This is a genomic window from Shewanella sp. ISS20, from assembly GCF_056522965.1.
The window spans coordinates 3690465-3805807 of the sequence record NZ_JAWRZK010000001.1 but is presented as its reverse complement, the minus strand read 5'-3'; the positions used below and the strand labels follow the sequence as shown (position 1 = coordinate 3805807).

107 protein-coding genes, 1 tRNA gene and 1 pseudogene (2 of these 109 cut by a window edge) are annotated in these 115343 nt (G+C 45.3%); 40 read left to right on the top strand and 69 right to left on the bottom strand.

Going from position 1 to position 115343, the window contains the following annotated elements:
* The 9 genes from recO to rpoE all read right to left on the bottom strand — a co-directional run.
* Positions 1–516, bottom strand: partial view of a DNA repair protein RecO gene (gene recO / locus AC1HDP_RS17380; RefSeq protein ID WP_479639721.1) — the 5' portion only. It extends 189 nt beyond the left edge of the window; the window shows 516 of its 705 coding nt (coding positions 1–516); its start codon is at positions 514–516; its stop codon lies beyond the left edge, outside the window.
* An 8-nt stretch (positions 517–524) separates the two neighbouring features.
* Complete coding sequence (era, locus tag AC1HDP_RS17375) at positions 525–1547, bottom strand: GTPase Era (protein ID WP_479639720.1); 1023 nt, start codon at positions 1545–1547, stop codon at positions 525–527.
* Complete coding sequence (gene rnc / locus AC1HDP_RS17370) at positions 1544–2227, bottom strand: ribonuclease III (protein ID WP_479639719.1); 684 nt, start codon at positions 2225–2227, stop codon at positions 1544–1546. The genes era and rnc overlap by 4 nt, the downstream gene beginning before the upstream one ends.
* A complete protein-coding gene (gene lepB, locus AC1HDP_RS17365) occupies positions 2227–3147 on the bottom strand; it encodes a signal peptidase I (protein ID WP_479639718.1) in 921 nt (306 codons plus the stop codon). Before lepB ends, rnc begins: the two co-directional genes overlap by 1 nt.
* A 156-nt stretch (positions 3148–3303) precedes the next feature.
* The gene (gene lepA / locus AC1HDP_RS17360; protein ID WP_479639717.1) at positions 3304–5094 is read right to left on the bottom strand and encodes a translation elongation factor 4; all 1791 of its coding nucleotides are present in this window, start codon (positions 5092–5094) and stop codon (positions 3304–3306) included.
* 103 nt (positions 5095–5197) lie between these two features.
* Entirely contained in the window at positions 5198–5665 is a 468-nt protein-coding gene (locus AC1HDP_RS17355) for a SoxR reducing system RseC family protein (protein ID WP_479639716.1), read from the bottom strand.
* 5 nt (positions 5666–5670) lie between these two features.
* Entirely contained in the window at positions 5671–6741 is a 1071-nt protein-coding gene (locus AC1HDP_RS17350) for a MucB/RseB C-terminal domain-containing protein (protein WP_479639715.1), read from the bottom strand.
* A gap of 98 nt (positions 6742–6839) precedes the next feature.
* Entirely contained in the window at positions 6840–7484 is a 645-nt protein-coding gene (locus AC1HDP_RS17345) for a sigma-E factor negative regulatory protein (RefSeq protein ID WP_479639714.1), read from the bottom strand.
* Between the two features lie 24 nt (positions 7485–7508).
* Positions 7509–8087: an RNA polymerase sigma factor RpoE gene (rpoE, locus tag AC1HDP_RS17340; RefSeq protein ID WP_140931514.1), complete on the bottom strand. Its 579-nt coding sequence runs from the start codon at positions 8085–8087 to the stop codon at positions 7509–7511.
* Positions 8088–8382: 295 nt separating this feature from the next.
* Here rpoE and nadB point away from each other — a divergent pair, with 295 nt between their 5' ends.
* The gene (nadB, locus tag AC1HDP_RS17335; protein ID WP_479639713.1) at positions 8383–9996 is read left to right on the top strand and encodes an L-aspartate oxidase; all 1614 of its coding nucleotides are present in this window, start codon (positions 8383–8385) and stop codon (positions 9994–9996) included.
* Positions 9997–10016: 20 nt separating this feature from the next.
* Here the strand turns inward: nadB and AC1HDP_RS17330 are convergent, their stop codons facing one another.
* The 9 genes from AC1HDP_RS17330 to rppH all read right to left on the bottom strand — a co-directional run bounded on the left by AC1HDP_RS17330 (position 10017) and on the right by rppH (position 18256).
* Positions 10017–10520, bottom strand: coding sequence for a protein YgfX (locus tag AC1HDP_RS17330; RefSeq protein WP_479639712.1), 504 nt, complete (start codon positions 10518–10520; stop codon positions 10017–10019).
* On the bottom strand, positions 10501–10740 hold the full coding sequence (locus tag AC1HDP_RS17325; RefSeq protein WP_140934010.1) for an FAD assembly factor SdhE: 240 nt from the start codon (positions 10738–10740) through the stop codon (positions 10501–10503). Before AC1HDP_RS17325 ends, AC1HDP_RS17330 begins: the two co-directional genes overlap by 20 nt.
* Before the next feature lie 102 nt (positions 10741–10842).
* Positions 10843–11748, bottom strand: a complete 906-nt coding sequence (gene nhaR, locus AC1HDP_RS17320; protein WP_479639711.1) for a transcriptional activator NhaR — start codon at positions 11746–11748, stop codon at positions 10843–10845.
* Positions 11749–12108 (bottom strand): hypothetical protein, encoded by a 360-nt coding sequence (locus tag AC1HDP_RS17315; protein WP_479639916.1) that lies wholly within the window; start codon positions 12106–12108, stop codon positions 11749–11751. It lies immediately after the preceding gene.
* A gap of 32 nt (positions 12109–12140) precedes the next feature.
* Positions 12141–13316: a Na+/H+ antiporter NhaA gene (nhaA, locus tag AC1HDP_RS17310; RefSeq protein ID WP_479639710.1), complete on the bottom strand. Its 1176-nt coding sequence runs from the start codon at positions 13314–13316 to the stop codon at positions 12141–12143.
* 123 nt (positions 13317–13439) lie between these two features.
* Positions 13440–14234 carry a thymidylate synthase gene (gene thyA / locus AC1HDP_RS17305; protein WP_479639709.1) on the bottom strand — a complete coding sequence of 265 codons (795 nt, stop codon included), beginning with the start codon at positions 14232–14234 and terminating at the stop codon, positions 13440–13442.
* 278 nt (positions 14235–14512) lie between these two features.
* Entirely contained in the window at positions 14513–15313 is an 801-nt protein-coding gene (locus AC1HDP_RS17300) for a sulfite exporter TauE/SafE family protein (RefSeq protein WP_479639708.1), read from the bottom strand.
* 159 nt (positions 15314–15472) lie between these two features.
* Positions 15473–17725 (bottom strand): phosphoenolpyruvate--protein phosphotransferase, encoded by a 2253-nt coding sequence (gene ptsP / locus AC1HDP_RS17295; protein ID WP_479639707.1) that lies wholly within the window; start codon positions 17723–17725, stop codon positions 15473–15475.
* A 12-nt stretch (positions 17726–17737) separates the two neighbouring features.
* The gene (rppH, locus tag AC1HDP_RS17290; protein ID WP_479639706.1) at positions 17738–18256 is read right to left on the bottom strand and encodes an RNA pyrophosphohydrolase; all 519 of its coding nucleotides are present in this window, start codon (positions 18254–18256) and stop codon (positions 17738–17740) included.
* Between the two features lie 906 nt (positions 18257–19162).
* Between rppH and mutH the strand changes: the two genes are divergently transcribed.
* From mutH to AC1HDP_RS17275, 3 genes are all read left to right on the top strand, one after another.
* Positions 19163–19837 carry a DNA mismatch repair endonuclease MutH gene (mutH, locus tag AC1HDP_RS17285; protein ID WP_479639705.1) on the top strand — a complete coding sequence of 225 codons (675 nt, stop codon included), beginning with the start codon at positions 19163–19165 and terminating at the stop codon, positions 19835–19837.
* A 197-nt stretch (positions 19838–20034) separates the two neighbouring features.
* Entirely contained in the window at positions 20035–21045 is a 1011-nt protein-coding gene (locus AC1HDP_RS17280) for an adenylate/guanylate cyclase domain-containing protein (RefSeq protein WP_140931492.1), read from the top strand.
* Between the two features lie 10 nt (positions 21046–21055).
* Positions 21056–21397 (top strand): cysteine-rich CWC family protein, encoded by a 342-nt coding sequence (locus AC1HDP_RS17275; RefSeq protein ID WP_479639704.1) that lies wholly within the window; start codon positions 21056–21058, stop codon positions 21395–21397.
* Positions 21398–21455: 58 nt separating this feature from the next.
* Here AC1HDP_RS17275 and oxyR read toward each other — a convergent pair whose 3' ends face one another.
* The 3 genes from oxyR to mnmL form a co-directional block, all read right to left on the bottom strand.
* Positions 21456–22367 carry a hydrogen peroxide-inducible genes transcriptional activator OxyR gene (gene oxyR / locus AC1HDP_RS17270; RefSeq protein ID WP_479639703.1) on the bottom strand — a complete coding sequence of 304 codons (912 nt, stop codon included), beginning with the start codon at positions 22365–22367 and terminating at the stop codon, positions 21456–21458.
* A gap of 148 nt (positions 22368–22515) precedes the next feature.
* A complete protein-coding gene (locus AC1HDP_RS17265; protein ID WP_479639702.1) occupies positions 22516–22881 on the bottom strand; it encodes an Hpt domain-containing protein in 366 nt (121 codons plus the stop codon).
* A gap of 256 nt (positions 22882–23137) precedes the next feature.
* Positions 23138–24088, bottom strand: coding sequence for a tRNA modification radical SAM protein MnmL/YtqA (gene mnmL, locus AC1HDP_RS17260; protein ID WP_479639701.1), 951 nt, complete (start codon positions 24086–24088; stop codon positions 23138–23140).
* A gap of 508 nt (positions 24089–24596) precedes the next feature.
* Here mnmL and gltB point away from each other — a divergent pair.
* The 8 genes from gltB (at position 24597) to AC1HDP_RS17220 (ending at position 34593) form a co-directional block, all read left to right on the top strand.
* Entirely contained in the window at positions 24597–29045 is a 4449-nt protein-coding gene (gltB, locus tag AC1HDP_RS17255) for a glutamate synthase large subunit (protein WP_479639700.1), read from the top strand.
* Positions 29046–29051: 6 nt separating this feature from the next.
* Positions 29052–30467: an FAD-dependent oxidoreductase gene (locus AC1HDP_RS17250; protein WP_479639699.1), complete on the top strand. Its 1416-nt coding sequence runs from the start codon at positions 29052–29054 to the stop codon at positions 30465–30467.
* Positions 30468–30708: 241 nt separating this feature from the next.
* Positions 30709–31401 carry a 5'-methylthioadenosine/S-adenosylhomocysteine nucleosidase gene (gene mtnN / locus AC1HDP_RS17245; protein ID WP_479639698.1) on the top strand — a complete coding sequence of 231 codons (693 nt, stop codon included), beginning with the start codon at positions 30709–30711 and terminating at the stop codon, positions 31399–31401.
* Between the two features lie 55 nt (positions 31402–31456).
* Complete coding sequence (locus tag AC1HDP_RS17240; protein WP_479639697.1) at positions 31457–32431, top strand: cobalamin biosynthesis protein; 975 nt, start codon at positions 31457–31459, stop codon at positions 32429–32431.
* A gap of 8 nt (positions 32432–32439) precedes the next feature.
* On the top strand, positions 32440–32832 hold the full coding sequence (locus AC1HDP_RS17235) for a DUF2721 domain-containing protein (protein WP_140931476.1): 393 nt from the start codon (positions 32440–32442) through the stop codon (positions 32830–32832).
* Positions 32833–32834: 2 nt separating this feature from the next.
* Positions 32835–33467: a trimeric intracellular cation channel family protein gene (locus tag AC1HDP_RS17230; RefSeq protein WP_479639696.1), complete on the top strand. Its 633-nt coding sequence runs from the start codon at positions 32835–32837 to the stop codon at positions 33465–33467.
* Between the two features lie 36 nt (positions 33468–33503).
* A complete protein-coding gene (locus AC1HDP_RS17225) occupies positions 33504–33938 on the top strand; it encodes a nuclear transport factor 2 family protein (RefSeq protein ID WP_479639915.1) in 435 nt (144 codons plus the stop codon).
* Between the two features lie 106 nt (positions 33939–34044).
* Positions 34045–34593 (top strand): hypothetical protein, encoded by a 549-nt coding sequence (locus AC1HDP_RS17220; protein WP_479639695.1) that lies wholly within the window; start codon positions 34045–34047, stop codon positions 34591–34593.
* Between the two features lie 161 nt (positions 34594–34754).
* On the opposite strand, the gene tyrS is transcribed toward AC1HDP_RS17220, so the two are convergent.
* Entirely contained in the window at positions 34755–35951 is a 1197-nt protein-coding gene (gene tyrS, locus AC1HDP_RS17215; RefSeq protein WP_479639694.1) for a tyrosine--tRNA ligase, read from the bottom strand.
* A gap of 122 nt (positions 35952–36073) precedes the next feature.
* Here tyrS and AC1HDP_RS17210 point away from each other — a divergent pair, with 122 nt between their 5' ends.
* From AC1HDP_RS17210 to AC1HDP_RS17195, 4 genes are all read left to right on the top strand, one after another.
* Positions 36074–37468 carry a peptidoglycan DD-metalloendopeptidase family protein gene (locus AC1HDP_RS17210; RefSeq protein WP_479639693.1) on the top strand — a complete coding sequence of 465 codons (1395 nt, stop codon included), beginning with the start codon at positions 36074–36076 and terminating at the stop codon, positions 37466–37468.
* 1 nt (position 37469) lies between these two features.
* Positions 37470–38570 (top strand): anhydro-N-acetylmuramic acid kinase, encoded by a 1101-nt coding sequence (locus AC1HDP_RS17205; protein ID WP_479639692.1) that lies wholly within the window; start codon positions 37470–37472, stop codon positions 38568–38570.
* Between the two features lie 211 nt (positions 38571–38781).
* On the top strand, positions 38782–39159 hold the full coding sequence (locus AC1HDP_RS17200) for a DUF2750 domain-containing protein (RefSeq protein ID WP_140931463.1): 378 nt from the start codon (positions 38782–38784) through the stop codon (positions 39157–39159).
* A 7-nt stretch (positions 39160–39166) separates the two neighbouring features.
* Positions 39167–39562: a hypothetical protein gene (locus AC1HDP_RS17195; protein ID WP_479639691.1), complete on the top strand. Its 396-nt coding sequence runs from the start codon at positions 39167–39169 to the stop codon at positions 39560–39562.
* A 172-nt stretch (positions 39563–39734) separates the two neighbouring features.
* On the opposite strand, the gene erpA is transcribed toward AC1HDP_RS17195, so the two are convergent.
* The gene (erpA, locus tag AC1HDP_RS17190; protein ID WP_140931458.1) at positions 39735–40085 is read right to left on the bottom strand and encodes an iron-sulfur cluster insertion protein ErpA; all 351 of its coding nucleotides are present in this window, start codon (positions 40083–40085) and stop codon (positions 39735–39737) included.
* Positions 40078–40881: a DUF6776 family protein gene (locus tag AC1HDP_RS17185; RefSeq protein WP_479639690.1), complete on the bottom strand. Its 804-nt coding sequence runs from the start codon at positions 40879–40881 to the stop codon at positions 40078–40080. The genes erpA and AC1HDP_RS17185 overlap by 8 nt, the downstream gene beginning before the upstream one ends.
* Before the next feature lie 693 nt (positions 40882–41574).
* On the opposite strand from AC1HDP_RS17185, the gene hemL reads away from it, so the two are divergent.
* Both hemL and nhaD read left to right on the top strand, forming a co-directional pair.
* A complete protein-coding gene (gene hemL, locus AC1HDP_RS17180) occupies positions 41575–42864 on the top strand; it encodes a glutamate-1-semialdehyde 2,1-aminomutase (protein WP_479639689.1) in 1290 nt (429 codons plus the stop codon).
* Positions 42865–43037: 173 nt separating this feature from the next.
* Positions 43038–44285: a sodium:proton antiporter NhaD gene (gene nhaD / locus AC1HDP_RS17175; RefSeq protein ID WP_479639688.1), complete on the top strand. Its 1248-nt coding sequence runs from the start codon at positions 43038–43040 to the stop codon at positions 44283–44285.
* Between the two features lie 106 nt (positions 44286–44391).
* On the opposite strand, the gene AC1HDP_RS17170 is transcribed toward nhaD, so the two are convergent.
* Both AC1HDP_RS17170 and AC1HDP_RS17165 read right to left on the bottom strand, forming a co-directional pair.
* Positions 44392–45396: a general secretion pathway protein GspB gene (locus AC1HDP_RS17170; RefSeq protein ID WP_479639687.1), complete on the bottom strand. Its 1005-nt coding sequence runs from the start codon at positions 45394–45396 to the stop codon at positions 44392–44394.
* The gene (locus AC1HDP_RS17165) at positions 45396–47057 is read right to left on the bottom strand and encodes an ExeA family protein (protein WP_479639686.1); all 1662 of its coding nucleotides are present in this window, start codon (positions 47055–47057) and stop codon (positions 45396–45398) included. Before AC1HDP_RS17165 ends, AC1HDP_RS17170 begins: the two co-directional genes overlap by 1 nt.
* Positions 47058–47214: 157 nt before the next feature.
* Between AC1HDP_RS17165 and AC1HDP_RS17160 the strand changes: the two genes are divergently transcribed.
* Positions 47215–48438 carry a multifunctional CCA addition/repair protein gene (locus tag AC1HDP_RS17160; RefSeq protein ID WP_479639685.1) on the top strand — a complete coding sequence of 408 codons (1224 nt, stop codon included), beginning with the start codon at positions 47215–47217 and terminating at the stop codon, positions 48436–48438.
* A 200-nt stretch (positions 48439–48638) separates the two neighbouring features.
* Positions 48639–48905 (top strand): Lpp/OprI family alanine-zipper lipoprotein, encoded by a 267-nt coding sequence (locus tag AC1HDP_RS17155; RefSeq protein ID WP_140931444.1) that lies wholly within the window; start codon positions 48639–48641, stop codon positions 48903–48905.
* Between the two features lie 108 nt (positions 48906–49013).
* On the opposite strand, the gene AC1HDP_RS17150 is transcribed toward AC1HDP_RS17155, so the two are convergent.
* From AC1HDP_RS17150 to folB, 4 genes are all read right to left on the bottom strand, one after another.
* Positions 49014–49841, bottom strand: coding sequence for a class I SAM-dependent methyltransferase (locus AC1HDP_RS17150; RefSeq protein ID WP_479639684.1), 828 nt, complete (start codon positions 49839–49841; stop codon positions 49014–49016).
* 67 nt (positions 49842–49908) lie between these two features.
* Complete coding sequence (locus AC1HDP_RS17145; RefSeq protein ID WP_479639683.1) at positions 49909–50709, bottom strand: undecaprenyl-diphosphate phosphatase; 801 nt, start codon at positions 50707–50709, stop codon at positions 49909–49911.
* Between the two features lie 8 nt (positions 50710–50717).
* Positions 50718–51218, bottom strand: coding sequence for a 2-amino-4-hydroxy-6-hydroxymethyldihydropteridine diphosphokinase (folK, locus tag AC1HDP_RS17140; protein WP_479639682.1), 501 nt, complete (start codon positions 51216–51218; stop codon positions 50718–50720).
* 23 nt (positions 51219–51241) lie between these two features.
* On the bottom strand, positions 51242–51595 hold the full coding sequence (gene folB, locus AC1HDP_RS17135; RefSeq protein ID WP_479639914.1) for a dihydroneopterin aldolase: 354 nt from the start codon (positions 51593–51595) through the stop codon (positions 51242–51244).
* Positions 51596–51859: 264 nt separating this feature from the next.
* On the opposite strand from folB, the gene plsY reads away from it, so the two are divergent.
* A complete protein-coding gene (gene plsY / locus AC1HDP_RS17130) occupies positions 51860–52507 on the top strand; it encodes a glycerol-3-phosphate 1-O-acyltransferase PlsY (protein ID WP_479639681.1) in 648 nt (215 codons plus the stop codon).
* A 15-nt stretch (positions 52508–52522) separates the two neighbouring features.
* On the opposite strand, the gene AC1HDP_RS17125 is transcribed toward plsY, so the two are convergent.
* Both AC1HDP_RS17125 and tsaD read right to left on the bottom strand, forming a co-directional pair.
* Positions 52523–53536, bottom strand: coding sequence for a bZIP transcription factor (locus AC1HDP_RS17125; protein ID WP_479639680.1), 1014 nt, complete (start codon positions 53534–53536; stop codon positions 52523–52525).
* 133 nt (positions 53537–53669) lie between these two features.
* A complete protein-coding gene (gene tsaD / locus AC1HDP_RS17120; protein WP_479639679.1) occupies positions 53670–54683 on the bottom strand; it encodes a tRNA (adenosine(37)-N6)-threonylcarbamoyltransferase complex transferase subunit TsaD in 1014 nt (337 codons plus the stop codon).
* 225 nt (positions 54684–54908) lie between these two features.
* On the opposite strand from tsaD, the gene rpsU reads away from it, so the two are divergent.
* The 7 genes and pseudogenes from rpsU to AC1HDP_RS17085 all read left to right on the top strand — a co-directional run bounded on the left by rpsU (position 54909) and on the right by AC1HDP_RS17085 (position 61697).
* Positions 54909–55124, top strand: coding sequence for a 30S ribosomal protein S21 (gene rpsU, locus AC1HDP_RS17115; RefSeq protein ID WP_006080725.1), 216 nt, complete (start codon positions 54909–54911; stop codon positions 55122–55124).
* 7 nt (positions 55125–55131) lie between these two features.
* Positions 55132–55575, top strand: coding sequence for a GatB/YqeY domain-containing protein (locus AC1HDP_RS17110; RefSeq protein ID WP_479639678.1), 444 nt, complete (start codon positions 55132–55134; stop codon positions 55573–55575).
* Between the two features lie 90 nt (positions 55576–55665).
* Entirely contained in the window at positions 55666–57393 is a 1728-nt protein-coding gene (gene dnaG / locus AC1HDP_RS17105; protein ID WP_479639677.1) for a DNA primase, read from the top strand.
* A gap of 130 nt (positions 57394–57523) precedes the next feature.
* Positions 57524–59362 (top strand): RNA polymerase sigma factor RpoD, encoded by a 1839-nt coding sequence (rpoD, locus tag AC1HDP_RS17100; protein WP_479639676.1) that lies wholly within the window; start codon positions 57524–57526, stop codon positions 59360–59362.
* 121 nt (positions 59363–59483) lie between these two features.
* Positions 59484–60807 (top strand): annotated as a pseudogene (locus AC1HDP_RS17095) (IS4 family transposase).
* Positions 60808–61085: 278 nt separating this feature from the next.
* A tRNA-Ile gene (locus tag AC1HDP_RS17090) sits at positions 61086–61162 on the top strand.
* A 172-nt stretch (positions 61163–61334) separates the two neighbouring features.
* Positions 61335–61697, top strand: a complete 363-nt coding sequence (locus tag AC1HDP_RS17085) for a hypothetical protein (protein ID WP_479639675.1) — start codon at positions 61335–61337, stop codon at positions 61695–61697.
* A gap of 52 nt (positions 61698–61749) precedes the next feature.
* On the opposite strand, the gene AC1HDP_RS17080 is transcribed toward AC1HDP_RS17085, so the two are convergent.
* Positions 61750–62190: a hypothetical protein gene (locus AC1HDP_RS17080; RefSeq protein WP_479639674.1), complete on the bottom strand. Its 441-nt coding sequence runs from the start codon at positions 62188–62190 to the stop codon at positions 61750–61752.
* 32 nt (positions 62191–62222) lie between these two features.
* Here AC1HDP_RS17080 and AC1HDP_RS17075 point away from each other — a divergent pair, with 32 nt between their 5' ends.
* Complete coding sequence (locus AC1HDP_RS17075; protein ID WP_479639673.1) at positions 62223–63425, top strand: IS256-like element ISSod4 family transposase; 1203 nt, start codon at positions 62223–62225, stop codon at positions 63423–63425.
* A gap of 790 nt (positions 63426–64215) precedes the next feature.
* Here AC1HDP_RS17075 and AC1HDP_RS17070 read toward each other — a convergent pair.
* From AC1HDP_RS17070 to AC1HDP_RS17015, 12 genes are all read right to left on the bottom strand, one after another.
* On the bottom strand, positions 64216–65355 hold the full coding sequence (locus AC1HDP_RS17070) for an AAA family ATPase (RefSeq protein ID WP_479639672.1): 1140 nt from the start codon (positions 65353–65355) through the stop codon (positions 64216–64218).
* Complete coding sequence (locus tag AC1HDP_RS17065) at positions 65355–66272, bottom strand: primase-helicase zinc-binding domain-containing protein (protein ID WP_479639671.1); 918 nt, start codon at positions 66270–66272, stop codon at positions 65355–65357. The genes AC1HDP_RS17070 and AC1HDP_RS17065 overlap by 1 nt, the downstream gene beginning before the upstream one ends.
* Positions 66265–66633: a hypothetical protein gene (locus AC1HDP_RS17060; protein ID WP_105249898.1), complete on the bottom strand. Its 369-nt coding sequence runs from the start codon at positions 66631–66633 to the stop codon at positions 66265–66267. Before AC1HDP_RS17060 ends, AC1HDP_RS17065 begins: the two co-directional genes overlap by 8 nt.
* The gene (locus AC1HDP_RS17055) at positions 66626–66832 is read right to left on the bottom strand and encodes a helix-turn-helix transcriptional regulator (protein ID WP_216822572.1); all 207 of its coding nucleotides are present in this window, start codon (positions 66830–66832) and stop codon (positions 66626–66628) included. Before AC1HDP_RS17055 ends, AC1HDP_RS17060 begins: the two co-directional genes overlap by 8 nt.
* Positions 66833–66915: 83 nt before the next feature.
* The gene (locus tag AC1HDP_RS17050; RefSeq protein ID WP_105249899.1) at positions 66916–67512 is read right to left on the bottom strand and encodes a hypothetical protein; all 597 of its coding nucleotides are present in this window, start codon (positions 67510–67512) and stop codon (positions 66916–66918) included.
* Entirely contained in the window at positions 67502–68815 is a 1314-nt protein-coding gene (locus AC1HDP_RS17045) for a tyrosine-type recombinase/integrase (RefSeq protein WP_105252976.1), read from the bottom strand. Before AC1HDP_RS17045 ends, AC1HDP_RS17050 begins: the two co-directional genes overlap by 11 nt.
* A gap of 844 nt (positions 68816–69659) precedes the next feature.
* Complete coding sequence (cadA, locus tag AC1HDP_RS17040) at positions 69660–71795, bottom strand: lysine decarboxylase (RefSeq protein ID WP_140931419.1); 2136 nt, start codon at positions 71793–71795, stop codon at positions 69660–69662.
* A 108-nt stretch (positions 71796–71903) separates the two neighbouring features.
* The gene (gene cadB, locus AC1HDP_RS17035; protein ID WP_479639670.1) at positions 71904–73265 is read right to left on the bottom strand and encodes a cadaverine/lysine antiporter; all 1362 of its coding nucleotides are present in this window, start codon (positions 73263–73265) and stop codon (positions 71904–71906) included.
* 899 nt (positions 73266–74164) lie between these two features.
* The gene (locus AC1HDP_RS17030; RefSeq protein ID WP_479639669.1) at positions 74165–75817 is read right to left on the bottom strand and encodes a winged helix-turn-helix domain-containing protein; all 1653 of its coding nucleotides are present in this window, start codon (positions 75815–75817) and stop codon (positions 74165–74167) included.
* 452 nt (positions 75818–76269) lie between these two features.
* Entirely contained in the window at positions 76270–76605 is a 336-nt protein-coding gene (locus AC1HDP_RS17025; protein ID WP_479639913.1) for a hypothetical protein, read from the bottom strand.
* 508 nt (positions 76606–77113) lie between these two features.
* Entirely contained in the window at positions 77114–78052 is a 939-nt protein-coding gene (gene bla / locus AC1HDP_RS17020) for a class A beta-lactamase (RefSeq protein WP_479639668.1), read from the bottom strand.
* 301 nt (positions 78053–78353) lie between these two features.
* Complete coding sequence (locus AC1HDP_RS17015) at positions 78354–78545, bottom strand: hypothetical protein (protein WP_479639667.1); 192 nt, start codon at positions 78543–78545, stop codon at positions 78354–78356.
* A 2-nt stretch (positions 78546–78547) separates the two neighbouring features.
* Here AC1HDP_RS17015 and AC1HDP_RS17010 point away from each other — a divergent pair, with 2 nt between their 5' ends.
* A complete protein-coding gene (locus tag AC1HDP_RS17010; protein ID WP_479639666.1) occupies positions 78548–79792 on the top strand; it encodes an NRAMP family divalent metal transporter in 1245 nt (414 codons plus the stop codon).
* 178 nt (positions 79793–79970) lie between these two features.
* The gene (locus tag AC1HDP_RS17005) at positions 79971–80930 is read left to right on the top strand and encodes a DMT family transporter (RefSeq protein ID WP_479639665.1); all 960 of its coding nucleotides are present in this window, start codon (positions 79971–79973) and stop codon (positions 80928–80930) included.
* A 46-nt stretch (positions 80931–80976) separates the two neighbouring features.
* On the opposite strand, the gene AC1HDP_RS17000 is transcribed toward AC1HDP_RS17005, so the two are convergent.
* Both AC1HDP_RS17000 and AC1HDP_RS16995 read right to left on the bottom strand, forming a co-directional pair.
* Complete coding sequence (locus AC1HDP_RS17000; protein WP_479639664.1) at positions 80977–83241, bottom strand: TonB-dependent hemoglobin/transferrin/lactoferrin family receptor; 2265 nt, start codon at positions 83239–83241, stop codon at positions 80977–80979.
* Positions 83242–83514: 273 nt separating this feature from the next.
* Positions 83515–84288: a phosphatase PAP2 family protein gene (locus AC1HDP_RS16995; protein WP_479639663.1), complete on the bottom strand. Its 774-nt coding sequence runs from the start codon at positions 84286–84288 to the stop codon at positions 83515–83517.
* 340 nt (positions 84289–84628) lie between these two features.
* Here AC1HDP_RS16995 and AC1HDP_RS16990 point away from each other — a divergent pair, with 340 nt between their 5' ends.
* Both AC1HDP_RS16990 and AC1HDP_RS16985 read left to right on the top strand, forming a co-directional pair.
* Complete coding sequence (locus AC1HDP_RS16990) at positions 84629–84967, top strand: DUF1904 family protein (protein ID WP_479639662.1); 339 nt, start codon at positions 84629–84631, stop codon at positions 84965–84967.
* Positions 84968–85169: 202 nt separating this feature from the next.
* Positions 85170–85694: an NADPH-dependent FMN reductase gene (locus tag AC1HDP_RS16985; RefSeq protein ID WP_479639661.1), complete on the top strand. Its 525-nt coding sequence runs from the start codon at positions 85170–85172 to the stop codon at positions 85692–85694.
* 78 nt (positions 85695–85772) lie between these two features.
* Here the strand turns inward: AC1HDP_RS16985 and AC1HDP_RS16980 are convergent, their stop codons facing one another.
* The 5 genes from AC1HDP_RS16980 to AC1HDP_RS16960 all read right to left on the bottom strand — a co-directional run bounded on the left by AC1HDP_RS16980 (position 85773) and on the right by AC1HDP_RS16960 (position 91373).
* Complete coding sequence (locus AC1HDP_RS16980; RefSeq protein WP_140931393.1) at positions 85773–87014, bottom strand: dicarboxylate/amino acid:cation symporter; 1242 nt, start codon at positions 87012–87014, stop codon at positions 85773–85775.
* 343 nt (positions 87015–87357) lie between these two features.
* Positions 87358–88173, bottom strand: coding sequence for an ABC transporter permease subunit (locus tag AC1HDP_RS16975; RefSeq protein WP_479639660.1), 816 nt, complete (start codon positions 88171–88173; stop codon positions 87358–87360).
* Positions 88170–89072 carry an ABC transporter permease subunit gene (locus AC1HDP_RS16970; RefSeq protein WP_479639659.1) on the bottom strand — a complete coding sequence of 301 codons (903 nt, stop codon included), beginning with the start codon at positions 89070–89072 and terminating at the stop codon, positions 88170–88172. Before AC1HDP_RS16970 ends, AC1HDP_RS16975 begins: the two co-directional genes overlap by 4 nt.
* Positions 89069–90208 carry a polyamine ABC transporter ATP-binding protein gene (gene potA / locus AC1HDP_RS16965; RefSeq protein ID WP_140931383.1) on the bottom strand — a complete coding sequence of 380 codons (1140 nt, stop codon included), beginning with the start codon at positions 90206–90208 and terminating at the stop codon, positions 89069–89071. The genes AC1HDP_RS16970 and potA overlap by 4 nt, the downstream gene beginning before the upstream one ends.
* 67 nt (positions 90209–90275) lie before the next feature.
* Positions 90276–91373: a polyamine ABC transporter substrate-binding protein gene (locus tag AC1HDP_RS16960; protein ID WP_479639658.1), complete on the bottom strand. Its 1098-nt coding sequence runs from the start codon at positions 91371–91373 to the stop codon at positions 90276–90278.
* A gap of 502 nt (positions 91374–91875) precedes the next feature.
* On the opposite strand from AC1HDP_RS16960, the gene AC1HDP_RS16955 reads away from it, so the two are divergent.
* On the top strand, positions 91876–92214 hold the full coding sequence (locus AC1HDP_RS16955) for a DUF3634 family protein (RefSeq protein ID WP_479639657.1): 339 nt from the start codon (positions 91876–91878) through the stop codon (positions 92212–92214).
* A gap of 534 nt (positions 92215–92748) precedes the next feature.
* Here the strand turns inward: AC1HDP_RS16955 and AC1HDP_RS16950 are convergent.
* The 11 genes from AC1HDP_RS16950 to AC1HDP_RS16900 are packed head-to-tail and all read right to left on the bottom strand — an operon-like array spanning position 92749 to position 102416.
* Complete coding sequence (locus AC1HDP_RS16950) at positions 92749–93291, bottom strand: DUF3833 domain-containing protein (RefSeq protein ID WP_479639656.1); 543 nt, start codon at positions 93289–93291, stop codon at positions 92749–92751.
* Positions 93279–93881 (bottom strand): chalcone isomerase family protein, encoded by a 603-nt coding sequence (locus AC1HDP_RS16945; protein WP_479639655.1) that lies wholly within the window; start codon positions 93879–93881, stop codon positions 93279–93281. Before AC1HDP_RS16945 ends, AC1HDP_RS16950 begins: the two co-directional genes overlap by 13 nt.
* Positions 93878–94465 carry a DUF2878 domain-containing protein gene (locus tag AC1HDP_RS16940; protein ID WP_479639654.1) on the bottom strand — a complete coding sequence of 196 codons (588 nt, stop codon included), beginning with the start codon at positions 94463–94465 and terminating at the stop codon, positions 93878–93880. The genes AC1HDP_RS16945 and AC1HDP_RS16940 overlap by 4 nt, the downstream gene beginning before the upstream one ends.
* The gene (locus AC1HDP_RS16935) at positions 94465–95721 is read right to left on the bottom strand and encodes a class I SAM-dependent methyltransferase (RefSeq protein ID WP_479639653.1); all 1257 of its coding nucleotides are present in this window, start codon (positions 95719–95721) and stop codon (positions 94465–94467) included. Before AC1HDP_RS16935 ends, AC1HDP_RS16940 begins: the two co-directional genes overlap by 1 nt.
* A 2-nt stretch (positions 95722–95723) precedes the next feature.
* Positions 95724–96500 carry a DUF1365 domain-containing protein gene (locus AC1HDP_RS16930; protein WP_479639652.1) on the bottom strand — a complete coding sequence of 259 codons (777 nt, stop codon included), beginning with the start codon at positions 96498–96500 and terminating at the stop codon, positions 95724–95726.
* Positions 96500–97753 carry an NAD(P)/FAD-dependent oxidoreductase gene (locus AC1HDP_RS16925; protein WP_479639651.1) on the bottom strand — a complete coding sequence of 418 codons (1254 nt, stop codon included), beginning with the start codon at positions 97751–97753 and terminating at the stop codon, positions 96500–96502. The genes AC1HDP_RS16930 and AC1HDP_RS16925 overlap by 1 nt, the downstream gene beginning before the upstream one ends.
* On the bottom strand, positions 97750–98523 hold the full coding sequence (locus AC1HDP_RS16920) for an SDR family NAD(P)-dependent oxidoreductase (RefSeq protein ID WP_479639650.1): 774 nt from the start codon (positions 98521–98523) through the stop codon (positions 97750–97752). The genes AC1HDP_RS16925 and AC1HDP_RS16920 overlap by 4 nt, the downstream gene beginning before the upstream one ends.
* Positions 98520–99008, bottom strand: a complete 489-nt coding sequence (locus tag AC1HDP_RS16915) for a nuclear transport factor 2 family protein (protein ID WP_479639649.1) — start codon at positions 99006–99008, stop codon at positions 98520–98522. The genes AC1HDP_RS16920 and AC1HDP_RS16915 overlap by 4 nt, the downstream gene beginning before the upstream one ends.
* Before the next feature lie 22 nt (positions 99009–99030).
* Entirely contained in the window at positions 99031–100512 is a 1482-nt protein-coding gene (gene phrB, locus AC1HDP_RS16910; protein ID WP_479639648.1) for a deoxyribodipyrimidine photo-lyase, read from the bottom strand.
* The gene (locus tag AC1HDP_RS16905) at positions 100505–101455 is read right to left on the bottom strand and encodes a MerR family transcriptional regulator (RefSeq protein ID WP_479639647.1); all 951 of its coding nucleotides are present in this window, start codon (positions 101453–101455) and stop codon (positions 100505–100507) included. Before AC1HDP_RS16905 ends, phrB begins: the two co-directional genes overlap by 8 nt.
* A gap of 4 nt (positions 101456–101459) precedes the next feature.
* A complete protein-coding gene (locus AC1HDP_RS16900; RefSeq protein WP_479639646.1) occupies positions 101460–102416 on the bottom strand; it encodes a YbgA family protein in 957 nt (318 codons plus the stop codon).
* A 294-nt stretch (positions 102417–102710) separates the two neighbouring features.
* Here AC1HDP_RS16900 and AC1HDP_RS16895 point away from each other — a divergent pair, with 294 nt between their 5' ends.
* A complete protein-coding gene (locus AC1HDP_RS16895; RefSeq protein ID WP_479639645.1) occupies positions 102711–103916 on the top strand; it encodes a putative sulfate/molybdate transporter in 1206 nt (401 codons plus the stop codon).
* A gap of 250 nt (positions 103917–104166) precedes the next feature.
* Here AC1HDP_RS16895 and AC1HDP_RS16890 read toward each other — a convergent pair whose 3' ends face one another.
* Complete coding sequence (locus AC1HDP_RS16890) at positions 104167–105099, bottom strand: polyprenyl-phosphate transporter (RefSeq protein ID WP_479639644.1); 933 nt, start codon at positions 105097–105099, stop codon at positions 104167–104169.
* A 195-nt stretch (positions 105100–105294) separates the two neighbouring features.
* Here AC1HDP_RS16890 and AC1HDP_RS16885 point away from each other — a divergent pair, with 195 nt between their 5' ends.
* Genes AC1HDP_RS16885 through AC1HDP_RS16870 form a run of 4 tightly spaced genes read left to right on the top strand, consistent with a single transcriptional unit; the run spans position 105295 to position 107956 of the window.
* The gene (locus AC1HDP_RS16885; RefSeq protein WP_479639643.1) at positions 105295–105771 is read left to right on the top strand and encodes a hotdog fold domain-containing protein; all 477 of its coding nucleotides are present in this window, start codon (positions 105295–105297) and stop codon (positions 105769–105771) included.
* On the top strand, positions 105771–107012 hold the full coding sequence (locus tag AC1HDP_RS16880) for a DUF418 domain-containing protein (RefSeq protein WP_479639642.1): 1242 nt from the start codon (positions 105771–105773) through the stop codon (positions 107010–107012). The genes AC1HDP_RS16885 and AC1HDP_RS16880 overlap by 1 nt, the downstream gene beginning before the upstream one ends.
* Positions 107013–107037: 25 nt before the next feature.
* The gene (locus AC1HDP_RS16875) at positions 107038–107430 is read left to right on the top strand and encodes a DUF1294 domain-containing protein (RefSeq protein WP_479639641.1); all 393 of its coding nucleotides are present in this window, start codon (positions 107038–107040) and stop codon (positions 107428–107430) included.
* 25 nt (positions 107431–107455) lie between these two features.
* Positions 107456–107956: a lysozyme inhibitor LprI family protein gene (locus AC1HDP_RS16870; RefSeq protein ID WP_479639640.1), complete on the top strand. Its 501-nt coding sequence runs from the start codon at positions 107456–107458 to the stop codon at positions 107954–107956.
* A gap of 392 nt (positions 107957–108348) precedes the next feature.
* Here the strand turns inward: AC1HDP_RS16870 and AC1HDP_RS16865 are convergent, their stop codons facing one another.
* The 5 genes from AC1HDP_RS16865 to AC1HDP_RS16845 form a co-directional block, all read right to left on the bottom strand.
* Positions 108349–108498, bottom strand: coding sequence for a CbrC family protein (locus tag AC1HDP_RS16865; RefSeq protein ID WP_479639639.1), 150 nt, complete (start codon positions 108496–108498; stop codon positions 108349–108351).
* A gap of 76 nt (positions 108499–108574) precedes the next feature.
* Entirely contained in the window at positions 108575–108997 is a 423-nt protein-coding gene (locus AC1HDP_RS16860) for a VOC family protein (RefSeq protein ID WP_011071181.1), read from the bottom strand.
* A gap of 519 nt (positions 108998–109516) precedes the next feature.
* The gene (locus AC1HDP_RS16855; RefSeq protein WP_479637390.1) at positions 109517–110494 is read right to left on the bottom strand and encodes a transposase; all 978 of its coding nucleotides are present in this window, start codon (positions 110492–110494) and stop codon (positions 109517–109519) included.
* A 357-nt stretch (positions 110495–110851) separates the two neighbouring features.
* A complete protein-coding gene (locus AC1HDP_RS16850; protein ID WP_479639638.1) occupies positions 110852–112822 on the bottom strand; it encodes a hypothetical protein in 1971 nt (656 codons plus the stop codon).
* Positions 112823–113163: 341 nt separating this feature from the next.
* On the bottom strand, positions 113164–113907 hold the full coding sequence (locus AC1HDP_RS16845) for a hypothetical protein (protein WP_479639637.1): 744 nt from the start codon (positions 113905–113907) through the stop codon (positions 113164–113166).
* 166 nt (positions 113908–114073) lie between these two features.
* Here AC1HDP_RS16845 and AC1HDP_RS16840 point away from each other — a divergent pair.
* A protein-coding gene (locus AC1HDP_RS16840; protein WP_479637742.1) for an IS3 family transposase occupies positions 114074–115343 on the top strand; the annotation gives its coding sequence in 2 pieces (ribosomal slippage) (positions 114074–114527 and positions 114527–115343; 1557 coding nt in all) (it continues 286 nt past the right edge of the window).

Genomic DNA, 115343 nt, shown 5'->3' with positions numbered 1-115343 from the left:
ATTCAAATAGGATTGTGCTAACTGTAAGCCGATATCGGGCAGGTATTGATAAGTCCCGCTAGCACGCACGTCAACCCCATCAAAGGTACTATGAAGGTCAGTAAGTCCGCCTAATTCAGTCAATAACGCCATTTCAAAGTAGCGCAGTGTGTTGCTGTCAAAGCTTGCCGCTAACGCCATTAAGCATTGATGGTAAGGCACAAATAAGCTGTCACCGGTCTGGCCTTTAATGCAGCGATAGAGGATTTCATTAAGATAGAGGCCAGCAAACAAGCTATTGGCTTTAAGGGGGATGGCTGGAGAGTAAGCTTCTATGGCGGTAATGGTCGCCAATTCATGTTTCGCTTGATATTGGATGAGTAACGGCTGAAAGGTTTGGAGTATAGCCTTTTGTGAGCGTTTACCGCGGCCACAACGTGCCACGGCATCCACTCGACCGACCCCATCAATCAATAAGTGCAAAATCACACTATTTTCTCGATAGGGTCTTTGGTGCAGTATATAGCCGCGATGCATGGCGACTATTATTCTTCGCCGTAACCTAAGCTACGCAGCGCGCGTTCATCGTCAGCCCAACCAGATTTCACTTTTACCCAAACTTCTAAGAACACCTTATTATCAAACAAGGTTTCCATGTCTAAGCGGGCTTGAGTGGCTATGGTGCGAATACGCTCACCGTTTTTACCAATCACCATACGCTTCTGACCAGTACGCTCAACTAAGACCAAGGCGTTGATGTGATAAACACCATTTTCCATCATCTTAAATTGCTCGATTTCAACCGTAGCATCATAAGGCAATTCATCGCCTAAGAAGCGCATCAGCTTTTCGCGCACAATTTCAGACGCCATAAAGCGCTGTGAACGGTCAGTGACATAATCATCAGGGAAGTAATGATCGGCCTCTGGCAAGCTTTGCTGTGCTAATTCTAAAATGCGAGTGACGTTGGTACCGGTTTTAGCCGAAATCGGCAAAATCTCATCAAAGTCATACTTTTCAGCCAGCTCTTCCAGATAAGGAAACAAGGCTTCTTTATCTTTGATATGGTCAACTTTATTAATCGCCAGCACTGTTTTGCGCTCTTCACCACCACGGCGCAGTTTATTTAGCACCATTTCATCGTCAGCGGTCCAAGTCATACCATCGACTACGAAAATCACCATAGCCACATCAGCTAATGAACTGGCCGCAGCGCGGTTCATCAAACGGTTAATGGTGCGACGCTCTTCAATGTGCAGACCTGGGGTATCGATAAACACTACCTGATGCGCGCCATCGGTATGAATACCCATAATACGGTGACGAGTGGTTTGTGGCTTACGCGAAGTAATACTCACCTTTTGTCCCAATAAACGGTTCAACAGGGTCGATTTGCCTACATTAGGGCGACCAATAATGGCAACCATACCGCAATAGCTATGCTCTAACTGCACGGCAGCTGGGCGGCTAGAATCCATCCTTGCCAACAATTCATCCAGCGACGGGCTGTTATCCGCCTGTTCCAGAGCGTCATGCTCGGATAGCTGTGGCAAGTCTTTTTTACTCATTTTTTCAATAACTCCAATACCTGAGCTGCGGCAATTTGCTCAGCTTTGCGACGTGAACTGCCAACACCTATTACAGGCTCAGCGAGGTCTTTAATGCGACATTCCACTGTAAAAGTTTGGTCATGGGCTTCGCCCTCAACCAAGGTTACCTGATAATCAGGCAAAGGCTTTTTAAAGCCTTGTAAGTATTCTTGCAGCAAGGTTTTAGGATCTTTTTGGCCTACACCTGGCTCGATTTCTTGCAGGCGCGAGGCATACCAAGCTAAGACTAACTGACGGCAGACTTCAATATCTGAATCTAGGTAGACAGCACCAATAATGGCTTCTACCGCATCGGCTAAAATCGATTCGCGTCTATGGCCGCCACTCTTTAACTCGCCAGGGCCTAGGCTTAAGTATTCACCTAAATTAAATTCTTGCGCTATAACGGCTAAGGTATCACCGCGCACTAAGGTGGCGCGCATCCGACTTAAATCGCCTTCAGTCGCCTTAGGAAACTGATGATACAGCACATCTGAAATCACGATAGAGAGGATTGAATCCCCTAAAAACTCTAAGCGTTCATTGTGTTTAGCTGCGGCACTACGGTGCGTCAGCGACTGAATGAGTAAAGCTTGCTGGTTAAATTCATAACCTAAAGTACGACATAGTCGTGAATAATGCTTAGGTACATGGGACATTAAACTATTCCACCAATTCTGTTAAAACGTACACCAGAAGGTAACCAGGTTGGCAACCAATCCGACGGTTGGCGGTCAAACTCAAAACTAATCCAAATAGCTACGGCTTTACCGACCAAATTAGCCTCAGGCACAAAGCCCCAGAAACGGCTATCTTTGCTGTTGTCGCGATTGTCACCCATGACAAAATATTCACCAGCGGGAACTATCCACTCGCCCAGCGGTAATCCTGGTTGCTCATAAAAGAAGGCTTTGGCATCAGGACGCATAGGGTTGATAAGAATGTGATGCTGCACTGCGCCAAGCTGCTCTTGATATTCAATTAATGGCACGCCATCTTGAATAAACTCGCCGCGATTGACTTCGCTGCGAGCGACTAAACGCGCTTCACCGCATTCGCTCTGATTACTACCATTGCAAGCTGGCTTTATCCATAACTGTTTGTTGTTATAAATGATGGTATCACCCGGCAGACCCACTACGCGCTTGATATAGTCAATGCGAGTATCTTCTGGGTATTTAAATACCATCACATCGCCGCGCTCTGGCTCACCGGTTTCAACGAGCTTAGTGCGCCACACAGGGTCACGCAGGCCATAGCTAAACTTTTCCACCAAAATGAAATCACCCACCAATAAGGTCGGCATCATAGAACCTGATGGAATTTGAAACGGTTCATAAATGAATGAACGCAAAATCATCACAAAAGCGATAACAGGGAAGACTGAGTGAGCGTTTTCCACCAACACAGATTCACGCATGATCCCTGCTTGAGTGTCGTCATCTAATTGAGCGTTTGCTTCTAAGGCCAAGGCTAATTGCGCCTTACGCTTAGGTTTTAACATTACTAAATCATATAACCAGATCAATCCAGTGATCAGAGTGGCTATCACCAAAATAATGGAAAAATAGGCTGCCATGTAAACTCCTGCAAAAAAATTAGGTAATGCCCTCGCTTTAGTTAGTAAGCCTAAACCTATAAAAGTTCACAGGAAAACTAACTAAAGCGCCGCTGATAGCGGCGCCTTACCATGAATAACTCAATCAATAATGATTGAGATTCTAGTCACGAATGATTACTCGTTAAGTTTCAGTACGGCCAAGAAGGCTTCTTGTGGTACTTCCACGTTACCGATTTGCTTCATCCGCTTTTTACCTTCTTTCTGACGGTTCAACAGTTTCTTCTTACGCGACACGTCGCCACCATAACACTTGGCGGTTACGTCTTTACGCAGTGCTTTTACTGTTGTGCGGGCAATAATCTGACTACCCACAGCCGCTTGAATGGCAATATCAAACATCTGTCTTGGAATGAGTTCTTTCATTTTCTCAACTAATGCCAGACCACGATGACGAATGTTCGAGCGATGAATAATCATAGCTAACGCATCAACGCGATCGCCGTTGATAAGTACGTCTAAACGCACCATATCGGCCGGTTCAAAACGAATGAAGTTATATTCCAGTGACGCGTAACCGCGACTGGTTGATTTCAGGCGGTCAAAGAAATCCATGACCACTTCAGCCGCAGGGATATCATAAGTCAGAGCGACTTGATTACCGTGATACACCATGTTGGTTTGTACGCCGCGCTTCTCAATACATAAGGTAATTACGTTACCTAAGTATTCTTTTGGCACCAAAATGTTGGCTTGTACAATCGGCTCACGCATCTCAGCGATATTGTTAAGCGCTGGCAGATCCGATGGGTTATCGACATAGACGATTTCACCATTGGTCAGCTCAACTTCGTACTCTACTGTTGGCGCTGTGGTAATCAAATCAAGATCATATTCACGTTCTAAACGCTCTTGAATGATCTCCATGTGCAGCAGACCTAAGTAACCGATCCGGAAACCAAAACCTAATGCTGATGAAGTTTCTGGCTCAAACTGTAATGACGCATCGTTTAAGCTGAGCTTATTCAAGGCATCACGGAAGCTTTCATAATCATCGGTAGAAATTGGGAACACACCCGCATAAACCTGTGGCTTAACTCGCTTAAAACCAGGCAATGGCTTTTCAGCACCATGCTTAGCTAAAGTTAAAGTATCACCTACTGGCGCGCCGTGAATTTCTTTTATACCAGCAATGACATAACCAACTTCACCAGTACCTAACATCATGGTGTCTTTCTTCTTAGGAGTGAAGATACCTACGCGGTCAGCATTATAAGTTTGGCCAGTCGACATGACTTTGAACTTATCGCCTTTGCGTAATTGGCCATGCTTCACACGTACTAAAGAAACAACACCTAAGTAAGCATCAAACCAAGAGTCAATGATCAGCGCTTGTAATGGCGCGTCAGGATCGCCCTGTGGCGGTGGAATTTTAGCAACGATAGTTTCTAAGACATCTTCAACACCCAGACCTGTCTTGGCAGAACAACGCACAGCATCTTGGGCTTCAATGCCAACTATGTCTTCAATCTCAATAGCTACACGCTCAGGTTCAGCCTGAGGTAAGTCGATTTTATTGAGAACTGGAACCACATCTAAGTTCATTTCTAGCGCTGTGTAACAGTTCGCCAAAGTTTGTGCTTCAACGCCTTGACCGGCATCAACCACTAACAATGCGCCTTCACACGCGGCTAAAGAACGTGATACTTCATACGAGAAGTCAACGTGGCCAGGAGTATCAATAAAATTCAGTTGATAAGTTTCACCGTCTTTAGCGACGTAATCTAAGGTAACACTCTGCGCCTTGATGGTGATCCCGCGTTCGCGCTCAATGTCCATTGAGTCAAGAACTTGCTCAGCCATTTCACGGTTAGTGAGACCGCCACAGACCTGAATTAAACGGTCAGACAAGGTTGATTTGCCATGATCGATATGGGCAATAATCGAAAAGTTTCTAATATGTTTCATTATGCTGCAGTGACTAAGCTTAAAAGGGAAAACGTAAGGTACGAAATTGTACCCTAATGAGCCCGCAATACCAATCAGATTCATTAGGGTTAGTGAGCCAAGGCTAACCGTGGGACATGACTAATGGCTGGCCTAAATTAGCCATGACTTGCGGTTCAGCCTTAGCTTCAAGCTTTACTGACCACCATTTAGCGAGTCGCCAAGTGGCAATAGCCCCGAGTATCGAGCTAATGATTACGCCGCTTTGGCCGGAAAAATCGGTTAATTCTGATAACCACTGACCAACAAGCGCGCCACTAAATAAGCCCACTAACGGCAGCATATACACTAATGCAGCCGCCTTTAACAATACCGATTCAGTCACCCCGATTTTAAGCACATCACCTAAGTGACATGCATAGGGGCTGTGAATAAAAAAGCGTTGCACCTTAGGTGAAAAGGCTTTTGAAACGGCTTGAGTGCCGCAAGACTCACCAGTATCGCAATGATTGCAGGCACTGCTTAAGGTCACTTCGATAAGCGGCATATATGGGTCGCGGCAATCAATGACCTTAGCAAATTGTTCCATCATGGCGCTTATTCCAAATGCAAACTGTGGGCAATGTGACTTAACGTTGCTGCCGGCGCTTTACCAATAACAACTACCTCGGCATTGCCCACGATTTCAGTCACTAAGGATAACCCATTGCGAGTGACTAACTCTTCCGGCATAGGAGTCTCACCCACCCGTGACACATAGACAGAAATATCCACTAATCCATCCGACAGCGCTATATATTCAACTGTCTGCTGACTACCCAGCAATCTGTGATGATCTTTAGCGACCACTTTAAAGCCTTGTGGTAAGCCATTAAACAACCAGTTTTGGCCTTCTGCACGCTCAGGTGGGCTAGTAACCGGAGGCCATTCAGTGCGATACGCTTCTTCTAGTAAGGGGGCTGGCGCTGGTAATTCTAATAACTCAATGGCTAACATCTGCTCAATAAGCTCGCGATCATCAGAGAGCAAGTCATAACGCAGGGGTAAAAAGCTCTCCATATCTATCCACACCTGATGATTATATCTAAGATCATCTTTAGGGATAATGCGAACCATCTGACCTGGGCGTCCGGCAATGCGGCTGCGCCCACCTAATACAAATTCATACCCCTTTGCTAATTGTTCTATATCACCAGAAAATGCCGCAGGCCAACTGCCTTCAATTCTACCGGCCTCAACGCTGTACGCTGGTTGCTCATGCTCGATATAAGTAACAGTGCGGCTAACACGCACCGCATTTTTAGGCGGGCCATTAAGGTACTCTAAAAACTCCACTGGCTCGCCATTAACTATGCCGTGCAGATACACAAACGGGCGAATATGGTCAGCCTGTAAATGAATAGCAGACACTTTATATTGAGCGGTGCGCAGAGCTTTACTCATGTTCACTAACCAAGATTTGGCATCTTGCGGTAATTCGGTGGCAGGTTGTGCAATCGGCTCAGCATCTAACAACTGCGCTTTAGCGGCTTGAGTATTTGCCGATTGAGGCACAGTAGGTTGCGCCCCAGTATTTTCAGCTTGAGCGCTGAGCGCAACCTGCGGCACCAAGGCCCACAGACAAAGAATAATAGCGCAACAGAGTGAGCGATTTGACATAGAATTCATGAGGACAATCAAGCTTCCAGTAAACATAAAAATGCAGCTTGAAGATTAACTTACAAGCTGCAGCTTTCCAACCATCAATTGATTCGCAACACAGTTAATTACTGCTGCGGTAGCGCCTGTGGCAAGGCATCACCATTATTTAATTTCTGCTGCAGCATATGATCTTGCAGATAATGATTAATGCGGCGACGCTGCTCAGTGACTTGCTCATTACTGTATTCTTGCTGCACTGGGCTGGCCTGAAAACTTACTGGCGCGGCGTTACCAATCAAAGGACGGGTATTGAGCACAGGTAAAGGCGCTAACTCAGCATCTGACACTTGTGACATTTGCTGAACACCAATAACAGCGAATAAGGCGACACTGGCTGCAATGGCATACTGACCCAAAGGTCGTAAAAATGGTAGCACCTTAGCTTTAGTGGTCTTAGTTTCTGTGCTGGCTGCCACCTCATTGCTTGCTGGCTCACTCACGACCTTGTCGCCAAATGCAGTGACGCTAGAGGCTTGCGCGCTTATAGCAGGCGCAAACACAGTTGGCTCTTTATCGATAGCATCGGCAATAGCGGCTGATAAGTCTAAATTAATGACACTTGGCAATTCAGAACGCAAGGCATCACCTATCAAGTGATAATTTCGCCATTCTTGATGAGAGTCGATATCTTTTGCTAATTCAGCAAAAGACTGCGCATCAACTTCACCGTCGACGGCGGCAGATACCCATTCCTGACCTGATTTATCCATTGTTCACCTGTTTTAGCATTGGCATTAATTTTCCAACAAGGGCTGTAATTGCTTATCTATAGTTTCACGGGCACGAAATATTCGTGAACGTACGGTACCCACAGGGCAATCCATCACTGTTGCAATTTCTTCATAACTTAGGCCATCAAGTTCCCTTAAGGATATGGCCATTCTTAACTCGTCGGGCAAGGTTTCCAAAGTCGCAAACACTACATTGCGAATTTCATCAGATAACAATAGTCGCTCTGGTGAATCAAATTCTTTGAGCGCATCAGCGCCATCAAAGTATTCGGCTTCTTCAACATCGACATCATTGGCAGGGGCTCTTCGACCTTGTGAGGCTAGATAATTTTTAGCAGTATTGACCGCAATTCGATACAACCAAGTATAAAATGCGCTTTCCCCACGAAAATTAGCTAAGGCTCTGTAGGCTTTAATAAAGGCCTCTTGCGCTACATCGGCAACATCTGCTTGGTTACGCACATATCGAGAAATAAGGTTAATCACTTTTCCTTGATACTTTTGTACTAGCAGATTAAATGCGTTTTTATCGCCCTTTTGTACTAGCTCAACGAGTTGCTGATCACTTAGTTGTCCACCCATTCGAGCTGACTTCTCCCAAATCTAAATCTCTGATTTCTTAGGTGCTCGAATCATTTACCCTTAAATAGACTCGCATCCCTGATAAAAGTTCTGAAAATTTAAATAAAAATTAAAATTAAGTCATAAACATCTCGTTTACGAACAAATAATGAGCTCTCCATCACAGAGCTGTTGCTTTTCAGCCCAAACTAACTTCTGTTGTTGCTTCTGTTGCTATCTGAACCCTTGCTAGCGGTAGGCACAAGCTAAATCTTGGTTTACCATAGCCAAACCGAGAATGCTACGCATAATACCCATGAAACCAGCCATTGAACACCAATCAGACATACTAGTGATAGGTAGCGGAGCGGCAGGGTTAACCCTAGCGCTACACTTAGCCGAGCACGCTAGTGTCACCTTACTCTCTAAAGGCCCTCTAAATGAAGGCTCAACCTATTATGCTCAAGGCGGTATTGCTTCAGTCTTTGATGAAGAGGATACCATTGAGTCCCACGTTGCCGATACTTTAGTTGCAGGCGCGGGTCTGTGTGATGAAGCAGTCGTCACTTATACCGCTAGCAATGCCCGCTCAGCAATGCAGTGGTTAATTGATTGCGGCGTGGCTTTCGATATGGAAGAAGGTGTGCTCAATGAGCAAACTCGCTACCACTTAACCCGTGAAGGTGGCCATAGCCATAGACGCATCTTGCATGCCGCCGATGCTACAGGTAAAGAAGTCCAACTAACCTTACAACAACGCATCCTTGAACACCCAAACATTCAGGTGCTCGAGCGATATAACGCCATTGATTTAATCACCAGTCGCAAGTTAGGTCGCCCAGGCAATCGCGTGTTAGGTGCTTATGTGTGGAACCGCAATAACGAGCGAGTTGAAACCGTTAAGGCCAGATTTGTGGCCTTAGCAACAGGCGGCTCATCTAAAGTGTATCAATACACGTCTAACCCAGATGTCGCGAGCGGTGATGGCATAGCTATGGCATGGCGCGCAGGTTGCCGTGTAGCCAACATGGAATTTAATCAATTCCATCCTACCTGTCTTTATCACAGCGAAGCACGCAACTTCTTACTGACAGAAGCGCTGCGCGGTGAAGGCGCTTACCTGAAACGTCCTGATGGCACGCGCTTTATGCCTGACATAGACCCTCGCGCCGAATTAGCGCCGCGTGATATTGTCGCCAGAGCCATAGACTATGAGATGAAACGCTTAGGTGTGGATTGCGTATATCTTGATATCACCCATAAACCGGCTGATTTTATTATCAAGCACTTCCCCACCATCTATCAGCGCTGCCTAGAACTGGGTATGGATATTACTAAAGAGCCCATTCCTGTGGTGCCTGCCGCTCATTACACTTGCGGCGGCGTGATGACAGATTTACATGGCCAAACCGATCTTAGCGGTCTCTACGCTATTGGCGAAGTGGCGTACACTGGCCTTCATGGCGCTAATCGTCTTGCCAGTAACTCACTGTTAGAGTGCTTAGTGTTTGCTCGAGCCGCCGCTGAAGACATTCAATCCTTACTGCATAAAGTGGCCGACCCAGGCCAGTTACCGCCATGGGATGAAAGCCAAGTGACTAATTCTGATGAAGAAGTAGTTATTGCCCATAACTGGCATGAATTGCGCTTATTTATGTGGGATTACGTAGGGATTGTGCGCTCTAATAAACGCTTAGAGCGGGCGCTGCGCCGCTGCCATTTATTGCAGCAAGAAATCCAAGAGTACTATAGCAATTTCAGAGTCAGCAATAATTTGCTGGAACTGAGAAACTTAGTACAAGTGGCTGAATTAATTATTCTCTGCGCCATGGAGCGCAAAGAAAGCCGCGGCTTACATTACAACTTAGATTACCCAGAACTGGCTAAAGTGGCTAAGCCGACTATTTTAGAGCCTGCCAAGCATGTGTAAGGCTTCTTTAACAAAATCTTTTAAGCGCCTGCGGGCGCTTTTTTGTAGTTAAGTAATAATCGGCATAAGTCGCGATACTCAGTCATAGACAGCATATCGGCGCATACCCACAGCCACACTCGCCCTTGTTGGGTATCAATCGCAAAGCAGCAAAACCACGGGCATACCCAAGGCCTAAAGGCTAATTGCATCTTAAGGCTTAGATTATCACTCGCCATAACTTGATTATGTTCGTGCAAATTTGCAGGCGCTAATGATGAAGACGGCGCAGGCATCCAATAATAAAACCCCTGACCTTGAGCATTGAGACTAAAGCGTTGCTGCCAAGCGCGAAAACGCCACAATTGCCAACATCGAACCATTAAGATAGTGCCAAGAATGAGTGTAAACAGCAGATAAATAATGAAAGGTAAATCACTCGGCCAAGCCAGCGCCGTCAAACTTAATAACAATAATCCGAGCCACTGACTGATTAGCCAATGGCGCGAGGCGGCAATGACAAAGTTATGCGGCTGGGCGCCCACGAACTTTCACTACCATGGCAGCAAGTTCAGGATCGCTACATAATTCATGACCCATAAACCAAGCAAATAAATCAGGATCTTCGTTGGTCAGTAAGCGGATAAAGCACAGCTTATCTTCAACGGTTAGGCACTCATATTGCTCGTTAACAAAAGGCTGAAATAGCACGTCAAGTTCTAGCATACCGCGTCGACATGCCCATTTAACCCGTGAAATATTCATCAGTTCTGTCACCTTCTTACTCCTTTAATGATGGTTCTGCGTTGAATGCAATCAAGATAACACTGGAGGCATGATAACATCGCCCCAGTGTTTCCAGCGCCTTTAAACCTGCACTCGCACATCAAGTCCGGCAAATAGCTCAGTAAAATCCGTTTTGAGTAAGCGTTTTAACGCTGGATGTTTAATCATGCGCTCAGCAAACATCACATGAAATTCTTGCTGAATTTGATCGGATTGACCAATCAATTGAATATGACTCGCCTCAGGATCTTTTTGATAAATCGTCGGCGCCACAAAAATACCTTGATGGAATAACCCAAAGGATTTCATCATGGCAGAATCATCAAACTCGCCTAAGATTTTGACGTTTAACCCATTATCATCAAACCAGCGATGTAATTGTTGCCCCACAGAAGTCTTACGACTCGGCATCAACAAAGGTTGCTCTTCTAAACACGCAGGAAATGGCCGAGTCACCGGTTTACTGGAAAAAAAGCCGATATTGCATTGGCCCAATTTCTTTGACAGGATTTCAGGATATTTAAGCGATTCACCCGCGCAATCAGACAAAATCATATCAAGCTTATGATCGCGTAAACGATTCATTAAACTGTCATGGGTAGCCTCAAAGCAGGCTAAGTGAATAGAATTATCAGCTGGCATAACCGATAAAATAATCCGGCTCGCCAAAGCTTTTGATAACGCATCGGCAATGCCAACCTCAAATAAGATGTGCTGCTCGCGCTGATAATTAAGAATATCGAGCATTTCATAACTGAGGTTAAACATCTTGTCGGTATAGCGAAATACCAGCTCGCCAAGTTCAGTGGCTTCTAAACGCCGGCCGACGCGCTTAAATAATTCACCATTAAGGCGACCTTCTAAGGCGCGAATTTGGCCCGTCACAGTTTGCGGCGTAAGGCACAGAGCCTCCGCCGCTAACGTAACTGAACCATGGCGCTTAACCATCCAAAAGTAATACAGATGGTTATAGTTAAGATGCGACATTTACTTTACACGCTGACAATCAAGTAAGTTAACCATAACTTCTGTCAGTGCATCTTGGGTGGTCACCACCCCAGTCGTCACAGCTTCACTCACGGCCGCAACTAATACGCTTCTATCTGGAATTCTATCGGCGCAATAAACGCGATTAGCTTCCTTAAAGCGATTACCACCGCGATATTTTAATGCCCGCGATTCGTAATCCGTAGGCTCCAAACGCTTACCTACTGATTTACCTTTAAAGATCAAGGCGCCGTCAACTATGCCGTCTAAATAGCTTTGGCATTCCAAAGCATTAACATCTTTATTGCAGCTTTGCAGTTCTTGGATAACAGGCACGGCTTGAGCTTGAGTGCCCCACATGAGCGCCACTAGGGCAAGGATCATTGTTTTTTTCATTTTACGGCTCCTTTCGCTGGTAAGACTTTGGATAACATAAAATAACCCACAACCGCGGCAATACATGATCCCATCAAGATACCTAAGCGCGCGAGATCGCCATAATTACCTAGAGTTTGCTCAAACGCTAACGATGAGATAAACATCGACATGGTAAAACCAATACCACACATAATGGCCACAGGGAAAATATGGCGCCACGTGATGCCAGATGGCAGTTCAGCTAAGCCCAGTTTCACTGCAATAAAACTAAATAACATCACGCCAATTGGCTTACCTAAGGCAAGACCCGCGGCAATCCCTAATGGCACAGGTGACAACAGCATATCTAAGCTCATATTGCCCAGTGATACACCAGCGTTAGCAAAGGCAAACACAGGCAGAATTAAGAAGGTGCTCCAAGGGTGCAAGCTATGCTCTAAATGCTCGGATGGCGAGCTGCCATCTTTGGCACGCATAGGAATACTGATGGCAATAATTACGCCCGCTAAAGTAGCATGTACGCCAGATTTCAGTACCGCGACCCACAAGATTAAACCGATAATCCCATAAGGCGTTAATGAAGTAACACCACTGCGATTAAGGGTAAATAGTCCAGTAATAGCCAGACCTGCAATAATCAGGCTGATCACAGATAAATCTGAGCTATAGAACAAGGCAATAATCACGATAACCCCAAGGTCATCAATAATTGCCAAGGCTAATAAGAAAACTTTAAGGGCAACAGGTACGCGATTACCCAGCAGCGCCATTACACCTAAGGCAAAGGCAATGTCAGTGGCGGCAGGGATAGCCCAGCCATTTTGCGTAATTTCGTTGCCATAGTTAAACAACAAGTAAAACGCCGCAGGAACTAACATGCCGCCAATAGCAGCGAAGGTTGGCAGTGAAGCTTTGGCCACACTTGAGAGCGCGCCTTCTAATACTTCACGCTTAACTTCTAAGCCGATTAATAAAAAGAACAAGGCCATTAAGCCGTCGTTAATCCATAGCAATAACGGCTTATCAATATCCAGTGCGCCAAAACGCACCTGCATCGGAGTGTTTAAAAAGCCATCGTAAATAAATGCTAGTGGTGAATTTGCCATTAACATTGCCAGAGCGACAGCAACTAGCAGTAAGATGCCCCCAGCTGACGGTTGACCTAAAAAATTGCGAAGTGCTTTTTCCATAATGAATCTCCTATCTATATTAACCTTAGTTTAACTAAGCTTGCAGAGTAAGAATAATCGCAAGAATAAGCCTAACACCTCGGTAAAACCGAGGTATTAGTCGCTTTTCTAGGTTTGTCGCCGTTAAATTGCCACTGGCGCCTTAATATGTGGGTGCGGTTCATAGCCTTCAAGTTCGAAATCTTCAAAGCGATAACCGAATAAAGACAATGGCTTACGCGTGATTTTCATCACAGGTAATGGCTTAGGGTCACGGCTTAATTGCAACGCCGCCTGTTCCATATGGTTGTTGTATAAATGGGTGTCGCCACCGGTCCAAACAAAATCACCTAAGGCTAAATCACATTGCTGCGCGACCATCATGGTCAATAAGGCGTAGCTGGCGATATTAAAAGGTAAGCCAAGGAAGACATCACACGAGCGCTGATAAAGCTGACAAGATAACTTGCCGTCAGCTACATAGAATTGGAAAAATGCATGACAAGGTGCCAATACCATCTTATCAAGTTCACCTACGTTCCATGCAGATACGATTAATCGGCGCGAATCTGGCTGGGCTTTAATATCCGCTATCACTTGGCTAATTTGGTCGATATGACGACCGTCAGCGGCCGGCCAACTGCGCCACTGCGCGCCATACACTGGGCCTAAATTACCGTCAGCATCTGCCCACTCATCCCAAATTTTTACTTGGTGTTCATGTAAATAAGCAACATTGGTGTCGCCTTTTAAAAACCATAATAATTCATGGATAATCGAGCGTAAGTGACATTTCTTGGTAGTGACTAAAGGAAAACCTTGATTTAAGTCAAATCGCATTTGATGACCAAAGACTGAGCGAGTGCCAGTGCCGGTGCGATCAGACTTGTCTGTGCCCTTATCTAAGATATGTTGCATAAGTTCAAGATATTGCTGCATTAGCGTACCACCTACCTTCAAAAAAATTAAAATAAAACATGGAGATAATAAGATTCTGCGAGTTAACACTCGACTGAATAATTTGAGCTCTTTAGGGTTTACACCATTAGACACTCAAAAATTCACTCCAAAAACGATCCACAAGCCTGTCGTTATTCGTTTGCGGCTAGCGCGCTACAATAACAGAAATATGCTCATTTCGGCTTAAGTGAAAAGAATTTATTGTAACGCCATCACTTAAAAATTCGCGGGTAAGCAAGCACAATGAGCATCCAGTCTTAACTAAGTAACAGCTTTACACCTATGACTATCAATAGCAGTGCAAAAATACGTTTTAGAATGGGTGTTGGCCAGATGCTGGCGGCTTTAGCGCCAAGAGGAGCGGTTAATACTGAGGTTGAAACAATGGCAAGTAACGCAGGCACATAGATGTAGCCTAAGGTGCCAGCAGGTAAAGAGTGAACGTCCCAACCGGTAGTGATATAACCCAGTGAGCCAAAGAAGGCTATCACTATGCCTATCATAGACGAAGTCCCCACAGCTTTGGCCATGGCTAAGCCGCACCAGACTAAAAATGGCACCAATAATACCCCGCCGCCTATCCCCATTAATCCCGAAATCATGGCAATGATAATACCGATGACAAAGATAACGCTGTTAGAGGGTAAGCCCGCTGCGGCGTTAACTTTAAGGGGAAACCACATATTGATGGCCATGAGCATGACAAAGATAGCGAACACTTGCTGTAAATAGGCGCCCAAAAAGGCCTTAGCAATAAATCCCGATAAAAACGCGCCTATGACTATGCCAGGTAGTAACGCTTTTAATACCGTAAAATCAACGTTGCCGCGCCCCCAGTGAGCTTTGGCCGAAGATGCTGAGGTTAATATGATGGCGCTAAGCGAAGTAGCAATGGCCACATATAATAAATGAGGTTCGCTGATACCAACCTTAGGCAATAAATAGAGTAAGGCTGGCACTATGATAAGGCCGCCGCCTATGCCTAACAGGCCAGCCAGAAAGCCCACGAATGAGCCTAAAATTAAGCACCAAACCATCAACCAAACTATAGTGTCCATGTCTTATCCATTTTATTATTATCAGACAAATACTTAAGCTGCTATCCGTTCACTAAGCTTACTGTCACTCGTAGTGCTAACGCTTCACTCTCTGCATTTTCAGTTAATGCTGTGCAGTTAACGCTAAGCGATTAAACCAATGCAGTTAAACCAATGTCGTTAAATCAGCCCAGCTAAGCCGCGTTGATCTAAAAACATCAGCAAATGCTGGCGCACAGCATTACCGTCATGCAAACGTAAAATCTGCTCCAGCATGGCACTTAAGTCGGTGCGAGAAATGCGCCGCAGTAAATAATTGACCCGCGCTAGGCTTCCTTGGTTCATGCTGAGTTTATCAAAACCCATGGCCACTAAAATTAACGCGCCTAAGGTTTCACCAGCGAGTTCACCGCAAACACTCACTTCAAGTTGATTTTGTTGGCAATCAAAACTCGCGCGGCGCAGCGCCCGCAGAAAGCCTGGATGGTAACTATCATACAAGCTACTGACCCTAGGATTATTTCTATCAACCGCTAACAAGTATTGGGTGAGATCGTTAGTGCCGACCGAGACAAAATCCAACAATTGCGCCAATTGATCTATCTGGTACAGAATAGCGGGCACTTCAATCATGGCGCCTACTTTCGGGCGGCGCAGCAGCACTTCACTATCAAGATTAATTTCTTGCCAGGCTTGATCAAATATCGCTAAGGCTTGCTCGACTTCATCTAGGCAGCTCACCATAGGTAGCAAGATATAGAGCTCAGAGGCTTGGCCAATACTCGCGCGTAGCATGGCGCGGATTTGAATCAAAAAAAGCTCAGGGTGGTCTAACGATAAACGTATCCCGCGCCATCCTAAAAACGGATTATCTTCATTGATAGGAAAATAAGGCAGCGGTTTATCACCGCCGACGTCTAAGGTGCGCAGCACCACGCGCTTACCATTGGCCGCGCTTAATACTTGCTGATATACCGCCATCTGCTCAGCTTCTGACGGGAAACTTTGCTGCAGCATAAATAAAATTTCAGTGCGATAAAGCCCGATGCCATCGGCGCCATTAGCAAGATCGTTAACCACGCCGCTAATGAGGCCGGCATTTAAGTACAGCTGAATTCTGTAGCCATCTAAAGTGCAGGTAGGTAAAGCTAATTCTGCGGCGTATTCTTTGGCTAAGGCTTTTTCCTCCGAAATAAGCATGCGATATTCACTGACTACCGCGGGGCTTGGCGACACTAATAACTGGCCACGGTTGGCATTGATGACCATTAACTTGTTATTTAAGTCGGCATCAAACAACTGCTCAACACCAACCAGCGCCGGAATGCCTAAGGCGCGCGCTAAAATAGCGGCGTGAGAGTTAGTTCCGCCCCACTCAGTCACAATACCTGCAAGCTTTTGCGGTGAAAACTCTGCCAGCATGCCAGTGGTGACTTCTCTTGCGAGTAAAATCACAGGTTTATCTAATGATAAGGCAACGCGCTCAGGCTCTATCAATTGCCTTAACACCCGCATGCCTAAGTCGCGGATATCCGCGGCTCGGCCTTTAAGGTACACTTCTTCCATGTTTTCAAACTGTAAGATGTAGGCGCAGCACACGCGGCTAACAGCGGTTTCGGCGCGCCAGCCTTGATTAATGCTTTGCCTAAACTCGCCGCCAAGGCTCGCATCATCAAGCAGCATCTGCATGGCGGTAAATATTGAGCTAATGTCTTGATTTAGTTCATGTTCAAATCGAGACGCCATCACACTTAAATCATCACGACTGCGCTGTAAGGCACTCTCTAAGCGCGCTAACTCTTCATCGAGATTGTCACAAGGTAAATCAGGTTGGGCAATAGAAATTTCAGCGCCGAGAACTAGACCATAAGCTATGGCTATGCCTTTGGAGGCCGTTTTGCCATGGTATAAAATCTGATGCTGAGCTTGAATGGCACCATAGTTTTTATAGCGCTGCTGCTTTTGTTTTTGCGAACTAATGGCCATAGCGAGCTGCGCGGCTAAGGTCATTAAAAATGACTCTTCATGCTCACTAAATGATCGCGCCTCAGTTTGTTGCACCACTAATACGCCGACTACCGCTTTTTGATACACCACAGGCACAGCTAAGAAAGCTTGATAGTGTTCTTCGCATACTTCGGGGATAAGTTTAAAACGGGGATGCAAATGGGCATTAGCGAGGTTGAGCACTTCTTCTTTTTGTGCCACCAAGCCCACTAAGGCTTGATCAAGGGGAACACTCACTTGCCCGACCGCCGAGGCTAATAAGCCATCGGTGGCGGATAAGAGCAGCTGTTGCTGCTCAAGCAAATAGATAGAACAACAGTCAGTATTCATCGCCTGCTTGGTTTGAGTCACCAGCAGAGTTAACGCCTGCTCCAGATTTGGGGCCGAGGCAACAGCTTGTGTGATGTCTCTTAGCGTATTTAACACTGACCCCGTCTCCTAGTTGCGGTAGCGAGTACGCCGCCGCTGCGGCTCCTTCGCTTGAAATGATAAAGCAATTTGAGAAAATTCCTTCATGACCTTTCTATATACTTCGCGTTTAAATGACACCACTTGTCGCACTGGGTACCAATAATTAACCCAGCGCCAATCATCAAATTCGGGATGACCTGATGAATTTAAATTGATGGCACTTTCTTGGCTTTTCAACTGTAATAAAAACCATTTTTGCTTTTGGCCAATACACATTGGCTTACTATCTTGACGCACTAAGCGTTTAGGTAAGCGATAACGTAACCAAGAGCGACTACTGCATAAGACTTGTACGTGTTCAGGCCTTAAGCCTACTTCTTCGTAAAGTTCACGGTACATAGCCTCTTCAGCGGACTCGCCATCATCGACACCGCCTTGCGGAAATTGCCAAGAATGTTGTCCATAGCGCCTGGCCCACATAACCTGGCCAAATTGATTACAGATGATGATGCCCACATTTGCGCGAAAGCCGTCGCTATCAATCACATGGACTCCACAATAGCATAAAATTAATGGCTTCGATTGTTTCACAAAGCGGGGCTGGCAGCAATTGCTGATTAACTAAGGGTTATGGATAAATCAAGCATTTCACACTTATTTATCAACAAAGCATGTTAGCTAACTTGAGCGTTATCCACAAAATCTGTGGATATCTCTGTTTGAAACTCGGTAAAAACTCACTATTACTAAGATCTTGCCAAAATATTGTGACTAACAGTCGCCAATCACAGCAAGCATAAGTGACTGTATTTAAATGTTTTTAATTAAATATCTTTTGGTTATTTATTGAGAAAACTCAAAATCGCTCAATAATCGTACTAGCCTAAAAATCGGCAATAATCGGTACATAAGCTCACCAAGTTATTCACAATATAATTTTAAAACCGTCTCAAAAAACAATTTTAAGGCGGAATTTAGGCTTGACCTGAGCTATTTGATCCTTTATAGCAGTGAAAAAATGGCACTTATCCAACAAACCTGTGGATAACTATGTGAGGAACGGTGGGGCAAATAGCGAGTAACTGAACGGCAAAATAGCATAACTAAGTAAAAGCTTTTAATTACATCAAGTTAAGTTAAAATTTTAGTTAAGGTTATCCCCTCTAAAATAATTGCTTACTTTTTAACCGGTCAGTAATTCGCGTTCAATTTTTTGTGGCTGTTGTCGATATGTGTCTCTTTAGGTAGTTGCGCTGCTATATAAGTGCTTATTTCTATAAATCTATTTCTATGCGCCTATTTATCTAGACTAATTTTCATATAGGCTTATTTTCAAATAATCGTCATTCGCTGACGTTAGCAAGGCTAAGGCTGACAACGTAAGTTCGCTATCAGCATTAACCGCAGCCGCTTGAGTATTGAATCAATGAGAGAGTCTGCTAAAATTCCGCCATGAATAATACTAAGCACTCACCGCAAACCTTAGCGGAATTACTCGAGCGCGCCGATAACATGGCGGGTATGACCTTAGCGCAATTGGCTCAAGCCAATAACATAGTCATGCCAGCCAATCTGCAGCGCCATAAAGGTTGGGTTGGGCAGTTAATTGAGTTGGAACTAGGTGCCACGGCGGGCTCTAAACCTGAGCAAGATTTCCGTCATTTAGGCGTTGAGCTTAAAACCATCCCCATTAATGCCGCAGGCAAGCCACTTGAAACCACTTATGTGTGTGTTGCGCCGCTTAACGATATTCAAGGGCTGCGCTGGCAAGACTGTTTGGTGAGTCATAAATTGCAGCAAGTGCTATGGGTACCGATTGCTGGTGATCGCCACATTCCTTTAGGCGAGCGGCGCATTGGCACGGCGTTTTTATGGCAACCCTCGCCTTCGCAGTGGCAGCAATTGCAGCAAGACTGGGAAGAAATCATGGAGCTGATTGCCACCGGCCAAGTCAATCAGATTACTGCGCGCCATGGCGAAGTGCTGCAACTGCGCCCAAAGGCTGCCAATAGCCGCGTAAAAACCATTAGTATCGATAGCTTAGGACAAAAGCAACTCAGTAATCCACGCGGCTTTTATTTAAAGATAAACTTTACCGCCGAAATTTTGAGTCAAGCGTTCCAATAACCTTCTGCGCCGCTTGCAGTATGAACTTTTCGTCATATTCTCTACATTTATTGATCTTGATCACGAATTAATCTTCTCAAGTTGTCGCGTTTTTCTATAAACTAACGCCTTCTGCAATATGAGGCGTATTTCCCCTAGTGATAGTCAGTCGTCAAGTCACAAAATTGCTTTTCGCTATACTAGCGTGGACCGTGGCCATGGCCGCTTTTGTCTTCTTTCGCTATGCCCAAAGCCCAGAACTTCCTCAGTGGGCCGTTGGCAGTGGCGATCTCGCCACACTTGCCATTTATATGGGTATTATCTTTGGCTCCCTGCATTGGTTATCTAACTTAATTGCTGACTTATCAGCGATTAATCGCCTGCCCTATCTGTTTTCAGTGATCTTTAAAGGCCTGTTTTTATTACTAGGGGCCACAACCTTAGCTTATATGACCCAGTATCTAAACATGTGGGCCATTACTAATCATATGACGACCCTCAGGCAAATGCTGTCGGTGCATATTCTCTATACCCCATCATTTCAGGCACTGATCATCTATTTAGTGGTAGTGCGCATTGGCCTCGCCTTTATTGAGCAAATGAGCTTATTGGTTGGCCCTAGGGTGTTACTCAATATTGGCTTAGGTAAGTATCATCGTCCGCGCTATGAGCAGCGACTGTTTTTATATTTAGATATGGTGGCTTCAACCACTCACGCGGAAACCTTAGGTGATTACCGCTTTAGTCGCTTAATTCAAGATAGTTTTAGCTTGTTGGCTGAAACTGTGGCTAATAATGATGCCGAAATATACAGGTATATGGGCGATGCAGTACTGATCCATTGGCCATTAAATCAAGGCATTAAGCAGGATAGAGTGATGAATATCTATTTTGACTTTAGCCAGCAGCTCAATTGGCAGCGCCATTATTTTGAAGAGCATTACGGGTTTGTGCCAAAATTTAAGGCGGCGGCCCATTGTGGCCAAGTAGTGGCCGCTGTGGTTGGCGTGCATAAACAAGAGATTAGTTTCTTCTCGGATGTCATCAATACCTTAGCGCGCTTGCAAGATCAGTGTAATCCTTTAGGTCAGCGCATGCTGATTTCAGGTAATCTTGCCGAATTATTGAATATGGATGACAGCTTGTATCGCCTCAATAACTTAGGCCAAGTACAGCTCAAAGGTAAGCAACATACCACTGAAGTCTTTGGTGTCAGTAAGAAGCAATAAGGCAGTCATAATGGGAGAAAGTAAGCCGATGAGCACTGAGCCAGACGCAAATCTCGCCGCAAACCAACCTACTGCGAGCACAGCAGCTATAAGCAAAGCGCCTATCAATGAGGCACCAGATAGCCAGATTTGCCCTCGCTGCCAAGCCAGTAACCAGTGCGCTGTGGCCTCTGGCGCCAACATTAATGCCTGTTGGTGCCTTAATATCACTTTTCCTACCCGCCCAGCGGCAAGTACTTCTGACTTAACCCTTGAACCAAATGCTGTTATTCGCCCTGACGCTTGCCTGTGCCAGACATGCGCCGAGGCGATATTACAGATTCAACACTTAGCCCGCGAAATAAAATCCTAGCCTAAGTCCTAGTCCTAGTCCTAGAAACAGACTAGATATCCGCTTAACTTTAAGCAGCTTAACGGCCACCGGCTTCTAATAAACTTTGAATTTCTAAACCTAAGGTTCTAAAGGTTAAAATTCGACTGGTGGTTTGGCGCCACACTAAGCCGATATCGCGATAAGGTGCTTCCCCTGGCGGATCAAACACGCATAAATCGGTATTAGATAAGATACCTGAATCAATGGCCATTTGGGGCAAGAAAGTCGTACCTAACTTGCTATCCACCATTTGCACTAAAGTGTGCAAACTCGTCGCCGCAAACGGATTAACCTTAGCGCTATCCCCTAACTGACAAGCGGTAATCGCATGCCCTGTGATGCAATGCTCGCTTTGCAGCAAGAAAATACTTTCATCGGGCAGTTGCTGATAATCAATAGGCACATGCACACCTTCTTTTAAGTCGCAATGCATCACCATCTTAAACGGGTCAACCCCAACCTTCATGCTATGAAAGCCTTGGGTATCCACAGGTAATGCCAGCAGCAACAAATCAAGCTCACCTTTACCTAAGGCACCGAGCAACCTGTCGGTGGTCTCTTCTTTAAGCAATAAAGTAAGTTCTGGGTAGTTAGTCTGACAATGGCGCACTAAGCGGCTTAATAAAAACGGCGCTATGGTTGGGATACAACCTAAACGTATGGTGCCTGTCATCGGCGCGCCTTGGTTTTGTACTAATTCGACTAAGTCATCCACATCTGTCAGTAAGTTACGTGAGCGGCGCACCACTTCTTCGCCAATGGCGGTAAACATAAACGATTTATGGTCACGCTCAATGAGCTGATGGCCTAACTGCTCTTCCAGATTTTGAATACCACTGGATAAGGTTGACTGACTCACATGGCAAACCTTGGCGGCGCGATTAAAGTTTTGTTCTTGATGAAGATGAACTAGGTAATACAAATTTTTAAGGCTGGGAAGGTGTTTCATGAATTCGATTGCCTTGTGCAGTTTAAATTCAAAAGTCCTATTACTTTAGCATACTCCTAGCGCTTAGATTCAAGTGCCACCTCACAGTTATTAAACGCGCGCCTATAAAAAAAGAGGCCCTAGGCCTCTTAATCAAACAGTCGCAAGCTTAAGCTTGAGATTCAAGATAAGCCTTAAGGCTTGCCAAATCTTTAGCACTAAATTCAACAATGTTACTTAACCACACACAGTGCAGTTCAGGCCATTGCTCTGATTCACCGTGTTGTAATAACTGCGCGAATTGCTGGATTCGCTTCATTCCTACCGATCCCGCGGCACCTTTAAACTTGTGGGCTTCTGCGCATAAAGTTTCCTTATCGGAAGCTTCTTGAGCTTGGATTAAATTGCCGACATATTCTGGTAATAACTGCTCAAACAACACCACACTTTTTAATAAGGTGGTTGCGCCAATGGCATTGCAATATTGTTGGAGCGTGTTTAAATCCAAAACTGTGTCTAAATCGGCTTGCAACATGTAATTGTCCTCGAAATGCTAAGCGTGAGATACATCATGATACCTCTTACCGTTAAAGGCGCAAGCCTTAAACCTTGCTAAATATGCGCCTTAAATCACAGCCAATCATTTAATCGCGTCAAGTTTTGTGCAGAATCTTTAGCAGATGGTCACTTTCTCGGCAATATGCACGAAATTAAATAATCTCTTTTAAAATTAGATAATTACTAATTACAACTAAATAGAATGTATGATTATGCTGGCATTAATCACCAGTCTAATCGCGACTTAATGCCTGCCCTTGGCCACCAAACTCTCGTAGATTATCTTCAATGGCAACCATGGCATCCCAGCGGCGACTACACCAATCGGGCGCGAGTAACATAGGGCGCTGCGCGTACGCGGCAACTCGATGATAAATAATATGTTTAGGGGTAGCGCGGATCATCTCCCCCACACTAAAGGCATAATCTTCTAGCGCCATAATAGTGAGTTTATCGCTGCGCCATGCCTTAGCCATAGTGCTGCCTTCAACTATGTGTAGCGGGTGAATTTTCAACCCATCTATGCCTAACTCCAGTACCTGCGTTAAGGTCTGCATATAATCTTGATGAGTTTCACCAGGCAAACCCAAAATCAAATGGGTACAGACCTTAATACTAGCGCGGCGAGCGCGCGCTACAGTATCGGCATATTCTTGCCAGCCATGACCACGATTAATGCGCTTTAAGGTCTGCTCATTCGCGGTTTGCAGCCCAAGCTCGAGCCAGACTTCGAGCCCCTTGTCTTGGTAATCGGCTAATAATTCAATCACAGCATCGGGGACACAATCTGGGCGAGTACCAACAGCAAGACCAACGATATGCTCATCTTTAATGGCTTCATCGTAGCGCGCCTTTAATAAGGCGTATTCATCATAGGTACTGGTATAGGCTTGAAAGTAGGCGATGTACTTATCATTGGCGACATCTTTGTTGTTACCTAAGCCTTTAGCTTGCCTATCTCTTTGTCTAAATTTGCCTTGGCTAATTTGCTCGCTAATACCAAGGTCGGTGCCAGCTTCGTGGCTAAAAGAAGATACATTGCAAAAGGTGCAACCACCGCGGCCTAAGGTGCCATCACGGTTCGGGCAAGTGAATTTAGCATCGATAGTCAGCTTTTTAACTTTTTGACCAAAACGTGCTTTACAGGCGGCGCCATAGGTATTGATGTATGAATCTAGGCCCACAAATCCTCCTAAAAATCGGTTATTGTAAGAGAATTTGCTGATCTTCGCAGCCGTTATCCATACAAAATGCTGAAGTTGACAACTAAATATCCTAAGCCATTGATTAACCACAGTGATAAACACTAGCTATCAAGCTAACTCTCCTATAAATCGCAGTGATTGCCTCTTGTTGTAGCGAAAAGCTTGAGATAGCGATTATTCACTGTATCTGCAATAAAACTCATTATTTCATAAATAGGCATAATTGATGAATTCACACAGCGCAACAAATAAAATCCATTTAAAACAATGGCATTAATAAATTTAAGCACGTTTACGTCAACGTAAGCTTAAGTAAGGAATTTTAAGCTAATTAGATTATTATTTACCGTTTATGCATTTTTGCATTTGACCTTTGTCTAATGTCTCGATAATTTGGAGAGTCCGGGCATTGGCTAGTTAGTAGGCGACTTACATTAGCGCTGACTCCTCTCCCGCTCAGTTAAGTCGTATCAAGGGAGATTTTCGTATGAGCTTATATCATCCAAGTTTCGAGAGAGATAACTGTGGATTTGGCCTAATAGCCCAAATGGATGGCGAAGCCAGCCATAGAATTATTCGAACCGCCATTCAAGGTTTGGATAGGATGAAGCACAGGGGTGGTGTGGCAGCGGATGGCGCCACCGGCGATGGCTGCGGCTTGCTGATGCAATTGCCCGTCAAATTTTTCCAAGCCATTGCCGATGAGCAAGGCTGGCACTTAAGCCGCAAATTTGCGGTCGGCATGCTATTTTTAAACCCAGACCCTGACTTGGCCGAAATGGCCAAACAAGTGATACACAAAGAACTCGAAAAAGAAACCTTAAGTATCGCTGGCTGGCGCGATGTGCCTATCAATACCACAGCCCTAGGGGCGACTGGCCTTAAGAGCTTGCCAAACATTACCCAAGTGTTAATCAATTCGCCCATAGGCTGGCGCGAAAAAGACTTAGAGCGCCGTTTATACATGGCAAGGCGCCGCATCGAGCAGCAATTGCAGCATGACTCTGAATTTTATATCCCAAGCTTATCTGGGCAAATCATTGTTTATAAAGGGCTGATGATGCCTGCGGCCTTACCTGTGTTCTATCCAGATTTAGCCGATTTACGTTTGCAAAGCGCCATTTGTCTGTTTCATCAGCGCTTTTCAACTAACACTTCTCCAAGATGGCCACTGGCGCAACCCTTTCGCTATTTAGCTCACAATGGGGAAATCAATACTATTACTGGCAACCGCCAATGGGCAAGAGCGCGCGCCTATAAATTTAGCTCGCCATTATTGCCAGATTTACAAATGGCGGCGCCGTTTGTGAATGAAACTGGCTCAGACTCATCGTCCTTAGATAATATGCTCGATATGTTGCTCTCAGGCGGCATGGATTTATTCCGCGCTATGCGCCTGCTTATTCCACCAGCATGGCAAAGCAATCCAGAAATGGATGATGATTTAAAAGCCTTTTATGACTTTAACTCTATGCATATGGAGCCATGGGATGGCCCTGCTGGCATAGTTATGACCAATGGTCGTCACGCGGCCTGCGCGGTTGATCGCAATGGTTTGCGACCCTCGCGTTACGTCATCACTAAAGATAGAATTTTAACCTTGGCCTCGGAAGTGGGAATTTGGGATTACGCTCCTGATGAAGTCATAGAAAAGGGGCGCGTTGGCCCCGGTGAATTGTTAGTGCTTGATACCTTAGATGGCAAATTGTATCAATCTCTTGAAATTGATAACGATCTTAAGCGTCGCCATCCTTATCGCCAGTGGATGACTAAAAACAGCCAAGTGCTCACGCCCGCCGAACAATTGCCCCAAGGCAAGCAAGGCAATAGCGAGTTTTCAGCGGCTAAATTACTGCAATACCAAAAGCTATTTGGTTATAGCCGTGAAGAGCTCGAGCAAATTGTGTGGGTGCTGGCCAGCAAAGGCGAAGAAGCCATAGGCTCTATGGGTGATGATACCCCTATGGCCGTGCTCTCGACTAAGCAGCGCTCTTTATTTGATTATTTCCGCCAAAAGTTTGCTCAGGTGACTAATCCGCCAATTGACCCATTGCGGGAAAAACACGTGATGTCACTGACCACCTGTGTTGGCCGTGAGCAAAACTTATTTAATGAAACCACAGGCCATGCTTATCGCGTTATGTTTGGCTCGCCAGTTTTATTATTCAGCGATTTCAATCAACTGCTGACACTCGATAAAGCCAACTATCGCGCTGACACCTTAAATCTGTGTTATGACGCCAACGAAGGTTTAGCTCACGCCATTAAACGCATTACCGATGAAGCCGAGCGTCTGGCGCGTATGGGCACTTGCCTGTTGGTGTTATCCGATAGAGCCATCGGCAGTAAATGCTTAGTGATCCCGGCCATCATGGCGGTGGGCGCTGTGCAGCAGCGCTTAGTTGATAACAGTTTGCGCTGCGATACCAACATAATTGTAGAAACCGCTACCGCCCGCGATCCACATCATTTTGCGGTATTACTCGGCTTTGGTGCGACCGCCATTTACCCATATTTAGCTTATGAGTCGATTGCAGCATTAGCGGCGCGCAATGGCGAGCAGCATTCAACTGGGCTAATGATCAATTTCCGCTCAGGAATTGATAAGGGGCTGAGAAAAATCATGTCCAAAATGGGCATATCCACTGTGGGCTCATATCGCTGCTCACAATTATTTGAAGCCGTTGGCCTTGCCGATGATGTGGTCGACATGTGCTTTAAAGGTGTGATTAGCCGTATTCAAGGCGCGAGTTTTAGCCATATTGAGCAAGACCAGAAACAACTGCATAAGCTTGCCTTTCAAGCCCATATGCCTCTGCCCCAAGGCGGCTTACTTAAATATGTAGAAGGCGGCGAATACCACAGCTTTAATCCCGATGTCGTCACTCACTTGCAGCAAGCCTTAAATAATAAAGATGGCGAAGCCTATCAACGCTTTGTTGATGCCGTGGATAACCGCCCAGCGGCAGTGCTGCGCGACTTATTAGCGTTAAGTACCAGTCAAACGCCCGTTGAGCTATCAAGCGTAGAGCCTGCCTCTAAGCTGTATCCACGCTTTGATACTGCCGCCATGAGTATTGGCGCCTTAAGCCCTGAGGCTCACGAGGCGCTGGCGGTTGCCATGAATCGTTTAGGTGGTCGCTCTAATTCTGGCGAGGGCGGCGAAGATCCGTCGCGCTTTAACAGTGAACGTAACTCAGCCATTAAACAGGTGGCATCGGGCCGCTTTGGCGTAACCGCCCATTACTTAGTCAATGCCGAAGTGCTGCAAATCAAAATTGCTCAAGGCGCTAAACCTGGTGAAGGCGGACAATTGCCAGGGGATAAAGTCAGCGTTGAAATTGCAGGCTTAAGGCACTCACGCCCAGGCGTTACCCTGATCTCACCGCCGCCGCATCATGATATTTACTCCATTGAAGATTTGGCGCAGTTAATCTTTGATTTAAAACAAATCAATCCAAGAGCCATGGTGTCAGTCAAATTAGTCTCTGAACCTGGTATTGGCACAATCGCCACCGGCGTAGCTAAAGCCTACGCCGATATGATTACTGTCTCTGGCTATGATGGCGGCACTGGCGCTAGCCCTATTTCATCGGTGAAATACGCAGGTAGCCCGTGGGAGCTGGGTCTTGCTGAAGTGCATCAATCATTAGTGACTAATGGGCTGCGCCATAAAATTCGCCTGCAAGTCGATGGTGGTTTAAAGACCGGGCTTGATGTCGTTAAAGCCGCCATGCTCGGCGCTGAGAGCTTTGGTTTTGGCACGGCCCCTATGATAGCGCTAGGTTGCAAGTACTTACGCATTTGTCATCTAAATAACTGCGCTACCGGCATTGCTACCCAGAATAAACAGCTGCGGGATAATCACTATCACGGCTTGCCGCAAAAAGTGATGAACTACTTTGAATTTATCGCAGAAGAAGTCAGAGGCTATTTAGCTCAGCTCGGCTTTACCCATTTAGAACAGTTAGTCGGGCGCTGCGACTTATTAACTATGACGGTTGGCGCTACCGCTAAACAAGCGGCCCTTGATTTATCTGCGGTGTTATATCAAGCCACCCCACCAGCAGGCAGCGGTTTAGTGTGGCGGGAGCGCAATCCACCCGAAGATATTGGCGCATTAAATCAGCGAATTATGGCCGATTGTGAGCAAGCATTAACGGAAAAAACAGCCCTTGAGCTTAGTTACACTATCGCCAATACCGACCGTTCAGTAGGCGCTACCCTGTCTGGTAACATAGCGCGCTTATATGGCCGTCAAGGCACTAAAGCTAACATTCACCTTAAATTACAAGGCACGGCAGGGCAAAGTTTTGGGGTATGGAATAGTCAGGGCTTACACATGTCCTTATGTGGCGATGCCAATGATTATGTAGGTAAAGGCATGTCTGGCGGCCAGTTAACCCTATTTCCGCCCCATGGCAGTAACTTTAAAACCGAGCGTTCTGCCATCATAGGTAATACCTGCTTGTATGGCGCCACTGGCGGTAAATTATTTGCCTCCGGCACCGCTGGTGAGCGCTTTGCTGTACGTAACTCGGGCGCTATTGCGGTCGTTGAAGGAGTTGGCGATAACGCCTGTGAATACATGACAGGCGGCATAGTGCTAGTGCTGGGTAAAACTGGTGCTAACTTTGGCGCCGGCATGACAGGTGGCTTTGCTTACGTGTTTGATCAATACAATAAGTTTGATAAGCGCTTAAACCGCGAGTTAGTTGATAGCCAAGCCGTGAGCTCAAGTATTCACCAACAGCACTTAAAAGCCTTAATTCAGCAACATGTGGCCCTCACCCACAGTGAGCATGGCGCCATGATCTTGAACGATTTTGAAAATTGGATTGATTGCTTTGTGCTGGTTAAGCCCAAAAATATCGATGCCGCCGACTTATTAACGCTGGATTCCACCAGCTCTCCTTTAGCCGTCAAAGCAGGGTAATCAGCCATGAGCAATGATTTTCAATTTATCGAAGTGCAACGTCATGATCCGGCTAAACACCCAATAGCTCGGCGCGCAAAAGAATTTATTGAGATTTATCAGCCGTTCAAAAGCAATGAAGTGGCCACTCAAGCCGATCGCTGCCTAGATTGCGGCAATCCTTATTGCGAGTGGAAATGTCCGCTGCACAACTACATTCCTAATTGGCTTAGTCTTGCCAAACAAGGTCGTATTTTTGAAGCAGCAGAACTCATGCATGAAACCAATACCTTGCCGGAAGTGTGTGGCCGCGTATGCCCACAAGACAGGCTATGTGAAGGCGCATGTACCCTTAATGATGACTTTGGCGCTGTCACTATTGGTAGCGTTGAGAAATACATTACTGATACCGCAATTGCCCAAGGTTGGCGCCCTGATTTAAGCCAAGTGATTGCAAGGCCTGAGCGAGTGGCCATTATAGGCGCGGGGCCTGCGGGTTTAGGCTGCGCTGATATTCTCGCCCGTAACGGCATTAAGCCTGTGGTATTTGATAAATATCCACAAATTGGCGGCCTACTTACCTATGGCATTCCGGCCTTTAAGCTAGATAAAAGCGTAATGGCGACGCGCCGCACTGTCATGGAAGGCATGGGTATACAATTTCGCTTAGGCGTCACCATAGGTGAAGATATAGATTTTGATACCTTACTCAGTGAATTTGATGCTGTGTTTTTAGGTATGGGCACTTATCGCGCCATGCAAGCGGATTTACCCGGTGAACAAAGTAGCGGTGTCTATCAAGCCCTGCCGTATTTGATTGGTAACACCAATCAATTGATGGGGCAAAACCACAGTGAATTTCCTTATCTTAATTTACACGGCCAAAAAGTCGTGGTGTTAGGCGGCGGCGATACCGCCATGGATTGCGTGCGCACCGCCATTCGCCAAGGCGCCAGCCAAGTGACCTGCGTCTATCGCCGCGATGAAGCTAATATGCCAGGGTCACGCAAAGAAGTGCAAAATGCCAAAGAAGAAGGCGTGACCTTTTTATTTAATCGTCAACCAACGCAAATTACCGCGCAAGCGGGCACAGTGGTGGGATTAGAGTGCGTTGAAACTAAGCTTGGCAGCAAAGATGCCTCAGGGCGTCAGCGCCCAGAAGTTATCGCTGGCAGCGAGCAAATATTGGCAGCCGATGCCGTCATTATTGCCTTTGGTTTTCAGCCAAGCCCTGCCCCATGGTTTGCTGACTTTGCCATAGCGACCGATGACAGTGGCAAGGTAAAAGCCACTCACACCACTGAGATGCCATTTCAAACTAGCCATCCTAAAGTATTTGCTGGCGGCGATATGGTGCGCGGCTCAGACTTAGTCGTGACTGCTATTGATGAGGGGCGTAAGGCTGCGCTTGGGATTTTAAGCTTTTTAAATGAAGCCTCATAACCACTAACACTTAAAGCTCAGCGAAAATCCAACCACCAGCAGCGCCCATTGAGGCGGCTGGTGGTTATTTACTTAACAAGCACTAAGCCCCGACCTCCCTCACCCACTCCCACATTCCCGCATGGCTACTAACGTCTCCCTCTTGCATGTGCTACTGCTGCGCTAAAACCGCTAGCCACACTTTTTTCATCTCGCTAAAAACGCTATAGTAGCGCCTTTATCTCATTGACAAGGCAACACCATGAAAATCGGTATTATTGGCGCTATGGAGCCAGAAGTGGCGCACTTAATAGCCGCCCTCACTAACAGCGTAGCGCACACCATTGCTGGCATAGATTTCGTTGAAGGCGAACTCAATGGCAAACAAGTCATAGTGACTCGCAGCGGCATAGGTAAAGTAGCGGCTACTATCGCCACTAGCTTACTTATCGATAGATTCGCGCCTGATGCAGTTATCAATACTGGCAGCGCGGGTGGCTTTGTCGACAGCTTAGCTATTGGCGACATTGTGATTTCAAGCGAAGTTCGTCATCACGATGTGGATGTGACTGCCTTTGGCTATGAAATCGGTCAAATGGCGCAGCAGCCAGCCGCCTTCATCGCCGATGCTAAATTAGTGGCCGCCGCCAAAGCCGCTATTAATGAGCTGGGTGAAGTAAAAGCCATTGAAGGCCTCATCACTACGGGTGACAGCTTCATTTGCGACCCTGCCCGCACTAAAGTCATGCTGCAAAACTTCCCAACCATGACCGCTTGCGAAATGGAAGGCGCGGCCATTGCACAAACTTGTCATCAATTTAAGGTGCCATTCGTGGTCATTCGTTCACTGAGCGATAACGCCAATAATGATTCACCTGTTGATTTTGATGCCTATATTGTAAAGGCGGGTTATCACTCGGCCTTAATGGTAATGGCGTTACTTAAGCAGCTGTAAGCGCGATTATTAGTTATATGGTCACCACTAACAGCGGCAATCACTTGAGACGATTATGGACAATCGCATCCTAGAGACGTTACTGCAGGACAGCGCACTCCTTGGTTCTTTGTCGCTGTTATTATTGACCTTAATACTTGCTTATCTGGTGCCACTGCCCTTGGCACTAGACCCAAGATACTACTGGCAGCAGCTATGCCGTTTACTCGGCGCTAAGACCTGTAAACCCACCAATTCTAGGTTTCAACAAGCGCTCGCGGGCACTTTAGCCGCGCTATTGCTGATTGTGCCTTGGTGGCTAATGTTAATCTTGCTGCCAATGCTCGCTTATTATCCGTGGTTTTTTGAAGGCTTACTGCTGTATATCAGCTTTATTGGCGTGCAAGTCAATCGCCAAGCGCGCCGCATTCAGGGCTTATTATTAACTGGCGAAAAAGATACAGCCAAAATCCAGTTACAAACGATAACGAATGCCGATACTCACGCCTTATCTGTGATAGGGATCAGTAAAGCGACAATTGAAGCGCAACTAACCACGCCAGCACGCACCTTAGTTACAGCTTTATGTTATTTTCCTCTTGGCGGCGTCGCCTTAGTGTTACTAGTGCGTATGATTAATGAGCTCGCTTTTTGTTGGCCCAAGCAAGACCCTAAGTATCAATTTTTTGCGCAATCTATATATACGCTCGATAAATGGTTGCAGTGGCTGCCTGAACTGATTTGGCAATCGCTGGTGGCCTTGCTCTATCATCAGCCCATGGCCATAAGTCAGGCGTTTGTAACCCGCAAGCAAGAATTACCGCAAATTTTAACCTTAGGTGCGCGCAGCTTAGCCACTAGCTTAGGTGGGCCACAAATGTTTAGCGGCCAAAAGGTTGTTAGACCTAAATTGGTATATGGCACAGAGCCTTATGCCGCCACGATTGACATGGCTTATCGGCTAACTCGCCGCTGCCAAGGTTTTATTATGTGTTTTTGTTGCAGCTTGCCCTTGATATGGATAGCGCTGCGCTTAGCTGCCCCTGCGTAGGAAATAATATGCTTATTGATGTTGCCCCCTTATCGTTAACCACTCCCGCGTTGCTGTTCCCTGCTATTTCACTGTTATTACTGGCTTATACCAATAGATTTTTCTCATTGGCAGCCTTAATACGCAATCTGAGTAGCGGTAAAGTTCCTGTGCAAGACGCCCAAATTAAAAATTTTCGCCAACGCATCAGCTTAATTCGCCGCATGCAGGAATCTGGCGTGGTAAGTTTTGCCTTGTGCGTATTATGTATGATGATGATTTATCTTGGATTTAATAAGAGTGGCTCATTAGTGTTTGGCGCCAGCTTATTGTTATTACTTTATTCATTGATTTTATCTGTGGTTGAAATTCGTATTTCAGTGGACGCCCTTAATATCCACCTCAAGGACATGAGCCGCTAATCATGGATGCTATCAATTGGATTTATCTGTTTGATATGGCGGGAACCGCTGTGTTTGCCTTAACTGGCGCACTGGCGGCGGCGCGCCATAGAATGGACCCGTTTGGGGTTATCGTATTAGCTGCCGTAACCGCTGTGGGCGGTGGCAGTATTCGTGATGCGTTAATTGGCGCCACGCCTGTCTTTTGGCTAACCGATAGTAACTACATAGTCTGCATTTTATTAACTGTCTTACCCACCATCTTATTAGTACGCTACCCCAACAAGATTGACCCACGCCTATTACCCATAGCCGATGCGTTTGGCTTAGCCTTATTTACTGTAATTGGCGTGGAGAAATCCTTAGCCTTCGGTATTTCCGGCATGGGCAGCATCATAATGGGGGTTATCACAGGTGTGGGCGGCGGCATGATCCGCGATATACTTTGCCGTAAAATCCCGCTAATCTTGCGCAGTGAAATTTATGCCACCGCCGCCATGTTAGGTGCCATTACCTATATGGGCTGTTATAACTTAGGGCTGGATAATACCGCCACTATCGCCTTAGCTATGCTAGTAACCTTAAGCATACGGTTAGCGGCGATTCATTGGCATTTGAGTCTGCCTGCATTTGATGGTCAAACTAAGAGATATTAATTGAAATTTTTCTACACACTCTTGCTGCTTATCGCCATGCCTGTTTGGGCCAATGGTGATATGCCGCCAGAGCAACAATTAGCAGTTCAATACATAGATGCTATGTCGGCCCATGATTATGCGGCGCTAGAGAGCTTTTATGACAGGGAAACTGTTTTTCATGACCGTACTGCCAAACGCAAGTATATTGGGCAGCGTCATATTATTGATTTTTTGAAGCGTGCTCACCAAGGTGTGCTTGAATATAGATTCAACATAGAGCACATGTATAACTCCGGCTCGTTAGTAGTCATGATTGGCAGTTACCAATTTAAAGGTCCGGGAGATTTATTTGGTAAGCCGGGTAAAATCATTAATGTTGCCATCCCAGGGGTGACTACCTTAAAACTTGATATGCACCTGCGCCGAGTAAAAGAGCACCTAGATTTAATTGATTACCAAACCATGCAAGATCAATTGCAAAGCCAATAAATCCGCGCACTAGTATCACAGCCTAGCTAATTGCTAACCATTGACGGGGAACCTTAGCGGAAAACCTGAGTCGAATCATTATCCTTGTTAGATAAAAAGCTTATCAATGAATGTATTAGCCTATATTTTCAAGCCTTTAATTTACTCAGTGAGCGCCTTAAGTTTGTTATCTTTAGGTGCGTTATGGCCTGCGTATGCGACAAGTAATCCTGATGCACCCCTTAATGCTCACCCCATAGTGGTGTCCTTAGCGCTGCGCCCAGTGGCGCATTTTAATCAGCAGATAGAGCAAGCCGCGCGCCAAGGAGATAACTGGAGTCAACATCCTAAGCTCATTGCCGAGCATTTCGCTGGCACAGCTTTTATGCCGATAGAGCTCACCATAGCCTCCCCCATCAAACCTAAAAAAGCAGCTAAAACAACCTTGCAAACAGCAGCGCATCATCAAAAACACCAGCAAACACGCAAACAAACATCAACGGTAAAGTCCGAGCAGTATTATCTTCTCAGTCGCAATGAAGCTAATGGCGCGCAGTTGTTATTAATAGTGACCTTGCAGCAACTTAATCAGGGCTGGCAATTACAAACCGCGGCTCTCAGTTGGCGCTGCCAACCCCACGGCGTATTTGCTACCACACCTTGCAAACACTCCTAATGGCAGCTTAAGCACATAAAACAGTTCATAAAACAGTTCATAAAACAGTTCATATAACACTAGATAAATAGCCATAAAAAATGCCAGCAGTGGCTGGCATTTATAAGGTTTTGATTAAGGCGAAACTCAGCTAAGTGTGTTTGCCCTATGGACCGTTAGCCTTAAGCTAATGTCACCTTGGCAAACTTGCGCTTACCTACCTGCAATACACACACAAGTGGCGCTTGCAGTAGCAGTTTAGGGTCATCAAGCTTATCGCCATCCATCTTAACTGCGCCTTGCTTAATCATGCGCATTGCATCCGATGTTGAAGCCACTAAACCTGCGTCTTTCAGTACGTTGGCAATCGCCATGCCTTCTGGCGCAGATAAGGTCACTTCTTCAATATCATCAGGGATGGCACCCTTTTGGAAGCGAGCCACAAAATTGTCTAAGGCTTTCACTGCCGCCGCTTCATCATGGAAGCGAGTGATAATTTCTTGCGCTAAGGCAACCTTGGCATCACGTGGGTTGGCGCCATTAGCAACGTCAATTTTTAACTGCTCAATCTCGGCCAATGGGCGGAAAGATAACAGTTCATAGTAACGCCACATCAAGTCATCAGAAATAGACATGATTTTGCCAAACATCTCATCAGGCACTTCACTCACACCAATATAGTTGTGAGCTGACTTAGACATTTTCTTAACGCCATCTAAGCCTTCAAGCAGTGGCATCATGATTACTGTCTGCGGCTTTTGGCCTGCCGACTTTTGTAATTCACGGCCCATTAGCAAGTTAAACTTCTGATCGGTACCGCCCAGCTCAACATCAGCTTCCAATGCAACTGAATCATAGCCTTGCAGCAATGGATACATGAATTCATGAATAGCAATTGACTGGCCACCAGCGTAACGCTTTTTAAAGTCATCACGTTCCATCATGCGCGCGACGGTTTGCTGAGATGCCAAACGTATCATGCCAGCCGCGCCTAAGGTTTCTAACCAACTCGAGTTAAACTCAATGCGAGTCTTGGCTGGATCTAAAATCTTATACACTTGCTCTTTGTAAGTTTCAGCGTTGGCTAGCACTTGCTCACGAGTCAGCGGTGGACGGGTGCTGTTTTTACCCGATGGGTCGCCAACCATGCCAGTGAAATCACCAATAAGGAAGATGACTTCGTGGCCGAGTTCCTGAAAAGTGCGCATTTTATTGAGGATAACCGTGTGGCCCAGATGAATATCAGGAGCGGTCGGATCAGCACCTAACTTGATGCGTAACGGACGCCCTTCTTTCAGTTTTTCAATCAGATCTGCTTCAAGCAAAATCTCATCGGTACCACGTTTAATCTCTGCCAATATTTGGTCTAAATCCGCCATTGCCGCCGCTACTCCTCGGTGCCAAAAAATCAAAAGAGCTATGTTACTTGTTAGCCTGTGCAAATGAAAGTGTGTACACTAACTCCTGACTCGCTATTCACTGGAATTTGGTATCTGCATCAATGGCAAAGCTTATAACACTAATAAAACTGTTACCTAAAACACATCAAATATTACTCAGTTTATTACTATTGGCCATATTAGTAGTGTTAATGTTACCAATTGATCCCCCCCCCAGTGACAAACCTGCCGGCAAAAGAATTAGCTCAGCTGATACCCCAGAATTCGATTTACCCTTAGCTATGCGCTCGCCAACACCGCCGAGTGAACGCACACCAGCGCCGCTTAGAGAAGATGAGGTTGAAGCAGAAGTTCTGCCAGAAGAGCCCCTAAGTGGCGAGCTTGAATCTGAATTAAACAGTCAACTGATTACAGTGAACGCTGGCGATTCGTTAGCGGCTATTTTTCAGCGCGCGGGTTTTACCAGTCGCGATGTTTACGACATTACCCAAGTGAAATCCGCTGATTCTTATTTGCGTAAACTCATCCCAGGGGATGCCTTAGTCCTTTACAGCGACGGCGATGGGTTACTGGCTGGTCTTGACCGCCAAATTGATGTAGTCAGAACCCTAATGATCCGCAAAGATGCCAGCGGCCAATTTAAGGCGGATATTGAAACTAAGTCAGTCGATAGGCATCAACGCTTTGCTCACGCCACTATTACCTCTAACTTTTGGCGGGCAGCTGCAGGCGCCGGCCTTTCATCGTCGCAAATTATGGAACTGGCTAACCTCTTTGGTTGGGATATAGATTTCGCCCTCGATTTGCGCGCAGGTGACAGCTTTACCCTGATTTATGATGATGAATACGCAGGCGACGATTTTGTCCGCAATGGCGATATTTTAGCGGCGGAGTTTATCAACCAAGGTCAACGCTACACCGCCATTCGCCACACAGATGGCCAATATTATTCCGAAAATGGCAGCAGCATGCGTAAAGCATTTTTACGCTCGCCAGTGGATTTTAAATACGTCAGCTCCAATTTCAACCCTAAGCGTTTGCATCCTGTGACCGGAAAAGTAAAAGCCCATCGCGGCGTAGATTATGTGGCCGCAGTCGGCACTCCAATTAAATCAGCCGGTAGTGGGCGCGTCACCGAATCGGGTTACAACCAATATAATGGTAACTATGTGTTTATTAAACACAATGACACCTACACTACTAAGTACTTGCATTTAAAAGCGCGCAAAGTGAAACGTGGTCAAAGCGTAAAGCAAGGCCAGATTATAGGTACTTTAGGTGCCACTGGCCGCGTAACAGGGGCGCATTTACATTACGAATTTATCGTTAATGGCACCCATCGCAACCCAAGGACGATTAATCTGCCCAAAGCTGAAGCCATTGCTCGTGTAGATAAACCGGCCTTTAGCCGCGTAAGCCAAGATTTAATGGCGCAGCTATCTAAATATCAATCGGGTATCCAAACCGATGGAACCACTACAGCTAAGGTAGATTAGTATGTCGAGTCTGTATATTGGGATCATGTCTGGCACTAGCATGGATGGCGTGGATGCTGTGTTAGTAGACTTTGAAGGCACACCTAAGTTAGTGGCAAGCCACACAGAAGCTATGCCAGATCATTTGCGCAAAGGTTTGCAAAGATTGTGTCAGTCCGGCAGCGATGAAATTAACCGCTTAGGCCGCTTAGATCGCACTGTCGCCAAATTATTTGCTAAGGCGACTCAAGCCTTGCTGGCTAACGCTAATGTCAGCCCAGAAGATGTTATCGCCATTGGAAGTCACGGCCAAACCATACGTCACATGCCAAACCTTGAGATTGGTTTTACCTTGCAAATAGGTGATGCCAATACCTTAGCGGTATTAACTGACATTGATGTGATTGCCGATTTTCGCCGTAAAGATATCGCCTTAGGCGGCCAAGGTGCGCCATTAGTGCCAGCGTTTCATCAGCAAGCGTTTGCCAGTGCTAGCCCGCGCATGGTGGTCAATATTGGTGGCATGGCCAACATCACTTATTTACCCGGCAATGCTGAGCAAGTGTTAGGTTTTGATACGGGTCCTGGTAATGTGTTAATCGATTACTGGACGCAGCAATGCTTGCAACAAGCTTATGATAAAGATGGTGAGTTTGCGGCAAGCGGCGAGACTCAGCCTAAGTTATTAGCGCAAATGCTGTCTCATACTTATTTCGCCCAGCCATACCCAAAAAGCACAGGGCGCGAGTTATTTAATCAAGCCTGGTTATCACACCAACTGGCGGATTACTCTCACTTAGATGATGCCGATATTCAATCGACCTTATTGGATTTAACCTGTCACAGCATAGCCAATGATATTGTGGCCATTGATGATAGTAGTGAGGTGTTTATTTGCGGCGGCGGCGCCTTTAATGGCGAATTGATGCGCCGTTTAAGCTTGTTAATGCCTAAGCAAGTGGTCACTACTACTGCAGACCTCGGGGTATCACCCACTTGGGTTGAAGCCATAGCCTTTGCTTGGTTAGCACTGCGTTATAAGCAAGGCCTGCCCGCCAACTTACCTGCGGTGACGGGTGCTCGTCGCGCTGGCGTATTAGGCGCCTTGTATAGCGCAAAGTAAGCATCTAGTGCCTTAAAGAGTTACTGGCGCGGCGCTTTCGCAGCGTCATATTACTTTTAAGTGCCAACATTTAACCGCCAACAGCGCACATCTCATCGCCTCGCCAATACCACTAAATCACTAACGCCCCCCCCTGAGATTACCAAAGCATTATTGGGATTAGTCTAGCTTGTGATATTCTAAGGCTAACTAATTGAGTAAGAGAAATATCATGAGCAAGAACAAAACTGCGGCTGAACTAGCCTCAATGACACCAGAAGGTCGTTACGATGTGATGGTGAGCATTATTAAAGAAGAAAAAGTTATTTGGACTCTGCAGGATAACGACGGCTGCGTCATGTTAACCACAGAAGATGAAGACTGCATCCCTATGTGGCCAACGGAAGAAGCGGCTAACTCATGGGCTGTGGATGATTGGCAAGACTGCCAACCTCTGGCAATTCCATTAAACGAATGGTTAGAGCGCTGGGTGACTGGCATGCAAGAAGACGATTTGGCAGTAGCCATTTGTCCTGTGGTTGACGATCTTGGGGTTGTGGTATTGCCACACGAACTGGAAGAGCGTTTAGTTAAGCGTTCAGCTCACTAAGTTTGTCATGACAGATAAAATGCCACCGCCGTTAATTCTTCTAGCGAGCGTTTATGGCTTGCTGGCGGCAACAGGTTTGTTCTTGCAACAAGCCATCATAGCCTCGTTATTGCTAGCTTTGTTGGTGGTGGCTATTGTCGGTCGCCAAAAATCAGCTTGGCTACTAATGATGATTATGGCGGCATTGCTGTCATTAAGCGGATTAGCGCTCGCCTTGCTGCTCAATATGAGCTCAGAGACTAGTCCAGACTGGTTAACTGCCTTGCAATCTTGGAGCCTAGGCCAGCAATTTGGCTTAATTTGCGCTTTGATGTTGTTAGGTGGAATTCAAGGCCTAGTCACTATGATGCCTAACGTCAGACTTTGGTTTAAGCCTAAAATGAATTTCAATATCATTCAGTAATAGTTGAGCTTAAAACTTGTGATTGATGTTAGAGATTCAAGTTTGAGACTCAGGTTTGAAATTGAGGCTTGATATTGCTGTTTGCAGTTAATAGTTGAAATAGCTGATATAAAAAAAGCCGTTAACATTAACGGCTTTTTTATTGCTTAATGCTTGATGACTCAGCGCTAAATTACACTGAGAAACTCGCGCCACAACCACATGTAGTGGTGGCATTCGGGTTTTTCACAAAGAAGCGCGAACCTTCAAGGCCAGAGGTGTAATCTACTTCACCGCCAACTAAATATTGCAAGCTCATTGGGTCTACTACTAACTGCACACCTTGCTTTTCTACAGTGAAGTCACCTTCGTTAACTTTCTCATCGAAGGTAAAGCCATACTGGAAGCCAGAACAACCGCCACCTGTTACATACACGCGTAACTTAAGGGCATCATTTTGCTCTTCAATCAGCAGACTTTTTACTTTCTCAGCGGCCGCATCGGTAAAGCGGATCGGCACCGCTGTTTCAGCTTGATCAGTCATTACTACCTCTTAACTCTGTTTGCTGCTCAGGATTATCTATTACCTGAGTATTTTGTTCAAGTATTGTCTCGGTGCTCGCGGCACCTTGCATAACATCTGCGGCGTTAAAACTTTGTTTCGCTTGGGCATTCTTATTCCAGCGACTGGCTGGCACTTGAATCTCCACGTCTATCTGCTTAAGTTCAAACCCAGTAGGCAAGCTGAAACGACTGTCTAACACCTGAAAATAACGAAAATCAAACTCGAGCGACGAGCCAGTCAGTGACGTTAATGTCATCGAATGCTCTTTGCCATCAAGTAGCCCTAACAAGATAATTTTGGCCTTACCTTTTAAGGTGCGTTTACGCTTTTCTAATTGAGTTAACACCAATTGCAACTGCAATTGCCCTGGTTCTATACCGGGAAGTATTTCTAAAGTATTGATAGCAATACCTTCAGCGGTATGATCTGGTGCCATAATGCTGCGATAAAAAGTTAACTCACGATTGAGCAAGGCTAATTGCTGCACCTGATCATTAAACAGTTTTTGCATATTTTGATTGGCTTCAGTCGCAACGGTTAAATTGATATTCGCTTTAGCCAATTCTTGCGCCCGCACTTCTTGCTCTGCGCGCAGTCGCACTATCTCTTCTCTTTCAGCGCTTGATGCTGATACTGGGGATTCTTGCCAAAGAATATTGGACAACACCCCAACCACAAAGGCCACTATAACTAGTAGCATCATATAGATATGTGACGAACGTTTCATAGTTCCGTAACCATGTAAACGACGGCGCCATTCGGATGGATTAGTCATGTTTAAGCCTTTTTCTAGGTAACAACAAAGATTATCCAGGCAATATCGTCTGCAGCCACTCACGCAATAGGCAAATAATGATGACGTTTAAGTCCTGTGTTCGCAGGCTTTGTAGCATGCAAGTGACATAAACTCGCTAACAGCAAGGCTGAATTAGCGGCGCTCAATAGCTGATGGCGATGGCCGCATTTACCTTAATGATCATTGTCATCATTTATTGCGTTTATTCATCATATCGCCAAGTGTATCACCCAGGCGACAGGATAGATTTTACGGGGATTAGAACCAACTGGCGAGTATTGTTACTATTTTTTGCCGTGTTTTTAGCTTGATAGCTCATTTATGCAAGCTTGCGCGTCACGCCCCTCATACCACTTACTCACGCACAAGGCTAAAGTCGCCTTTATGGGGGCTTAATAGCCGCGCATTTAACACTCACTAACATTCATCTTTAAGCAGCGCTATTCAATGGCTTGAACACCAACAGTAAGCACCGCAACTAATTAAGATGTGACTCGCGCCGCTAAACTAGCAATCATCTGATAACATTTCAGAATTCGACTTGAAGCCATGCTTTATCAAGCGTACATTCACTACCTGATCTCTCGGCCACAGTGATGGCGCCAGGCCAACACTCCGACTCTATTTGTTCTGCCGATACCACACAATATTTTACGACAGTAAGGACTCACAATGACCCGTTCCGACAGCTTATTTGAACAGGCGAAGCTATCTATCCCAGGTGGCGTTAACTCTCCCGTGCGTGCGTTTAATGGCGTTGGCGGTTCACCACGCTTTATTGAGAAAGCCGATGGCGCCTATATCTATGATGCCGATGGCAAAGCTTATATTGATTACGTAGGTTCGTGGGGGCCTATGATTTTAGGTCACAACCACCCTAAAATTCGCGAAGCCGTGCTTAAAGCCGTTGAGAATGGCTTATCGTTTGGCGCGCCGACTGAACTTGAAGTGCAAATGGCTGAGAAAGTAATTGCCATGGTGCCATCCATTGAGCAAGTGCGTATGGTGAGTTCAGGCACAGAAGCCACTATGAGCGCCATTCGTCTGGCTCGCGGTTTCACTAACCGCGATAAGATCCTGAAATTTGAAGGCTGCTACCATGGTCACGCTGACTGCTTATTGGTTAAAGCTGGCTCTGGCGCTCTGACCTTAGGTCAACCAAGCTCACCTGGTATCCCAGAAGATTTCGCTAAGCACACTTTAACCGCTGTGTATAACGACTTAGATTCAGTTAAAGCCATGTTTGCTGAGCATCCAGAAAGCATAGCTTGTATCATCATTGAGCCTGTGGCTGGCAACATGAACTGTATTCCGCCAGTACCAGGTTTCTTACAAGGCCTGCGCCAAATATGCGACCAATACGGCGCCTTGCTGATTATTGATGAAGTCATGACGGGATTTCGCGTATCTCAAAGCGGCGCTCAAGGCCATTATGGCGTGACTCCTGATTTAACAACCTTAGGTAAAGTCATAGGTGGCGGCATGCCGGTGGGCGCCTTTGGTGGTCGTCGTGATGTGATGCAGTTTATCGCGCCAACGGGCCCAGTTTATCAAGCTGGTACCTTATCTGGTAACCCGATTGCTATGTCTGCTGGTTTAGCGCAGATGGAAGCCTTATGTGAGCCAGGCATTTATCCAGCGTTAGCAGACAAGACCAAGCGCATTGCCGAAGGCTTTAAAGCCGCCGCCGATAAGCATGGCATTCCAATGGCGATTAACTATGTGGGCGGTATGTTTGGTTTCTTCTTTACCGATGAGCCACAAGTGACTTGTTTTGAGCAAGTGACCCGCTGCAACATGGAGCAGTTCCGCGCCTTCTACCACGGCATGCTTGATAACGGTGTGTATTTAGCGCCAAGCGCTTATGAAGCCGGATTCTTATCTATGGCTCATGGTGATGCCGAAATCGAACAGACCTTAGCCATTGCCGATCGCGTGCTGGCTGACATGGCGAGCCGTTAATTAGCAAACCATTAATCCCCCTGCAAGAGGCGTCGTTGACGCCTTTTTTATTATCTACGACCAACGTATGTTACCTAAACGCTACAAAGCTGTTGCTTAAGCTAGCTTTTTGTAGTCAAATCCCGCTGCGCACTTAAAAAAACCTTAAAAAACTCGCAGTTGGGATGGCCATTATGTTTCATATGTTCTTAATTAGCCTCGCGGTACTGGCGTTAATAAGTATCATGACGGAAGAGATCACCCATATAAATAAAGCGAAAACCACTCTGTTTTTAGGGTGCGTCGCTTGGATTAGCTTATTCATTGATGCCTCCATATCTGGCCACAGCCAAGAAATAAAACATCAACTCGATGAAAACTTGCTAGAGATTGCCACCTTGTGGCTGTTTTTGATGTCGACCATGACGTTTGTGGCCTACCTTAACGCTAAAGGCTTGATTCAAGGGCTGATTGAAAAGATTTTCCCCGAGCAATTAAGCGTGCGTAAATTGATGCTGATGATTGCGGTGTTCTCACTCGTCTTATCATCCGTATGTGACAACGTAACAACGACCTTAGTGTCCATAGGGTTACTGACAAGCTTTCAATTACATTGGCGTATGCGCCGACGCATCGCCGTGCTGATTATTTTCTCGGTTAACTCAGGGGGGGTTGCGCTCATCACAGGCGATGTAACTACCTTGATGATTTTCCTTGATGGTCATTTAAGCATGTCACAATTAATCGTGTTATTTTTGCCGGCTATCAGCAGTGTGGCATTGCTCGCCCTGCTGTTTTCTCGCAATGCCAACGGCATAGTGCAAACGACTCCGTCGCAGAGCCAATATTCAACGGTCGATTTAATCATAGCGGCTGTGTTTGCCATTACCATCGCCATGACCATGGTGCTTAACTTGCTGTTTAGCATTCCGCCAGTATTGACCTTTTTATGCGGCTTATCTGTGATGTTTTTACTGGGACAGATAAATCATAGCAACAGTGAAGAAGTCAAGATTTTAGAATATATTCGCCAAGTAGAATTTGAAACCTTGTTGTTCTTTTTGGGTATTTTATTGTTAGTAGGCATGCTCAAGCAGATAGGCAGCTTAGATGCCTTGGCGTTGATCTACAGCCAATACAATCCTCAATTGTCTAACTATTTCACAGGTATTGCTTCGGCATTTATCGATAACGTACCTATGACAGCGGCGTTACTCAAAGCACAACCGCAATTATCGATACCTGAATGGTTAGGCTTGACCTATGCCGTAGGTGTGGGTGGTTCATTGTTAGTGATTGGCTCGGCCGCGGGCATTATCGCCATGAGCCGAGTGAAAGAGCTGACATTTACTAGTTACTTAAAGTATTTCCCATCGTTGTTTTTATGTTACAGCGTGGGCTATGGCTTGACCTTACTGATTGCTAATTACTTTTTCGGTTAAGCAGCTTTAAGTTAACTAGCGCCACTGATACTGCTCACTTGCTAAGAATATTACTTCTAGTAAGTGAGCTTACAACATAACGATAAGTGAGTGTTTTAATCCCCCGTTAAATGGCTGGGACTCTAAATTGAGTACCGGCCATTTCCATGACGACATCTCTTGGTCGAATTTCAATAATTTTTATACCGCCGGCAATACTGTCACCTTGCTGCAACTCGACGCCATCAACATTCAACCAACGCTTTTGCGGTGAGCTGGCATACACATGGGCCACAATAGAAAAATCAGGTACTTGCGCTTGCAGTGCATATGGCAACTCCCCAAGTTTAGGAATGCTAGTGTCACTATCTTGCGGAATAGGATTTAGCTTGTTGCTACTCACTTCATTCGCCATTGAATGTTGATATTCAACTTGCTTCAGCGCCTCTTGAAAGGCCGCCACTAAATCTTTGGGCTCGGCATGGGTTTGGCGATTGGTTTTGGGTTTAACTTGAGCCGTTTGGCTATCTGCAGCCATAGCTTCTGCGATAATGCGTTGCTGCTGCGCAGTTAAATTGGTATTGCCTAAAATCAGCGGCTGCGAGTTAGCAGTAGCAAAGCCAGAGCTTGAGTCTGAACCCGTCTCTGCTAACTCAACATCTTCATCCATTGCTTCGGCACTCGCTATTTGGTCATAGCTTTGATCATAGTCTTGGCCATAGCCTTGACTATAAATCTCGCCACTCATTCCACTATCTTGGCCACCATTCATTGCCAGAGAATGACGCTCTTGAGCTAAGGGTAAGCTGACTCTTTGGTAGCTACGAATAACGCTTAGTGCTTGAGTATCTATCCCTGTTTGTTTATTTTTTGCGGCTTTGGCTAACTCTGTAGCCTCTTCAATAGCTTGAGCATTAGGCGCACTTGAGGATAACCATTGCGCCACCCCATCGCTATTAAGCAGTGCATAACTGCCTCCACCTAAGGCTACGCCCACGAGCATCGACAGTGCGAGCATAGGTAGTTGCGAGCTAGGCTTAACCTTGCTGACTGGCGACTGCAAATGGGTATGCAGGGGATCTGGGCTAGTTTGATTTTTCTGTCGTATTACAGCGTCCAATAAAATAGACATTATTGTACCGCCTGCGTCAGTTGAGGACCTGTAGTGTTAAGTAACATATCTAAACGGCTAAGGGTGTCGCGCCCGGCAATCCCATCGGCCTTTAATCCCTGTTGTTGTTGAAATTGTTTAAGATTGAGCGTGAGTTCATCATCAAATGTTGACAAAGTGCGCACGCTGCGCTGCTGCACTAGGGCTAATGCGTCTTCTAACCATTGCACGCGGGAACCAACAACCCCAGGACCAATAGCATGTAAGCTAATCTTGGCGGGATGTACTAACAACTCAAAGCTGCCACCAAAATGACGATTAAACCAGTCTCGGTTCACCCAAAATTGCAGCTCACCCAGTTGCAGCAATAATTCATGGTTATCAATGGCCAGCAAAGCGGCATAAAACAACTGCTGCTCATCGTGAAGCATGTGAACCACAGCAGGATAGTTAAGCTGCTCTAACAGCTTAACATCTCCTTGAAATTGACTGCACTTAAGGCCTTGATCTAACGCCGCTTGGCACGAACTTAAACCCACTATCGGCGTTTTATCCCAAGCGCCTAACATGGCCGCGTAAGCATTAGCTTCTGTGGCTTGAGTCAAGGCTTGGCGCCATTGCAACTGCGCTATGGCATCTTGATTGGCGTTTGGAGCGTTACTGCCATTTTGCTGATAGGTAATAGCAGGCTCAGCTGCGATTAATATTTGTTTGCTTGCTAACTTAGTCAACTCAGGATTAGGTTGGTTGCTGGCGTTGTCCGCTACAGCTTCAACACTTGGCAGCCATTTAGTTAAAATAACAAACACTAACACAGACACCATTAACGTCACTAACACCCAGCCAATCCAAGGCCGAGAAGGTGCTGCCTCAATGGCATCGCCACTGACTTCCAGCGCGGCGCTCGCCACTTGCTCACGGCCAACATTAGCAAGCCCTTTGGCATAAGTCGCCATCAAGGCGCGATCGCATATTAAATTGATTAAGCGCGGAATACCGCCACTTAGCTGATGCAAATGCACTAACGCCTTAGCGCTAAATAACGGCTGAAAACGACCAGCGACTTCAAGGCGATGCTGCACGTAGCGCGCCACTTCTTGTTGATTTAACGGCATAAGATGATAGCGCGCAGTAATACGCTGGGCTAATTGTCTTAATTCTTGACGTTTAAGTAATTGCTGTAATTCCGGCTGACCAATTAATACCACTTGTAATAGCTTTTTGGTGTCGGTTTCAAGATTGGTCAGTAGGCGCAATTGCTCTAACACGCTCGCCCGCAGATGCTGCGCTTCATCAATGATAAGTACTGTATTGCGCCCCTGTTGATGATTATTCAGTAAAAACCGACTGATAAGATCAGTTAACTGCTTAAGCGTTGGCTGCGATTGATAGTCGATATGGAGCTCATCGCAAATGGTCGCTAGCAGTTCTAACTCAGTTAATGCTGGATTGAGAATAAAGGCAGTATCGGTATTTTCAGGTAATTGCCCCAGCAAACATCGAGACACTGTGGTTTTACCGGTTCCCACTTCGCCCGTCAGTAACGCAAAACCGCCACTGTCGCCTAAGCCATAAGTGAGATGCACTAAAGCTTCGCTATGACGCTCACTTAAAAATAAGTAAGCAGGATTAGGTGCAATTGAAAAGGGATTGTCACTAAGTCCGAAAAACGCTTTATACATAAACTATCGATAACCAAGGTGATCTGAGAGGAACTGTAGTCAAGGTATAGATTGCAGCTCGGCTTGTCAAAAACCACAGCTAAGTTATGGGGATTTGTTACCTTTAAGCCTGAGTGTTTGCCATGATATGCTCCTAAAAAAATTGTAAGGGGTGACTGTGGATATTTATCTCGTTGGCGGCGCAGTGCGTGACCGTTTATTAGGCTTAGACGTTAAAGACAAAGATTATATGGTGGTTGGCGCCAGCGCCGAGCAAATGCTGGCCTTAGGTTATCGCCAAGTAGGGAAAGATTTCCCAGTATTTTTGCATCCCAACACTCAAGCTGAATACGCGCTCGCGCGCACTGAGCGCAAAGTGGCGAGTGGTTATGCCGGCTTTGTATGTGATGCCAGTGCCAACGTCACCTTAGAGCAAGATCTCATGCGCCGGGATTTAACCATTAATGCCATTGCCGAAGATACTCATGGCCAATTGCATGACCCTTATCATGGCCTTGATGATCTTAAGAGCAAAACCTTAAGGCATGTATCTGACGCCTTTGTTGAAGATCCGCTTAGAGTGTTAAGGGTCGCACGCTTTGCCGCCCGCTTTGCATCCCTTGGCTTTAGTGTCGCCAATTCAACCTTAAGCTTAATGCGCACAATAGCTGAGAGTGGCGAGCTTGAAAGCTTAAGCGCTGAGCGCATTGCCGTTGAAATTGAAAAAGCGCTGACTACAAAAAATCCAGAAGTTTTTTTTCAGGTGCTGCGAGACTGCGGCGCGCTCAACGTGATAATGCCAGAACTCGATGCCCTCTTTGGCGTGCCGCAACCAGAAATTTATCATCCAGAAATAGATACCGGAGTGCATAGTTTATTGGTGCTGCAACAAGCCTGTTTATTGACCGATGACCCAGCGCTGCGCTTTGCAGCCTTAGTGCATGACTTAGGTAAAGCCTTAACCCCTAAAAATAAGTGGCCCAGCCATCATGGCCATGATTTGCTCGGTATAAAACCTGTGACTCGCTTATGTGAACGCTTGCGTCTACCCAACAACTATAAACAGTTAGCACTTATGGCCACTGAATTTCACCAATTGCTACATACCATTGAGCAACTGCGCGCCGAAACCATACTGAAAATTTTTAATAAGACAGATATGTGGCGTAAACCCGGACGCTTAGAAGCACTGATAGTTGTCTGTACTGCAGATAGTCGTGGACGATACGGATTTGAGAATAAAGCGTATCCACGGGGTCAATATCTGCGCGAATGTTACCAACTTGCTAGTCAAATTGATGTGCGCGTTATATTAGATCAAGGTTATCAAGGTGCTGAAATCAAAGAAAAACTTGAAGAAATGCGACTAAAGATAATTAATGACAAAAAATTCGCAAGATAGGATTTACAAAAGATAACCAGACTAGTAATATGCATCCGCAATCCGTTACACTTTGATTAAATTTGATTTAGTAAACGGGCACCATGCAGTTTTTTCATAGCAAAATAAAATAGCTATGACATAATCATGCTGTATATGTCGTTATTACAATGTTAGTAACTACATATTTTTTTTAAACCTATATATTTAAGGGATGCTCCATGAACAAGAAATTAATGATGATTGCTGGTGTTGCTATGACTGCTATGCTGGGTGGCTGTGCTAACACTACTGCTCTGGAAGAAAGCGTTGCAAACTTAGGTAACAAAGTTGACCAACTGTCTTCTGAAGTTAGCTCTATGAAAAATGAGCAAGGCAAAGTAGCTGCTGACGCTCGTGCTGCTAAGAACGCAGCTATGGACGCTCAAGCTGAAGCTAAGCGCGCCAACGACCGTATCGATAACATGTCTTCTAAGTACAAGAAGTAATGATATCAATTTCGGCAACACACCCGTGTTGCCGAAATATTTTTTGCTGTAATCCCCAGAATTACCACCAAAATTACCAGTTATTCCAGCCTTAAATTAATTACTTTTTTACTTCTTCTTAGCTATCACTAAACGATAATCAAACTCTAATCCTGTAATGGCTTGACTCGCTATTGCTTGTCTTTGTTTATCATTAGCGCGCCACGCATAAGGCGTCATATCCAATAAAGTTAATGCTTGCTCGCCGCTCACATCTGCTTGCCACGCTATGGTTTCAGTAGCAACCACAGTTAACGAATCCGGCAAATCAAGACTGAAGGCTTTAGCTTCTAGGCTTGGATATAACTGCTCGCGAATTTGCCACAAGTGACGAGGCCCAACCACAACCATTAAGGCCATACCGCCTTGTTTAAGCACCCGTAAGTATTCTTTGCCTTTAATAGGTTTATCTATCAAGGTCAGCAAATCAAACGCCTCATCATGGTAAGGTAAACGCTTAGTGGAGCTTTGGCATAAACTAACATCGTTAAGATTCTTGGCCGCCACAAATAACGCATTTTCGGCTTCAGTGAAACCATGAGGTTGTAGGCTTAAACCTGAGTCTTGCAAGCTGTCTTTAAGCGCGCCTAAATAAAATCCATCACCACAATCATAATCCAGCCACTGATAATCTTGCCCTTGAGTAAAATGGGCAGCGACGAACGGCTTCATCTTGGCGACGATTGGCGTCAGCATGCCACTGGCAAGCAAAAACATTCGCGAGCGCATTTGCGCGCGACTAAGACTTGCACCCTTTTCTTTCTTTGATTTAGCAAACACCCAATAACCGGCTTCATTCAATGGAAACTTATGGTGCTGCTCACAATGTAAGTCTTTGGTCGTCAAATAGGATTTTAGTGATTGCTGGCAGATGGGGCACTGAAAAACTGAGCTCATGTTGGTGTCCTAAAACAGCATCACCCAGACAACGCTGGGTGATGCTTGATAAATTAACTTGGTATTCTTAGAGGAAAATAAAACCACATAAGAACACGCCTAAGGCTAAACGATAGATAACAAATGGGGTCATGCCCATCTTGCTAATTATCTTCAGAAAATAGTGAATACAGAAATAAGCCGCCACAAATGACACTACCACGCCAAGGCCAAGGGCTTGCCAATCTATGGTAAGGCCTTCAGTAATAATGTCTTTTGTCATTAGGGTGGCTGCACCCAAGATCACTGGAATTGACATTAAAAACGAGAAACGCGCGGCCGCATCACGATTTAACCCCAGCAGCAGTGCCGCTGTCATAGTAATACCGCTGCGAGAAGTACCAGGAATTAATGCTAGCACCTGCGCAAAACCAATCAAGAGCGCCTTGCGCCAGCCTGCTTGATATTCGCTTAATTCGCAGCGCGCCATCTTGTCGCCATACCATAAGAACAAGCCAAAAATCACAGTGGTCACGGCAATAATACCAGGGCCACGCAAATAAGTTTCGACCCAATCTTTGGCTAAAAAGCCAATCACCACAGCAGGCAAGGTGGCTAAGATAATCCACCACGCTAGCTTACTATCATCGCTATGCTCACCTTTGGCAATGCTCGCTATCCAAGCAACCACCATGCGGCCAATTTCGACTCTAAAATATAAAACTACCGCCAGTAATGAACCAATATGCACGGCTACATCAAAGGATAAGCCTTGATCTTCCCAACCAAACAATTGCGCTGGCAAGATTAAATGCGCGCTACTTGAAATCGGTAAAAACTCAGTTAACCCTTGAATTAACGCGAGAATAATAACTTGAAACGTGTCCATGAACGTCCTTATTGTGAGACTTGTGGGGGCCAGTCAAGCTCTACAACCCATAAGCGCTGCGGCTTAGAGTAAGCTTGCCAGAGTGTTTGATAATTGTTTCCTGTTAGCGGATGCACGCGCGTGGCGGCGATTTCAGCCAAAGGTTGCAATACAAAAGCATTTTCAGTGATTTCAGCCCGCGGTAATTCCACCGGCTCTTGACACACTAAATCGTCATACAGCAATAAATCGATATCTAAGGTGCGAGAGCTAAATTTTTGTGAACTAGGTAAGCGCCCATGAGCGGCTTCTATGGTCTTGAATAAACTGACAACTTCACTCACAGGTAACGAGGTTTCTGCCGCCACTACCATGTTTAAAAAATTACCGCCGTCAAAGCCAACGGCTTCACTTTCGTAAACCGACGATAAAGTTAACGCACCAAATTGCTGCGCAAGGTCATGTAATCCTTGCCATAAATAATGTTCTGGCTGAATGTTACTGCCCAAACTAATAAAAATACTGGCCATCTTGCTACCGCTGTTATTGCTGATTAGTCATGTCCGCGCACTATTTCTACGCCAACGGCTCGCGCGTGAGGGACTGCCCCAGGCTTCATTACTCGCACCTTGACCCACAAGACGCCAAACTCTGTCATCACGCACTTAGCCACACGTTCAGCCACAGTTTCAATCAATTCAATCGGTTCTGAGGTAATTAACGCGGTTAAACGTTTACTGACGGTTTCATAACATAAGGCTTGCTGATAATCATCGCCATGGGCCGCCGCGCGGTTATCCCATGCCATGTCTAAATCTAAATACAGACTCTGATGCAGTTTTTTTTCCCACTCATATACACCAATAATGGTGTCAATTTTGAGTTCTCGAATTAATACCTTGTCCATCATATCCTCCAATGGGTTGAGGTCAGATAAGTGTTAACCGCTTAGCCGGCGTATAATACGCGACATGATAGTGGCTGTGGTACTTTGTTAGTACTAACTCAGCGCAAATTTAGTAACAATTGTTATGATCACAGTCCAAATAATGACTTTCGATCCGCCGATTTACCAAGTAGGATAGCCAACGCCAGTTACTCCATTGATTTGCTTGTATTAGCAAAGTGAATAACGGCGGAATAATACCCCAAGAGTGCAAAGGAAACCAACGTGAACGACACGCTTATCATTATCATGATGACAATTTCAGCTTACTTAGCAGGCTCAGTGTCGAGCGCAGTACTTGTATGTCGCTTACGGGGATTACCTGATCCGCGCACCCAAGGTTCTGGTAATCCAGGCGCGACTAACGTGCTGCGTATTGGCGGCGCCAGTGCTGCAGCCATGGTGCTATTTTTTGACATGCTAAAAGGCGCCGCACCTGCGTATGTCGCCTATTTATTGGGAATTAGTGGCGTGTGGATTGGCTTAATTGCCATTGCGGCGTGCTTGGGTCATATCTACCCAATCTTCTTTAACTTTCAAGGTGGTAAAGGTGTAGCCACTGCCTTTGGTGCTATGGCGCCCATTGGCGAGGACCTTGCACTTGCCCTGCTAGGCAGCTGGTTAGTGTTAGTGCTGATCACGCGCTACTCATCGTTAGCCGCGATTTTAACCGCCTTGTTAGCGCCAGTGTATACCTATTATTTAGATGATAGATTTACCTTACCTGTGGCCATGCTCAGCACCTTAATTGTTATCCGTCATCGCGCTAACATTCAGCGGCTATTAAATGGTAAAGAGCCTAGATTCAATTTGAAAACTAAGCTCAAATCCAAATTCAAAACTAAACGCTCATCCAAGAGCGAATCCGACTAATCACGTCAACACTCATTAGTCGGCGCGTGTGCCTAACCATTGATAATGATGGTTAGGCTTTTGATGAATAAGCCCTTGTCCTAGCATGTCTTTAAACAAACCATCTACAGCATCAACGGTTAAATTAAAGCGCTTAGCAATGGCTTTTTTAGAGCAGCTAATATCACCTTGAGCCAACATCAAACACACTTCGTCAAACAGACTTAATGGTTCAACATCATCAACAACATGCTCATCCAGATGAAGCCGTAATGGCAAGTCAACGTCTATGTTGTTGCTGCTTGGCGATAACATCGGGCGATAGTTGTGGTAGTAATGCCTAAAACGCAGTTCTTCACCGATTACGCTCACGAAAAACGCCGCGAATAAATCCAGCAATACCGATAAAAACACCACAAGTCCGAGCTGCGCATTACCACTGCTAATGCCAAGGGCTGCCGCTAATGACTCAATCAAGCCAATAATCGAGCCTTGTGACGCCACAGGTAAACTATCACGCTCGAGCGCTAAGGCTTGCTGCTGCTTACGTAAGTCACTATTTTGTTTTTGAATTTGACGAACGCCGGTCGCGATACGCTCCATCTCTATGTACTTTTGCGCCGCTTCATTATTAAGCGCAATTTGCGCGTCAATCGCTGCGATTTGAGCATTGAAACTGTCAATTTTGCTGCTGGCTTGATGCACATGGGCAGCCGCTTGATTGGTAGCCGCATTAATACCACCGATACTGCCGCCAATCGAAATTAACGCCAACACCCCATAAAATAGTAACGACACCAGTGCGCCGGCATAATTGTGGTGAGCACGACGCTCGCCAAATTCATACCAGGCATAAAATTTACCTAATTCAAATATGACGGCCAACGAGCCAAATAACCACTGCATCATAGGGTTGTCGTCGATAGACAAAAAGAGTAATAACGAAAATACAATCGAGGCTAAAATCGAGGCGCCGCTTAATAATCCCACTAAGCTTAATGCAAATGGCCCCTTGGGATAGCGCAGTTCAACCGAAGCGTGATAGAGCATGACATAACCGACAAAATAACAAAGGTCGGCAGCATACCCGAAAGATAGCGAGAAAGTGACTTTGAAAAGTAAATTTAAGGTTCAATCGGCTGCAAAAACAGCAATTAGCAGCCGATCTCAGTAAAACTAAGGCTTAAACCGCAGTAAGTGTATCTAACGGCCAGCGCGGTTGCCCCTTCACAGTTAAGGATTCAGACTCACCAGCGTTCAGACGTTTAATACCCGCATAAGCAATCATGGCGCCATTGTCAGTACAAAACTCACCGCGCGGATAAAACACTTGGCCGCCAATGGACTCCATCAGCTCCCCTAAGGTTTGCTGTAAGCGCAAGTTAGCACTCACGCCACCTGCTATTACTAAACGCTTATGACCAGTCTCTTTCAGGGCGCGGCGACACTTAATGGCTAAGGTGTCAACCACAGCTTCTTCAAATGCTAAGGCGATATTAGCGCGCGTTTGCTCATCATCGGCTTCTTTGGCTATGGTATTGGCCGCAAAGGTTTTTAAACCTGAGAAACTCATATCAAGCCCTGGTCTGTCTGTCATTGGCCGCGGGAACTTATAATGACCAGTTTCGCCTTTGGCTGCCATTTTCGCTAAACGAGGCCCGCCCGGATAATCAAGCCCCATAAGCTTAGCGGTTTTATCAAAGGCTTCACCGGCGGCGTCATCAATAGATTCACCCATGACGTGATAGCGACCTATGCCTTGCACATCGACAAGCATAGTGTGGCCACCAGACACCAGTAAGGCGACAAACGGAAATTCCGGCGCATTATCTTCAAGCATGGGCGCCAATAAGTGACCTTCCATGTGATGCACGCCAACCGCAGGTACATTCCATGCGTAAGCGAGTGACCGGCCAACACATGCGCCGACAAGCAAGGCACCAATCAAACCAGGGCCTTTGGTGTAAGCCACGCCATCAATCGACTCTGGGCTAATATCAGCCTTTTGCATGGCTTCACGGATCAAGGGGATGATCTTGCGCACATGGTCTCTTGACGCTAACTCAGGCACCACACCGCCGTAATCCGCATGCAGCTTAACCTGGCTATACAAGGTATGCGCCATTAGCCCCAGTGTATCGTCATAAATGGCGATTCCCGTTTCATCACAAGATGTTTCTATACCTAAAACCCGCATTGTCTCTCACTGGCTATGATTGTTAAGCGGCAATTCTAGCCTGACTGACCTGTTTACTCCAGCCTAAGGCACTGCAATTGAGCTTTTAGCAAAGCAGGGGTTTACTTTTGATGACGAATCAGGATAAAATTTCGCACCATTTTTGAAATCCCTTGACCGAGGCGCACCAACAGAGGTGTTAGTGAAGCTGGTCAATACAAATTTACACCTAAGGGGTGATGGCGTATGCCAATTATTAAAGTACGTGAAAATGAACCATTCGACGTAGCTCTGCGTCGTTTTAAGCGCTCTTGTGAAAAAGCTGGTATTCTGGCTGACGTACGTGCTCGTGAATTCTACGAGAAACCAACTACTGCACGTAAGCGCGCTAAAGCTGCTGCAGTAAAGCGTCTTGCTAAGAAGCTTTCTCGCGAAAACGCTCGTCGCGTACGTTTATATTAATCTCATTATGAGCCTAATAGATCAGCTAAAAGCCGAGATGAAAGTGGCCTTAGTCGCAAAAGAAAAGTTGCGTCTAGGAACCATACGCATGGCTCTGGCTGCCATCAAGCAAATTGAAGTGGATACCCGCGAATCTTTGACTGATGAACAAGCCTTAGCTGTGTTAACCAAAATGGTCAAACAACGTCGCGACTCACAGACTCAATATGAGGCTGCAGGTCGTACTGAGTTAGCCGCAACGGAAGCAGCTGAGATTCTGGTCATTGAATCTTTCCTGCCTACCCCGTTAACCGACGCTGAAATCAGTGACATCATAGATGCCACTATCAGCGATACCGGTGCAGCGACCATGGCGGATATGGGCAAAGTAATGGGAGCACTGAAGTCTAAAGTGCAAGGTAGAGCGGACATGGGCGCCCTTGGCGCTATTATCCGAGCTAAATTGCAATAAGTTTTAGCTTCTGTGTATGAACAAGCCGTGCGTATGCACGGCTTGTTTGTTTATAATCAAGCTGTTTTATTGGAGCCGTGACACTCACCTATGGCAATACCCCGTGATTTTATTAATGATTTGGTTGCTTGCATCGATATTGTCGATCTAATCAATCATAGAGTTCCGCTCAAAAAAGCGGGCAAAAATTACAGCGCCTGTTGTCCATTCCACAGTGAAAAATCACCCTCCTTTACCGTCAGTCGCGATAAGCAGTTTTATCACTGTTTTGGCTGCGGCGCCCATGGCAATGCAATTGATTTTGTTATGGAATATGATCGCCTCGATTTTATCGATGCCATCGAAGATTTAGCCGGACAATTGGGATTAGAGGTACCGCGCGAGAATGGCCCGAATAAACGTCGGGACGATGGCTTAAGCCGGGATCTATACCAATTAATGGAAGAAGCGAATCACTTTTTCCAGCACAGTCTGCGTCACCATGCTGACAAGCAACAAGTATGGCAATATTTAGAACGCCGAGGGCTAAGCGAAGACATAGTCACCAGTTTTGGCATTGGCTTTGCGCCCCCAGGGTGGGATGGCTTATTAGGAAAATATAAGCATCATCCTGAAAATCAAGAAAAACTACTCACAGCTGGTATGCTCATCGCCAAAGATGGTGGTGGCCGTTATGACCGTTTTCGCGACAGACTCATGTTCCCTATTCGCGATAGACGTGGCCGCGTAGTAGGCTTTGGCGGTCGAGTCTTAGGTGATGGTACGCCCAAGTACTTGAATTCACCAGAAACGCCCATATTTCATAAGGGTAACGAACTCTATGGCCTGTATGAGCTCAAACAAGCTCATCGCGATGTCGACACTGTGATGGTGGTCGAAGGCTATATGGATGTGGTGGCGCTAGCGCAATTTGGTATCGATTACGCGGTAGCATCGCTTGGCACCTCAACCACCGCCGAGCAATTTCAGCTATTACTGCGAAATTCCAAACGCGTGGTCTGTTGTTACGATGGCGATAAAGCAGGAACTGAAGCCGCATGGCGCGCCTTAGAAACAGCTTTACCATTACTTAAACCTGGCGACAATGTCCGCTTTATGTTTTTGCCTCAAGGCGAAGATCCTGACTCACTCGTCAGACAAATAGGTAAGCAAGCCTTCGAGCAACGCATTAGTGAAGCCAGTAGTTTAGAGCAGTTTTTATTTACCCGTCTTGGGGAAAATCACCCTAACGACAAAAGCAGTTATGCGCAGCAAGCTATTAATCTAATAGAAAAAATTCAAGATAGCGTGTTGCAAAATATTTTGCTGGAAAGCTTGTCTCATACCTTAGGTATGAACAGTGCGGATGATTTAAAAAAGAAACTAGGCTTTACCACCAATGCCAAGCGGCAACAGGTGAATGCCAAAGGATTAAAAGGCCGCGGTACGCCGCTGCGCCTTGCTATTGCCTTGTTAGTGCAACAACCGCACATAGGCTATCAATTGGTAGCGCAACCGGCCTTAAGCCAATTAACACTTCCAGGTATTAGCCTGCTCAACGAATTACTAGCCCTAACTCGTCAGCAAGTTTTCACCACAGCCCAACTGCTTGAGCACTTTAGGGAACACAGTCAAGTGACTGCCATGAAGAAACTAGCTCAATGGGATCATCAGGTTGCGGATGAAAATGTTGATATCGAGTTTAAAAAGTCCTTGGTATGGCTCAATCATCAATATATTGACCTAAGGTACCAAGAACTGAGTCTTAAACAGACTCACACCAAAGATGAAAGGATACAGCTACAGAAGCTTATCGCTATAATGAAAGCAAAAACTTGATTTAAGGCATGTACTTGCCTATCTAGCACTAGCTTAGAAAGCGCTAGATGACTATAATTGACGATTTGCGCCGCACAGTATTATCTGTGCTGGGCGTCGTTGTAACAGTTACCCAACTTGGATGATATCTATGGATCACACTCCGCAGTCGCAACTTAAACTGTTGCTAGCCAAAGGTAAAGAGCAAGGTTATTTAACCTATGCAGAAGTAAACGATCACTTGCCTGCAGACATGGTCGACTCTGACCAGATCGAAGATATTATCCAGATGATCAATGACATGGGTATTCGCGTTTATGAAGAAGCGCCGGATGCCGATGACATCATGATGTCAGAAGACAGCACAGATGAAGATGCCGCTGAAGAAGCCGCTGCAGCGCTGGCTACCGTAGAAAGTGAACTAGGCCGCACCACCGACCCAGTGCGCATGTATATGCGTGAAATGGGTACAGTAGAACTGCTGACTCGTGAAGGCGAAATTGTTATCGCTAAGCGTATTGAAGAAGGTATCAACACAGTACAAAGTTCTGTGTCTGAATACCCGCAAGCAATCGCCATGATCCTTGAGCAGTATGACCAATACATAGCTGAAGAAATTCGCTTGTCTGACATCATTTCTGGATTCGTTAATCCAGATGAAGACGTTGCACCGACCGCCACTCACATTGGTTCTGAATTATCTGATGAAGATTTAGATGATGAAGACGAAGATGACGATGACGATGACGACAGCGCTGATGAAGAAGAAGGCAATAAAGGCCCAGATCCTGAAGAAGCTCGTGAGCGTTTTGCCCAATTACGCAGCGCCTATGAAGCTGGCTTAAAAATTATTGATGTCAAAGGACGTAACCATCCTGAAGCAGTACGTGCACTGTTTGAAATCGGCGAAATCTTCAAAGAATTCCGCTTGATGCCAAAGCAGTTTGACCGTCTGGTTAAGAGCATGCGCTCTATGATGGATCGCGTACGCGTTCAAGAGCGTCTGATCCTTAAGCTGTGTGTTGAACAAGCTAAGATGCCAAAGAAAAACTTCGTTAAAGCCTTTACTGGCAACGAAAGCAGCTTGGTATGGTTTACAAGCGAATTAGCCGCTAACAAGCCATACGCAGAAGGCTTGCGCATGGTTGAAGATGACGTAGTTCGCTGTGCCAGCAAGTTACAAGCCGTTGAGCAAGAAACCGGTTTATCGATTGAGTCGATTAAAGACATCAACCGTCGCATGAGCATTGGTGAAGCTAAAGCTCGTCGCGCTAAGAAAGAAATGGTTGAAGCTAACTTACGTCTGGTAATTTCTATCGCTAAGAAATACACCAACCGTGGTTTGCAGTTCTTGGATTTGATCCAAGAAGGTAATATCGGTTTGATGAAAGCGGTAGATAAATTTGAATACCGTCGTGGTTATAAGTTCTCTACCTATGCGACTTGGTGGATCCGTCAGGCAATCACGCGTTCAATCGCTGACCAAGCCCGCACTATCCGTATTCCAGTGCATATGATTGAAACCATTAACAAGCTGAACCGTATCTCGCGTCAAATGCTGCAGGAAATGGGCCGTGAGCCGTCGCCTGAAGAATTGGCAGAGCGTATGTTGATGCCAGAAGACAAGATTCGTAAAGTGCTCAAAATCGCTAAAGAGCCAATTTCCATGGAAACCCCTATCGGTGACGATGAAGATTCGCATTTAGGTGATTTTATCGAGGATACTACCCTCGAATTACCACTGGATTCTGCCACCAGCGAAAGCTTGAAAAATGCTACCCACGAAGTGTTAGCTGGCTTAACTGCTCGTGAAGCTAAAGTACTGCGTATGCGTTTTGGTATTGATATGAATACCGACCACACGCTGGAAGAAGTAGGTAAGCAGTTTGATGTAACCCGTGAGCGTATTCGTCAGATTGAAGCGAAAGCGCTGCGTAAATTGCGTCACCCTTCACGCTCAGAAATTCTGAAATCATTCCTCGACGAATAGTCGTAACGGCATGATAAATTAAGCCCCGCACTGCGGGTAATGCCGATCAGTTAAGACAGATTGCTTGACGATCTCACTGAAAGGATCAAAATCCGATGACCCCATGTCATCGGATTTTTTTATGCAACTTTCAGACGCTTTGGCGCGTACTCATATCAATCGCCATACCGAATTCACCTGTCTGGCCGATGTGCTTGAGCCTGATTTAATTCAGTCGTGCCTTGATTCTCATGGTGTTGCCAGTTTACGGCGACGTAAGTTACCTATGGATGCCATGATTTGGGCGGTGATTGGTATGGCTCTGTTCAGAGGCGAGTCCGTCCGCTCTCTCATCAATAAGCTTGCTATCGTCTTACCTCAAGAGGTGGATTACGTGGCTCGCAGTGCTGTCACGCAAGCGCGCAAGCGGCTGGGCTCTGACGTTGTTCAGGATATGTTTAAGCGAAGTGCCAAAACCTGGCATGAGAGAGCCGAGCATCCTCATTGGTGTGGACTCAACCTCTACGGTGTCGATGGTGTCGTGTGGCGAACACCTGATAGTGAGCAAAACAACCAGGCCTTTGCCAAAACCGCCAATGCTGCTGGTGATGCTGGCTATCCTCAAATTCGTATGGTTTGCATGATGGAATTAAGCAGCCACTTGGTATTGAACAGTGCCTTTGATTCTGTTGCTGTCAGTGAAATGAATTTAGCCGCCGAACTGATATCCAGCATACCCAATAACAGCCTGACTCTGTTTGACAGAGGCTTCTATTCCTTGGGGCTTTTGCACGCCTGGCAACAGGCTCAACCTAACAGCCACTGGCTGCTGCCGTTGAAGAAAGGCACACAATATGAAGTGGTACGCTCTTTAGGAAAACACGACCAACTGGTGCAGTTAACCACCACACCTCAAGCCAGAAAGAAGTGGCCTATTGCCTGACAATATTGAAGCTCGCTTACTGACGAAGACGGTAAAAGGTAAGTTGGTTTCCATTTTGACCTGATTAACTGACCCCTTGCGTTATCCGGGGGCCGAGATAGTGGATTTATATGCCCATCGATGGGAGATAGCAGTGGGCTATCGGGAGATGAAGCAACATCTGCTGGAGAGTCGCTTTACGTTACGCAGTCAATTGCCAGAGCTGGTTATCCAAGAATTGTGGGGGGTACTGTTGGCCTATAACCTCATCAGATACAAGATGGTGTTGATGGCTAAAAGCTTACCGTTGTTACATCCGAACCAATTAAGCTTTAGAGATGCGTCGAGTTATATCATTTTAAAATTAACTCAGCTGCCATCTCAAACGCCAGGGAATGTTCCGAGAGATGTCTTGGACATAGTGCGTAATGCGAGGCAGTTCAAGCTTGATGGGAAACGGGATAGAGCCTATCCACGTGCGTTAAAAATGAGTAAAAACAAGTATCCCATTAAGCCTAAGAAAATTGCCGTTCACACTAAGTGAACGGCATTACGCACTGCGGGGCTTTTTATTGGCTGCGATTTAGCTGGCCTCAACCTCAAATGACCAAGCACAAAGTATCAAGCACTAAATACCAAATACCAAGCGTTAACCATTCACTTAAGCCTGCAACGTCCTAACCTACGCCAATTTAACCAAAACTGTTTAACAGATAACCAATCGCACCAACACACGGGATTTATTCAGTTTTTAGTGGTGACAAGCGTTTTGAAACTTCGTATACTCCGTTGCGCTTAAGGTAGTGACGATTACCGCGAGCCGGCCCCTTAGCTCAGTTGGTTAGAGCACACGACTCATAATCGTTAGGTCCACGGTTCAAGTCCGTGAGGGGCCACCAATTCTGATAAGGCGTAGCAGGTTAGTAACCGCTACGCCTTTTTCACATCTAAGCATTACAGTTGCTGTAACGGGTGACGTAGTGTTTAAACTCGCATTAGAAAAAATCAATACGCAACATCTTTAAGTAATAACTGACTTGTAAAAAAAATACCCTACTGAAGGAAATACAAATGAAAAAAATCTCCTTACTAATGCTATCTATTGGTGCATTGATCATGTCTGGTTGTACTGTACGTGTGGCAGATTTAACCGTTGGAAGTACTAAAAACTTTGACTTAAATTCGGGCCAGTTAGTAAAAGGTGAAAGAGTTACCGCTGAAGACTCATATCCTGTGATCATTTTCCCGTTTGGCATTCCAAATGTTAAGACTGCAATGGACAAAGCTATTGAAACCAACAAGTGCGCGGTTGGACTATCAGATCTAGTGGTCTCACAGCTTAACCATTCATTTTTAATCGGTTCTATTGGTATTAGGGTTGAAGGTGACCTTATTATCGATAAGAGCCGTCAAGGCTGTGAAACTGCAATCTAAATTGCACGAAGCCCAAGATTTATCTTGGGCTTACTTTACTAAACTTTACGAGTTAAACCGCACCATAAGTGTGAAGTAGTTTCACTATCAAATCATCTTTACGCTCTTTAGCTAAATCTAACGATGTTTTACCATCTGCATTTTTATGATTAACATCGGCACCATCCAAAATTAGTTGTCTGACTGCCGCATAATTCCCATTCCAAACGGCACTATGCAGTTCATCCTTATTGATAATCACTTGAGACTGTGGTGCCTTCTCTGCCACAGCGACACTGCTTAGCTGGGTCAATGCTGGATTGGTGTTTTCTGCAATTTGTGCGACTAATGAAAGTAAGCAAAGAATAACCAAACCTTGCATAAAGATGCCAATAGCAAGCAAATAACTCGAGTTATCTAGAATAAAGATAGCAATGGCGGCAATGGCGCTAATAATCGCGTAAAACCATGCAAGAAAACGAGAGTGTGGGTAGTGTTCATAATTCTGTGTCATTTCAGTAAAATATTCAAAAACAGGAATGACACATGACCCAACCTTTTAACTTCGAACAAGCCCTTAAAGATCTGCAATCAGGTAAAAGCCTCACAGGTAAAGACAGCATTCTTGGCCCACTGATCAAGCAACTCACTGAAGCGGCTCTCCAGGCTGAGCTTGAGCAGCATTTAGCGCATGATCCTCAGCCTAATCGTAAAAATGGCAAAACCCCTAAGACCATTAAGCATCCGTCCGGTAACTTTGTGTTAGACGCGCCTAGAGACCGCAATGGCACCTTTGAGCCTCAGTTGATTAAGAAAAATCAAACTACGCTAACCGATGAAATCGAACGTAAAGTGTTGTCGATGTTCAGTATAGGTATGAGCTATCGCGATATTAATCAACATGTTGAAGATATGTATGGGATCAATGTGTCTAACGCAACGGTAAGCGCCATCACCGACAAACTCATCCCCGAACTTAACGCGTGGCAACAGCGCCCATTAGATAGCCATTATCCTATCGTTTGGCTTGATGCGATACATTATAAAGTCAAAGAGGATGGGCGTTACGTCAGTAAAGCCGTTTACACATTGTTAGCGCTTAATATGAAAGGAAAAAAGGAAATTTTAGGGCTTCACTTGTCCGAAAATGAAGGCGCTAATTACTGGTTATCGGTGCTGACCGATCTTAATAATCGTGGTGTAAAAGATATTCTTATCGCCTGTGTTGACGGCTTGACCGGTTTTCCTGAGGCCATAGCCAGTATCTTCCCTCATACGGAAACACAGCTATGCGTTATCCACCAGATCCGCAACTCAATGAAGTATGTCGCCTCAAAAAATCAGAAAGCGTTTATGGCTGATTTAAAGCCTGTGTATCGAGCCGTGAGTAAAGAAGCCGCAGAGATGGCATTGGACGAACTGGAGGCCAAATGGGGTGATGCTTATCCGCTGGTAATCAACTCTTGGCGTCGCAAATGGCATAATTTGTCTCATTATTTTAAGTACCCAGAACATATCAGGAAAGTGATTTACACCACCAATGCAGTTGAGGCTGTACATCGCCAATTTAGAAAGCTCACCAAAACCAAAGGTGCTTTTCCTAATGAAAATAGCTTGTTGAAGCTCCTTTACGCAGGCATATTAAACGCCTCAGATAAATGGACCATGCCAATCCACAATTGGAGCCTTTGTTTATCTCAGTTAGCGATTTATTTTGAAGGACGTTTAGATAGCGTGCTGGAAATTTAAAAATTAGCCTGACACAGAATTTTGAACGCCCTCCAAGTGTGATCATAAGTTCGGCACTCCTTTGTCTTTGATAGGATTAAACTTTCCCCTCAACATAGCAAGGTTTACACCTAATCACTACACTAACGTGTCAGAAAATAAACTAATGACTCAAGCCTATACCTTCCCCACTTTTTAAAAGCCATTTATCCTTCCATCAATGACGCTCTAACGTGTGTAATATGTCCCTCCCCTAACGTGTCACAAAACTGGTGCCAAGTTCAAAGCCTCTAACGAGTGCCATAAGTTTTACCCTCCCCGTGACTTCCAATTAATACCTGTTTGACCATGGAAAAATCTTGCCACCTTTTTTATGAGTAAGAAAACGCCACGGCGGTTTTTTGGAGTATTTAAAAAAGAGTAAAATCTTGCCGCCTTTTTTATGAGTGAGAAAACCTCCGCACTATTCGAGCATAATTTTAAAATTAGCAGGCTACTGACTGCCGAAAAACCATTGCATACGGCTAGACCACATTAAGACACTGGCGAGGGGATACCCCTGTCTGAAAAATTAGGAAAATTAGAAAAATTGAAAACCTGACATAATCGCCACCAGCAAACATAAGGCTTACTGACATTTCCAGATCTTCACAGCTAATCGCAAATTATTGAATTTAATCAATTTTACTAATGTTTTTAATTTTCCTGTTTTTTCTAATATTCCCATTATTCCTTACCCCCCTAATTTTTCTGATTTTTCAATGAGTACAATAAAAAGCCCCCAACTAAGGAGGCTTAAAGTTCAAATTTTCTAGCTAGCTGGTGGTATTAGCTTAAGCCGCTTAGCGGCTGCGGGATCGCCTGCCACTCTTTGAGCATGCTCCCATCGGTAGCCTGCCATGTAATCACCGCCTATGTGTTTTTCTAAAACCTTTCTTACTTTCGCCTTGGGTGCTGCTATCCCTTGTGCGACTGTGTTAATGATGTCAGTTTTTAGCGTTATCCCTTCATTTATTGTGTCGGCAATAGCGGTAATAATCTCAATGTTATCCTTGCGTGACTGTTCAACATCGGCCACCAGCAATATTTGCTTAGCGTCTGACTCACCGCGCACTTCAACCGTTGCCATTAACTCGCTGTAATTCATCCCTTGCTTGCTGCGATAATACACATTCAGCTTTTGCGCCACGTCCCCACGTTGCTTGTTGTTCTCAAAGGTCACTAACTTTTCAGAACCATTAAGCGAGGGCGAAACTGACACATCCATAATGTATGAGCAATCACAGTCCTCTAATAAATCAGACGTGCCAGCAAACACCCGCTTACCTTCACCGTCACGATTTTTATTAGTGTGAGCAAGCATGATCACCGAACCACCTTTAGATGAAAATGAGCGCATCATAGTGCCGAACATTGTTGAGGCTTGTTTGTTCATAATGTCGGTAAACTTCTTTACAGTATCGAGGATTACCACTTTGCCAGCACAATCATCAGCGTTCACTAGATAACTTATAACTCCTTCAAAGGTAGCCACTGTAAACCCCTTAAAATTAGGCGATAGCATTTTAAAACCGTATTCCTCCGCAAGTTTTAGCTTAGTTACAAGACCTTTACCGCCGTCATCGGCATTTATGAAGTAAACATTTTCGGCGTCAACATCACCAGCTTTGATTGAATCAATTAGCATTTTTAAAATAATCAAGGTTTTCCCCGTATTAGGGGCAGCATAAAATACGGTCATCTGGCCAGCAATAGCCAAATCTTTAAGTATGTAAGTATCTGATTTCATTTTTTCCGCCATCGCTTCAGACTGACCATTTAAGGCAAAGTCATCAAAGCTCATTGAAAATGGTTTACTGCCTTTCCCGCTTTCATTGGCTTTAGGTCTTATCGGCTGACTAATAACCTTCAAGCATTCAGCTTTTGAAATATCAGCACAATCCGTACCCATTAGGCCACCTCCCGCACTGCTGGTGGCATTATGTATGCGCCATTTACCGCTAAGGCAGCCTTGATCGCTTCACGCTCGCCCGTTCCGCTCTCGTCATTATCGGCAATGATGATAATGTCAGCCTTTGGCTTATTTTTCCGCACAGCTAACGCAACATTAATCAAATTACCTGCACTGAAGGCACACAATACCAACGCATTGGGTACGCACTCCGCCACCGCAGCACAAGTGGCAAAGCCTTCACCTATGTATATCTGATTACTGTCTTTACCTGATAACGGATAAAAGCCGCCTTTTAGCTTTGTGCCAGACAAAATGCGCTTTTCTCCGTGAGGCTTTATAAACTGCAAGCCTGATAACTTAGGGTTAAATATTGGCACCACCAGCGAACCAATATCCATCTTGTGATCACCATATAAGTGAAGCGTGTTTGCTAGCTCAAACGTATTAAATGGCTGCACCTGTTTTGCCTGTAGATAACTATTGCTGGCGAGGGCAGGCTTACAGGTTTTAAGTGTACAGAGCGCCCTTGTAGCGGCTTTGGCTTGTTTAGCGGCAAGCTTTACCGCCTCTTGTACCTTTGCTTGTTCAGCCTTTCGTTTGCAGCTATCAAGGGCTGCGGTATCGACTTTATGACCAATGGATAAACCCGCATAAGGCGCGACCATTAAAGCCGCTTCTCGTGCGTTTACGCTATGCACTTTAGCTACCAGCGATAAGCCATCACCACTACCACAGCCTCGGCAAACATAAGTACCCCGACCTTCTAAATCATCAAAGGTAAAACGGTCTTTACCTCCGCAAGCTGGGCAAGGCTGTGACTTCTTATAAGCAATATCACCACAGAGGTGATTGAGTATGCCAAGCCAGTTCCCGCTAGCTAAAGTGGTGACGTCACGAATTAAATGATCATTCATGGTCAACCTCCCTTAATTGCCAGTGGTATGGTTTGCTAGTTCCGTCCAATGGCAACTTCTCAATTCTGTAACCCGCCCTAGCGAGCCGTTTTGATAGTTTTTTGCTAATGTCGTGAGCGTTAGAAACACGCAAGCGTTCATTAATTTGATGAGTATTGAGTAAAGGCTCTTGATAAAGCAGCCATAACAAGCGATGACTACAGCTACCGCAGCCAAAGGAAACAAGCAGTAGCCGCGCGGGTAGCTCTTTCCCCCTGATTGGGCTAAGATTCTTGCTGATAGCTTTAGATAAGGCTTTCTGACGGGCAGCTTCAATCTTGGCGGGTTGGCTGCCTGTTTTTTTTTGCTTGTAATTATTCATGGGTGTCAGCCTCCATGCTTTCAAGCCATTGTTGATATTGTTCAGGCAGCCATCCTTTTGCAATACCTCCTTTCATTAGCGGTCTCGGAAATGATCGATCTTTAGCCCACCATTTCCATAAAGTCTTGCGGTTCTTGCCTGTAAGTACTTCCATTTGCTTATAACTGATAAGCGGTTGTAGCTGATTAGTTTGTGTCATGTGTTGAACCTCATTGTTACTTAAAAAGACAACTTAAGAATGAGGCATTTTTGAGATATAAAAAAAAGGGAGTTACTAACTCCCTACTTTTTTGGGCGTCCACGCTGACCTTTTCGTGGGTTCAAATCGGATATGTATTGGTTTATTGTCACTGGAGCAAGGTTCATTTGACCAGCCACCAATTCGGATACATTTTTCAAAGTGAAGTGAGGGGATTTTTTCCATAATCGTTTAGCTAACGCTCTAGCTTTCGTCCGCGATGGAGTAGTTCTTTTTTCAGAATGCTGAACAGATGCCAGCCTTTCAGTTAAAATTTTTTCAATTAATACAAAGCTTTGCTTGTAGCAATAAGAGTACATCCCTTCAAGACCGCACGCTCTTGCCAATAATGCTGCGGCAAGTAGCGAATTATGAATCTCCAGTAGTTTAGGATCTTTTACGATTCCTTTGAACATATCACTGAGCACAGTCAGACGCTTCCCATCTTGGTAATGTAAAACGCTGTCATTTGCCTTTTCCAACATTTCGCGATTAACTACCCCTATGTTATCGGGAATATTTGAGTCATCAATCAAGTTCAATTCATCAATCTGCTCTCGAAGTGAATTTAATACTTCTTGAATATCTTCTGTAGATGAAAACCCATCAGAGCCAGCATTAATTATTCTCTTATTTGGCATGACATGACCTCAAATTAACAACATTACCCAGCTCAACCTCATTTAACTTTGCTTCCCATGCTTCAAGGGCTATGCGCTTTTCGGGCAAATAACTGTAACGGTCATAATGCTTGCTAGATACGTCATTAAGGGCATGGTTTTGTAACCTGTCTCTAATGTCCTTAGAAATGCCTAATGCTCCCATAAGCGTTTTACAGGTGCGCCTAATGTCACGAGCGACAAAGTGCTTCGCGTCTGGTCTAGCTTCCCGATAACGGCAAAGGCTTTGTGATAAGGAATCAAGCCGCATGTGCTGGCTATGGTCGAATTTATGCGGAAAAATGAAAGGGTTTAATGGATCTCTTTCCGCATAAAGCTGTTCAAGGATTGTTATTGCAGACTCAACCAAAGGTAACAGGTGTGCACGTTTGTTTTTTGAAACATCAGCAATAATTTCAAGGGTCGCTTCATTCCAGTTAATTGCATCCCATCGGCTAGCGGCTAGCTCGTAGGGACGTTGCCCACCAGTATAAAAACAAAGCTGTATTAACTTTGCCACGTGAAAACCCATCCTAAAGCCTTCGCGGGTTTCAAGCACTGCCAATAACTCTCGCGTTTCATCAAAGGTAAGATAATTTTCACCAACGCTTTCGGCGGCCGTCTGCTTTGGTATTGCGAGTACAGGATTAAAGCCAATGCCAAATAACACATCGCAGCCCATTTTGGCAGGGTCGTTATCATGCTTAAGACCATAGTTAAAAGCGGCACTAAGGTATGAGCGAATACGGTTACTTTGAACTGCTGCCCCTCTGCGAATAATCCGCCCTAGAATCAACTTAATGTCACCGACGCTGACGTCCTTAGCCTTAGTTTCAGGCTTTACTATTGGGTAAACTTCCGCTTCAAGTGCATGTAACACGGCTTTAAAGGTTCGTTTGCCGTCAACCTTCATTTGCTGGGTATAACCTTCAAATAGCTGGCCTAGGCTACCTTTCTTTGCTTCGACTTGCTGAGCGGCCTTTTCTTTTGCTTGCTCCTTTTCAATTTCAATTTTTGGATCAAGCCCCTGCTTTAACATCCCCGCTAGCGGCTGAGAAACTTCTCGCGCTTGTGCAAGCGTCATTGAGGGGTAACGGCCCAATTGAACATATTGCCGCTTACTGTCAATTTGATATTTGAACGAAAAGACTTTGGCACCTGAAGGGTAAACAGCAATGACTAAACGACCAGCGCCACGCTCGCGGGATGAGTCGATTAATTCATACTTATTGTCTTTGGGTTTTGCTCCTTTGACTTCGCGTTCCGTGAGGGCTTTTGTTGTCATGGCATGGCCTTGAGTTAAAGCATTGCCATAGCCTAGTGTTACAGTTGCTGTAACGGGTGACGTAGTGGCAAGACTGAGTGAGATATAACAGAACAATACAAGACCACCAGCAACATAGTAAAGCATTAATCTTACTAAGTTTTATGTCTCATTAGATTATTTTATTGTCTCATTGAATCTTGCCATTTTTATGACTCATAATCGTTAGGTCCACGGTTCAAGTCCGTGAGGGGCCACCATCCTATTTAACGAAAAAGCCCACTCTTGAGTGGGTTTTTTTGTGTTTGCTTTCCAACACCTAAGCTTTAATGCACACTGACTACGCCAAATATTACCTGAGCTGAAGTTAATCTAACTTTGTATCTCGATTCTGCGAACTAGCTTCCCCTTGATTATCCTTGCCCTGCACCGTCCTTTTCCACGCACAGACTCATCAAGCAACATACTTAACAAGCGGCAGGCTTAAAAAGCAACTGACTCAACAAGCAATTAATGACGCTATTGGGACTGTTAAAGCCTGTGGGGCCATAAGTGCTACCAATCCAATCTGACGCAAGTTGTAGGTACAAAGTGGCTGAGAATGGTAGTTAGCTGCACTGATCAGTAAAAATGCTTAAACTGCCATTCAATTAAAACTAAAATAAACGCCTAATAAATAGTGAATTGAAGGGTAGAAGCTTAAATACCAACGTAAACAGCACGATAAATATAAGCCTTCACTATGCCCCATAAAAAAAGCCCGCTGCAGGGGCGACGGACTTTGGGTAACACGCGAGTAACACTGTGATGGCTACAACCAGATGAATACTCGCGATATTAACAGTTAAGAGTCAGACCTAATGGCTTAGGCTTTAACCACTTTCACTGTGTTGGTGCCATCGGCATGTTGGTAAACACCGTGAATATCAGTTTCAAAGCCTGGGTAATGCTGGCCAATTTCACACAGCATGACTAAGAAATCTAATACTGGACGAGACTCTTCAGTAATCATCTCACCTGGCAACACCAAAGGTACTCCTGGTGGGTAAGGTAAGATCATGTTGGCACTGATGCGGTTCACCATTTGTTGCAATGGAATTTCTTCAATCTGACCACGCAGTTCTTGCTGCCATGCATTGTGTGGCGTCATCTTCATTTCTGGCAGTACGTCAAAGGCCTTGAACATAAGTTCAGGTAACTTATATTGCGCGGTTAAGTCATGAATACCTTGGGCCAACTCTTGAATGCGCATGTCTTTGTAGAAGCTTGGATCTTCTTCAAACAGTGATGGCAGGAAGCTCTTCACAGTTAAGTTCAAATCAAAGCCGCGCTTAAATTCAGTTAAGGCGCGCAGTAACTGCATGGCCTTAGGTTTATCGATACCGATAGAGAACAAGAACAGTAAGTTGTAAGGGCCGGTTTTTTCAACCACGATACCGTGCTCATCTAGATACTTAGCCACGATAGAGGCCGGAATACCTGTACTTGCCATGCCACCGTTCTCATCCATACCTGGAGTTAAAATGGTGACTTTAACTGGGTCAAGATACATGTGGTTATCATCGATATCTTTAAAGCCATGCCAGTTATCTTCTGGTGCCAGCTTCCAACATTCAAAGGTATCAATATCATCAGGCTGCCACACGTCAAAGAACCAAGAGTCAGACTGTTCACGCAGACTCTTAATTTCTTTACGGAAACGAATAGCACGCTCAATCGATTCACGAATTAAACGCTTACCAGAGTTACCACGCATCATGGCCGCTGAAATCTCAGCCGAGGCCACAATGCCGTACTGTGGTGACGTTGAAGTGTGCATCATAAAGGCTTCGTTGAACGACTCTTCTTCAACATCCCCCTTAATATGGATCATCGATGCCTGTGAGAACGCCGCCAGCAGTTTATGGGTTGACTGCGTCTCGTAGAACACGCGGCCCGGCATAGCCTCACCACTCATTCCGCACTTGCCTTCATAAATTGGGCTGAAGTTAGTGTATGGCACCCACGCAGAATCAAAATGTATGTACTTGGTTTTTAGCGTGTCTTTAATAAATTGGGTGTTATAGAACAGGCCATCGTAAGTTGAGTTAGTCACTACCGCGTAGTTTGGCTGGCTAGCACCTGGGGTGGCAGCAATCTTAGCTTCAATGGCATTAGCGCCAAATTCACTTTGTGGAATACCGCCTAAAATACCGTAAGCATTACGCGTCGGACGCAAGTACAGTGGCGTCACATCTGTCATCATCAATAAGTGAGTCAATGACTTATGACAGTTTCTGTCCACCAGCACTGTGCTGCCAGCAGGCGCTGAGTACATACCGACAATCTTGTTGGCGGTTGAAGTGCCGTTAGTCACTATGTAAGAGCGGTCAGCATTAAAAGTGCGGGCAATATATTCTTCGGCTTCTTTATGAGGACCAGTGTGATCCAGCAATGAACCCAGTTCCGGCATAGAAATGGAAATATCAGCCTTAAAGGTGTTCGCGCCATAAAAGTCGTAGAAAATACTACCAGCAGGGCTCTTGTTAAAGGCAGTGCCGCCCATGTGGCCTGGAGTACAGAAAGTGTATTTACCTTCTTTCGCATACTTAAATAAGGCTTTGGTCAAAGGAGGTAAAATTGAATCTTGATAAGCATCAATCGCTTGACCCACTTTTACGCTGATATCAGCCGCTGAATCTAAGGTGTACTCAAAGAAATGGATATTTAAGCGCAGGTCGGTGAGCTTAATATCTAAGGTGGATTGATCATTAGCAAAGGTAAACAGTGGCAGCTTTTCATTGAGGCTATTAATGGTTGAGCATAAATCCATTGAATAAGTATCCCAGTCGAAAATCACGCCACAAATGCGGGCATTCATTTCAATCAGCTTAATCAAGTCTTGCTCATTCTCAGGATAAATAACCTTATAGCCTTTCGCTTGCAGCTCAGCTTCCAGTTCTTGCACTGGCACTTTTTTAAACAGTGCCTCGAGGTGGTTCATGATAGCAATAATGTTCATCTGAATTTCTCCAGGGTGAGTGAGGGCGCTCCCCTTGATGAATGGGAAGGAAAGCGCTGAAAACAAAGGATTAATGGGCGAGTTATTGGTTACTCGCCCAGCGAGTCATTAAGAGTTAGCCTTGGCATCGGTCGATGCGCCGTTGGTAGCTAGTTTGCTAGCAGCCCAAGCTAAATGTTGTTTCAGACCAAGTTTGCGGCCGTAGAAGATGAAGATGGCCAGTGACACGATAAAGGTGGCACTTAAGGCGGATGGGTCAGCGCCGATTAAGGCGATAAAACAGAACACACAAGCAATACCAGAGAACAACATCACAAAGCCATTACGAGTCGTCATGCCTTCATAACGGATCATGTTCACGGCTGAGTAGAAGTAAGGCAGCATAGTTAACAGCACGGCATCTGTGGTCAGAATATTAAATAATCCAGAGGCATGGCCATCGCCTGAGCTAAAGGCGGTAATTAATACCATCAGCACTGTCATCATGACTGACGCTAAGATTAAGCCTTTTTTAGCCACGCCATTCTTATCGGTTTCACCAAAGATTTTAGGGAAGTTACCATCAGCGGCGGCGCGTTTACCGGCCTCGCCCACTAACATCATCCAGCTACCTAATGAGGTAAAACAAGCCAGCGCAGTAAAGGCAGCAACAAATGGAGCTGTCCAAGCGCCAAACACTTCGGTAGTTGCTAACGCAAATGGGGCGCCAGAAGCAGCAACTTCTGCGGCAGGGAACATACCGGCAATCACTTGAGTCGATAAGATATAAATCACGCCAGCTAAAGCTGTACCTAACATGGTGGCTAATGGCACAGTTTTACGTGGATTTTTCACTAAGCCAGAGGATACGGCGGCCGATTCCACCCCAACGAATGCCCATAAGGTAATAAGTACAGCATTAACAATGGCGTGTGAATCTGAAGTGTGTGAAGTGTTCCAGTTTTGGCTATACATCACAGGATCAAAGTGACCCCAACCTACCACGGCAACACCGATAATTGGCACTAAGATCAATACCAAGCCTAAGGTACATAAGCGGCTTACCCATGAGCCACCCAACAAGTTGATCAGAGTGAACATCCATACCGCAGCAATAGTGGCAATCGCCGCAGGCACGGTTTCATTTAAGATAGGGAAGAATACAGATAAATAAGAAACACCGGTAATGGCAATGGCTAAGTTACCAATCCAGTTAGCATGGTAATAAAGCACGCCAGTTTGAAAACCAAATGCTGGGGAAATTTCACCAGCATAAGCAATCGGGCCACCTTCTTGTGGGTTATTGGTAGCAAGACGTGCATACACAAAAGCCAAACTCATGGCACCCACAATACAGATAATCCAACTGTAGATTGAAATCGAGCCAACTTTAGCCAATGTGGCCGGTAGGAGTGCAATGCCACTCCCCATCATGTTACCGGCTACCACACCGATACAGGCAATTAAGCCAATCTTTTTACTTGTAGACATATTGTCTCCATCTTAGGTAGTCCCAAGTGATTGAGGTAGCGGTCTATAACATTACTAATCCGCTATATCTATGACTTGGTGGTTTGCTGATGCTGCGGCAGTTAACTGCTAGCTAAGGGTCTGCAATTCGTTAAGCTTGCCAAGCACCAACCTCTTAAGGTGATAGCCTCTCCATAAGCGATTAATCATGGAGAATGCTGAATTCGAGACTTAGGTTACGCCGCGTCCACAAGACAATAAAATCATCATTCCCTCATTGAGCGAGAAATGATTTAATCAAGAAGATATCAAAGGTTTATACAAGTAAATCGTTTTAATACAGCAAGTTATTTAATATAAACTTTTTATCAAGAGCAAATTTTAGCTGAAATAAAGCGGCGTGATAATTATCAAGGTGGCGCATATTTACCTATTTATGGGAAAGCCGCTGCGACCTAAACAAATCAAGGCTGGCGCAATAACTAAGTACCAATAAAGATAAAAACCCCCAGATTCAATACTCATTTGCTAACCATTCAATGCCTATTCCAAACCAGCAGCACTGAATAATAGTGAGCAGGACTCAGCAACTAATGGGAAATTTACAATATCAAGTAATTGCCAGCCGTCATCCGTCATCCGTCATCAACAAGTTTCGATAAATTAGGCGCTCGCCTGAATGACAAACAACAGATAGATTTAGGTGATGGATTTAAGCAATGGATTTAAGAGATAGGTGAGCGCATAAGCAAATAAGTAAAATAGGACATGCCTCGATGGCGGTCACTTCGCTAAGAATGGATTGCTCCTTAGCTATATTTTTAGTTTTAAGCCGTTAGTTACAAGCCTTTAATCACAACCATTGAATAACAATCCTTTAGTCACAGCCTTTAATTGCAGGCCTTGCTTGGCTATGCCAGCTATTCAAGGGCGGCGAGTATTGGGGCTGAGCCGCTAAGTTCGCTATGGCGGAATAAATGCTGACACAACAAATAAGTGCGCTCACTGGCATCTAAATAATACGCCTGTGAAAACGCCTCACTGGCCAATAATGGGTGACCTTGCTGATTAAGTTTGCCAAAAATAATATACCCAAGGGCAGTATATTGGCCATTGACATCTTGGCTGCGCGTTAAGGCATCGAGCACTTGATGATTATCTCCTTGATAGAGATGATACAAGGCAATGGCATCCCAAATTTCAGCAGTAAATGGCTCAGATTGCTGGCTAAAGGCTTGCCACAACGCAGCGCCGTAATGACTAAAAAACTCATCATCACGGCTGTCATCGAGTGACTGCATTTCAGCGCTGGCGATATAACGTTTTGCCAGTAATTCTAATTGCTGCGGGTGCTGACTAATGAGCTTATCGAGTATTTGAATACCTTTACCCATATCAAAGCTTTGATCTTGATTAATATAGTATTGCGCTAATAAATACTGGTTGATTTGCTGACTGCTGCTAAGCCAGTCGAGTCTCACTAATCCTTGCTGCTCGGCATTAAGATGTATCCCTAAGCTATCGAGTAAATCTTGGCTTTCGCGCACAAGCACAGCAGCGACATTGGCATCATCAAGGCGCTCTTCACTCTGATACAAATACCTTTGCGTCGAGTGACTGTACAAGCTAATCATCAAATAAGGCTGATGCTGCTTACTAATAATATTAATCAGTAATTCTTTACCGCTGGCGGCAGTGTTGGCTGAAATCATGCGAGTGCGATAGGCGCTAAAACGTTGTAAATCTAGCTGTAATTGCTGACTAATACCGTACGCCAGGTAGCCAAGTGTCGGCGCAAATTCAGGGGCGACTTCGGTAGCGATAACGATTAAGCCATTATCAATTTCTGGCATCACATGATGCGTACTTTGATACAAGGCTAAATAGCCCACGACCACCACTAACGTGGTTAGAATCAATACGTCCAGTAACCTGTACGCCACTTTATTAGCCAGTGCCCACCAGGATTTTAACCAAGAACGCCCTAAGCCTTCAGTGCGATTAAAATCTGCCAAAGCGCGACTTAATGGCGCTGATGGAAATGGCGTAATTGCGGCGCAGCCATCCGTTTCCTGATGTTTTGACGCTGCGCTGTGGAGTTTATGGCAAGCAGCATTTCGCTGATGACTAGCCTCAGCCGCGCTTACTTTCGCCTCGCCATCATTACCTTGATTGGCACTCAATCCATAAGTACTCATTCCGTGACTATTATGCTCGGCAGCACCTTCGCAGCCGCAGTTAATCTCATCTAATTCATCAATCAAGGTGACCTGCGCGGCGAGCTTATAACCGCGCTTAGGAATGGTCACTATGATGTCGCCGTGCTGACATTCATTAAGAATTTTACGCAGTTCAAACACTGACTGAGTAACCACTTGCTCGGTCACTACCGCGCTGTCCCACACTGCTTGAATGATTTCTTCGCGGGAAAATACCGTATCTGTATGCTGGGCTAAAAAAGCTAATAAGTTGACTAGCCTTGGCTCAATGCACAAGGTCTTATCCTGAAAACACAGCTTGCTCTCGCAAGTATGTAATATCAGGTCATTGATTTTAAATTTGAAACCAATCATTAGCCTATCCATCAGAGCCCAGCTGCCTAACAATAGAGTGCAGCAAAATTGGCGCTAATATACTTATTCCACCGCCGTAAACTAGACAAAAACTACTAAGTTGCGATCTCAAACGCTAGACTAACAAGGTTTAATCTGACGTCCACCTCGTCTATATAATTCAGCGACTTCACTTTAATGTTTGCAGAAAAACTGAGGGAGTATGATGAGTGTTGCCGTACACGATAAGCGCCAACGCTAATGGTAATTCAACCCATTGAAAATGAAGGTGCGGCGGGAAATAAAAGTGGCGATAAAGCGCGTTCTGAATGGCCTAGCTATGCATTAGTTATGGCTTGAAAATGATTTACTTACTTATGTGGCTTAGTTATGTGGCTTAGTTATGTGGCTTAGTTATGTGGCTTAGTTATGTGGCTTAGTTAAATAAGCCACATAACTCATCAATGAGCTACTTACCCAGTGACAATCGCCTGTAAGCGCGTCATAAAATCCCGTAAGGCTTCTGGGGTATCAAAAGTAAAGGCTAGGCCATAATGGGTTTCGCTAATACCTTTATGCTGGCGCGTCGGAAAGCGCGTCATTTGCGCATTGTGATGATATTCATACTGGCCATTAACCCCAGCAATACCGGTTAATTCACTGGCAAACACTTCAAAGGCAGGACGGATAACAATACAGGCTTGCTTACCTTGTAAATGCAGATAAATAGGCTCCTTAGTCTGCGGCAGCATATATTCAGTCACATTATGAATGTTGAAATTACTGCGGCAATTCAACTCGTTGAGCATGGCAGTTATCTGTGGGTGCGCTAAAGCCAATGATCTTCTCCTTAAAGGCTATTGGATGTGCTAGTTCGCAAGCGTAATAGCGTCATCACAATAGCAAACCTTGCCAAGCTTAACGAGTAAAACCGCCCTACCGCTTATATTTCAAGCAATTAGCGCTACATTTAATCTAGGCCATTAATAATAGCAAGTGTAGCCGGCGCAGAATATTAGCCGCCAGCGGATGTTGATGATCGAAAATTAATCACCCCAAGTGATTGCGATCACACTTTTTTACCAACCTAGGCATTAATTTAATAGCAGTGATCATTGCAACGTTAACCCGTACAATTAAGGACATTAGATATGCGCTACCTTTATGCCATTCGTAAAGAAATTTTATTTATCGTATCGATTCTTTCAACGGCGGCGCTATTAATCGTAATGACTGATTAACCATGCTTGGCTTTATCTCTTAGGTATCACAGGCGCACAATGAAGCGCCGATGATAAGCCTTTTCATTTACGCCAATTATTCACTGTTATTATCTACGCTCTCATCAACACTTTTATTTTGCAGCGCTACAAATATCGCGTCGCCTATGGCGGCAATGGCTTGATTGCGCTGCTCCATGCTGGCAGTGGTTTGATGCAAGTAAATACTGATAAATACTGGCGCTTGTTCTGGCTGCCAAACCATAGCCACGATCCCTCTGGCGCCATAGCCACCCGCGCCGCTTCTATCGGCAATCAGCCAGCCTTGCGGTAAGGACTTGCGCAATAAATCATTAGCGACTTGATTGTGTTGCAACCAAGTCGTGAGCTGCGCCGTAGCACCCTCACTTAATATCTTAGCCGTCAGTAATTGCTGCCAAGTATGCACCATGGCTTTGGGGCTTGTGGTGTCGCGTACATCCTCTGGCATGCCTTGGTTAAGCTCAGGCTCACGTCTATCAAGGCGAGTAATAGCATCGCCCTGCGCGCGTAAAAACTGCGTTAAGGCCGCAGGTCCGCCAATGGCATCAAGCACTATATTGGCGGCGGTATTATCACTGCTAGTTAATGCCATCTGACAAGCATCATTGACGCTCATCATTTTTCCTATTAACGGCTCAGTCATCGGCGAATAAGTAATAATATCAGCAGCCTCAATTGTTACTTTATCACTTAGCTGCAGGCGGTTATTGTCGGCATCATAGAGTAATTTAGCGCAGGCCAGCATCTTCATGGTGCTTGCCATAGGAAAGCGCTGCTCGTCTTGAAAACCCCAATACTGACCGTTAGCCGTATTAAGCACGGCCACGCCTATTTTGGCTTGCAGCTTAGCTTGCCAATATTCAATCTGGGTTTGCAACTTGGCAACTGGCGCTGTTGAATCTGACGCAGGGGTGATTAACTGACTAGGCGCTTGCGCCCACGCCATCGCTAATGGCTGCGCTAAGGCTAGCAATACTAAAAATAAACGTGTCATAGGGGTCATCATGGCGCGTGCTCATATTCTGTGAGTGGGGATAGTTAATTATTCTGCTGTTAAATTTCAACCGCTGTCGTTGCCGGCTTTTTACCTATAGCTAGCTGCGTGCTTACTAACAACTCCAGTTATGGCTAAGGATTTTAGCGCTGATACTGATAAATAACGCAAACTTGCCGATAATTAGGCGGGCAATATTAGCATTATTGCTATATATGCCTCACATCCTCAACAACAGCGCTGCTAATCGACAAAAAATTGAGATCACTCCCACAAAAACACCAACCACACCAATAACGCATTAATGAGCCACAGCAAGACATTGATCACACTGCGGCGCGTTAAAATCATAAATAACTGGATCTAAAGCTAATTCAATCCTATATTGCGCCTGTTTACCCGCAAGCAAATCGATAAACATCTTAGCCGTAACTGATCCTGTCAGTTGGGTTTCTTTTTTTTCTAAAAGAAGAAACACTAATTTCAGGACCATACATGCACAGCTCATCTTCTGCCTTAGCTCATACCCCGCCAGTCTCAGCACTCGCGCCTACTGCTTTACCTCAAAAAACGGCATTAATTAGCTTGGCATGCTTAATGGCAACTACTTCGGTAGGGCCAGGATTTCTGACACAAACCACAGTGTTTACCAGCATTTATCAAATGGACATGGCTTTTCCTATCTTAGCCTCCGTCTTTTTGACCTTCGTGATTGTGATGAACTTATGGCGCGTAGTCGGAGTTTCTGGGCTGCGCATTCAAGATATCGCCAATAAGGTCACCCCAGGGCTTGGTTATGGGATTGGCTCATTACTGGCATTAGGCGCGGTCGCCTTTAACTTTGGTAATATCAGCGGCTCAGCCATGGGCATTCAAGTATTAACCGGTATAGACACCTTTTGGGGCACCTTAATCACAGGCGCTTTAGGTTGTTTGCTGTTTGTAGCTCATCACGCCGCCAAACAAATGGATAGAATGGCGCGCTATTTAGGCATGCTGATGATAGTCCTGATTGCTTATGTCGCCTTGACCACTCAAGCGCCGATAGTGCCAACCTTAATCGCCGCCGTTTCCCCTTCAGATTTCAGCAGTCTATTTTTACCGACCTTAACTATCGTTGGCGGCGCGGTTGGTGGTTATTATACCGGCGCTCAGCGCATGGTGGACTTAGGCTTTAAAGGCAAAGATGCTATTCAATCCATCAAACAAGCCGCGTGGATGGGGATTGGCATTGCCGTGGTGATTCGAGTGCTGCTGTTTTTAGCGGTATTAGGCGTGATAGTGAAAGGCGTGACTTTGGATATGAAGAACCCTGCCGCTGACGCCTTTTTACAAGGCGCTGGCCAACTTGGCTACCATATCTTTGGCTTAGTCTTGTTTGTGGCTGCTATTACCTCAGTGGTTGGTAATTCTTACATGGCGATTTCACTGATTAAGACCTTAGTGCCAGCCATTGCCCGCCATGAGCGCCAATACTGCTTAGGCTTTATTGTGCTGACAACCTTAGCCACCTTAGCGGTTGATTTACCTTTGTTGCTCTTGATGTTAGCGGGATTAGTTAACAGTTTGATTTTACCGATAGTGCTCAGCGTCATCTTAATTGCTAGCACTCGCAAAGACATAATTGGCGATTATCAGCACCCTAAATATTTAACGGTAATGGGCATGATAGTGGTTGCCTTAATGGCCGCAGGTTCGCTCTATTCAGTGTCAGGCTTTATGCAAAAGTTCACGGGCTAACACGAGTTAAGTAAGAGTCGCCCAACGAATACTGAGCTAACGATTTAATACCGAGCATTAGTGCTCGGTATTTTTTTATACTAGGTATTTTTATGTTAGTTACAACTGATGATAGTTACGACTTATGGCATGATGTCTGATTAGACAAAGTGCGCAAAGTTAATGAACAAGGAAATTCATGTCACTAAGTACGCCACAGCCGCAACCCTCAATACAGTCACCCTCGCCAGCAGCGGGTCTGCCAAAAGCTGTACCCATAGCGTTTGTCATTGGCATTATTGTCTGGTCAACCACCCCCCTTGGGATTGTCTGGAGCAGTGAACAAGTCCATCCGACAATGGCAGTACTACTACGCATGCTAATCGCCTTTATCTTAGGCGGGCTGCTGTTAGTGGTGCTGCGCATTCGCCTGCCCATCAATAAGCAGGCATTGCAGCTCTATGGCTATTCCACCATAGGCATAGTCGGCGGCATGTTACTCAGTTACTTTGCGGCGCTTTATTTGCCCTCTGGCACTATGTCGCTGATTTTTGGATTATCGCCATTAATGTCGGGGTTATTATCACAGTGGATTTTACAAGAAGCAGGCTTTAGCCCATTAAAATTGCTGGCATTTTTTATTGCCTTTGTGGGGCTTGGGATAGTGTGTTTAGCCAATGTGGCAAACTCTCAAGGCAGCTTAATTGGCGTGGCTTTAGTGCTATGCGCCATGAGTTTATTTAGCTTAAGCGGCGTGTTGATAAAAACCATTAAGGTGCATATTCACCCATTAGCCACAACGGTTGGCTCCCTTGGCTGTTCTCTACCGTTTTTTATGCTGGCTGCCCTGCTATTTGATGCCTCCATACCCACCCTTGATATCAATAACCGCTCGCTATGGGCGATTGTATACTTAGGGATTTTTGGATCGTTAGTGGGCTTTATTGCCTATTTTTATATTTTGCAGCACTTACCCGCCAGCACAGTGACCTTAGTGACGCTAATAACCCCGGTCTTTGCCATTATGCTCGGCAGTCTCTTAAACCATGAGCCACTCACCTCACAGTTATTGTTAGGTGCGAGCTTTGTGGTGGTGGGTTTAGGCCTGTTTCAATTTGGCCATTTACTCAGTAAACGCTGGCGGCTTAAATCCTCATAACAACAACGCCCGCTTATTGCGGGCGTTGTTATTAGATAACGACTAATTAAAACTTGTAGTTAACACTGACGTTAAAATAGCGACCCGGTTGAGTAAAGTCTTCATACTCAGCGCCCATAGAAGACATCAGGAAGGCAGACTGACCAGCCACATCAGCGTAATCCACATATTCTTTATCAAATACGTTATAAACGCCGGCGCGTAAGTTCCAGCTTGCATTGATGCGTAAGCCAAAGGTTAAATCAACGACTGCGTATCCTGAGGTGTTATACACTTCGTTAAAATCTTCTTTAGGAATACAAATACCCATCATACAGATATCAGTTTCCGCTAAATCGATATCAAAAGTACGGTTCATGTGATCTGCAAAGCGAACCACACCACCAAATTGGCCTTCCATACCGGCGATATCTTGATACCAGTTAACCCCCACATTCCCCTTCAGAGGGCTCACACTGTTAAGATGCTCACCGTTCTCATCAATACCATGGGTATATGAAATATTCCCCCACAGTTCAAGATCATCGGTCAGCCAGTGATTAATCTGCGCTTCAGCGCCATAAAGGTTAACTTCATCGCGGTTATAGTACTGATATTTGAACTCCATCGGCATACCCGGTGTGAAGCTCACATATTGCCAATCGATAAAGTCTTGAGCCAAAGTGTAGAAAGTTGTTAATTCATACTGAGTATCAGTGTGGCTACCGCGCACCCCGATTTCCCAAGTATGTGACTGTTCTGATTTCAAGTCGTAGTTGGCTTCGATAAAGACGTTAGTCATACCGCCCGCATCAACTTCCAACTCACCCCATTTTTGATCTGGGGTTGGCATCTTGTAGCCATAGGCATACTGGCCATAGATGCTGACAGAATCTGACAACTTATAGACCAAACCTAATTTTGGTGACCAGAAGTTATCACTCATGGCTTGGAAATCGGCCGCATCTTTTTCAGCATCAACGGCTTGCTGTTGGTCAGGTGTATTACGGAAATAATCGTAACGCAGACCACCAATCAGGTTTAAATCACCATTAAGCATAGTGACATCGTCTTGCACAAATACCCCGAGACGCTGACTATCGGTATCGGCAAAAGTGAAAGGATTGGTAACTTTACCGTTTCTGACGTTTTCAACTTCACGATGACGGCTCATCGTTGAAAACTCATAGTCGAGACCATAAGTGATTTGGTGACCATAATTGGCGCTGCCAACATACTTACTAAAGGTTGAGTTTAGGCCTATACGTTGATCTTCAAAGGTATAATCACGCATTTCACCTAGGCTATATTCCACTGGGCGGTATCTACTCCCAGTATCAAACATGTCTCTGTGCTCGAGCTGCTCGGTTTTACCAAAATAAGCAGTCACTGTTAGCGTATCGTGCATTGCCGTCGGTTTACTGGACACTAATTGCAGCGCACCATTAATCACTTCAGTATCACGCACAGTATCAACGCCTTCATCAAGGGCGCCTTTTTTATCAAACTCATATTCCCAGCGCTTTAAGGTCTGCTCTAAATAATCAAGCGTCAGCTGCACTGAGGTGTAATCGTTAAAGTAGTACTTGCTCTTAAACAGTACACTGTCTTGCACTAAGTCACTGTCTGACTGAGTGTCAAAATAGTTTGGCAGCTCTTCACCTTTACGGTGCTGATAACTCAGTAAATTTTCAAAGTTGCCGTAAGCTGCGGCGCTAGTAAAACCTGCGGTGTATTCATTGTTGATACCGGCGTAGCCTGCGTTCATCGACACATAGTAGTCTTCACCTAACAGGTAATCAGCCGCATCTTTAGTGCGCATGACGACAACGCCGCCGAGCGCATCTGAGCCATACATGGTTGAGGCTGCAGCTTTTACCACTTCTACTTGCTTTAAGCTTTGTACTTCCGTTAAGCCGCGACCCGTACCTTCAGCGCCAGGGCCGAGCGGAGAGGCGTATTGGTTATTTACCCGCACGCCATCTTTAACCATCATCACGCGATTGCCACCAATGCCGCGAATAGTGATAGAGGTGGATTTACCCGCCCCGCCCTTAACCGCTACCGATGATTGATTGCGAAAAACACTACCGAAATCATTACTCATGTTGTTGTTAATTTCGTCTTCGTCAATCACCAAGATTGAGCCTGCTACTTGCTCAATCTTCTGCTCCATACGCGAGCCAGAAACCACTATGACTTCTTGAACTTGGTGATCATTCTTCGCTGATTTTTCAGTAGGTTCAGCAGCGGCAACGCTGGCAGCGTGAGCTTGAAGATTTAACGTTTGAGCGATAGCTAAGGCTAGTATGCTCAAGGACAACTTATTCATGAAATAGACACCCGCAATCGTTAATGAAAATTATTCTTAGTTAATGCGGGCATTGTATTGGGTTAATCTATTGGGTTCTTTTAGCTGGATCGCTTTTTTGCACTTATAAGCATAAGACTTGGCGACCTTGACCAAAAAATCAGCAAGGCAACTAAATTAGCGACCGATTGTTTGCCGCGGGCGTTAATCCCTGGGCCAGTCGTTAAATATAAAAGGCGCCTCATTCGGGCGCCCTTAAACTCACGGATTAACGCATATTGGCGACTATCCGCTCTAAGATTCACGCGCGGGCAGTTTTTTAATCCAAAAACGCCGACTTACGTTTACCAGCAAAATGCAACTCACAGCCAGCGCGCCGCCAATCAAGGTGGAACCGAGTACATCCACCGGCCAATGTAAGCCCAATAACATCCGGCTCAAGCCCATAAGCACGGCCCATAAACTTAATATCATAGGTAGCACGACTAAGCCTGACGCCACTAAATAAAAACAAACGATTAAGCTAAATGACACCGCAAATTGAGTGTGACCCGAGGGGAATGAATAACCCACTTCTTCGCGCCACTGGCTCGCTATCCGCTCTGACATAGGCAATTGCCGCGCATGGGTAGCGATGGCATTGGCGAGCATGTCGGTGCGCTGCGCTAAGCTTTGCTCATAAAAAAAGTCTGCATCCATTTCATCACGATCGACAAACCAGCTTAAATTGGGGCGCGGCTCTTTAAAATGCAGTTTTAATTCATGATTTAAGCCAATGCCAACCGCCTGACTGATGGCGACCGCTAACAATAACGATATCCACATGGGCCGAGTTAAGCGCATTGCACTGACCATCAGCACCAACACGATAGTACCTATGCCATAAGGCGTAGTCCCTGACCAAGTGATCCAATACAACGCCTGCGCCGGCCAGTCTTTAAGATCGAGCAAAGGGAACAATTGGGTTTGCTGCCACAGTAAACCCAGCGGCACTAACAGCAGTAACAGCCACATTACCGCTATATATCCCGAGGCTAGGCCTTGGTGACCAAAACGTGATTTCGTCATTGACTATCCTTTCGCTCAATGGCCTAAGGCCGAGTAGAGGGTAATGCCACATCATTTATGCTTGATTCAATGTTAGTGCCCATGACTTAAATCCAAGCGCTTAAATCCAAAGGCTTATATCTAAGCACTTACACCACCAACAAAGCCAAGTGTGTCATCAAAGCGCGTGAGTGTAGCTAATTTTGCTCACAGGCCACAAAGTTCAAAGATTACATTTACTTAATCTAGCAAGATAGCTTGTTTTTCAATCACGTCCAACTAACGCTTTGCCGCGCAAAAGTTGGCAGTCAGCCAACTGGGGATTAGAATAGCGACTCATTAACTTTTGAAGAGAATTCTTATGCCGCATTTTCGTTGCCGCGCCATGACAGCTGAGCAAGTGCAAGCCTTATCGACCCCACTGGTAGATGCCTTAGGTGAGCTGATGAATAGTCCGCGCGCGCATTTTACTATCGAGCATATTCCTGCCAGCTTTTTTGCAGAAGGCCAAGCTATTGCCGCTTATCCTTTTATTGAAGTGCTGTATTTTGACCGTGGCCAACAAGTACAAGATGAGATAGCAAAAACTGTGACTCAATTAGTGCGTACTGCCATGAATAAGCCAGAGCAAGATGTTGCGGTGATTTTCACTAAGCTCACCCCAAGTGATTACTATGACAATGGCGCCCATTACGGCTAAGCCCATAGTTCATTACCAACCCATTCGGGTTATGTCCCGAATGGGTTAATCCCCCACAAGAAACTTAGACGCCAGCGCTTAAATACCCAAGCCAGATAAAACTCCTAGCATTAGCACCGCTTTGATTGCCAAGCATAGCCTCGTGACTATAGATTAAGCTTAACCTTAGATGTCATTTCTCTCACAGCCCAAGGAATAACCCATGAAAATAATCGCATTCGGCGCTAGCAGCAGTCGTCACTCCATTAATAAACAACTGGCGAATTACGCCGCCCACTTAGTGACCGGCGCCGAGGTGGAATTACTCGATTTAAATGATTTTGAGCTGCCACTTTTTAGCGAAGATAAAGAAAAAGAAATTGGCCAGCCTGATGCCGCTAAAGCCTTTTACGCTAAGCTTGGAAACGCTGATGCCATAGTGATTTCCTTTGCAGAACATAATGGCAGCTACACTGCCGCCTATAAAAATCTGTTTGATTGGACATCGCGTATCAATATGAAAGTGTTTCAAGGTAAGCCTATGGTGCTACTGGCCACATCGCCAGGCCCAGCGGGGGCTGCCAGCGTGCTCAGCTCAGCCATGAACTCCATGGGTTACTTTGGCGGCGTGATTAAATCGCAACTGTCATTACCGGCCTTTTATGACAACTTTGATGTAGAAGCGGGACAACCAACACAGCCAGAATGGCAGGAAAAATTCAACGCTGTCATGGCGCAATTAGCTTAACGCCAGCAGCTAATTTCTTACTGACAAAAAAAACGGCAAGCCTAGGCTTGCCGTTTTTATTTGATTACCTCAGTAGATTTACGCTTTAGCTGCGTATAACTCTAGTTTTTCAGGGCTATATCTATCCATCACAATGGCGCACGCCGCATCACCAGTAATGTTGAGTGAGGTTCTAATCATGTCAAACACTCTATCTAACGCGAACAGTAATGGTAAGCCATCAATCGGAATGCCTGCTGCAAGCAATACCGCGACCACTAAGAATGACGGGCCAGGTACGCCAGCTTGACCAATAGCGCCTAAGGTTGACGTAAAGATAATCGCAATATAAGCGGTCATGGTTAAATCAATGTTGTACATCTGCGCAAAGAACATAGCCACTAAGCCGTAGTAAATGGCGTTACCACTCATGTTAATGGTGGCGCCAAGAGGCAGCACAAAGGCGGTGGTCGCTTTAGAAACGCCAAGCTCTTCTTCACAGGTTTCCATGTTAACAGGCAAAGTAGCCATAGATGATGCGGTTGATAATGCCATAACCTGCGGCTTTTTCATGGCCGAGATAAACTGACGGGCGGTAACTTTAGAGAAACACTGCACCATTAATGGGAAGAAGATAAAGCCATAAATCAGAATCGCCGCCACAAACACAGCAAATAACTTAAACACCACTTCTAACGCTTGGAAACCAAAGGTACCTACAGAGTCGGCCATCAAACCAAACACACCAATAGGCGCAATAATCATGACGCAGTTAATCATCCACACAAAGGCTTCCACGGTAGTGTTTAAGCCATTAATCAGCGGCTTAGCGCCATCGCCTTTCACTTTGGTCAGGGCAATACCAAAGAAGATACTGAAAACTAAAATTTGCAGTATGTTGCCGCCATATAAGGATTCAAACACGTTAGTTGGGATCATACCGATTAAGGTATCAACCACACCCGGCACTGTGCCTTGCTCGGCAGTGACTGTCATTAAGTCTTGACCGTGACCGGCGAAATCTACGCCGCTACCAGGCTTAAATACTGAGCCCATGACTAAGGCTAAAGTAACAGCTATGCCAGAAGTGACGAGAAAGAAGCCAAAGGAGCCTATGCCAATTTTACCGGCAGATGGGCTGTTACCTAAACTCGCGGCGCCAGCAACAATGGAAACTAATACCAGAGGGATCACTAGCATCTTAACTAGGCTGATGAAAATCGTACCTAGCGGAGCAAACATAGAGGCGCTGTCGCCCATCATCATGCCTACTGCCGCGCCGATTATCATGGCGATCACAACTTGCACGCCTATGTTTTTAAAAAAACTCTTGTTTATCATGCTTACTCCCAAAGTTATCTCATCGTCGATAGCTTATTTTTGTATTGGAGTAACCATAACATTCACCCATGGCGTTAACTGTGCACCATACCCGCAAAACGCCAAAAAATAGCTTTTCATCAGAAAAAGACAGCTTATGGTGATAATTATTTAAAAATTTAGCGATATAACCAATAAAAACTCAGATCTTACACTAAGTTCACCGTTATTTTTTAATTATCTTTATTTGTGTTTAATCTTTAAACAGTGAACTTCCCCCAAAAATGGTTATAAGCACATTTTTTATACAGCGCAAACAAAGATAGGAGCCTAAGCTCCTGTCTGTTTACTATATAACCGCGAGCTATGACTGCTGCGCGAGCATACGCTGTTGGTTGCGACGCATCACAAACCAGCTTATTAAGGCAATCAGCGCCACCGTTAATATGATTAACGTAGCTAATGCATTGATTTTAGGCGTAACCCCCATTCGCACCGACGAAAATACCACCATAGGCAAAGTGGTAGCGCCAGGGCCTGAGGTAAAGCTTGCTATCACTAAGTCATCAAGGGATAAGCTAAATGCCAGTAACCAGCCGGCTAATAGCGATGGCGCTATCATGGGCACTGTGATGAGCATAAAGGTCTTCATAGGTGTGGCGCCCAAATCCATGGCCGCTTCTTCAATGGAGCGGTCAAGCTCACGCAAACGCGACGACACAACCACGGCCACATACGCGGCGCTAAAGGTGGAATGCGCAATCCAAATAGTTAAGCGCCCGCGCTCCAGCGGCCAACCTACAAAGTCCGCCATATGCACAAAGAGTAGCAATAGCGATAAACCGGTAATCACTTCTGGCATCACCAAAGGCGCAGTAATCATGGCTGAAATACTGGTTTTTACCCGAGAAGTGCGATAACGCGTCATCACCATAGCAGCCAGCGTGCCTAAAATTACGGCCATGGTCGCAGAGTTAAAGGCGATGACTAAGCTTGTCCACACAGCATCTAAAATCTGCTGATCCCGAAATAACTCGCCATACCATTTAACCGAAAAACCGCCCCAAATGGTCACTAATTTCGAGGCATTAAAGGAGTAGAATACTAAGATAAACAAGGGCGCATATAAAAAAATCACGCCGCCAATTAAGCCTAAGGTAGATACACTCACGCGCTTCATGACTTAGCCTCCAAACTCTTAGCTTGATAGTGATTAAAGCAAGCAATAGGAATGGCTAATAAGAACAACATAACTACCGCCAACGCCGATGCCACCGGCCAATCTCGGTTGTTAAAGAACTCTTGCCACAAGACTTTACCTATCATCAAAGAATCGGGGCCGCCGAGTAATTCAGGAATAACAAACTCACCAATGGCCGGAATAAATACCAATAAACACCCAGCCATAACGCCGCCTAAGGATAACGGCCAAGTCACTTGCCAAAAGCTAGTGAACTTATGGGCGCCAAGGTCGGCTGCGGCTTCCAATAGACTCTTATCTTGACGCGCCAAATTGGCGTACAAAGGCAAAATCATAAACGGCAGATACGCGTAAATCATGCCGATATACACGGCAATATCGGTATTTAAGATGTCTAACGGTTCTGAAATCGCGCCAAGATACAGCAATACCTGATTGATTAAGCCGTTGTGGCTAAGTAACCCCATCCACGCATAAATGCGGATTAAAAATGAAGTCCAACTAGGCAGCATCACCAGCAGCAATAACATGGCTTGGCGCTGCGGCGAAGTTTTGGCGATGGCGTATGCCATCGGATAACCCAGTAACAGGCAGCCGAGCGTGGCAATGAAAGCCATCTTAATCGAGCCAAAATAGGCCTCAACATAGAGGCTGTCATCCAGTAGCAGCAGATAATTGCCAAGATTCATGCTCGCAGTCAGTATGTCATCCATAAAGCTGAACATGGGCTCATAAGGCGGAATGGCCATGGCCGCCGATGAAAAACTGATTTTGACTACTATGGCAAAGGGCAAGGCAAAAAATAACACTAGCCACAGGTAAGGCAAGCCCACCGCGACCAGTTGCCCTAAACGCCTAAGTTCACGCGGCGCCATCATGAATTAAGTACCACGGCGCTAGTGTCATCCCAGCTGATATAGACGTTATCATCCCAAGTAGGTTGGTCAGCGCCGCGCTCACGGTTGAGCATAGAGCATTGCACTAACTGGCCATGAGCCAAGCGAATGTAGTACACAGAAATACCGCCAAGGTAGGCGATATCATGGACTATGCCTTCGGCCCAGTTATAGTCTTGCTCGGGCTTAGTTTTACTCACTAAGGTTTTTTCTGGGCGCACCGCTACCCACACTTGCCTGTCGTCCAGCTGAGTGGTGATACCATGGCCAAGATAAAATGGCTGCGCTAACGCTGGTGATTGAATAATCACGTGATCGGCCATGTCTTCAATAATCTCGCCAGCAAACATGTTCACTGAACCAATAAATTCGGCCACCATGCGACTGTTCGGACTTTCGTAAATATCTTGCGGCGTGCCGGTTTGCATTACCCAGCCATCGCTCATGATGGACATGCGCCCCGCCATCGTCATGGCTTCTTCTTGGTCATGAGTCACCATCACGCAGGTCACGCCAACACGTTCAAGAATTTCAACCACTTCAAGCTGCATTTCGGTGCGCAGTTTTTTATCAAGCGCGCCCATGGGCTCATCTAACAATAATAATTTAGGGCGTTTCGCGAGCGATCGCGCTAAGGCGACACGTTGGCGTTGACCACCAGATAATTGATGCGGTTTACGTTTGGCAAACTGCTCCATGCGCACCAGTTTTAGCATTTCTTGCACGCGGGCAGTAATTTGCGCTTTGGGCAACTTATCTTGCTTTAGGCCAAAGGCAATATTTTGCTCCACCGTCATATGGGGAAATAACGCATACGACTGGAACATCATGTTGATAGGACGCTCATAAGGAGGAAGATCGGTAATGTCTTGACCGTCTAAAAAAATGCGCCCTTCGGTGGGTTGTTCAAACCCGGCAAGCATACGCAGCAAGGTAGTTTTACCTGAGCCTGAGCCGCCTAATAAAGCAAAAATTTCACCACGTTCAATCGATAACGACACTTCATCAACCGCGCGGCAGCCATCGAACACTTTAGAAACTTTTTCAATTCTTAATATCACATCAGTGGCACTCTTTGATGCAGACAAAGGTGCCACTACCGACTTATTTTGAGTCATAACGTATCCAGATAAAAAAGGCCAGCGCTGGGCTGGCCGAAAGTAATGTGTAGGCCGAATCTTAGACTTAGCGTCCCGATTTAACTCGCGTCCATACCCGAGTCATATCGCGCTGCGCCTTTAAATCGCGGGTTTCATTCATAAACAATTTGGACATCACATCCGCTGGCGGATAAATGGCAGGATTATTTTTAATCTCAGGGTTCATTAAGGCTTCGGCTGGCACGTTGGCGTTAGCATAAGCCACATAATCTGAAATCTTGGCGATCACATCTGGGCGCATCAGGTAATTGAGTAACTGATGGGCGTTATCACTGTGTTGTGCGCCCGCAGGAATCGCCAACATATCAAACCATAAGTTAGCGCCCTCTTTAGGAATGGCGTAATGCACATCTTGACCAGTGCTCGCTTCATCGGCGCGGGCGGCGGCTTGGAAAATATCGCCAGAGAAACCAAAGGCCATACAAATATCGCCATTGGCTAAGTCAGTCACAAACTTAGATGAATGGAAATAACGCACATAAGGACGCACGCTTGCCAGTAAATCACCGGCTTTTTGATAATCGGCGCGCGCGGTGGAATTTGGATCTAACCCCAAATACAGCAAGGCGTGCGGGATCATTTCATCCGGTGAGTCTAAAAATGAAATACCGCAACTGGCGAGCTTTTGCGCATTGGCAGGATCAAAAATCAGCGCTAATGAGTCTACCTTGGCATCGTTGCCTAAGGCTTGCTGCACTTTTGCTAAGTTATAGCCAAGACCTGTGGTGCCCCATAAATACGGAATACCGTATTGATTGCCAGGATCGGCGGCTTCTAGCTGCTGCATCAATACAGGATTGAGGTTGCTGTAATTGCTGAGCTTAGATTTATCCAGCGGCATAAAGGCGCCAGCTTGGGTTTGTTTGGCTAAAAAGTGATTGGTGGGCGCCACTAAATCGTAACCGCTGCGACCTGACAACAACTTAGCTTCTAGCACTTCGTTACTGTCAAACACATCATAAATGACGCGAATGCCAGTTTCTTTTTGAAAATCCTGCAATACACCGGGCGCAATATAATCAGACCAGTTATAAACGCGCACTACTTCTTCGGCGTGGATAGCTGCACTCGTTAACGATGCCATTAAGGCCACACAACTCACAGTCAATCTCAGTAGCTTCATGCTTTACTCCTCATAAAACCACCCGGAAATACCGGTGACAACAGGTTAAACAAGCTAAGGCTTAACCAAACAATTTGGGGGCGCGTAATGTATCACGCTTGGCGTAAAAGTCAGCGCGCAAGCCTCATTAATTTGAGCTAATCGACTAAATTGCCATCAATTTATCACAATCCTTGCCAGCGTGTTGGCTCGGCCTAGGTGATACTCGCCCGTGTGCTTACCCATTAGCCGCACGCATGAGACAAGATGCGATTCAAAGGTTAGTGACTGATAGCCTAAGCGTAAGCTTGAGGACTAGCTCACTTACAACACTAAGTTATGTAAGGCCTTGATTCGAGATAACATCAGATAGCGCAGAGCGCGACCTAAGTCGCAGCTTATTGTCCACAAACCAATTAGGCTGACTTGGCTAAGTCTGTAATATTACTTGCCTTTAAAGAATGGATGCGGCACAAATAACTATACTTTCGCAGGCAACCGCCGACTTGTAGGAGCGCCACTTATGGATATTGCAATCAAGACAGTCCTCATTATCATCGGCTTTTATGTGGTTTATAAGCTCATGTTTGGCGGCAAATCGGGATTAACTCTGTTTGAAATGCACTTTAAACAAGGGCGGCTAACTAGCCATAAAGGTAAAATTCAGGACAAGTTTGAGCGCGAAGCCCGCGCCATAGCCAAAGCTGAAAAACTCACCTGCACCATCCGCGCCGAGCGCTCTGGCAGTGTGCGCCTGCATATTTCCGCTAATGTCAGTGATGATGTCAGTCAACGCCTGCGTAATTTATTCCCGTTTGAATACTATGAGCGCAAAGACGCTGATAATGGCCGCCGCGCCTAACCTCTAACCTTGAATCGCTAACCACGGCTTGTAGCACTCACAAGTACTCAGGTGTGTTCGCACCATAACGTTCGTACACACATTAGCGCTGCCCGCTTGCTATCGCGTGTAGTTCTAACTCAATCTTGGCCTAACTCAACTTAGATCTAACTCAACTTAGATCTAACTCAATCTTGGGGGGGGGATGGCAGCTCTCGAGGATTATGTTTTAGTTAAGGTTTGGAAATAGCGTACTGATCCACGGTAAAGATTGTTGGCATCCCTCATGGTCAGATTTTGCTTTTAATTTGGTGGAGAGTATTCATTACTTTTTGCATCTTTAGTTATCAAATAGCAAAAGGCAGACCTTCGAGCTGTGGCACATTCACTCACCTCACCTATCCAGCAACGGCGCAGCAGACTTGAGTTCGCCGTGTTCACCAGAGTTAAATTCCAGTGGCCATTATCCTAGTGTCGGCGCGTCGTTAGCAACAAAGTTGAACTGACCACTTACATGCAGCTGCGCAGCCATGACTAAAGCGGCAATAGCGCTTCTTAAGGCTGCTTTTGGATGACTAAAGTCACAGTGGCGACTGTGACACCAAACTTGTTGATATCGCTCTTATTTATCATGGTGCGCTCATCAATGAGATACATCCAATCATCAAACTCGACTTCATAAGTATCGCCATCCACAGGCAATAGCATTTGATAGCGCCACTGCAACGCACTGCCGCGCGCCTCGCCTGTTGCTACCCCCAAAATATCTGCGGCTGTGCCTTGGTATTGGCCAGCGTCTAATTCAGTTAAGGTCCAAATACGGCGCTGCGTCTCACCATCATCATACACAAAGGCTTCATCTAAGGTGCCAACGCCATCGCGCCACTGGCCTGTCATAGTCACCACAAAGCGGCGCGTCATCTTACCTTGATAATCTTGCACCATGCCATGAGCGGTTAACTGACCATCAAAAAATCGCGATAACACTAATGTGGGCTGAGTGCCTTGATAGTCATCAATATCGACACTGCCGCAGCCAGACAATAACAAGGCTGCGCCGAGGCTCACAGCCAGCAACAAACGCGTTAGCAGTCGCATGATTTTTCCCCTATCAGTTCAAGGCGCAATTCTGGGTAACTGGTTTGTGGTGACAACCAAATGGCTAAAAAGCTATTACTAAACTGCTCGTCAAAGCTTGGGCCAATTTTGTCGCCATTAAAGTAAAACTGACTCATGCCATCGCTATCCCACTGCAAGGCTAAGCTATCGCCTGCGGTAACATTCGGCCAAAACCTTGCAAGCTCAGTGAGCCAGCGCTGGCCGCCATCTGTCATTAAGCCCAAATGCTGCCACTGCTCACGGGTGGCATCGAGTAAATCCGTGGCGCTGATTTCGCGCTGATAACGTATCTCTAAAGTTAGTGGCGGAATTATTCCCTGATATTGCCCACTTGGGGTTAATAAGGTCGCCACATAAACATCAAACCACATTAATGACATTTGCGTGCGCCCCACTTCCAGTGACACAGGTGCAATCGCACCTGCGGCATCATCAGGCGCTATGGCCTCTGCCATATCGATGGCAATAGGAATAGTGATGGCAACTGCGGCTTTAGCATCGGCATAAGCGCTGCCAACGCCAGCTAGGCTGACTAACAAACTGCTAAGGACTATCAATGAGAGTTTCACTGTGGTGAACCTTGGTTATCACTCGGTGGATGATGGCGTGGATGTTGATATTCTTGGTAAACAATTGATTTTATATAAATAAACACTAAGGCCCATAATGGTGCTAGCACCAATAACAGCGTGGTTTCACTCCAAGTGGAGCTAACCGCGCCAAGCTTTAGCCCCGCGATATAACTGCCGCTGCCGCCAATAGCGCCCACTAAGGCGACAGATAGCCATGACCAGCGCCACATGGGGTGCAAACTGTATAAACAACTTAAGCCAAAGTGACACCAAAGTAAGGCAAGCCATAGAGGTAAATCGGTAAACACTAAGACGCCGCCATAATTAAGCAAGCTATCCAAAAGCACGCCCGGCATAGCAATTGCCAGCATAAATACGCCATCGTAAATTCGGCGCCGACTAACACTTAGCTGAGCGATTAATACTAGACTTGCGAGCCACACCGCCTCATTGCCTTGCAATATCAGTAACCACCACACCAGCTGAAAGCGCGCGGCATCAAGCACTATGAGTTTGAGCGAGATAACTTGCTCGCGCCCGCTTTGGCAGCCATCAAATATACTGCTGCGCCGGATTGACATTAGTGACTCGCAAACGCTAATGCTTGCGCTAAGCGGTACTCAGGCTTTACCGCCACAAGATGCACAGCACTAGTGGTGCGCTCCAAAAAACCACCTTCGCAATAACTTAAATAGAATTTCCACATCCGAATAAAGTCATCGCCATAACCTAAGTCTTTAATATTGCTGATGGCGTTATCAAAATTGCTGTGCCAGTCATTTAAGGTGCGGGCATAGTCAAAGCCAATATCATCTAAGCTAAACAGCACCATATCGGTTTGCTTAGCTAAACATTGGCTCATGCGCGTTACGCTCGGTAAGCAGCCACCGGGAAAGATGTATTTCTGAATAAAATCAACACTGCTCCTATATTGATCATAGCGTTGGTCACTAATAGTAATGGCTTGGATTAGCATGCGGCCATTGGGTTTTAAGTGCTGATTAAGCATCTTAAAGAAGCCGGGTAAGTATTCATGCCCCACGGCTTCTATCATCTCGATAGACACTAATCTGTCGTATTGCCCCGTTAGTAAGCGGTAATCTGAAGTTAATAACGTAACGCTATCTTCAAGCCCAGCAGCCGCCACTTTAGCTTTAGCGTAGCTATATTGCTCTTCAGAAATCGTAGTGGTGGTTACTTTCACCCCATAATGCTTAGCGGCATAAATGGCCAAGGCGCCCCAACCTGTGCCGATTTCAAGCAAGGTCATGCCGGGGTGCAAGTCTAAGCGTTCACAAATAGTGGCAAGCTTTATTTGCTGCGCCTCTTCAAGGCCGGTATTCACATCAGGATAAATAGCGCTGGAATACAGCATGTCGCTGTCTAAAAACTGCTGATACATAGCGTTGCCTAAGTCATAGTGCGCCACTATATTGCGCTTGGAGCCACTAACACTATTGCGATTAAATACATGTTTTACGCGATTAACAGGCTTTACCAGCCAAGACCACGCTTGCTCAAGCTGCTCAAGCACAGCTAAGTTTCGGGCAAATAGCTGGATAACCCGAGTGACATTTGAGCTCTGCCAATGGCCAGCAATATAAGACTCACCAGCGCCAATGGAGCCTGATAACAAGACTTGGCGATAAAAGGCTGGGTTAATTACATGAATATCGGCATGCAATAGCGCGTGACTATCACCAAAATGCTCAGTGCCATCACTATCGGTAATGCGCAGAAAACCTTGGGATAAATGCTTTAACGCCCGCTTAATTAATCGCTTAGCCACACCCTCTGAAAGAGTCTGCGCCGATGCACTACTTACAGCATTATCCATGGTTACTTCTCCTGTTTGCTGGGATGGGCCATAAATGGCACCCGCTTAAGCCATAATTTGAGGGCTTGCCAATAAATACCCGCCATAATTTTTAAGGTTAATAGCGGGAATCGCCACAACCAGTGCCTGAGGTTAATGGCGGTAAAATCCTTTTTGACCAATGACATAGATGCCATAAATAGTTTTTTATCACGGCGATTTTCAATCACTAAGTTAATCTCGTCACCTGGCGCTTCGACTTTGAAGTGATAATCCATATCTAAGCTCATAAAGGGCGACACATGAAAGGCCTTAGTAATTGGCTCGTTGTTATTAATATCAATAAGATAGCAATGCCTTTGATCCCATGGGGTGTTACTCACTTCCGCCAGTAAATAGCGCAATTGACCGCCGCTATAGCAGTAAAAGCAATTAATCGGGCTAAAGTAAAAACCAAAGTGACGCACTTGCCCGGCAAAAATTACTGTATCTACCTCAGTGTTAGCCCCAAAGGCGCGCAACTTAGATAACACCCTTTGCTTTAACGCCTGTGGGCTAGCATCAAAATTTATGTTGTCATCACGTAAATAATCGCTGCCGTTAAAGCGCAGCAAAGCCCAACGCTGACTTGAAAACAGGCGGCTAACGGATTCTAATGTTGCTAACTCATCTAAATTAATGAACATCAGCCCCAAGTCATAAGCAAACTTATGACCCACACGCCCAAAGCGCTGATGGCGCACTAACCCAGCATATAGGCCACTGGCTAATGGCTTAATGCTTAACTGGGCGCTTAGCATTAAAGCGTCACTCCAAAATTCCGGCAAACATCAAGGGCGCTATTAACGCCATCTTCATGAAAACCATTAAGCCAATAAGCCCCAGCAAAGTGAGTGTGGCGCTGACCACTAATCTCATGTTTGCGAGAGGCCGCCGCAAAACTTTGCTCATCAAATACTGGGTGGGCATAATTAAAGGTGCGTAAAATCTTACGCTTATCTATTGATTCGGTTTGATTTAAGCTCACGCAGAACACAGGCGCTTGGTCAGATAACCCTTGCAGAATATTCATGTTATAAGTGACAGCCGCAGGGCTAGAGCTATCGCCATCTAAACGATAATTCCAACTCGCCCAAGCCGCGCGCCGCTGTGGCAACAGACGTGCATCGGTATGCAGCACAACTTCGTTATTGCGATAAAGCATTTGGCTTAAAATGTCATATTCAAGCTCAGAGGCATCTTCTAACATCGCCAAGGCTTGGTTGCTGTGACAAGCCAAAATCACCTCATCAAAGCGATATTGCTCACCAGAGTCCGTCACTAAATCGACCCCGTTATTAGTGCGCTTAATGGATTTGACGCTGGTATTGAGCTTTATCTTGTCTTTAAACGGCGCGATTAGCCCTGGAATATAACTGCGCGAGCCGCCTTCAAGCACATACCACTGCGGTCGATTGGTTAATTCCAGTAAGCCGTGGTGGGCAAAAAAACGGATGAAAAAACGCAATGAAAACGCGCGTATATCATTAAGGCTAGATGACCAAATGGCAGCGCCCATAGGCAAAATATAGTGCTCGCAAAAGAACTCACTAAAGCCTTCTAATACCAAGAAATCACCTAAACTGCTGGCGGGGAAATTATCGGTTTGATAGTACTTTTTGCATAAGCCATTAAAGCGCACTATTTCACTTAAAAAATTCCAATACTTAGGCTTAAACAAGTTAGATTTTTGGGCAAACATGCTCGCTAAAGTATGGCCATTGTATTCAAGCCCAGTCTTAAGGTTACGCACTGAAAAGCTCATTTGGGTGGGCTTGGGCTTAACCGCAATTCTGGCTAATAGCTTTTCAAAATTGGGGTAAGTTCTATCGTTAAACACAATAAAACCTGTATCAATGGCGTACTTATTACCATCAAGTTCAACATCAATAGTGGCTGTGTGGCCGCCAATATAATCATTGGCTTCAAATACAGTAACGTCATAGCGCTCACACAATAAATGAGCGGCCGTTAAGCCCGAAATCCCTGAGCCCACAATAGCAATCTTGTTCATTTCTTCAATCCCTTTGAAGTGCCTGAGCCTGAACTAGCCTTAGGCTGCAAGCGAATTAACTTATGCCACCAGCGCTTAGGCAACCACGCCAGCAGCTTCATCACAGCGATAAAGCGACGTGGAAAATTGATGGCGTATTGTTTTTTTTCTATGCCGCTCATAATGACGCGCGCGGCTTGCGCAGCACTGATACGCATTGGCATAGCAAAATTATTTTTATCCGTAAGCGGCGTTGCCACAAATCCTGGGGATATGCAGCTCACACTGATGTCATGCTCTGCTAAATCTACGGCTAAACTCGCGGCCAAATAACTCAGCCCAGCTTTAGATGCGCCATAAGCTTCGGCGCGCGGCAAGCCTAAAAAAGTGGCCGATGAACTCATTAAGGCCAAATGCCCTCCCTTGGCCACTAAAGGTAAAAATGCGGCTAAGCAGTAACCAGTTGCAATCAGGTTGGTATGAATGACGCGGGCAAATAACTCATCATCAAACTGGCGGGCATCATCTATGTATTCACACACGCCAGCATTTAAGATGATGATATCAAGGGGCGCTGAGATTAGGCTCGCGACATTACGCCCGGCCTGATGCACTTGCTCACGATCATCAATATCAAAGACAACAGGTGTTACTCCAGTTAAATTCTGTAAACGCTCGGCGCTGCGACCACAAGCAAATACCTGATAGCCCTTAGCCACATAATCCGCGGCTAACTGCGCGCCTATACCTGAGCTCGCGCCAGTAATGAGTACAGATAATGGCTTATTCATGCGCTCACCAACCGGCGGTTTATGATGTTAATGGCAGTGCCTAATAGCGGCACATGCCGATAGAGCATTTGCCCAGCATCAAAATAATCGCGATGAAACACTATCTTGTCGCCACCATTTTTGTCGTCACCTTGACGCAAATGGGTCATGCCGCTCACGCTTATCACTTGGCCGCCATTAAGCTTGGGGTGAGTAAAGTGCATCACCCACGTCAGCGCCGCATCATCCCCTGCGGTAATAACAGTCTCAATCTCAAAGCGCAGCGACTCGACATTGGCATAAAGCCCAGCGAAATAACGCTGCAAGGCACTGAGCCCCTCGATTTGGTGTAAGGGATCAGTAAATCTAATCTCAGCGGCGTAGACCTCAGCGAGTAAATGCAAATTGTGTTTATTTAACACTTGATACATGTCCACAAATTGCTGCACCCAGGGCGCTATGCTTATCTCTTTTGCTATCAAGATGTTTACCTCAGATAGTTGCATTCAAGTTTCTAAACTCAAGCAGTTAGCTCGCTTTCATCACAGCATAGGCCTGTAATGCTCGCGCTCTGGCCATGCCATGCTCGACCATAGGCGCGGGATAATGAGACGCGCCGCTCATAGTGCTAGCACAATCATCACTGCCATCATTGCCATTAACGCCATTAACCCTATGCAAATGCAGATCTTGCAGTTGATGTATCTGTTTAGTGCTAGCTCTTGCTAATTCAGGCAAGTAGCGGCGAATAAAGCTGGCATCTGGGTCGTATTTTTGGCTTTGCAGCAACGGATTAAACACCCGAAAATAGGGCTGGGCATCACAGCCCGTGCCTGCCGCCCATTGCCAACCACCATTGTTGGCGGCGAGATCGGCATCTATCAAATGCTTGCAGAAATATGCTTCGCCCCAACGCCAATCAATCAGCAAATGTTTAGTTAAAAAACTGGCGGTTACCATGCGTAAGCGATTGTGCATCCAGCCCGTTTGATTTAATTGCCGCATAGCGGCGTCCACTATGGGGTAACCGGTTTGCCCTTGACACCAAAGTGCAAATTCCGCGCTATTGTTGCGCCACTGAATGGCATCGCCTTTGCGATTAAAGTTATGGTTACGGCTAAGACGCGGGCATAGCACTAATAAATGCCGATAAAACTCGCGCCAAATAAGCTCATTCACCCAAGTTTTAACCGCGCTATCCTCTGAAAAGGCATCGCTATGGTGCTGCAATAGCGCTGCAAAACATTGGCGCGCCGATAACACCCCAAGGGCTAGCCAAGGCGATAACTGACTGGTGCCAGTTAACGCCGGAAAGTCGCGCTGTGCGCCATAGTGCGCGGCGCCGCCTTGAATAAAGTGCTGCAACTGTTGATGCGCTGGCGCTTCTCCTGCTAAAAAATGGCCAGAATCTACCTTAGGCGCCCGTATGACTATAGGTTTTGGGGAAGCTAGCGCCGCCGCAAAAGCGACTGGCACAGCTAACGGCATGATGGCGCGGCTATCGCTTGCCAGTAATTGCAAAGCTTGGCGTTTCCACTGCCGACTAAAAGGCGTAAATACTTGATACATAGTGCCAGCGCCCGTTAACACTGAGCCTGGCGCCAATAGACAGTGCTCGTCATATAAGGTGAGATTAACCCTTTGGCTCACATACTTATCGCGCTGGCGCTCATCCCATTCCACCTCACTATGGGCATAGACACCAACCACTTGCTGCTGCGCTTGATAATGACTAAACCACTGAGGTATCTCACTAAAATCCGCTAATTCCACTACCTCAAGCTCAAGCCCTAGGGCGGCAAGAGATTGCGCTAACAGATTTAAATGCCGCTCAATAAAATCTAGGCCAATAGCGGCTTGCTGATGCTGCTGCCACTGTTTTGGCGTCGCAATGTATAAGCATTTAACCCTATGCCCTTGGGCGCGAGCAGAGCTCATGGCTTCAAATAAGGGCCTATGATCTGCCACTCGTAAGTCGCGCCGATACCAAACCACATGCGTGCTAGTCATTGAGCTTCTCGCTATTACTATTACTATCACTGTCGCTATCGCGGGCATTAGCAACGGCGCTGTTAACACCAGCATGCGCCAATAACTGACTAAGCTCTGCCCAGTTAAGCGGTTGATGGCAGGCACTGGTATCCCATAACGGTGCAAACTGACCCACTAAGTAGCGACCGCTTGGCAGAGAGACAAGTTCGCAGTTATTTGCCATCAGCGGCAAAGCATCTAAGTCTTCAATATCTAAAGGCAAATGCTTAGGTCCAGCGACTACTAGCCAGATGGATGGGGTAATACGCGGCGCTAATAACCTTATTTGTGGCCAAGGCAGTGAGCCAAAATTCACAAAGGCGCGGCCTTGTTGGCACAATTGCCAGCACAATTGCCAGCTATCTAAATCATCACTGCCCGGCAATGCCAGCACAGCAATAGAAGGTTTTTGCCGAATAGCAGGTTTTAAACGCCAATCGAGTTGCTGCTTAAGCCAGACACTTAAGCCTTGGCCATCTTGGCGCTGAGACAACCATTGAGGCAATTGCCGCAACCAAGGTTCAAACAATTGTTGCTGCAGCATCAACCAAGGATAATGGGCTTCATATTCATCCAATAAATGATGCAATTGCGAGGCGTTAATGTGACTTAATGCGTGCAATAACGCTTGCTGCTGTTGCAGCCATTCATTATCAAGTGGATAAGATGAAGCTTGAGGCGTATTAAGCAAGGGGCGAATTTTACTGATACTGACCCCAGCTTCCAGCCAATGGATAATTTGCGCAATTAATTCAATATCCGCTTGGCTATATAATCTATGCCCCTTAGGAGTTCGCTCTGGCACTAATAGGCCAAAGCGGCGCTGCCACGCACGTAACGTAATAGAATTCACCCCAGTCATTTTAGAGACTTCGCCGATACTAAAGCGCTCAGCGTGAATGAACTTATCATCGGCAATCATGGCGTTATAACCCATACCTGAGTTTAAGCACTTGCGGATGCGGCTGCAGGTACACTTGGTCGGCTATGTATTGGCAGGAAAACTCGCGCACATAATGATTAATCAAGGTGATAGGCACTAATAACGGCAATAATCCTTCGTGATAATCCATAATGGCCGAAGTAAGCTCAGCTTTTTGACTGACCGATAACTGCTTTTTAAAGTAGCCCTGAATATGTTGTAAGGTACTGGTTTGATTCTTACGGGATGCGTGACACTTAAGCGCCGTCATAAAGCCTGTAAAATACTCGCGGGCTACCTCATCAAGATTGTCTTCCATAGTGGCCAGTAATGGCCCAAGCTCGCGATAAATGACCTGATTATGTGCCATCAGCAAGTATTTGTAGCGCGCGTGAAACTGCAATAACTGATGCTTAGTTAGCCCAGCGGCTCGCATGCTTTGCCACTCATGGTAGGCATAGACTCGGGTAAAAAAATTATCGCGAATATGAGGGTCATTAAGCCGACTGGTTTCTTCCACTGGCATTAACGGATAAGTCGCCATTAATTGGCGAGCAAACACGCCAACGCCTGTCTTAGTGGCATTATTGGTGCCCACTGCGTACTCATTGACCCGCTCCATGCCGCAAGTGGGCGATTTTGCGCAAAATAAATAGCCGCCTAAATTCGCAAGTTCAGGCACGGTTCGTTGACTGAACGCTTGCATTTTCTGGGTAACATCTAAGCTTGCGTCAGCGCTTTGTAGCAAAATGGTGTCGTTATCGCGCACTAAGCGAATGCTTTTACGAGGCGCCCCCATGCCTATGGCCATTTCAGGGCAAATAGGATGAAAATCAAACATATCCTTAAGATCATACAGCACATAAGTTGAGCGCTTATGACCACCATCAAAGCGAACTTCTTGCCCGAGCAGACAAGCGCTGATCCCAAGCTGAATTCGTTGCGGGGTAAATGCGTACATAACTACCATCCTTGTATTGCTTTAGGGGTATACACCACAAAGCTATACAAGATTTACAACTTTGTACAAGTATTAAACATTAATATTTTTATGTAACAAGTGTTAGTGCCGTTTAAGTGCCTCATTTCGCCAGCTCAAATAAGACGTTTTGACCTAGGCGTGGACAAAAGGCAGCACCTGCTTAAAAATAGCCGCGCGTATTGGTAACAATTTTCTGAATACTCCCTAAAAACCCGCGATAAATTTGGCATTAATTTTGCCTTAAGTGGTTGATCTTTTTATTAGGCAAACGACATGTCCCACGCTATTCCATCTTCTTCTTGGCGCCAATATGTTACAGACTCACAGGCGGCATTTGCTGACTTAGGCACTTTTTTGCCCTTAGTCTTGGGCTTAATTGCGCTCAATCAATTTTCAGCTCAAGGCATATTTTTAGGTTTTGGTGTGTTTGCCTTAGCGAGCGCTTATCTTTATCGCCGCCCGGTGGGCATACAACCGATGAAAGTGATAGCGGCCGTGACTATTACCGCAGGCCTTACTCCTGGGGTGATGCAAGCAAGCAGCATGCTCATCGGCGGGATTTTATTATTGCTGGTCGCCTTGGGCGCCATTCGCTGGCTAGCGCAGCATTTATCCCCAGCTATTAGCGCAGGTATTCAGTTAGCCGTTGGTTTACAGCTAATGCTGCTTGGCTTAAAGCATGTTGAAGCTCAGTGGTGGATGGGCGGACTCACCTTATTAGCGCTGTGGCTGTGCCGCAATCAAGCACTCAAGCATTTAATGATCCCAACCATTATCTTAGGCGGCATGTTCATCGGCTGGACTCAAGTGACGCAATTGCCAGTATTGGCGCACAGTTCAGGCATCAGCTTAAGCATGCCAAGCTGGAATGAATTTGAAGTGGCAGCCAGCATGCTAGTACTACCGCAACTCGCATTAACCTTAACTAATGCTGTGATAGCAAGCTCAGTGATTGCCAAGCACAGTTTTCCTAACGATAACCCCGAGCGCTTTACGCCGTCACGGTTTGCCATTAGTTCGGGGCTGGCCAATATTTTGCTCGCTCCCTTTGGCGCTAGCGCTATGTGCCATGGCGCAGGCGGCATGGCAGTGCAAACTCACTTTGGCGCACGCACTTTTTTTGCGCCGCTCACCTTTGGAGTGGTGTGCTTAGCCATAGCCTTGTTTGGGCATCAAAGTGCGGCCTCATGGTTGAGCTTAATTCCGCTGCCTATGCTTGGCGGTTTATTGATAGTGGCAGGCTTGCAACTTGCTAATGCTAAACCCATTTTGCCGCTGCTGACTTTAGTGGCTAATCGTATTCGCGGCCAAGGCGAAGCCATTAACCTTAAACGTGGCTATTGCCTTATCGTCATATCTACCACAGCGCTGGTGTGTTTATGGTTAAACCCAGCCTTTGGCTTAGTGGTTGGTTTTATTCTAGAAAGTCAGCGCCAACGTGTGATGGCGCTCTGTAATCGCAGCGCGCCTAGCTGTTAATTGAGCCGCTAATTTAGCCGATTGCCAGACCCATCAAACACGCCAACACTTGGCAGCTCTTTCCAATACATGACAACACATGGCAACACATGACAAAAAAAGCTAACTCAAAGAGTTAGCTTTTTTGTTACTCGGCAGGTTGCAATGGCTCAGCTAAATGTCAGCTTTGGCCACAATCGCTGCTGTCATTAACAGCGCTTGAATCACTTCAGTTGCTTGAATCACTTCAGTTGCTTGAATCGCTTCAGTCTTAAGCCGCGCTTGGCTGAGCGCGTCTTTTGCTCCAAAGCTCTAAGCCCCACACTAAGCCTATGCCCACCAGCATACACAGCACAGCTAACGCTAATTGCGATGGTTGGCCGACGGTTTGCTCAAAGTTCCACGGGCTTAAGTTTTGCTCCAGCAGCGGGGTTTGATGACCACTAGAATTGGTGCGCCAAGTCAGCACTTGTTTCCACGGCCAAATTTTACCTAACGTGCCAAGCATTAAGCCGGTTAAGAACACTAAGGTAGCATCATGGAAATGGCGCAACAAAGCCGACAACACATGGCTAAAGGTTAAAATGCCCATTAAGGCGCCGCAGCAAAAAATAAACATAATATTCAAATCAAGCGCCTTCACCGCACCTATCACAGGTAAGTACAAGCCCAGCAATAACAAAATAAAGCTGCCTGAAATTCCAGGTAAAATCATGGCGCAAATGGCAATGGCGCCGCCAAAGAAGATATTGACTGGCGTGGCCTCAACACTAATAGGGCTCAGCACAGTAATAGTGTAAGCCGCCGCAACGCCAAGGATAAATAATGCTAATCGCCCCCAAGTAAAACCTGAGACTTGCTTGAGCATGTGTACCACTGAAATTAAAATCAGGCCAAAAAAGAACGACCATACAGGGATAGGGTGAAACTCAAGTAAATAGCTGATTAACTTAGCCAAAGTGAGAATACTAGTAAGGATACCCGCTAACAAGCTGAACAAAAATGGACCATTAAAGTGCAGAAATGCGGCTTTTAGCCCTTGTTTGCGAAATACGCCCCATAAGCTTGGGTTAATGCGCTTAACACTCTCAAGCAGGGTATCTAAAATCCCGGTGATAAAGGCGATAGTCCCACCTGATACACCCGGCACAACATCGGCAGCCCCCATAGCTAACCCTTTAAAATAAATCAACAAATACTTCAAAGCAAAATCCTTATAGTGATACTGCGGCCAATTATAGAGTGCTTGGCCCAGGTGGGTCTATGGCAAAGCTTTGCTAGCGCGCCATGTAAACTCAATGTTAAGCTTGTTATCGGTCGTAATCACGCACTTTTGCGTCAATGCCATGAATTAACGGCTTAACAATTCAGGATACTTTTCGTTTGCAAGGATATGATAATGCAGAATAATAAAATCCTACAGCTCTATCAAAAATGCATTAAATGGCCGTTTGGCGATAAATTGTTTTCTCGCTTGATTTGTCGTATGGCGCCCTACTTTGGCACAGTTAAGCCTTTGATTACTGAGCTCACCCCCAACCATTGTCAATTGATCATCAAAAAACAGCGCCGCGTGCATAACCACATAGGTACTGTGCATGTGATTGCCATTTGTAATGGCCTTGAAATGGCTATGGGCGCGCTAGCAGAGGCGACTATCCCTGCGCATTTACGCTGGATACCTAAGGGCATGAGTGTTAACTATACCGCCAAAGCTGGTAGCGATATTCGCTGCGTAGCAAGCACGCAGGCAGATGCTTGGCAAGAGGGCGATCTTGATGTGCAAGTGAGCGCTTATGATAGTAATAATGTCGTGGTAGTGACTGGCACCATTAAGCTTTGGATCTCAGCTAAGCCGAACAAACCTAGCCATTAATGCATCCTCCAGCCCATATGCAAACGCCGCCAAGCGTGCCATCCACCAAGCCCTTGGCGTTATCTCCCCTTGATGACTCAAGCCTTAGCACTTCTAAGTTAGCACCTGAGCCACTTAACTCTGCTCCCCATGCTGCGACGCGCATTGCCGCACTCGATATGCTGCGCGGCATAGCGCTACCTGGCATCTTGCTGGTTAATATTTATAGCTATGGCAGCCTTTACCCCTATTTACCTTTATCCCAAGGCGCGCAGTCCAGCAGTGATTTTTGGCTAGGGGCGCTATCTTCTAGCTTATTTGAAGGCCGCTTTATCAGTTTGTTTGCCATGCTATTTGGCGCAGGCTTAGTGCTGCAAGCTCAAAAACTTGGCGATAACGCTTATCCCCACATGGCAGCCCGAATGAAGGCATTATTACTGATTGGCTTAGTGCATGGCTTTTTTATCTGGCCTGGGGATATTTTAACGAGTTATGCCCTATCGGCCTTTGCTGTGTGGCATTACCAAGGTTTAACCCCCATACAGAAATGGCAAAAAGGCTGGCTATTTTTTCATATCGCCATGCTAGTGCTAACGCTGCTGGCCTTAACGCCGCGCGAGCTACCAAGCCGTGATTCACTCTTATTTATTCTTATTTATCAGCAATGGAGCGGCTCAGTAATATCGCAGCTAATGGCCAACGCTGAGTATATGGGATGGTATTTACTCAGCTATCCATTATCGACGTTATGGCTAACCGCGGGGTTAATCTTAATGGGGCAAAGCCTATTGGAACGTGGTTATTTCGAAAATGGATTTACGCGCCAACAAGTGATTAGTAGCCTTGCCATGGCGGTGCTATTAAGCGCTGTCGCCATCATCCTTAATCAAGCTAGCAGCCATAGATTGCAAACACTGGCGGAAGTTGTCATTTACTATGCCGCGCTTCCTACCGCCTACCTGTATATTCATGTCGTTGTGACCACTCTTAAACCAAATTCATGGCTCGGGCGGACATTCGCCAATATTGGCCGCTTAGCTTTATCCTTGTATTTACTGCAATCGATGATCGCAAGCGTGATTTTTCGCCACCTCGAACCTCAATGGCAACTCACTTTTGATCGCCAAGATTATTTGATGCTCGCCATCACTATAATCTTGCTTCAAATATGGCTCGCAAATGCGTATCTTACGCGCTTTGCCATCGGCCCTGCCGAATCATTGTGGCGCAGCTTAAGTGTTAGATTTTACTCTAGAACTTAAGCTTAATCGCCTAGGACACCTTGTAATGCAATCTTCTGTTTTAAGCCTTGGCGTCATTGTTAGCGGCTTATTTTTAGGCTTATTGCTGCTAGCCGCGGCCTTGAACGACTTACCTTGGCTTCTTTGTGGCTATTATTTTGCCCTTAGCCTTATCACTTTTGTTATGTATGGCCGCGATAAAAAAGCCGCCATTCATGACAATTGGCGCACGCCAGAACTGCACTTACATCTATTAAGCTTAAGTGGCGGTTGGCCAGGAGCATTATTAGCGCAGCACTGGTTACGCCATAAAAATCGCAAAGGTCGGTTTTTAGTGGTATTTGTGCTAACCCTATTATTAAACCTTGGCATATTGGTGGGATTAATTATCTTTATCCCTGAGATAGCAAACTGGCTAAGTGCCGTAAACTCACGCTAATACATTGAAATAATGAGGCAAGATAATGAAACAGTGGCGCGTCATTAAGATAGTGTTTGTAACTAAGATGATGCTTGCGAGTACGTTTGCGCTCTTTACTAGTAGCGTCTTTGCCAATGATGCCACGCTTAACCATACCAAGGCAGTGGATTGCGACCAAGCCTATAGCACCATTGAAATTAACGAGTGCGCCGCGCTTACTTTAGCTAAGGCGCAGGCGCAATTAACTGAGTATCTCGCCGCGAGCTTAACCCATAATGCTGATGACACCGAGTTAGTCGCTGCCATTAATACTGCGCAGCAAACGTGGCAGCAATATATGACAGCTCAGTGCGATGCTATTTATACCCAATGGCGCGATGGCAGCATTCGCGGTTTGATGGCGCTCAGCTGCAAAACCAAGTTAACTCAGCTCAGAACCCATGAAATTTGGGAAAACTGGTTAACTTATATGGATAGTACCCCACCCGTATTACCTGAGCCCACGTCCCAAGGGGATGGTTGCTTGTTGAGTCTAGCGTATTGATTTAAATGTTTTTTATTGTTTTTCGCTCAGTGAAATTTAATGCGTTTTTTATGTGTTTTTAGCCCGAAAATGGTTCGAAAACACCTCATGAATGCCACCTTACTGAACGAGGAAAACCTATGCCGAGTATTAAACTGCAACAGTCAATGATAGATAATTTACCTACACCACAGAAATAACGGTGTTTTACGATAAATATTTTCCCGCGTTTTTTATGCGAGCCTATCCCTCTGGTATTCGGTGTTATTACGATCGTTTCCAGTATCAAGGCTTGCGACAACTTCATGTTATCGGCAATGCAAATGATATCACGCTTGATGATGCGCGACTTGAGGCAAGAAAGTACATAGATGCGTTACGTTATGGGGTGGTGCGTGAACCTGCGCCCTCTCTTACGCTCTGTACGTTCGCAGAAGCGTTTTTTCCAAGATATGCCCGTCATTGGAAGCCCTCTTACCGCAGCATTGACAGCTTGCATCACTTGCAACGACTGCGCCTGTCGCGAGCGGGTTGGGATGATAGGTAAACAGAGGGAAATCCATATCGACTCCTGTTATAAATTTAAACGTTGTTAATGACTTAAACGTTGTTAATGACTTAAACGCTGTGGTGTATGAGCTACAGACATCTTTTCGCCATGGGGTGATTGGGGCTTAGCTGCAATAAATCCCAACGGTTGCCATAGAGATCTTCAAATACGGCGACCGTGCCGTAATCTTGCACTTGTGGCTCGCGAATAAAGTGAATGTCTATTGACCGCATATACTCATAATCGCGCCAAAAATCATCGGTATTTAAGAATAAAAACACCCGCCCTCCGGCTTGATTGCCGATAAATGATTCCTGCTCGGGTTTGGAGGCTTTGGCTAATAGTAAGGCCGTACCATGGGAGTTAGGCGGTGCAACCACAACCCAACGTTTATCTTGTTCGGGTTGATAACTGTCTTCAATCAACTCAAATTTGAGCTTATTAACGTAAAAATCAATCGCTTCATCGTAGTCTCTAACCACGAGCGCGATATGGACAATAGTCTGTTTCATCTCGGTATCTCGGTTTTGATCTCGATTACAACAGCTATTGTAATCGCTATCGTAACGGTTAGCGTATCGCTGCGATAGCATAACCAATGTATGGCTAAAGTGAGTGGATTGAAGTCACTCACTTACTTAAGATGCTTATTTTAAAAGCTAAGGACAGGGCAATCTAAATTGATCTGAGAGAGTAATTTGTTAATTTAACGTGCCACCCATTGTTAAATTTGCAGAGTGTATGCTTGTAAAAAAACAATAAAATGGCCACCAAACAATAAAATGGCCACCCATTCCAAAAAAGAAAATTGCCACCCAAATTTCTAAACAGAAACATAACTGGTTTTAATTTCATTAGCGACGATTATTTTCAATATATTCAGATTTCAAATCATATGTAATTTAGCAGAAATTCATCACAACATTAACGATTTAGAAGTCATTAACTAAATTCCACCCAGCAGAAAAACTTGATATCAATCAAGTGTGCGTTGGAAAACTATTTGGATGAAAGCTAACGTTTAAGAATGGTTAAGCACACAACCAGCGTTGACAATTTGAAGCGCCTTGTCGTCGTTTGCGGTCTAAATGCTCACAATAGTCAGTTAATGCAGGCAAAGCACCTACTGCACCTTTGAATAATGTGCCAAATTCAGTAGTGATTTTTAACCAGTTTTCTTCGGGAATATTTAAGCGATTAAGTATGCTCTGGCTGCTTGCACTAATAGCTCCACGCTTATCTTCACGGATAATCTTCCCTGTATCTTCAACCAGTACGATGTAGTCTTTCACGCTGAACATTAATCCGTTAGGCATGTTTAAGCGCTCATTACCTACAAAAGGTAATAACTCTGATGGTTGTTCTCCTTTTACGGCTGAGTGAATACGGCGCTGAATACTGGTGTAATCTGAGGTTTCGGGGGTTGCGGCCATTTTAGCGCGAATAGGATTTAAATCGACATAGGCCATACAGGCTAATACTGCAGCTTCATCTAGTAAGGCTTGGGATTTGAATCTACCCTCCCAGAATCGCCCAGTGCATTTATCCTCTTTGTTGGCCATTCTGGCTATCGGCTCACTGAGTGAGCGCATAAACCAACTAATATCAATTAAGCGTTTACGGTACTCGGCAATGCATTCATTGACGGTTTGACGTTCAAATTGATTGAGGTCTTCCCCTTTTAAAAACTTATGGGTTAATAGTGTGCCTTTAAAGCCTTTGTGCCATTGAATCAGCACATCTTTATCTGACCAACCTTTTGCTTTGTCTGCATCGACTTTTACCACGACATGCAAATGGTTGCTCATCACTGCGTAAGCACAAATATCAATGGCAAAGATGGTCGCTAATTCAAGGATACGTGAATCCACCCACTCGCGCCGATGTTCAAAATTATCACCCGTTGATTTATCAATGCCACACAGAAAAGCCTTACGAACTACACGAGAGCAACAGTGATAGTAAGGCGTATCTTCTAGGCTAACGATAGTTTGTCTTGGTCTGGCCATCTTCAATTACCCTTTCTAGAAACGTAATTAAAGCCTAGTTGAGTGTTTACTATTTAGCCAGTTGGAATGGGTGGCCATTTTATTGTTCGTACTACACGAGAGCAACAGTGATAGTAAGGCGTATCTTCTAGGCTAACGATAGTTTGTCTTGGTCTGGCCATCTTCAATTACCCTTTCTAGAAACGTAATTAAAGCCTAATTGGGTGTTTACTATTTAGCCAGTTGGAATGGGTGGCCATTTTATTGCAATATTATGTATTACACTTGTTATACATTAACAAATTTAACAATGGGTGGCAGATTAAATTGTATCCTGCCTACATATAAATTAGTACGAACTACGATCCTTTCTAACTGTTATTCTTCGTCCGCCTTAAGCTTTTTATAAATAAACAAGTCATCTTCTATTTTAAAAATAACTAAGATTAAAAGCTTTAAGTAAAGTAAATAGGAATTTTCATGTAGATGAATTTCTGTCGGATTTGCCTGTGTACCATGTAAATAGCTATTTCTTAAGTCGTGCCCGTTTGTAAACTCACTTTTGTTTAAATAGTAATTGAAGTAATTTTGCTCAGGTATTGCGAAAAGTGAACTTCCCAAAAACACTAGTCCATCATTACTCATATGCATAACCTCGTCTTGAATATCGGCAGGATAATGGTGTAACGAGGCGACCTCATTTTCAAAAACATCTCTTAATATTAAAATTCGGTTCCAATTTGTAACTTGAACGCAATTATTTTCATCGACAGATATATAATTATTATCTATCAAATAATTTAAATGCTCAAGCTGATGTTCTTCGTAATTTCCGAAATAGATTTCTTCTTCATTCACCAATAAATCAACAAAGTTTCTGTATTGCTTGTCTTTGAACGGGTCAAGATAAGTCAATAGAGTTTGATCCGAAAATAGCAGATAAGTTAGAAAATTAACTTCTTGGTCATCCTTATTGACATATATGTATTTATTGCTATTTAAGCTTGGAATGTCTTTGATGGCTGTAGGGCCAGACGACATTTGTAGAAGTTCAAAATCAATATGTCCATTTTCTACAAATAATTTGTATTGCTTCAATATCGACTCGAACTCAGGTGCGATTGTTCTTATTTTTTCTAAAGCAGAAGCATTTTGAGTAGGAATTGTAAAATTGGCGTTACTAGGTAAGTCAAATAATTCCGGTAGAGTATTAGTGAAAACTGTTTTTAGAATATCTTCTAATGAACACCCAAGCCCTTTTAGTACGTTGGAATATGTGTAAATTTGGCCCATAGATGCCATTTCTAATTGTGTGAACGCCACACCAAAAACGTATTCAGTTTTAGATCTAACACCTAAAGTTCTTTCAAAAATTCCAAGCTGATTTTCTTTGCTGGTTAAAGCTACAATATTCTGTTCATCCACGTACTCAAAAAGTGTCTCGAAGTTTCTGTACAGAATATATGGGTGTTTATTTTCTTTAATGTAATCCAAGCTAAATTCGTAATGGACTGTACCCTGCTCAATCCAAGCATGTTTAATTTTAGAAGCATTTTCGGGATAACTGATAGCTACCCCGTATTCAAATGATGAACTAGAACCACTATCGAAAAACTCTTTAATAGACTGTTGGTATTTTCTCTTAGCTGCTAATTTAGTTTTATCTGAGATTCGGAAGTCACTATGTTTTTTAGAATTTTGTATTATTGGCAGGTAGTTAGTATTGCAATGCCCTGAGTCGATGTACGAAGCAATTATGCTTTCTTTATCTTGAATAGTTAAACAACTAGGTAGGTACAACTTCGTTTTATTGAAACTATTTTCGACTTCATATATAGAAAGAAGGATCTCTGCACTCTGCTGGTCACTTTTTAAAAACTCACAGAGAACAAGCTTATATTTATCCACCAAATTTTTATGGCTCAACAAGTGCCTCACTTGATGGGGGAGGTTCTTTAAAACTTCTTCTATTTGAGATGGCGATATATTTTTATATTGTTGATAGTTATTTATTAATAACCAGAAACTATCATAGTAACCGTAATCTATATTTTCAAAATATGACAGGAAGTTACTATCATCAATATTAGTTATGAATTTCCCAATTAAATTTTTAAAAGTATTAACTTTTTCTTTGTAAGCAACAATATCTGTATCTGACCAACTTTTAAGGTATATGCCGTTTTCGAAAAACAGCGATATATTGTACAGTTCAAGTATATCGTTTATATCGTTTATATCGTTTGCTATTTCGCTATTCAATAACCGCTCTGCTTTTGATAAGTAATGACCACTCGACATGTCGTGTATCGAGTGAAATACAACCCTATCTCTATCTGACTTGTTCATAACAAACATTAACCTTGTAATTTCGTATCATTGTCTCTTTTACTAAGATATCGATTTTATACTTTTATTACAAACGCTTATTAGCATGTATCACTTTGATCTGATCCAGCAATAGTGGACACTTTGTATCATTACTAAAACTTGGCCAATTGGCTCATGATAACAAGTAACCTGTCTTAGCGCTGTGGCGCGGAATGGGGCATAAACGTGCCAGAACTGATCGGCCTGACACGAGTTTGGACAGAAATACGTTAGAGCAACAACTCTAGCTGGCATGACATTGATTAGGAAAAGTAACTGAAATTATTCGAAAGCACCAAATTCCCTTCGCCCCCTTTATCCTATATTTGTGCTTGCAACTTTCGCATATCATCAATAAACATCCTCGGTTTCCACCCCTTTAATAGTTCGGTAACAAAGTACTCATCAACCATATCTAACCCAAAATCAACAGCTGGTTCCAAAACCTTACCGACAATACCGCCCACTGCCGTTCCGAAAGGACCAATAATACTTCCCACTCCAGCCCCAATGGCTGTCATTGCGATATTTTTAGTTAAACGTCCACGCTTAGTTTCGAAGAAGCCTTTCGCATTTTCAATTGAGTCAATATATGATCTAGTGACTTCGGCTAACTCCTTGCTGTCAGTTGTTGTATCAAGCCAAGACCTAAACCGAATCGCATTTTTCTGCGAGCGATATTTTGCGACCTTATTGAGAGGGTTACCTAACTCTAAACTTAAATTATGGAGGTCTGGAAAGTTCTCCAACTTAAATACTTCCACAGCAGCTTCTGTTCGGCTTAATTTGTCTATCGAATCTGCGAACAAAGAGTTAAACGATTGGGTTTTATGAGCTGTAAAATTATTTGCTATAAGAAACTTGTGCTCTAATACTTCTGAAGCGCAATTGGTTAATAATTTCTTTTGATTGGGATTCAGTTTATAAATATCTAACGTGTTGTTATCTAACCCAAGAGGTATCAGTTTACCTGAATTGTATGACGACATTATCAAGTTTGATGCATCGTTTTCTAGGCCTTTTTGAGGCTCTGTATATAGATCACGGATCTTTCTTACTAACATTTTCCGCTTTAGTATATTCGGTTTATTTTTCATAAAACCAAAAGATTTATTGATTGAAGCTTCTGGATCGCAATGTACATCACTAGTATGCCCCCTGTGTCAGGATTGTTGTCACCCCTTAAAATCATCCAATAATTAAATAAAGGGGGCGGTCAATGAGAGCTCAATGGCACGATATTCACCTGAACGTAAAGACGCTGTCTTAAAGAAATTATTACCTCCCCACAATATGACGGTCACGGAAGTGGCTCGCAGTGAGGGGATCTCCTACCAAACCCTGTATCATTGGCGAGATAAAGCCAAAAAAGAGGGTCGCCCTGTGCCAGGTAAAACATTAACCAGTAATGATTGGTCAGCTGAAGCTAAGTTTGCAGTTCTCATTGAAACAGCACCAATGTCAGAAACTGAAATCAGCCAATATTGCCGAGAAAAAGGCTTGTTTCGAGAACAAGTTCAGCAGTGGAAACAAGATTGTTTAGGTGGTTTTAAGACGAGTGAAGTTCAAGCTAAAACGATTAAGCAGCAAGCCAAATCAGACAAGGCAGAAATAAAATCCCTGCAACGAGAATTACGTTATAAGGAGAAGGCACTCGCTGAAGCTGCGGCTTTACTGGTGCTTAGAAAAAAGCTCAATGCGCTTTGGGAGGACGACAGCGAGGAGAGTTAACGCCTTTGCCTAAGCGCATAACACTGGTGGATTTAATACAAGAAGCTTATGCCCACGGTGCGCGTCTTTACAAAGCTTGCGCTGAAGCAGAGTTAAGTAAACGGACGTATCGCCGCTGGTATCGAGCAGGAAAAGTGCAGGCTGATTTAAGGCCTACGGCAGTAAGACGGGCGCCTGCTAACAAGCTTAATGATGATGAGCAAGAGCAGATATTGGCAACCTCTAATGAGGTAAGGTTTGCAAGCCTACCTCCCTCACAAATCGTGCCGACACTGCTTGATGAGGGGGTCTATATCGCTTCAGAGTCGAGTTTTTATCGAGTGTTAAAAGCCAATGAACAATTAAATCGGCGTGGGCGAAGCCAAGGCGTAACAAAAAGAAGCAAACCAGATGCTTACGTTGCAGATGGGCCAAACAAAGTATGGTCTTGGGATATTACTTATTTAGCCTCGGTCATCAAAGGGCGCTTTTATTATCTGTATATGTTTGAGGATATTTATAGCCGTAAGATAGTGGGTTATGAAGTCCATGACCGAGAATGTGGTGAGCTAGCGGCCGAGTTAATGCAGCGCAATATGCTACGTGAGCAATGCTTCAAAAAACCGTTAGTACTGCACTCTGATAACGGTGCTCCGATGAAGTCATTGACGATGAAAGCCAAGCTTGAAGAGTTAGGTGTTACCGCTTCGTTAAGTAGACCAAGCGTAAGCAATGACAATCCTTACTCCGAAGCATTATTCAGAACCTTAAAGTATCGGCCGGAATGGCC

What these genes read in the sequence shown, in the direction of transcription:
- era (WP_479639720.1), bottom strand. Translation starts at nt 1,547, where the DNA reads ATGAGTAAAAAAGACTTGCCACAGCTATCCGAGCATGACGCTCTGGAA.
- rnc (WP_479639719.1), bottom strand. Translation starts at nt 2,227, where the DNA reads ATGTCCCATGTACCTAAGCATTATTCACGACTATGTCGTACTTTAGGT.
- lepB (WP_479639718.1), bottom strand. Translation starts at nt 3,147, where the DNA reads ATGGCAGCCTATTTTTCCATTATTTTGGTGATAGCCACTCTGATCACT.
- lepA (WP_479639717.1), bottom strand. Translation starts at nt 5,094, where the DNA reads ATGAAACATATTAGAAACTTTTCGATTATTGCCCATATCGATCATGGC.
- AC1HDP_RS17355 (WP_479639716.1), bottom strand. Translation starts at nt 5,665, where the DNA reads ATGATGGAACAATTTGCTAAGGTCATTGATTGCCGCGACCCATATATG.
- AC1HDP_RS17350 (WP_479639715.1), bottom strand. Translation starts at nt 6,741, where the DNA reads ATGAATTCTATGTCAAATCGCTCACTCTGTTGCGCTATTATTCTTTGT.
- AC1HDP_RS17345 (WP_479639714.1), bottom strand. Translation starts at nt 7,484, where the DNA reads ATGGATAAATCAGGTCAGGAATGGGTATCTGCCGCCGTCGACGGTGAA.
- rpoE (WP_140931514.1), bottom strand. Translation starts at nt 8,087, where the DNA reads ATGGGTGGACAACTAAGTGATCAGCAACTCGTTGAGCTAGTACAAAAG.
- nadB (WP_479639713.1), top strand. Translation starts at nt 8,383, where the DNA reads ATGAAACCAGCCATTGAACACCAATCAGACATACTAGTGATAGGTAGC.
- AC1HDP_RS17325 (WP_140934010.1), bottom strand. Translation starts at nt 10,740, where the DNA reads ATGAATATTTCACGGGTTAAATGGGCATGTCGACGCGGTATGCTAGAA.
- nhaR (WP_479639711.1), bottom strand. Translation starts at nt 11,748, where the DNA reads ATGTCGCATCTTAACTATAACCATCTGTATTACTTTTGGATGGTTAAG.
- AC1HDP_RS17315 (WP_479639916.1), bottom strand. Translation starts at nt 12,108, where the DNA reads ATGTGGGGCACTCAAGCTCAAGCCGTGCCTGTTATCCAAGAACTGCAA.
- nhaA (WP_479639710.1), bottom strand. Translation starts at nt 13,316, where the DNA reads ATGGAAAAAGCACTTCGCAATTTTTTAGGTCAACCGTCAGCTGGGGGC.
- thyA (WP_479639709.1), bottom strand. Translation starts at nt 14,234, where the DNA reads ATGCAGCAATATCTTGAACTTATGCAACATATCTTAGATAAGGGCACA.
- AC1HDP_RS17300 (WP_479639708.1), bottom strand. Translation starts at nt 15,313, where the DNA reads ATGGACACTATAGTTTGGTTGATGGTTTGGTGCTTAATTTTAGGCTCA.
- mutH (WP_479639705.1), top strand. Translation starts at nt 19,163, where the DNA reads ATGAATAATACTAAGCACTCACCGCAAACCTTAGCGGAATTACTCGAG.
- AC1HDP_RS17280 (WP_140931492.1), top strand. Translation starts at nt 20,035, where the DNA reads ATGGCCGCTTTTGTCTTCTTTCGCTATGCCCAAAGCCCAGAACTTCCT.
- AC1HDP_RS17275 (WP_479639704.1), top strand. Translation starts at nt 21,056, where the DNA reads ATGGGAGAAAGTAAGCCGATGAGCACTGAGCCAGACGCAAATCTCGCC.
- oxyR (WP_479639703.1), bottom strand. Translation starts at nt 22,367, where the DNA reads ATGAAACACCTTCCCAGCCTTAAAAATTTGTATTACCTAGTTCATCTT.
- AC1HDP_RS17265 (WP_479639702.1), bottom strand. Translation starts at nt 22,881, where the DNA reads ATGTTGCAAGCCGATTTAGACACAGTTTTGGATTTAAACACGCTCCAA.
- gltB (WP_479639700.1), top strand. Translation starts at nt 24,597, where the DNA reads ATGAGCTTATATCATCCAAGTTTCGAGAGAGATAACTGTGGATTTGGC.
- AC1HDP_RS17250 (WP_479639699.1), top strand. Translation starts at nt 29,052, where the DNA reads ATGAGCAATGATTTTCAATTTATCGAAGTGCAACGTCATGATCCGGCT.
- mtnN (WP_479639698.1), top strand. Translation starts at nt 30,709, where the DNA reads ATGAAAATCGGTATTATTGGCGCTATGGAGCCAGAAGTGGCGCACTTA.
- AC1HDP_RS17240 (WP_479639697.1), top strand. Translation starts at nt 31,457, where the DNA reads ATGGACAATCGCATCCTAGAGACGTTACTGCAGGACAGCGCACTCCTT.
- AC1HDP_RS17235 (WP_140931476.1), top strand. Translation starts at nt 32,440, where the DNA reads ATGCTTATTGATGTTGCCCCCTTATCGTTAACCACTCCCGCGTTGCTG.
- AC1HDP_RS17230 (WP_479639696.1), top strand. Translation starts at nt 32,835, where the DNA reads ATGGATGCTATCAATTGGATTTATCTGTTTGATATGGCGGGAACCGCT.
- AC1HDP_RS17225 (WP_479639915.1), top strand. Translation starts at nt 33,504, where the DNA reads ATGCCTGTTTGGGCCAATGGTGATATGCCGCCAGAGCAACAATTAGCA.
- AC1HDP_RS17220 (WP_479639695.1), top strand. Translation starts at nt 34,045, where the DNA reads ATGAATGTATTAGCCTATATTTTCAAGCCTTTAATTTACTCAGTGAGC.
- tyrS (WP_479639694.1), bottom strand. Translation starts at nt 35,951, where the DNA reads ATGGCGGATTTAGACCAAATATTGGCAGAGATTAAACGTGGTACCGAT.
- AC1HDP_RS17210 (WP_479639693.1), top strand. Translation starts at nt 36,074, where the DNA reads ATGGCAAAGCTTATAACACTAATAAAACTGTTACCTAAAACACATCAA.
- AC1HDP_RS17205 (WP_479639692.1), top strand. Translation starts at nt 37,470, where the DNA reads ATGTCGAGTCTGTATATTGGGATCATGTCTGGCACTAGCATGGATGGC.
- AC1HDP_RS17200 (WP_140931463.1), top strand. Translation starts at nt 38,782, where the DNA reads ATGAGCAAGAACAAAACTGCGGCTGAACTAGCCTCAATGACACCAGAA.
- AC1HDP_RS17195 (WP_479639691.1), top strand. Translation starts at nt 39,167, where the DNA reads ATGACAGATAAAATGCCACCGCCGTTAATTCTTCTAGCGAGCGTTTAT.
- erpA (WP_140931458.1), bottom strand. Translation starts at nt 40,085, where the DNA reads ATGACTGATCAAGCTGAAACAGCGGTGCCGATCCGCTTTACCGATGCG.
- AC1HDP_RS17185 (WP_479639690.1), bottom strand. Translation starts at nt 40,881, where the DNA reads ATGACTAATCCATCCGAATGGCGCCGTCGTTTACATGGTTACGGAACT.
- hemL (WP_479639689.1), top strand. Translation starts at nt 41,575, where the DNA reads ATGACCCGTTCCGACAGCTTATTTGAACAGGCGAAGCTATCTATCCCA.
- nhaD (WP_479639688.1), top strand. Translation starts at nt 43,038, where the DNA reads ATGTTTCATATGTTCTTAATTAGCCTCGCGGTACTGGCGTTAATAAGT.
- AC1HDP_RS17170 (WP_479639687.1), bottom strand. Translation starts at nt 45,396, where the DNA reads ATGTCTATTTTATTGGACGCTGTAATACGACAGAAAAATCAAACTAGC.
- AC1HDP_RS17165 (WP_479639686.1), bottom strand. Translation starts at nt 47,057, where the DNA reads ATGTATAAAGCGTTTTTCGGACTTAGTGACAATCCCTTTTCAATTGCA.
- AC1HDP_RS17155 (WP_140931444.1), top strand. Translation starts at nt 48,639, where the DNA reads ATGAACAAGAAATTAATGATGATTGCTGGTGTTGCTATGACTGCTATG.
- AC1HDP_RS17150 (WP_479639684.1), bottom strand. Translation starts at nt 49,841, where the DNA reads ATGAGCTCAGTTTTTCAGTGCCCCATCTGCCAGCAATCACTAAAATCC.
- AC1HDP_RS17145 (WP_479639683.1), bottom strand. Translation starts at nt 50,709, where the DNA reads ATGGACACGTTTCAAGTTATTATTCTCGCGTTAATTCAAGGGTTAACT.
- folK (WP_479639682.1), bottom strand. Translation starts at nt 51,218, where the DNA reads ATGGCCAGTATTTTTATTAGTTTGGGCAGTAACATTCAGCCAGAACAT.
- folB (WP_479639914.1), bottom strand. Translation starts at nt 51,595, where the DNA reads ATGGACAAGGTATTAATTCGAGAACTCAAAATTGACACCATTATTGGT.
- AC1HDP_RS17125 (WP_479639680.1), bottom strand. Translation starts at nt 53,536, where the DNA reads ATGCTCTATCACGCTTCGGTTGAACTGCGCTATCCCAAGGGGCCATTT.
- tsaD (WP_479639679.1), bottom strand. Translation starts at nt 54,683, where the DNA reads ATGCGGGTTTTAGGTATAGAAACATCTTGTGATGAAACGGGAATCGCC.
- rpsU (WP_006080725.1), top strand. Translation starts at nt 54,909, where the DNA reads ATGCCAATTATTAAAGTACGTGAAAATGAACCATTCGACGTAGCTCTG.
- AC1HDP_RS17110 (WP_479639678.1), top strand. Translation starts at nt 55,132, where the DNA reads ATGAGCCTAATAGATCAGCTAAAAGCCGAGATGAAAGTGGCCTTAGTC.
- dnaG (WP_479639677.1), top strand. Translation starts at nt 55,666, where the DNA reads ATGGCAATACCCCGTGATTTTATTAATGATTTGGTTGCTTGCATCGAT.
- rpoD (WP_479639676.1), top strand. Translation starts at nt 57,524, where the DNA reads ATGGATCACACTCCGCAGTCGCAACTTAAACTGTTGCTAGCCAAAGGT.
- AC1HDP_RS17085 (WP_479639675.1), top strand. Translation starts at nt 61,335, where the DNA reads ATGAAAAAAATCTCCTTACTAATGCTATCTATTGGTGCATTGATCATG.
- AC1HDP_RS17080 (WP_479639674.1), bottom strand. Translation starts at nt 62,190, where the DNA reads ATGACACAGAATTATGAACACTACCCACACTCTCGTTTTCTTGCATGG.
- AC1HDP_RS17075 (WP_479639673.1), top strand. Translation starts at nt 62,223, where the DNA reads ATGACCCAACCTTTTAACTTCGAACAAGCCCTTAAAGATCTGCAATCA.
- AC1HDP_RS17070 (WP_479639672.1), bottom strand. Translation starts at nt 65,355, where the DNA reads ATGGGTACGGATTGTGCTGATATTTCAAAAGCTGAATGCTTGAAGGTT.
- AC1HDP_RS17065 (WP_479639671.1), bottom strand. Translation starts at nt 66,272, where the DNA reads ATGAATGATCATTTAATTCGTGACGTCACCACTTTAGCTAGCGGGAAC.
- AC1HDP_RS17060 (WP_105249898.1), bottom strand. Translation starts at nt 66,633, where the DNA reads ATGAATAATTACAAGCAAAAAAAAACAGGCAGCCAACCCGCCAAGATT.
- AC1HDP_RS17055 (WP_216822572.1), bottom strand. Translation starts at nt 66,832, where the DNA reads ATGACACAAACTAATCAGCTACAACCGCTTATCAGTTATAAGCAAATG.
- AC1HDP_RS17050 (WP_105249899.1), bottom strand. Translation starts at nt 67,512, where the DNA reads ATGCCAAATAAGAGAATAATTAATGCTGGCTCTGATGGGTTTTCATCT.
- AC1HDP_RS17045 (WP_105252976.1), bottom strand. Translation starts at nt 68,815, where the DNA reads ATGACAACAAAAGCCCTCACGGAACGCGAAGTCAAAGGAGCAAAACCC.
- cadA (WP_140931419.1), bottom strand. Translation starts at nt 71,795, where the DNA reads ATGAACATTATTGCTATCATGAACCACCTCGAGGCACTGTTTAAAAAA.
- cadB (WP_479639670.1), bottom strand. Translation starts at nt 73,265, where the DNA reads ATGTCTACAAGTAAAAAGATTGGCTTAATTGCCTGTATCGGTGTGGTA.
- AC1HDP_RS17030 (WP_479639669.1), bottom strand. Translation starts at nt 75,817, where the DNA reads ATGATTGGTTTCAAATTTAAAATCAATGACCTGATATTACATACTTGC.
- AC1HDP_RS17025 (WP_479639913.1), bottom strand. Translation starts at nt 76,605, where the DNA reads ATGCTCAACGAGTTGAATTGCCGCAGTAATTTCAACATTCATAATGTG.
- bla (WP_479639668.1), bottom strand. Translation starts at nt 78,052, where the DNA reads ATGACACGTTTATTTTTAGTATTGCTAGCCTTAGCGCAGCCATTAGCG.
- AC1HDP_RS17015 (WP_479639667.1), bottom strand. Translation starts at nt 78,545, where the DNA reads ATGGTCCTGAAATTAGTGTTTCTTCTTTTAGAAAAAAAAGAAACCCAA.
- AC1HDP_RS17010 (WP_479639666.1), top strand. Translation starts at nt 78,548, where the DNA reads ATGCACAGCTCATCTTCTGCCTTAGCTCATACCCCGCCAGTCTCAGCA.
- AC1HDP_RS17005 (WP_479639665.1), top strand. Translation starts at nt 79,971, where the DNA reads ATGTCACTAAGTACGCCACAGCCGCAACCCTCAATACAGTCACCCTCG.
- AC1HDP_RS17000 (WP_479639664.1), bottom strand. Translation starts at nt 83,241, where the DNA reads ATGAATAAGTTGTCCTTGAGCATACTAGCCTTAGCTATCGCTCAAACG.
- AC1HDP_RS16995 (WP_479639663.1), bottom strand. Translation starts at nt 84,288, where the DNA reads ATGACGAAATCACGTTTTGGTCACCAAGGCCTAGCCTCGGGATATATA.
- AC1HDP_RS16990 (WP_479639662.1), top strand. Translation starts at nt 84,629, where the DNA reads ATGCCGCATTTTCGTTGCCGCGCCATGACAGCTGAGCAAGTGCAAGCC.
- AC1HDP_RS16985 (WP_479639661.1), top strand. Translation starts at nt 85,170, where the DNA reads ATGAAAATAATCGCATTCGGCGCTAGCAGCAGTCGTCACTCCATTAAT.
- AC1HDP_RS16980 (WP_140931393.1), bottom strand. Translation starts at nt 87,014, where the DNA reads ATGATAAACAAGAGTTTTTTTAAAAACATAGGCGTGCAAGTTGTGATC.
- AC1HDP_RS16975 (WP_479639660.1), bottom strand. Translation starts at nt 88,173, where the DNA reads ATGAAGCGCGTGAGTGTATCTACCTTAGGCTTAATTGGCGGCGTGATT.
- AC1HDP_RS16970 (WP_479639659.1), bottom strand. Translation starts at nt 89,072, where the DNA reads ATGATGGCGCCGCGTGAACTTAGGCGTTTAGGGCAACTGGTCGCGGTG.
- potA (WP_140931383.1), bottom strand. Translation starts at nt 90,208, where the DNA reads ATGACTCAAAATAAGTCGGTAGTGGCACCTTTGTCTGCATCAAAGAGT.
- AC1HDP_RS16960 (WP_479639658.1), bottom strand. Translation starts at nt 91,373, where the DNA reads ATGAAGCTACTGAGATTGACTGTGAGTTGTGTGGCCTTAATGGCATCG.
- AC1HDP_RS16955 (WP_479639657.1), top strand. Translation starts at nt 91,876, where the DNA reads ATGGATATTGCAATCAAGACAGTCCTCATTATCATCGGCTTTTATGTG.
- AC1HDP_RS16950 (WP_479639656.1), bottom strand. Translation starts at nt 93,291, where the DNA reads ATGCGACTGCTAACGCGTTTGTTGCTGGCTGTGAGCCTCGGCGCAGCC.
- AC1HDP_RS16940 (WP_479639654.1), bottom strand. Translation starts at nt 94,465, where the DNA reads ATGTCAATCCGGCGCAGCAGTATATTTGATGGCTGCCAAAGCGGGCGC.
- AC1HDP_RS16935 (WP_479639653.1), bottom strand. Translation starts at nt 95,721, where the DNA reads ATGGATAATGCTGTAAGTAGTGCATCGGCGCAGACTCTTTCAGAGGGT.
- AC1HDP_RS16930 (WP_479639652.1), bottom strand. Translation starts at nt 96,500, where the DNA reads ATGCTAAGCGCCCAGTTAAGCATTAAGCCATTAGCCAGTGGCCTATAT.
- AC1HDP_RS16925 (WP_479639651.1), bottom strand. Translation starts at nt 97,753, where the DNA reads ATGAACAAGATTGCTATTGTGGGCTCAGGGATTTCGGGCTTAACGGCC.
- AC1HDP_RS16920 (WP_479639650.1), bottom strand. Translation starts at nt 98,523, where the DNA reads ATGAATAAGCCATTATCTGTACTCATTACTGGCGCGAGCTCAGGTATA.
- AC1HDP_RS16915 (WP_479639649.1), bottom strand. Translation starts at nt 99,008, where the DNA reads ATGCAACTATCTGAGGTAAACATCTTGATAGCAAAAGAGATAAGCATA.
- phrB (WP_479639648.1), bottom strand. Translation starts at nt 100,512, where the DNA reads ATGACTAGCACGCATGTGGTTTGGTATCGGCGCGACTTACGAGTGGCA.
- AC1HDP_RS16905 (WP_479639647.1), bottom strand. Translation starts at nt 101,455, where the DNA reads ATGATTGCCGATGATAAGTTCATTCACGCTGAGCGCTTTAGTATCGGC.
- AC1HDP_RS16900 (WP_479639646.1), bottom strand. Translation starts at nt 102,416, where the DNA reads ATGTACGCATTTACCCCGCAACGAATTCAGCTTGGGATCAGCGCTTGT.
- AC1HDP_RS16895 (WP_479639645.1), top strand. Translation starts at nt 102,711, where the DNA reads ATGTCCCACGCTATTCCATCTTCTTCTTGGCGCCAATATGTTACAGAC.
- AC1HDP_RS16885 (WP_479639643.1), top strand. Translation starts at nt 105,295, where the DNA reads ATGCAGAATAATAAAATCCTACAGCTCTATCAAAAATGCATTAAATGG.
- AC1HDP_RS16880 (WP_479639642.1), top strand. Translation starts at nt 105,771, where the DNA reads ATGCATCCTCCAGCCCATATGCAAACGCCGCCAAGCGTGCCATCCACC.
- AC1HDP_RS16875 (WP_479639641.1), top strand. Translation starts at nt 107,038, where the DNA reads ATGCAATCTTCTGTTTTAAGCCTTGGCGTCATTGTTAGCGGCTTATTT.
- AC1HDP_RS16870 (WP_479639640.1), top strand. Translation starts at nt 107,456, where the DNA reads ATGAAACAGTGGCGCGTCATTAAGATAGTGTTTGTAACTAAGATGATG.
- AC1HDP_RS16865 (WP_479639639.1), bottom strand. Translation starts at nt 108,498, where the DNA reads ATGGATTTCCCTCTGTTTACCTATCATCCCAACCCGCTCGCGACAGGC.
- AC1HDP_RS16860 (WP_011071181.1), bottom strand. Translation starts at nt 108,997, where the DNA reads ATGAAACAGACTATTGTCCATATCGCGCTCGTGGTTAGAGACTACGAT.
- AC1HDP_RS16855 (WP_479637390.1), bottom strand. Translation starts at nt 110,494, where the DNA reads ATGGCCAGACCAAGACAAACTATCGTTAGCCTAGAAGATACGCCTTAC.
- AC1HDP_RS16850 (WP_479639638.1), bottom strand. Translation starts at nt 112,822, where the DNA reads ATGAACAAGTCAGATAGAGATAGGGTTGTATTTCACTCGATACACGAC.
- AC1HDP_RS16845 (WP_479639637.1), bottom strand. Translation starts at nt 113,907, where the DNA reads ATGTTAGTAAGAAAGATCCGTGATCTATATACAGAGCCTCAAAAAGGC.